Below are 86,315 nucleotides of genomic sequence, written 5' to 3' on the forward strand. Positions count from 1 at the left end.
ATCATAAAAACCGGCTCCATCCTTACAGAACCGTAGGCAATATGTGAGCTGGAAACACAAACCGGTACCAGCAAATTACTACATTCTCCTTTTTTAGGAACTATTGATCCGTAAGCTATACTATAAGGTTTAGGAGCATGCACACCTATATCTCCCTCATTCTGTACAAATCCCTTATCGGTTACATATCGTTGAGTATTATGCGAATCTAAAGCGTAAGAGCCCATTCCAATAGGTTGAGGCACTTCTTTCCTTCCTAAAGTTTCGTTTTCTGTAAGTACATGGTCACTGACCATCCTTCTGGCCTCTCTAACATAGATCTGGTGTGGCCAGTTACCATTATCTTTAAATTCATCCTTGGATAAACCCCATGTTTGCAGTCTTTTTTGCAGATCTGCAGGAATACGTGGATCTGTAATCATGAAATACATTAATCCTTTCTGATAATTTTCATGGTTTTTAATGATCTGCTTACGCTTCTCGTAAGATGCTTCCGGATAATCGTAGTTCATTCCAATATAATCGGTGCTGAACGGACCATGATTGTTGGTATCTGTTTTATGATTAGGGATGTCATCAAACTTATCAAACAGTTCTTTCCACCCACTCTGAAATACTCTTGCCAGCAATTCGTAATTTGCAGGGTCATAGTTATCTGGTTTTGGAAATGTAATTCTGTTCTCTGCCTTATTGGTGAGGCACATTCTAAAGCAATACGCTTGCAACTTACTATCGCCCTCGCCCTTTATTCCAGGTTCCTGATCAGATATACCAGCTAGTAGCCCGCTGCTTTTATCACCAGGAACTTTATATGGATCTATATTTGTTTTAAAATGATGGCCATGCTGAAACACTTCTGTTTGCACACCATTCCAGGTTTCTCCGTATACACTGTTTGCTTCGCGGCCTATGCGATAGCTAACTTTTGCAGCAGCCATCAAATCACCCTCATAAGTAGCATCAATAAACATTTTACCACTAAACTGCTTACCACTTAATGTAGTGATGGACGTAATTTTACCATCTTTCATCTCTACGCCACCTTTACGATTCAACCACTCATTGCGGTAAACTTTAATATTGCTTTCTTTAATAAAGTCCTCCATGATTTTTTCGGCAACGTGCGGTTCAAATATCCACATCGTCCGGTCTTTGCCATCTATAGCAGGTGTTCCTTGCCCTTTATTCCCATATTCTTCTTTTTTTTGCCATTTCCAGGCTGTATCTTGCTGATAATGGAGATAAACCCGATGATAAAAATCCCGGGACAAGCCTCCTATCACTTCTTTATTTCCGGTATCTGTAAAACCCAATCCACTGGATGACAATCCTCCGAGATGAACATCGGGGGAAATAACAATAACAGTTTTACCAAGTTTTATCGCAGTTACTGCTGCCGTTACCGCTGCTGAGGTGCCACCATAAATTATAAGATCGGCCTGGTTTGGCTTTACATCTGCTGCCTGCAGGCAAAAAATGGAAAATATTAATATCAGAGAGAAAGCAATTATAGTTTTATACCACATTTTATCATCAATAGGGTTAGACATTTATTTGGTTCGAAAAGCAAAATACATTATTTATTTTAAAACTCTCGGTGTGAGAGTCTTGATAGGGCGTTGCGAGGGCCTTAGTACGGCTATTGCCCCGTCAAGGCCCTGGCAACGCCCCAGCAAAACCGGGTATAGACTTTAACAATCAGAATCTTACACCAAGACTTGCAGAACAGGTGAGCATTCGGGTATCCAGATTATCACCTTGATCTGATACAGCGCGATTAAAAACCGGCAGCAGCGTGTAGCTAAGTCTAAAATCACCATAAAGGTTAATCTTAAATGGTTTGTTATCGCCCACCTTAATACCTGCAAGCAAGCTGTTGTTAAAATGATTTACATATTTTAAAGGCAGCGTTTCATTTCGTCCTCTGCCACCATCACCATCTACCCCATCTTCATATCTTAATTTTGTTTTTGAATTAACAGCAATGCCCGGTGCCATGCCGGCATAGGCCGATAAGAAGAGCCTGTATGCACTTGGTTTAAAATTGTAACTGATCAGGATTGGAAATTCCACATAATCAATATTGAAATTATAGTTATTATAGGCCTGTTGCTCCTGTCCATCGTCGTCAACAATAATTACATAATTGTTCTTTTCCCTGTAAACCATGCCTCTCGAATTAAAGAGCAATTCAGCACCAAGTGTAATTCGTTCTGTTAATCGCCCATCGGCAGTTAATCCAACAAGTGCAGATGCTCGGAAATATCGGTTAAAATAACTGAGATCGGTTCTTTTTGCGTTGGCTGTGGGTGTTACGTTGCGTGTAAAAAGAGAGCCGTTAATGCCTGTTTTAATACCAAACCTTACCTTTTTCTCAAAATCAGGCTGTTCCTGGGCCTGAACATACAGCCCATAGAAGAGCAGTATGAAAAAACATAATTTAGATTTCATAGCGAGTTTTATTTGTGTGTACTCTAATTTATGAAATATAATCCGTTATTTATCGTAACATTTTGAGCGAGAAAGCTTTACTATTCCATCTCCTGAAGTTCTTCCGGACGGATTTTGCGTTCCGGACGATAGCCAATCAAAGCAAGGTTGATTTCGTCCTGTTTGTTGGGATTTATTAAACGCGAACAATATGAATCGCCGTTTTCATAGCAGAAACTAATTACTACACGTTCCTTAGGGTAATCAATCTCTGGCAATGTTCCTAATACCTCATATAGGTTGTTAAGTGCATGGCTAACATCATCCGTTTCAGGTAAAACAAATAAAATCTCATCTCGTTTAGTGTCAAAATAGCTAATTGAGCGCCAGTTGCGGCCAAGATAATGTGCTTTTAGATTTACTAAAAGTTCTGATTTGTAAGGATGGTCCATTTATTACGTTGCTTGCTTCCGCTAATATAGCAGTTTTGGCTTAATAATAGTTGAGGCTGGCATACTTTCTATATACCAGCTTCAATCAGATCCACTACCTTACAAGAAATTGATTTCCGCTTTTTAAGCTGCTAACCGTATCAGCCAGTTTATCAACCTCAGCACAAGTGTTATAGAATGCCAAAGATGGCCGCACTGTTGCTTCCAGTCCAAACCTTCTCAGAATGGGTTGAGCACAATGATGACCAGACCTTACTGCAATACCTTCTTTACTTAATGCCTCGCCAACTTCAGTAGTTGTAAATCCATCTAATACAAATGAAAGCACACTCGTTTTATTAGCTGCCGTTCCAATTAAGCGCAATCCTGGAATTTGTTGTAACTGCTTTGTTGCGTATCCTAACAAAAAATGCTCATAGTTGTAAATGTTATCAATCCCAATCTTTTGAACGTAATCTATTGCTGCGCCTAAACCAACTGCATCGGCAATGTTACCTGTTCCTGCCTCAAAAAGTGAGGGCGCAGGGTTAAACTGAGTATGTTCAAAGGTTACATCTTTAATCATATTGCCGCCACCCTGATAAGGCTGTGAATTATTCAACAATTCCTCCTTACCATATAATACGCCAATACCTGTAGGTCCAAAAATTTTGTGACCAGAAAACACAAACCAATCTGCATTAAGTGATTGAACATCCGTACCAATGTGAGAAACAGACTGTGCACCATCGGCAAGTACTTTTGCTCCCGCAGCATGAGCCATTTCTACAATTGTTTTTGCCGGAGTTACCGTTCCCAATGCGTTAGATACCAAGGTGAAAGAAACCAGTTTTGTTCTTGGATTCAGCAATTTTGCGTATTCATCAAGAATAACTTGACCATCATCATCAACCGGGATCACTCTTAGTTTTAGATTCTTCTTTTTGGCCAATAACTGCCAGGGAACTATATTGGCATGATGTTCCAAATGGCTGATGMTRMKKKMGYMRMMSTMCTGRAGATATTGGGCACCCCAGCTATCTGCGACAAGGTTTATAGCCTCAGTTGTTCCGCGTACAAATACCACTTCATTTGCTGATCTGGCATTGATAAAATGCTGTATCTTTTGTCTTGCTGCTTCATAAGCATCGGTAGAACGGGCGGCTAGTTCGTGGGCAGCACGATGTATATTGGAATTTTCATGTGTATAAAAATAGCTTAACCTTTCTATTACCTGTCGCGGTTTTTGGGTGGTTGCAGCGTTGTCCAGCCAAACCAGGGGCTTTCCGTTTACATACTCTGAAAGGATTGGGAAATCGTTACGAACAATGTTTACGTTAAATGCAGGGTAAGATTGGCCGGTTATTTCCCGGTAGTCTCCTTTGGTAAGTTTTTCTGCAGAAGAGAAGTAATATGAATGTTCTCCTAAAACTGCTGAAGGTGTAAATGGCAATTGAGAAGAAGGACTGTAAACATTAACTGCAGCCAGCGCCTTGCTCAGTTCTTTCTCAAAGGGTCTATCGTTTTCAAACGGCAGGGCATTCGCTGATTTAACACCTGGCGAAATCCCCCCGCTTCCATGTGTGGAGGCAGGCACATGGCCAAGCCCCAGGTTGTTAGCATCCGACAGGCTTGTTTGTGGATCCAGCAGGTTGACAGAATTCCCCTGATTAATTGCCGAAGGTGAAGATTGGGGTTTATCCAATGCCCCAGGGGCCGAGAAAAAAAATTCATTTGCCAGTTTCTCTAAGAGATGTACATCTGGCAGTCCATTCGGACCCTTAATTGTGCCACTCATAACCTAGTATTTATATTCATGATATTTATTAATTTCCACATCGTCGAGTACAGCAATGGCATCATCAACCAAAACTGCCAGAGAGCAATAAAGAGATACCAGATAAGAAGCAATTGCTTTTTCATTGATGCCCATAAAGCGCACTGATAAACCAGGAGATTGCTCACCGGGAAGATCTGGCTGATATAAACCAACTACACCCTGACGGCTCTCTCCCGTTCTGATGAGCAATATTTTACTTTTGTTATTTTCGATAGGGACTTTGTCGGAAGGGATTAAAGGAATTCCTCTCCAGGTGATGAACTGAGAACCGAACAAAGATACCGTTGGTGGTGGTACGCCTCTGCGTGTGCACTCTCTGCCAAAGGCAGCAACGGCTAATGGATGAAGGAGGAAGAATCCGGGCTCTTTCCATACTTTAGTGATCAACTCATCCAGATCATCTGGTGTTGGTGCACCTGAACGTGTAGAAATACGCTGAGAAGGTACAATGCTGTGCAACAAACCGTATTCTTTATTATTGATCAGTTCGCTTTCCTGACGCTCTTTAATTGCTTCAATAGTAAGGCGCAATTGCTCACTGATCTGGTTGTAAGGTTTGCTATACAAATCGGAAACCCTGGTATGTACATCAAGCACGGTATTTACTGCGCTAAGCAGATACTCACGTGGCTGTGCTACATAATCAACAAATGTGTTTGGCAATACACGTTCGTCTCTGTTAGAGCAATCAACATCCACTGATTCTCCTTCTTTTACTTTGTTTACTCTGTAAATCCCTGACTCTACGGGCGTCCAGCTTAAGAGATGAGGCAACCATCTTGGGGTAATAAATGATGCCTGCGGTACGGTACGAGTTGCAATAGCCAGCGGTCTTGCGGCAACATCACCTAATGCGGTTTGTGTTGGATTTAATTTTTCTGCCATGATTTGTTTAATTAATTATGTATGAATAGATCTATTACTTTAAATTAATCTTGAAGCCACTTTATCCCAATTCACTATATTCCAAAAACTGGCAATGTAATCGGGCCGTTTATTTTGGTATTTCAGATAGTACGCATGCTCCCAAACATCCAGCGCCAAGAGTGGAGTTCCTTTAATTTCAGCATTGTCAAATAAGGGATTGTCCTGATTTGCAGTTGAAGTAATTTTTAAGGTTCCTTTATCATTTACCAACCAGGCCCAGCCAGAACCAAAACGGGTGGCTGCAGCCTGAGAAAATTGTTCTTTAAATTTATCTGTTGACCCAAAGGCTGAGTCAATGGCTTCTTTGATTTTTCCTTGCGGGCCCGTGGAAACGCCGGGTTTTAAGGATTCAAAAAAGAAGTTATGATTCCAGGCGCCGCCACCGTTATTGCGGGCTTTTGCAGATAGCTTTGATGCATTATCAAAGAAATCTTTAACGGAGCCGAATGTTATTTTTTCGGCGACTATAGCATCATTTACATTTTTGATATACGCTGTATGATGCCTGGTATAATGGATCTCTGTAGTGAGTGCATCTATATAAGGTTCAAATGCATTATATGGATAACCTAATGGTACCTGAGAAAATTTTAAAGGAGCTTGTGATGCTAAAGCACCTGTTACATTAAGAATTAAGGGAGTGCCAATAGCTATCCCGATAGATGCTTTAAGGGAGTTTTGAATAAAATTTCTGCGACTATTTGTTTTCATAACCAATTGTTTTTTCTAAATATATAATTTATATATTAATTCTACAGAACTAGTAGATTATTTAACAAAATAGTTATACCTTTAGCCCAAATCATACACAATTTCTAATCGAAATTTGTTAGCTCGTCTGAGTTTTGTTTAAAATTTAAAGCCAGGTCGGATGACCTGGCTTTTTAAATTATAGTTGGTTTAAGTGTTTTTTTATTTTATAAGGATCACATCGTCGAAGTAAAAACTTTCATCTTGTTTTTCAGGGCCTTCTATCCAGAAACCTAATTGCTTCATGGGGCCTTTTTTCCAAAGCTCAAGTGTTGTCATCGGGATTTTGAAGTAAGTCCATACATTAGCAGGCACTATTATTGGAACGCTTCTATCTGAATTTCCATAACCCCCTGCCCTTGCATCGCCTGTTACATAAAGCGTATAATCGGCCGAAGCTCCCTTAACCCAGAACGACAAGTAATTATACTCTGGCATATTGGCTACACCATTCCAGTTTGCAAAACCATCAGCACTCCAGTTTCCTTTGTTATATCCTGCTTTAAAGGATTTGGTTCCACTTTTGGCAAAATCAGTGGATATTGAAGCCGGACCCCATGATCCGTTTTCGAAACCATTACCATAATCGTCTGTAAAGATCTTATAGGCTTTATCCAGATTCACAAATACCTGATTTGTGGTAATTGGCCCGGTAGAGTTGGTAAGTATTAGTTTTGCACTGTTTACCGTAGTTGCAGGCATTTTAATTACCAGTTCTTTTTTGGATTGAGATACGATACTGGCCTCAGCTTCTGCGCCATCCAGACTTATACTGGTTACATCCTCCAGGTTGTTTCCAACCAGGGTAATTTCTGTGCCTTCAATAAAGTTATAGTTAGAAGCTGAATTTACCAAAGGCAAAGCAACAACATTAAATGGCACTTTTAACTGAACTCCAAGTCTGTTCGTTAGGATGATGTTTTGGGCACCACCATTTGCAGTATCGGGAACTCTAAATATCAATGCATTATCTGTATTTAGTGTCGGGTTAAATGAAGCGGGTACATTCCCTTTTTCAAAAACAATACTGGTCATATCGCCCAGGCCACTTCCGGTTAAAGTGAGTACGGTGTTTCCGCTTGCCCTTTCCGGATCAAGCTTATTGGCCACCGGACTATTGGACGCTTTACTGTTCGACTGCTCTTCTTTTGTACAGCCTGCTATGGTTAATGTTCCTGCCATACATGCCAGCAGGAATATCTTTAGATTTTTAATAGTTTTCATATCTATTTATAATAAGCTACTGCAGGTTCAAGCAGTAAAGGATTAATAACTGTTTCTGGTTGTGGTACCGGAAGGTACAATTGCTTTGCTGAAGTAAGCGTAGCTTTAAAGCTGGTTAACTGGCCGTTACCACCTAATGTACCACGCTCCTGCGCGGCTATCATCTGCTGTGCCTTAGCAAATCCTTGTCTTTGGATGTCAAACCAGTAGTCGCCTTCAAACGCGAACTCCACTTTGCGCTCGTGTAAGATATCATCAAGCGTAATGTTGGTTAAACTTACCAGACCAGCACGGTTATGGACTTCGTTAAAGGCACTCAAAGCGGTAGCATCACTGGTAGATCCCCCTCCGGCCATTACTGCCTCTGCATAAATCAGCAATACATCAGCATAGCGAAGAATATAGGTAGAAATGCTGTTGTGGCTATCAGAAGTTACCATTTCCGAGCTTCTGTTTGGTCCTACAACATATTTCTGAATATTGGAACGCGTGCCTGTTTGAATTTTAAAATCGCTCGTTATCCCGGTAGTATCATAAGTAAATCCGTTAGGGAAATTGTCATTGATCCAATCTGCTTTATGAAAGCCCTGCTGCATTACCGACCATCCTTTTCTACKGTCGCCGGTGGCATAACCTGTTGAAGCATTTAGCATATCGAATGAAGGAACCACTGCCGAATAACCATTTCCTCCTGTTGGTTTTGGTTTTAACAATGGTTGAGGCCCTACATAAAGCATGTACCTGTTTCCCCCATTCCAGCCCATAGCTGCTAACCATCTTAATGAGAACAACATTTCCTTATTGTTTTTGTTGGCGATGTCTGACGAGGTAAACATGCCCTGAAAATCAGGATTCAGGCCTATTCTTTTGGTTGACGTTGCATAGTCCATAACCTCTTTGGCTTTTAACCTGGCGTTTTCATAGTCTTTTAGGTAAAGGTAGATCTTGGCCATCATTCCTTTAGCTGAATATTTATTAACCCGACCATCCTGAGGTGCTATTTCGGGTAGGTTTTCTTCAGCAAACTTAAGGTCCTCAAGTGCAAATTTTAATACATCTTTTTGCAGGTATCTTGGTGTTGCAGGTGCCCCGGCTTTGGTTAGATCTACCGGGTTTTCTACTATGGGTGCATCGCCGAAAGCGCGGCCGATATAGAAGTACGCAAACCCACGGATAAACTTGGCTTCAGCTATACCTACGTCCAGATAGGAAGGATCGGCCACCTGAGTTTTTTTATTCATGAAAGTATGAATCAATACAGAAGCCTGTCCAGCTGCTTTGTAGCAAGATTTCCAGGTGTCCATTACTAAACCATCTGTACTTTGGATATTAAAATTATAAAATGAGTTATATTGTGCGTTGCCCTGCACGCCGGTTACGGTACCCCCAAGGACATCACCTACAGATATAAAGGCTTTGTCAGACCAGTCGTTCCATACAGAATTGTACAAAAGTCCTGTGGCACCATTTACTTCGGCTGCTGTGGTATAATAACTTTCAGTGGTTGGCCCCGTTTCTGAGGGGTTATCTAGGAAACTCTTTTTACAGGAAACTCCAATTAAAGCTACTGCAAAAAATATGATGATGAGATTTGTTTTCATTACTTTAATTTTTAGAGGTTAGAATTCAATATTGGTGCCCAGGGTGAATGTTCTTGGAACCGGATAATGACCATTGTCGATATTCATGAACCTGATGTTGTTATTAAGCGCTCCCAGTTCCGGGTCGTAACCCGAATAATTGGTAAATGTGTACAGGTTTTGCACAGAAACATAGAACTTGGCATTGCTCACTTTTATTTTGCTTATTAAAGATTTTGGCAGGTTATAGCCCAACGCTACGTTCTGTATCCTTAGGTAAGATCCATCCTCAATATATCGATCAGAAATTCTATTGTTATTGTTGTGCCATTGATTATATCTTGGCAAATCTCCATTAGGATTGTTTGCAGAGTATCTGTTCAATACAGTAGTAAGCTGATTGTTGTAAGGAGAGCTCAATGCTTCGGTTTGGCGGCGACTATAGTTAAAAATATCACCTCCCTGACTACCATAAATGAATATCGAAAGGTCAATTCCTTTATAGCTAAAGGTATTTGTAAAGCCGTAGGTGAAGTCTGGATTAGGATCACCGATAACGGTAACATCCTTGTCATCAACTACCTTATCGCCGTTTAGATCTTTAAACCTTACATCGCCCAGCCATAAGCTACCTGGAGCAACTGAGAGTCCGTAATCTATCCCATTATTTAGTTCTGCCTGCGATCTGAATAATCCATCGGTAACATAGCCATAGAATGCACCAAGCGGGCGGCCCTGTTGAGATAAGGTAACCAAAGATTTGGTACCATATTCATCAAAAGTACCAGGCAAAGTTGCATTAGGCTCGTTCATCCTGTTGAGGATATTTTTATACCTACTGAATATGATATTGGTTTTCCATGTGAAGTTGTTATTTTGAATGTTATAAGAAGTTAGTCCGATATCAAAACCAGTATTGGTCATGCGACCATCGTTTGTTGTTGGCGTTTTGATGTCGTTCCATGCCGTTCCTAAACCAGAATAAGCACCAAGCTGGGTGGCTAGTAACATATCTGAGGTTACTTTTTTATAGGCATCAAAGCTGAATTCTAATCTTTTATTCCAGGTGGTAAGGTCTAAACCTGCATTGTAGGTATTGGTAGACTGCCAGGTAATTAACAGGTTATCTACGTTATCAGGCAATCCGCCCGGACCAAATGGTGCAATGGGAAACAGTCTGATATTTGCAGAGTATAGGTTGCCTGAGCCGGCATCCTGCCCTCCAACCTCTCCATATCCAAATCTTAGTTTCAGATAATTAACATATTTGTTGTCTTTTAAAAAAGATTCATTGCTTGCTGTCCACGATGCCGAAACTGCCGGGAATGTACCCCATTTGTGGCCTGGTCCAAAGTTAGATGATCCGTCTCTTCTTATTGTTCCGCTGATGGCGTACCTGTTGTCATAATTATAGTTTAAACGTGCAAAAACAGACTCCATGCTCCAGGTTGCAGCCCCCGCTCCTATGCCTTGCGTATCGCCTGCATCACCGGCATTTAAATTTGGAATATTAAGAACCAGGTTATCTCTGTTGGCATTGATAAAATCGTATTTGGATCTTTGTGCCTCGTGACCTAATGTAGCAGCGATGTTATGCTTACCAAAGGTTTTGTTATAATTAGCATAGTTTTTCATTGCCCAGTAAAGACTGTTGTTCCTTTGCTCTCTAAGTCTGGCAGGAGAAAGGATGACAGCTTTGGTTTCGGCATTTTGTACATATGGCTGAAACGCCTTATCGCTACTCAGATTAAAATCAAAGTTACCCTCTGATCTGATGGTAAGACCATCTATAATGTTCAGGTCTGCATATACTGTTCCGAAAGCTTTTGAAGATTGATTGCTTACATCTCGCAACATTGCTAACGCAACCGGATTGTTTGGGTTTCCAAAGGTACTTCCACCTATAACGTTGGTAGAGATATAATTGCCAAAAACATCTTTAACAGGAGTTACTGGACTATTATAAAGCACGGTACTGGTAACGGCATCGAAACCATCTGAAAGGCCAATCTGCTGATTGGTTCTGGACAGGTTTGCAGTAATACCAGTTTTTAACCATTTAGTAGCCTGATGGTCTATATTAGCTCTTAGCGTTATTCTTTTAAACCCTGTTTTGATTAGTGTTCCTTCCTGATTAAGATAGCCACCAGAGAAATAAAACTGTGTTTTTTCTGTTCCTCCTGAAAAACCAAGTTGATGGCTTTGAGTAAATCCTCTTCGGTAGATCTCATCCTGCCAGTCGGTACCCACACCTAATAAGGATGGGTTTTTAAATTCCGCTATACTATCCATTCCACTTCCCGGAACTCCTCTTACTTCTAAAACCAGCGAGTTCATGTATTCTGCATTTTGGCGCAGATTCATAACAGAAAGCTTTTTAGGGACTTCTGAAATACCAACATAGGAGTCGTAAGTGATTTTACCCTGGTTGGCCCGGCCTCTTTTAGTATTGATGAGTACTACTCCATTGGCGCCTCTGGCACCATAAATGGCCTGTGCTGATGCATCTTTCAGGATATCGATGGTTTCAATATCGGCAGAGTTTAAGGTTGCCAGCACACTTTGCCCGGTTTGCCCGGAACCGCCCCCTAAAAAGTTCTGTTCAAGAGAACTGCTTTTTGAGTTCATAGGAACTCCATCTATTACATATAAAGGTTCGTTATTTTCGCCTGTTGAGGTAAGTCCTCTGATTCTTACGGAAACACCTCCACCAGGCTGACCACCATTGTTATTTATGGTAACACCTGCTACCTTACCCTGTAAGGCCTGGTCTACGCCTGCAACTGGTAAATTTTTAATGTCCTTTTGGGAAACAGAAGAAATTGCTGAGGTTACTTCTGATTTACGCAATGTACCGTAGCCGATAACTACTACGTCTGATAAGGTTGAAGTAGAGGATTCAAGGTTAGCGTTAATTACTGAGCCTGAACCTACGGTAACTTCTTTTGTGGTCATACCTACATAGGAAAATACAAGTACATTTGCATTTGAGGTGACCATGATGGAATACTTACCCTCGTTATTGGTTAAAGCTGTGGTTTTGGTTCCCTTTACCACTATAGATGCGCCAGGTAAAGTTGTTCCGCTTTCATCGGCAACAACCCCCTTAACTATTCTATTTGCAGTACTTTGGGAGTAACCGGATTTGGTGATTCCGGTAAGTGTAAAGATCATGAACAGGATAAAAATCCATTCATTACAACTTGTTCTTGTCGTTTTCATGTTTGGTCGTCATATTTGGTTTAGTTAAGATTCCCAGGGGATGGGTTTCTATTTGTTAAAACTAGATACAACTGAATCCTGTATTGCTAAAAAAGGGGTACGCAAATGTTAACCTTTAACAAAAAAGGCTACAAAGCAGTAATATCCTTGTTTTCGGCATATTTAGAAGGGAGTACATCAAATTCTTCTTTGAAAGATTTGACAAAGTTCTTGGTCGTTTTAAAACCTACCTTATAACAGATCTGCGAAACGGTTAATTTCCCCTGCTCCAGCAACTGCGCTGCCCGCTTCAAACGATAAGACTTGATAAACTCCAGCGGGGTTTTCCCAGTAAGGGCTACAATTCTTTTGTATAAGGTTACACGGCTTACCAGCATCAGGCTGCTAAGCATATCAACAGAGAAATTACTATTGCCTATATTCTTTTCTATTTCCTTAAGAATCTGCTGCAGGAACTGTTCATCAGGACTTTCCATTTCTATGGTTGCCGGTTGCACTTCTACTTGCTTCTGGTAAAGCTTCCTGAACGACTCCTGCTGAATCAGTATGTTACGGATTTTGGAGTTCAGGATTTCAAAACTAAACGGTTTGGTCATGTAATCATTGGCTCCGGTTTCCAAACCTGTTAGCTCCTGCTCTTCGCCAGTTAAAGCGGTTAACAGCACAACTGGTATCTGGGTTGTTCTGGAATCGCCTTTGATCTTTTTGCAAAGTTCAATACCATTCATTTCGGGCATGGAAATATCGCTGACAATAATATTTGGATGGTAGAATAATGCCTTTTGCCAGCCATCTTTTCCATTCCCTGCTTCTATTACGTTAAAGTCTTCCTTTAAATTATCTTTAAGGTAAAACCGCAGGTCAGCATCATCTTCAACAAGTAATACCGTTGCTTTTTTAGAAGAGATCATAACGTTTGCATGCTGATTATTTAATGTGTCCTCCTCAGCAATCAGATTATCTACGAAGATATCTGTCGGATTACTTTGACTTCTAAGTTCTTCGAAAGGTAGTAAAATGGTAAAGCAGCTGCCAATGTTTTCATCGCTCTCTAAAAAGATCTCGCCACTGTGAAGTTTTACAAACTCTTTGGTTATTGCCAAGCCTATTCCGCTACCCTGATTAATGATAGACTCTGGAATATCATTCTGAAAAAAGCTTTCAAATATCTTCTCCTGTTTCTCTTTTGGTATGCCTATTCCGGTATCACGAACTTTAATCTCAACCATGTACTGATCAATCATAATACAGTCTACAGACACATTTACCTTTCCATTATCCAACGTAAATTTAAAGCTGTTTGAAAGCAGGTTGAAGAGAATCCGCTCTATTTTATCATGGTCAAAATTTACATCAAGCTTCTCGTAAGTAGCATTAAAGGTTAGTTGGATGTTTTTCTGTTCAGCCAGGTCTTTAAAAGAATAAGTAATGTCTCTGATGAAAGAAATGATGTCGCCAGGTCTTTTTTGAAGTTTGATTTCTTTAAGCTCCATCTTTCTGAAATCGAGTAGCTGGTTTACCAGATTGAGCAGACGCTTTGCATTTTTCTGTATCAGGGAGACCTGCTCTTTAATGAGATTATCCGATGATCCTTTCAGAATTTTATCTATTGGCGCCAGAATCAAAGATAATGGCGTTCTAAATTCATGACTTACATTGGTTAGGAATTTGATTTTCATAGCGTCCAAATCTCTGTACCTCATTGCTTCTAAACGTTCATTATCAAGCAAGCGCTGTGATTCTACTTTCTCCTGTTCAATTAGTCTTTGAACTTTTTGTTTTTCCTGCTCTGCGGCAAATTGTTGTTTTAATTGCTGGATACCACGGTATCTGAAATAGTACAATGCACCCCCTATAGCCAGAAAATAAAGGACGTAAGCCAATGTAGAGGTATACCATGGGTTCAATATTCTGATCTTTAAGGTTACCGGTTTAGCATCAGAAATGTTTTCGGTGCTTGATGCCCGTACCTTAAACACATAATCTCCCGGATCAAGGTTTGTATATGTAGCCTTGCGTAAAGTATTATCTGCTGAGATCCATGTTTTATCGAATCCCTCCAGCATATATTGGTGCTTCACTTTGTGAGGGCCAATGTAATTTAATGATGCAAACTCTATGGTAAATACATTCTGATCGTGGTTTAAAGTAAGCTCTTTAGTATCAAATATTGCTTTTTCAAGTATTACCCGGCCATCAATTGCAGTGTTTGCCGTTACACTTTTATTGAACAGCTGAAAATCGGTTAGAAATAGTTTAAAGGTTTGATTATGAGATTTAATTAAAGAAGGCTGAAAAATATTGATACCATCAGGACCTCCAAATGCCAGTTCTCCGGTTTTTAGTTTTACTGAAGCTATTCGGTTAAATTCTTTACCCTGGAGGCCATCGTTCTCATCAAAGTTCTTGAAAATGAGGTTAAGTTTATTGCTATAAGTAACCGATATCTTTGATAATCCATTTGATGTGCTTACCCAGAAATCGCCTTGATTATCTTCCTGAATGTCCATGATGTTGTTATCAGGCAACCCATTTTCGATGGTGTAATTGTAAAAGGTTTTGGATTTGGGATTATAAATACTCAAGCCATCTCTTGTCCCTATCCAGAGGTAGCCCTTGCTGTCTTCAATAAAGCTGTTAATGTTGTCGTTGATGAGGCTGTTGTCGTTTTTGGGATCGTTTACTATCTTGATAAACTTTGTGCCTCCTTTCGGCAATACATTCATTCCATAGGATGTACCGGCCCAAATATTTTGATGCGAATCTTCCAATACCTTAAATACGTAATCGGAACTAATGAGACTCAAGTTCTGTGTATATCTTTTAAATTTCTTAGTGGTTCTGTTGAAGAGGTTTATTCCACCTCCCATAGTGCTTATCCAAAACCGATTTGATGAATCTTCCAGAAAATCAGAAACCTTATTATCGCTTAAACTTTCGGGATCTGACGCGTTGTACTTGTAATGGGTAAAATTGCCATTTTCCAGGTAATCGAAACCTCCGGTGTAGGTTCCAATCCATAATTTTTCAAAACGATCTATATAAATGGCTACAATGGCATCGTGAGAGAGGCTATTGTTGTTTGAAGGATCGTGCCTATAGGAAATGAATTTATGTGTACTCCTGTTATAATAAACCAAACCTTTGCCATTGGTACCAATCCAGATATTACCCAGCTTATCTTCGGCCATCCTGTTAATATCACTATGTATTAAACTATTGGGATCAGAAGAGTGCTTAATGAGGTTAAACTTAATGATATTGGGGTGGTAAAAATTGATTCCTTTTCTGAAAGTACCTATCCAAACCATACCCAGGTTATCATAATAGATACTGGAAATGCTGTTCTGGCTTAAACTTTTGCTGTCATTTTCGTTATTGAGGATATACCTGATACTGAAGTTTTTCTTATCAATAAGGTTAATGCCTCCATGATCAGTACCAATCCATATGTTGTCGCTATTGTCCTGAATAATACCCGTAACAATGTCAGAGTTCAGTTTAAGTACCGGTGAGTTTTTACTGATTTTATTCAGAACATTTTTTACGGGATCAAAGTAGTAAATACCTGTAGAGGTAGATATATCGTAGATCCATATCAATCCTTGCTTATCTATAAAGATCTTGTAAGTATCGCTTTCTTTGTTTGAGAACTTGCTCGACAGGTCTATTCTTTGCACAACAATATCAGTGTTCTTTTTTAGCATCTCAAGTTTTCCGTCGGAATGAATAAGCCATGCATTTCCGATTTTATCCTCTGCAATATCAATGATTGGGCTTGCCGAAAGACTGCTCTCTCTTCTGATTTTATGTGTTATATAGTTAGTTTTTTTTGTTACCGGATCGTATTTATATAATCCGGATGCAGGAGAAATAAACCAGAACGCCCCTGAACTACCCTTTTTTAGCGCTCTGATGGTGGTTCCAGGAACTCCGTATTTTGAAAGTTCTGGTTGTATATTGTGATCAAACAATTCGGTTACAGGATCATAAACATCCATTCCTGCTCTTGTTTCTATCCATAACTTATGATCGGGGCCTTGGGTTATAGAACGAACATCGCTATCGCTTATGGTAGATTTGTTTTTTATCCTGTGCCGGTATACTTTAAAGCTATATCCATCAAACCGGGCAAGGCCAGCAAGTGTTCCCAGCCAGATAAATCCTTTATTGTCCTTATAAAAGCAATTTACATCGTTATGCGGTAAACCATTATTAATATCCAGATGAGAAAACTGATACGGGTTATACTGTGCAGAGGAGTGTATGCTGGTAAACAGCAGGCTTACCCCTACCAAAAGCAGTATTTTCAATTTGTGTCCCATTCGTTCTATTCGGCCGCTATCGCTATTTTAAAGCTGATTGTCAATATACAAATACTTATTTATAAATGTCTTTAAGGTCCTTTTCAAAAAGGGTATAGGGATCATCATAGAATTTCTGAAAATCAGGGATGTTTGGATGACCAGGATAAGGCGCATAAAAATGAGTAGCGCTTTTGGTATCGTTACGCCATACCAAAACATAGCTCATCCTTATTTTATTACTTTTCATTACTTTAAGCAAAACATCGTTCCACCAGTTTGGATTAGTAAGCGATTCCAATCCGGTTTCGGTAAAGGCTGCAAGCTTACCGTTCTTTTGGGCGTATGCCGAAACGATTCGGAGTTTCTTTATGGCAGCATCCAGATTGTATTTACCATCGCGCCCCATATCACCATAATTATCCATTCCAAGCATATCTACCCATTCGTTGCCAGGGAAACGCTCCAAATATTGCTGTTCAGAATTGAATAGGTTATCAGGAGAAAATGCATAAATAAAGTTGTGTACTCCTGCGGTATCGCGTAAATAAGAAACTGTAAATTTCCATAGAGATTTAAATTCATCAACTGTACAATGTGATTTACCCCACCAGAACCAGTCGCCATCGAACTCATGATAAGGCCTGAAAATTACAGGGATAGAATTGCCATCCGGAGTTTTAAGGCTTTTTGCCCAATCGGCAACATTATTGAGAATTTTGAGGTACTTATCATGCGCTTTGCCCCCGGGAATAATATACCCAACAGCTGGTAAAGAAACCGAGTCTTTCCAGTAAAAGTCCCCTTCTGAAACAGGATTAGAGAAATGCCATGCTACGGTGGTCACTCCACCTCTATTATAAGTATCTATAACGTTCTTTCTTAAATGCTCTTTTGTTTTTTCAATCTGAGCTTGCGATTGGCCTGATAATCCAGACAGATCGATTCCAATAATGGCAGGATGAGATCCAACAACTGAATTAACATCCGAACGGTCAGCATCGCCAGACCAGCCATGGCCGTATTCAGTAGCATGCTGATGCCCGAATAAAGTATGCTTTTCAGATAATTTGTATAGGTTATTGAATAGGGCTTTGGTTTCTTTTGTTGCCAAAGGATCAATTAGGTTACGTTGCTGGGCTGTTGCCAGGTTTACAAGCAACATCGGGAGGATGATTAAAAAGTACTTCAGGTTCATAAAATTGTAATTTACTGATTTTTTAGGGAAGGCATCTCGTCTAATGTGATCACGTAGCTGCTGGCAAACATTTGTTTCCAAAGATCCAGGGAATTGTGTGCACCAGATCTTACGAAGTCTCCATACCAGGGCATAAACCACGACCATGCAGCTGCGTCTTTGGTTAGATTATCTACATCGGGCATAGACCCGCATTCACTTATGGTGATCATTTTTTTATTGCCATAAAGGTTGGTTAATGCATTAAACTCTGTTGTTTGCGCGGTATGATCTCCTTGTTTGTAAATGTCTCTTCCAACAATATCTACGTAGTCATCACCTGGATACCAGGCATCATCATTAGGTTCTCTGGTCCAAACCCATATTAAATTGTTTAATTTATGGTAATTTACCATACGATCGTACATCAACTGGTAAAGCTTTTTGCATGGGGCAGCTCCTTTTGCGCCCCACCAAAACCAGGTTCCCGCGGCCTCATGTAGTGGCCGCCATATAACGGGTACATTGTCTTTTTGCAGTTCATTCAACAAGTTTGCGACATAATCTATGTCCTTTAGCATCGCTTTATATTCTGCCGATTCTGTGTCATTTATCTTTGAAACATCAAAGGTTGTTTTGTTCGAATAGAATTCTTCTGTTGCTCTCGATGGATCTCGCCAATGCCATACCATTACCGGGATGCCATTTCTGAGCCAATAAGCCCTGGCATCTTTGATCGGCGTTTTATCGTCGTACCAGCTGTAACCACGATTACAATGCATAAAATCAAGTCCAATAATGGCCGGTTCTTTTCCTGTATTTGCTTTAAGCCAGTTAGTTTCATCAAAGCTATTGAGTGTCATTACTCCCGAAAGGATTTTCTTTCCATAGTTATCACGAAGAAATTGGTATAGTTTGCTGGCTTCTGGACTAGGATTAGGTGTTACCAGATTAGAGTTGATATTAAACCGATCTAAAGTTCCCGGCGGCTGTGATTTTTCTTCAACACTTCCGGCCTTTTTACAGGCGAATATTAAAAAGCAAAAAATGCAAGTGCTAAATGCCTTTTGCAGCACATTCAAATTCATGTTTACATTGGTTAGTTTACTATGAATTCGTAAAAGTATCGTACTGAATATTCCTTAATGCTAAAAAATGGGGTTCCAAATGTTAAACCTCGGAATAAAGAATGTCAGTTTTAAGAGAAAGCTCCTGCATTTGAGCAGGTTTATGTTTCCATCTTCTGTGGCTCCAAAGCCAATAAGCAGGCTCATTTTTAATAATATCTTCAAGAAACTGAGTGTGCAATCTGGTTATTTCAAATTCTTCGGTATCTGTTGGATTTAAACAGAGTGGAACACAATCAACCTCATAATACCCTCGTTTTAACACCTTAACTTTTAAATAAAAAATAGGTCGGTTTGTTTTTTTTGCAATTTTCTCTATTCCCAGTTGGATGTATGCCGGTTGGTTTAAGAATGTTCTGCAATAATGCAATTCACTTATTGACGGTGATTGATCATTACCAAAACTAAAAATACTTGGTGTATTTTTGCTTGCTTGAATAGCCCTTAAGGTTTGCCGCATTGGAATGAGTTTGTTCCCAAACCTGCAGCGGATTTCGCGAAACCATTTATCAAATATGAAATTATTTAAGGGTTTATAAATTGGATAGTGATCGGCTGAAAAGTTTAGTCCTATCCCTAAAGTTCCCCATTCCCAATTACCGTAATGTGCTGAGCAAACAAGTACGCTTTCTCCTTTATTTAGATATTCAATTACCAGCGCTTTGTTTTTAAATACAAATCGTTTTTTTATTTGCGCTTTGGAGATGTTAATCATCTTAATCACTTCAAAGATCAGGCTTGCCAGATATCTGTAGTACTTCTTTTCTATTACGACAATTTCTTTCAGTTCTTTTTCGGGAAAGGCATTAAACAGGTTTTCTCTTACTACCTGCCTGCGATAGCCAAAAACATAATAGAGCAAGAAGTAAGCTGCGTCTGCCCAAATGTATAGAAACGATAATGGCAGCAGGGATAATACAGCTAAAAAAAACGTCCCTAAATGAGAAAGGCTCTTTTTAAACATACTACAACGATTTTCTACAAAATTAAAAGCTTAGCCAAAAGGTTTTGCCATAAAAATGTTAGATTACTATTTTTTTAAAGACATTATTACTGATGCAATCCACCATTTTTGAATAAGTCGTAAGCAGTCTGGTAATTTGCTATAGCCTGATCTATTACGGTTTTAGACAACTTATCAGGGACTTGCTCATTAGTTGATTTACGATACAAAAAGGTTTCTGTAACCTTCTGTGGTCCCAGTATCACCAAACTATCGTTCTTTAAATAAGCAAGTTTTTGATACGTACCTAAAACTGCACGGGGCTGATAGGTAGGATTCAAAACATTCTGACCATATAGGTTGCTTTCATAATCCCATCCTAAAAGGCTGAACAATGTTGGATAAAGATCAATTTGTGAACAAAGCTTATCTATTACCATTTTGCCCTTTACAGGTAAATTTAAAACGATGCAGGGTATATGGTATTTGTCGATATCAATTTCATTCTTTCCGGCGCTGGCAGCACAGTGGTCGGCCACTATAATTACAATTGTATTTTTATACCATGCTTTCTTTTCAATCTTTTTAAGGAATGCTGAAATGGCATAATCTGTATAGCGAACGGCACCTTCCCTATTGCCTTGTTTCCTATCTATTTTCCCAGCAGGAAAAGTAAAAGGCCGATGATTTGAGGTTGTCATTACAAAGCTGTAAAATGGTTTTCCTGCTTTATCATCTGCATCTGATCCTCTTATCACTGCATCAAAAAGATCTCCGTCCGAAACTCCCCAGGCATTTTCAAAATGAACCTGATCATCCTGAATGATCGTTCTTTTTGTTAGGTAATTATCTCCTATTTTAATGTTTCTTCCCCTGTCTGTAATATTAAAGCCATTGCGACCAAAATATTCGTTCATATTGTCGAAATAGCCATCTCCACCATAATAAAATGTTCTGGTATAGCCCTCTTTTTCAAAGATATGACCCACAGTTGTCAGGTTTTCATTTCCTTGCCTTCTTACAATGCTGCTACCGGGGGTTGGGGGTATGGATAAGGTTAAGGCTTCCATTCCCCTTACTGTACGGGTGCCTGTTGCATACATATTTGTAAACATCAGATTCTTATCCGCAAGGGAATCAAGTACTGGTGTTATTTGCTGTGTATTACCAAAATGAGCAAGAAAACTGGCACTTAGACTTTCAACAGTAATCATGATTACGTTGGGTTTATAAAGCTGACCGCCATTTTGGATATTCCTTTTAATTGAATTCCCATTATTTACAAAAGTAGTCTGCTTGTCCTGTAGGTCATTTCTCATTAGAGCAAACGCCTTATTTATAGGAAGTAAGGTATAGAAATGATTAAAGTTTAACTCGTTGTTTTTAAACGCGGCAAAAATAGAATATATACCTGCCTTTGATAATTCGTTTTCGTAACGGTTGGTACTTGATTCGGAAAAAGAGTTAGTCAGAAAAAATGTGTATAATGAAGTTATAACAAGCAGGATTCCCGTTATAACTGCTCTGCCCTTAAATGTGATCGTAGATTGAAAAACATTTATAAAGATCCTTCTCTTTACAAAAAGCCACATTACCAACAATACCATTACCAATACGCCCCCAATTAAAAGTGGCAGCGGATAAGATTCATTTATGTTATTAATAACTTCGTAAGTATAAATAAGGTAATCAACAGCAATGAAGTTAAACCTGCTTTCAAACTCCTGCCAGAATGTAAGTTCAGCAAAGAATGAAAAGAAAGAAATAAGAAGGATTATAAAAAGAGCTACATAGGTAATGATCTTATTCACAATCGAGTCAGACCATCTATCTGGAAGTACAAGCAAATATAAGCTGTATAAAGTGGTTAAAAACAGACCAACTCCAACGTCATAAACAAAACCGAGCAGGTAAATTCTTAATACACCTAAGAATGAAAAGTCCGTTTTGCCAATCGAATCAATAAACAAAACAGTACGAATTAAGAAGGATATAAAAACAAAAATCGCTAAAAAAGAAAATAAGACGCTATATCTGCCCTTAAAGAGTTTACTAATCATATAAAATTTTATATAAAAAGCAAAGGTAGACGGGAATTCTGTTTGAATTCTGAACTTAACGTGTATACGGCAGCTCGCCTCTTTCTGTCATCATCACCATAACACTTTCTATGCTATAGTTCAATTTATGAAAAATAAGGTTTTCTCCCCGTTCTTCGTGGGTAAGAAAACTGATAAGGTCTTGGAACCTGACAACTCCAATGTGTTTTTTATTATAAAAAACAGGCATTGTATATAGCTCCTCTTTAAGCATGATATCTATTACCTCAACCACCAATTGCTCAGAATGCAGTACGACATCTCTATCCAACCCCCATTCTGAGGAAAATACTTCTTTACTCTGAATAATAACCCCCATTACTTTGACAAATTTGATAAGGATATCAAATTATTTCGCAAAATTAGCACTACCAACAAGAAATAAGAGCCAAAACAAGGTTTAAAAACACCTAATCAGGACATTTTTTATGACGCTAAGAAAAAAACAAGCAATAATTAATGAGATAGCTCCCCATATTTATTCATTTTAAGATGAAAGAAGTAATTTATCGTTTCGGAGTGGAGACAGATTGGGTTGAAGAATTGGCTGCTAGTCTTGAAGGATTTATAGACGGTAATTTTATCATTGTTGCTGATGATATATTAAAGGGCACTTATTATACACTTCAAATAAGTGAAAACATTACGGTTATGCTGGTAGATGTGATTTATCATCAGGATGTGCTATATAAAGTGCGGAATATTAAAAATGATTTTGCAGGAATATATTTCAATCTTACTGAAGGAGATTTGGTTCACGTTATGAACGATATCTCGCGCTCAGTGGGAAGATGGAATTATAATTTGGCAATTACAGATAGTCAGCTTGATATAGATTTTGTGATAAAGTCGGGAAGTAAATCGTACGGCATTTCCCTTTTCTTAAAGAAGCATATTCTAAGAGAATACCTATCCAAAACAGGTATCCTTGATGAGGTACTGAACAGGGTTTTTGATGAGAGGCAAAATACCCTTCTGCATTATGCGCATATGAGTAGTAACAGTTGGCATATCATCAATGAGTTTAGGAAAAGTGCACCAGGAAGCATATCTTTCAACCTCCTATTGAGTGGTCTGGCTTACAACTTGATGGCAGATTGCCTGGATAATATCATGAAAAGAGAAATTACGATTAGCAAAGTTCTTCGTACAGATCTTGCAATGATACTGAATTCACAAACAAATCTAATTAAAAAACAGGAGGGTATTTTCCCCGGAATAACTTCTTTAGCTGCCGAAGCAAATATGTCAGCAACAAAGTACAAGAAGCTTTATAAAAAAATTACCGGCCAAACCCCTAATGCCTTCTTCTTAAACAACAAGTTAGAACTTGCAAGAGATTTATTGGGATCTGGGCATTATACCATTAGAGAATTGGCCGAAAAATTGAATTTCACAAGCACCTCTCATTTATCAGAGCAATTTAAAAGTTACTTTGGGATGTCGCCTAAAGAATATGCAGCTTCATTGTAATGGCAACGAAAGACCAAATATCAGTCCCTCGCGATATAGCTCAAGGCTGTTCCTATTTTATGGATGTGATGCCCGGATTAATGGCTCTCGTTGTTGATTTTAGTTTGCAAAGAAGTGTTGAACTAAACAAGGTGGTTAATGCGGAAGACTTTTACATTGCCTATTATGATTTAAGCGATGAAATTGATATTCAAAAAATTAATGATACAAAAATGGGTTATCATTCGAAATTAGGAATGGTTGTGGTAGATGCCACACTAAAAAGCAGCTACACTCCTTCCCTTAAAATGTATTCTTTCTGGCTGCTCATTGCAAAGCCATTGCTACAAAAGTATCTTTTAGGCCCCACAGATAATCCTAAAATGGGGCACAACGATACAATTGTTTTTTCAAGTCATATGGACAGTCGTACCCGTCTGTGTATTCTTAAACTAAGAACCCGCAACTATAATGATCCATCATTTGAACTCTCTCTGCGTGGAACCTCCTTGCAGGTTTTTGCATATCTGGTAGAACGCATAAACGAAAGCGGCCCGGTACTAGGAAAACTTTCTGAATTAGATACCGCTCAGATCATCAGCACTCAGGCCTATCTGATGGAGCAACTTTTAGGAGCATTTCCAGGAATAGATTTTTTGTCAACCAAGGCCGGCATGTCCATTTCTAAATATAAAAAGCTGTTTAAGAGGATATTTAAAGAAAGCCCAAACAGTTTTTTTATTCGCGAAAAATTAAACCTTGCACAAGAGCTCTTGAAAAGCGGAAATTTTAATGCTATAAATGAAGTAGGTAAGGAACTTGGGTACGTAAAGCCGGGATACTTTGCCGCGATCTACAAAAATCAATTTGGACAATTACCTGGAGAAGTTTTCATAAAAACAGGGCATAAACCCAAAAATCGGCTAACTTTGCCTCATGACAGCAGAAGAATTTGAGGCGGCATTTCACGGAATAGAATTACCATCAGAAATAGAATTGGGACCAGGAGCAGTGATTAAAGATGTATCACTATTCTTACAGAAAGAATTAACTATCCTCAAAACCAGCAATCACCCAAGAGTACAGGAACCAGTTGTTTATAGATTGAATCAGGTTCTTGAAATCATTAAGGCAAAAGCGTTATAGCAAAAGACCGCATATATTCTTATGTTTGATTCAAAAGAGATCCAAATGAATATAGAAATACATCAAACAGGAGAAATAAGAATAGCAGAAGTTATTTCTGATAAAGTCCTGATTAAAAATCCGGAAGAAGGATTACAATTACTCGCAGATTTATACTACCAGGATGTTGATAGAATTATCCTTCAGGAACAAAACATATGTACTGAGTTCTTTGACCTGAAAACAGGTATTGCAGGAGAAATTCTTCAAAAATTTTCGAATTACAGGGTACGCCTGGCTATTGTTGGCGATTTCAGTAAATACCAAAGTAAAAGTATGAAAGACTTTATTTATGAAAGCAACAAAGGCAAACAAGTTAATTTTGTAGACAGCTCGGAAGACGCAATTGCAAAACTAAATCAATAAAAATGTACAGATTACTAATATTTAGTAATCTGTGCCACAATAACCTCAGGATCTATTTTAATAAAATGCCCCTGCCCCTCTTTTACTACAATTTTTAATTTCCCGCTAAGTTTCTTGTAATGTTGTTCTATCACCTTAGTATGCTCCTTAAACCAAGGATCCTGGCTTCCAGAAACAATTAGCAAGGGCACCCCCTCTTTTGCAATCGGACTAAGTCCGTCGAACAGATTCTTTTTGGTCATCAAACTGCGCATTACTGGATTCACAGCATAAATAGCAGAAACTTTTCCCGGATTTTCCATTGCCCATGCAAAACATTCTCCTGCATTAGCCCCTGATCCTTCTAATATTGGTTTCTTAGAGAATCCATGATCAGTTAACATTTTATAAACTCCATCCCACTGTTCCATTACTGCACCCGATTGTGCGGTAAGTGGGGTAATAACAATATGGTATCCTTGAGCCAGCAAAGCCTGATCTACCAGGGCATTCCTGTCCATCCGATCACTTCTAAAAACCCAGGGTTTGCCTGTGGCGGGCTTATTAGGTGCTATAATAACCATTGAAGATACACCATAACGACTCTTTCCTTTAACTTCATACTGCTCATAATAAGGGGTATAACCGGGACCTCTGGCAGTCATCCATGTATTTTCTTCTTTTAAATACAAGTAGCTATTTTCAGAATTATAGTAATATGATCTGATAAAGCCATCATCTATAAAATCCGGCAATGGCAATGCTTGAACAACATTTTTAACAACCCAATCTACAATAGGACTAGGATCGCGCAGACTGTGTGGATGATGGGCTGTACCCTCTTTAACCAGAATAGTCATTCTCCCACCCATTTGTAAATAAATATTTTCAATAGACAGTGTATTTTTTTCATACAAAAAATCTTCTGACCCGCAGATACTTAATAAAGGAACATCATGTCGGGCAAGCTCTGCTATTTTTGCCAGGCTTTCTGGCATGATTGCAGCGTTGTCTCCATAAATACACGATACCTGATCAGGGTGATTTACAGACCAGGCGTAGGCATTGATAGCTCCTCTACTCATTCCACCAAAGGCCGGTTTTTTTGAAAATCCATGTTCCTTGGTTAAAAAGGCATACCAGGCATCCCACTGTCTTCCAGCATCGCAGTTAATGTATCCTATAAAAAAACCCTTTTTTAACAGCTCAATTTCCGACTGCGGTTCATGATCCCAATAGAATCCTCTCCATGACCATGGATTTCCTGCGGCTTCAGTTTTTGGTACAATAACTAAACAGCGTACCTTACCTTTTACCTCAACATTAATCCCGAATCCTTCACTTTCAACAGCCTTAAATGGCGTTATTTCCAAGCTCAGCGTATCCATTAGAAAATCATAGCGGTCAAATCCCCTCCATATAGTTTTATCGCCTGAAAAGCCGGTTGTGGTCAACTGAGCGTGAGCTATATTAAAAATTGATGTGCAGATAAGTAGTACAGTAATAAGTACAGTAATTTTTCGCATCCGTGGTTTAATTTGGTTATGGTTTTGTAAGCAAAAAAACTAAATCTGGTTAATATTTACTTAATAAACCATTAATCAGAAAAATCTTTATCAATTTATGTGGAGCTAAAATTTAGCATATATTTGAAAGCACCCATTATTATATGAAGAAATTTATAGAAATTCTATGTTTAATAGTCTCTTTTGCCACATATGGTTGTTCAAGTACTACCGTAGAACAAGATAACGCCAAAACATTATATCGCGCTATAAGTAAAAATGATACTGCAACTTTTAAAATAAACATAACAGACAGGGAGTTCTTCGGACAGCTTGAGATAAATTACCATGGCCTCTATAAAGATTCCGGTGATGTAACCGGAATTGTAAAAGGAGACGAACTAAAGGGAACTTATCGCTTTCAGCATTATGGAGTTGAGACATGGCACAAAACTCCAATAGCTTTATTAAAAAAGAATGGAAAGCTTATTATGGGCGAGGGTTCAATGGAAATTTATATGAACATACGTTACTTCAAAAAAAACGTTCCAATCAATTATAAAGAACCTAAATTTGTGTTTAAAAAGATGCCGTAAACAATTAGCCGTGAATAGCTTCTTTGTTGCCAAAACTTTGGATAAGCTCACCTTCAAATTCAAGCCATTCTTTCCATCTTTTATCTACATCAATATCAATGGTGTATTTGCGGGCAAAGTTTAGAAAAGTAGTGTAATGGCCAGCTTCCGAAACCATCAGATCATAATAAAATTTTGCAAGCTCCTGATCTTTGATGTTTTGCGACAGTACACGGAAGCGCTCGCAGCTTCTGGCTTCAATCATTGCGGCAAATAAAAGACGGTCGATAAAAGCCGAGTTTCTGCTGCCATCTCTACGACTGAATTTAACCAATTGACCAACATAGTCGTCTTTACGTTCACGCCCAAGTGTATAACCACGTTTCTCAATTATGTCAACTACCATTTTAAAATGCTGCATTTCTTCAATAGCGATGGCTGTTAACTCCTGCACCAAATCCATATGTTCTGAATTATTGGCGATCAGGGTAATGGCATTCGTTGCTGCTTTTTGCTCACACCAGGCGTGGTCAGTTAAAATCTCTTCTAAATTTGATTCAGCAATGTTCGCCCAACGCGGGTCCGTCAATAATTTTAATCCAAGCATCGTAATAAATATCTTCTTTACGCCAAAATTAGTAAGATTTGCTTACTCTTCTGTACGCTTTTCCAGATCTTTTATACTAACCGTAATCATTTTACCTATTGGTTTACTGTTCAGGTAAGTTAAAACCCTTAAATGATCTGCTCCTTTAGGTATTGTAAGTGTATCTGCATACTTTGGAGAAAAGCTATCCGGATAAGTATTATCAAAGGTGTAATAGATGTCTAATTTCTTTATCTCGGTAGCCAATGCAATGCGCAGCTTTTTATTAACCGAGTCTTTTAAAGGTTTAATTGTGGCATCATATACACTTCTTGCATAATTTATATTAGCTACATCGTACCTTTCAAGATTGTGCTCCATTCGGGAAATAAAGCTATCCCATCCCTTGTTTTCTTTTTGCGACCAAAATACTTCGGCCAAGGCAAAAGCACGGGGCCAGGTCATGTATTCTACATGACGGTAATTCGGAACAGATTCTGTCCACAAATTGCCCTGACCTCCCAATATCAGTGAAGGATCAGGTATTTCAGCTGGAATGGGTTCAAAATTATAACAACTGGACAAGGTAAGCATAGAATAAGTCGGGGGCTCAACAGCTGGGTCGCCCTGATAAAGATCGAGGTAACAATTGTCGGCAGGCGTCATTATCACATGGTGATTCATTTTTGCAGCTTCGATGCCTCCTTTCATTCCTCTCCAGCTCATTACCGTAGCTTCGGGTGCCAATCCACCTTCCAGGATCTCGTCCCATCCCATCATTTTTTTCTTTTTAGACTTAACAATGGTTTCCATACGCTTGATGAAATAACTTTGCAGTTCTTCTGGAGTTTTCAGGTTTTCATCCTTCATTCTTTTCTGGCATTTTTTGCAGTCTTTCCAAAATCCCTTAAAACACTCATCACCACCAATATGGATATACTGACCAGGGAAAAGCGCTGCCACCTCTCCCAATACTTTTTCCATAAACACAAAACTTTCTTCGTTACCCGGACATAATGCATTGTCATCAACACCGTAAAAGGTATTGCCCACATTTACTTTAAAAGGTCCGCCTGTACAGGACAAGTTTGGATAAGCAGCAAGTGCAGCTAGACTGTGTCCGGGAACATCTATTTCCGGCAGGATAGTTACAAATCGCTGCTGAGCATATTTAACAATTTCCTTAACATCTTCCTGAGTATAATACCCTCCATAATCTGCAACCTCATTTTGTCCTTGTGGATCACGCTTCCACCACAAGCCCATTCTTGGTGCACGCCAGGCCCCTACTTCAGTAAGTTTGGGTAAGCTTTTAATTTCAATCCTCCATCCCTGATCATCAGTTAAATGCCAATGGAATACATTCATTTTGTATTTAGCAAGCTGGTTGATGTATTTTTTCACCACTTCTTTTGGGAAGTAGTGCCTGCTTACATCAAGCATTAAACCCCTCCACCCAAATCTTGGATAGTCTGTTATTTTAACACAGGGTATAGACCATGCTTTATTTTTAATAATCTCTGCACTTTCTATTTCTTTTGGCAACAGTTGCATTAAAGTTTGCATGCCATAAAAAAGACCTGCAGGCTTGTTTGCCTGAACCGTAATTTTTGTCGGCTTCACGTCTAAAGCATACCCTTCATCGCCTATCTGCTTATTGTAAGTTTTGTTGATAACCAACTGAATAGTTGAAACCCCACGCGTTGCATGGCCTAATGTAAAGCCCGTCGGTGCTTTGATCATAGCAGCAAACAATTCTGCTATTTCTTTATTAGCAGGAGCTGCAATCAGTTTAGTAGCTTTGCTTATTTTGAAGTTACCTGGAAGCCTTTGAAGCTTTACTGGTTGTGGAATTAGGGCTGGAGCGGTTTCTACAGCGAATACATTTATGGAGAATAGCATGTAAAGCGTAAATATTGCTATTCTGAAGTATCTGAAATTCATATTTAATCGATTAGTTAATTCTTTTTCCCTCTATCTTTTGGCCGGCCTGATAAAGGAAAAGGCTGCTGACTTTTCCCTCCTTATCTTTAACAAACTCTACTTTTGCTGAAACCACTTTTAAGAAGAACATATTCTCTGATTCTGCAAAAATCTCATTTTTACTTTGACCTGTAGCTTGGCCGAATAATCTCCCACCTTCCTGTGTAATAGCAATAGAAAAATTGGGTGCCAATTGATATTGGCCTACATATGTTAGTAATGTTGCCTCGGGTACTTTGATTTCTATAGAAGGCTTACTTTGAACACCAGCAATTTTATCTGGAATTGGTTTGCCAATGGTAATTGCAGCGATCTTATTTGCAACAGCATCCGGAGATTTAGCTGTAGAATTAGAAAGGACAACTACTAAAACCTTTTCTGTTGGCAGATAAGTGGCGTAAGATAAAAAACCATTTATACCGCCCCCATGCGAAATAGTTTTACTTCCCTGAAGCGAATCTAAGGCTAAGCCATACCCATACTTCAATTTCTCTCCATTGGCTAATCTATATGGAGTCAATGCCTTGTCAAGACTTTCCTTTTTTATTATTTTGTAGGAAAAAAGCATCTGGTTCCATTTGTACAAATCTTCAACCGTCGACATTAGTGATCCTGCTGCATAAGGGAGCTTCATACTGAGCAAAGCGGCATTGCCTAGTCCGTTTTCTATAGGATCGTACCCTGCAGCCCTATTCTTAATTATTCGTTCATTATCTCCATAATAGGAGCTGTTCATACCTGCAGGCTTAAAGATCTTATCTTCTATATATTTTCCATATGGTATTCCAGTAACCTTTTCTATAATGTACCCTAAAATGAAATATCCCGAGTTGTTATATTTATACTTAGTTCCAGGTGCAAAATCAACTGGTTGAGCCTTAATAATGTTGATAAGCTCAATTGGTGTCATATCATTACGCATCATCTTTCCAAAATCTGACATGCCTGTGTAGCTTTTTATGCCAGAAGTATGTGTAAGAAGGTGCTCAATGGTAATTTTCGTTCCGGTATTAGGATAGTCAGCAATATACTTGGTTATGTCGTCTTGTAGCCCCAGCTTACCCTGCTCCAGAAGCTGTAGTATCGCTACAGCTGTAAATTGCTTTGTAACAGAACCAATTTTGAAAACCATATCAGTTGTCATTGGAACATCCAGCTCTAGATTAGCCATTCCAAATGCCTTTTTATATATAGTTTTTCCATCTTTTGCTACCAAAGCAGCCGCTCCCGTTTCTCCCGGTTTAAATTGAGCCGCCAGCAACTCATCATATTTTGTCGCAAAGTTCCTGTCAGCTTGTGCACAGGTAATTTGAGTTGAAAGAAGAAGTAAAATAATTAGGTAGTAGCTCCTTTGCATAATTTTGTTTATTTAACTAAGTTTCTAAATAAAAAAAAGTGTTAGGCAAGACTCCATACTTTATAAGGTTAAACAACTAAGATAAATATTTACATTAGTAAACAACAGAATAAACATTGGTATATAGGTAACTTTTACAAGTTTCAACTGTTATTTATTTGATGGAGGAACTTAAATACAAGTATACCAGAAAACAAGAACTGGTTCACGGACTGATACATGGTATAGGAGTTGTATTTGGTGTTAGTGGTCTTCCGGTATTAGTGGGAATCTCAACGGCTCATGACAACGTCCCTGCAATTGTTGGTGCCGGCATATATGGCTTTTGTTTTATGCTGTTGTTTACTTGTTCAATGGTATACCACCTGGCGCTGGAGCCTGCAGTAAAAAGACTATTCGAAATCTTTGATCACATTAGTATTTATTTCCTAATTGCAGGAACTTACACTCCGTTCCTACTGATCTACATGAATAACCGTTTCGGAATTACCCTCCTTTCCGTACTATGGGGACTGACGCTTCTAGGTGTATTTTTTAAAATATGGTTCACAGGCAAGTTTAATATAGTGTCAACAATTATCTACCTGCTTATGGGCTGGATGATGGTAGTTGGAGGCAATAGATTCTTTTCAGTACTTCCGGAATCTGTGATCATTATGTTATTTATCGGCGCGGCATTGTATTCAGCCGGAACTATAGTATATATTTTTGGAAAACGATCCTATACACATTCCTTATGGCACGGTATGGTACTGGCTGCAGCAATTTGCCACTATGTAGCCGTTCTGCTTTCTATGTAGAGAAAAAATAGTAAAAAATAATTACCAGATTTGGGTGATATTTATATCCAAACAAGCACATACTATTAAAACATAGTTGCAATGGTTACAAAACTCAATAAAGATAAAGTAAGCGCCGATAATGAAGCTTTGCTGATGTCGCTGTACCAGGATACTTTTCCTCTTGTAGCAAGCCACGTGAGTAGAATGGGCGGATCATTTGATGAGGCCAAAGATATTTTTCAGGATGCACTGATCATTTATTATGAAAAAGTAAAGCATACCGGAATAGTGCTTAAGTACAGTGAAAAAGCATATCTTTTTGGCATTACCAAATACCTTTGGAATAAACGCTACAAAGAAACCAGCAAGCAGCTGCCCCTTGATCAATTAAATATTGAACTAGATGAAGAAGCAGCCCAGGCTGATTCCGTCTATGAGGAGATATCTTCTTCAAGATTACTTCATTTGATGCAAACGGCGGGTCAGAAATGCATGCAGCTCCTAAGCGCTTTTTATTATGAAAAGCTGAATATGGAAACATTGGCAGAGCGGTTTGGGTTTTCAAGCGCCCGATCAGCAACTGTTCAGAAATTTAAATGCCTGGAAAAAATAAAAGAAACTGTAAAAGAAAAATCACTGGAATATGAAGACATCATGGAATGAGCTACGTTTGATAGAGGATTTTCTTTTATCTGATACAGATACAGAAGATATACTCCTGTTTGAAGCCAATCTTTTGTTACAGCCAAATTTAAAGGAAAGTGTTTTTTGGCAGCAAAAAACATATAATCTGGTTCATAAATACGGAAGACTACAGCTAAGAAATGAAATAGAACAGGTACATGAAAAGCTGTTTACTGCTCCAGAGCATCGTTCTTTCAGGCAAAAGATCATGCAGCTTTTCGGCAAATAACCTCACGACTTAATAAACAATTACACCCCTCCAAACCAGAGGCTATGGCAATCTATGCCTAAAATTTAAATAACAACAGACATGAAAAACAATGAATTTCGCAATTACGCAATAAAACACCACCGGATCAACAGTTTATATTTAGATCGTCACATGTCCCGAACATCAGTTAACGTCGGCCCCTTTGCCATGACCCCTTACATCATCGAAGAACGGCAATTAAACGTAGCGCAGATGGATGTTTTTTCACGTTTGATGATGGACAGGATTATTTTTATTGGTGAACCTATTGATGACCGAAATGCCAATGTAATACAGGCACAATTGCTTTTTTTGCAATCTGCCGATGCGGACAAAGACATCCAGCTATATGTTAATTCTCCTGGTGGGTCAGTCTACGCCGGACTTGGCATTTATGATACCATGCAATATATAAGGCCTGATGTTGCTACAATCTGTACAGGAATTGCACTCTCTATGGCTTCTGTGCTGCTTTGTGCTGGTGCACCCGGGAAACGCTCTGCCCTGAAACATTCAAGGGTAATGATCCATCAGGCCTCGGGAGGAACGCAAGGAACGGCCGCAGATATGGACATCAGCATCAGAGAAGTACTTAAGATTCAAAACGAACTTTACCAGATCATTGCTGAACGTAGTGGTCAGAGTTATGATAAAATAAATGAAGTTGCTGCGCGTGATTATTGGATGACGGCTACAGAGGCCAAAGAATTTGGCATGATTGACGAAATATTGGGGTAAATCTATATGGTTTCATCAGCAATAACTTCAAGTGAGGCAAGGATAAACTATATTTGCATTGCCTAACCAAGAAACATGAACATTGAGCAACTTCAAAAACAGATTGATTTCATTCACGAAATCGATAAGGTAAAATATATACAGCGTAAAACAGCCTTTTCAATAGCAATCGTACGGAAAATGATGCGGAACATTGCTGGCACCTCGCTTTAATGGCTGTAGTCTTGTCTCGACACAGCAACCAAAAAATCGATCTCTTAAAGGTCATAAAGATGCTATTGATCCATGATTTGGTAGAAATTGATGCCGGAGACATATTTTTGTATGATACCTCTGTAAGTCACACAAATACCGAAGCTGAATTATCGGCAGCCAAGCGGATATTTGGCTTGCTGCCGTCTGAACAAGCTGATGAACTCATCTTAATTTGGAAGGAATTTGAAACAGGTGAAACCGCGGAATCTGAATTCGCCCGTGCAATGGATCGATTCGAGCCATTGCTCCAAAACAAATCAAACAACGGGGGCACCTGGAAAGAATTTAATATACCCTACGAGAAGGTCATAGAAAAGAAGAGCATCATTAATGAAGGATCACAAGTATTGTGGAATTACGCTAAAAATCTGATTGATAATAGCGTAGAAGAGGGAATTTTACAAAAAGGGCATGACACAATTTGAAAAACTTGCTGCTAAGCCTGTTTCATTACTACTCCTTATTCATCCTAACAATACGCGGATAAAATTTACCTTGAATATCAACCAAATCGTGCTGTGCAGTTATAACGGCTTCAATATCCTTATAAGCTAAAGGGTTCTCTTCAACCGTCCCCCCAATTAAGGTAACATCCGCATTAGAAAGCAGCTTTTTCATGGCTGACACGGTCATACTATCCTTAGCCTTTTGCCTACTCATAGCACGGCCTGCACCATGCGATGCAGAGTATAATGCATCGTTGCTTCCTTTGCCTGACACCAGGTAAGCTGGTGTTGTCATACTGCCGGGAATGATACCCAGTTCACCTTTATGCGCTGGTGTAGCGCCCTTACGGTGTACGATCACTTCTTTACCATTAATCAATTTATCTTTCCAGGCAAAATTGTGATGGTTCTCCACTACGTAGAGCGTCTTTAACCCTAATACTTTTAACAAGTTTTGGTGGATACGTTCATGACAAGCTTTAGCATAATCACCAGCCAGTGTCATAGTAAGCCAGTATTCCTGGCCTGCTTCGCTATTAATATCCAGCCAGGCCAGTTGTTGTGCATACCTTGGCAGCTTACAGCTATCCATAGCTCGTTTTGTATAGTGCTTAGCTATGGCCGCACCTAAACCACGGCTTCCGGAATGTGTTAATAAAGCCATATACTTTTTGGCTGGTAATCCTAAGGTATTACCAGCCAACAACTCGATTTCGCCAAACTCCACAAAGTGGTTACCGTTACCCGATGTACCTAATTGCCTTACTGCTTTACCACGTAATGGTTTCAAAAAAGGTATTTCATTGAACACCTGGCTATCTAAAACCTCGTGTTCCTGCCTAATATCCAAGCCACCTTCCATCCCAAAATGGGTATGATTTTTTAAGGCCTGTTTGATTTGGTATTCAAACCTTTTTATAAAACCATCACTTTCGTCAATGATAGAAAGCGCCATTCGGCAACCAATATCCATGCCCACGGCATATGGGATCACTGCATTATCTGTGGCCAATACAGCGCCAATAGGTAAGCCAAACCCCATGTGCGCATCAGGCATTAATGCCCCCTGTACACTCACTGGCAACAGCCTGGCAAGCTCCATTTGCTTTTTGGCTGAGTGCTCAATACCCTTACTGCCATATGTTTTACAGAATACTGGTTCGTCACGTAATTCATAAGTTTTAAACGATGGCACTTCAACTTTGCCAATCACCTTCTCAGCTATTTTACTTGTCAGTTCATTATCCAAAAATGCTTCTGGATCGCTCTTAATCTTCACCAACAAATCAAGCAATTCCTGCTTACTGTGGTGTTTGAAATTTTTTGAGGCTATGCCAATAACAAGGCTTCGCAGCTGATCGTTATGATACCCTATTTTACTTAAATCTTTTGCTCTTAAATTGCCCATGTGGGTTATGTTTCTAATTCCAGGTAAGCTTCTTTTGGGCTGTACCTGGATATGTTTTTAATTTTGTTAATGTATTTATCGCGCTCGTAAAACCAGCCGCCCCAGTGGTACCCTCTACCTCGCGTTAGCAAGTTGATGCGTGGTTCCAGATTATGATTATCAATATGGTTATTTATAAATGATAGCTCCCTTTCAATATCTACATCCATCAACTTTACATGCGTAACCATGTGCGGTGTAACTTTTAACCTATATCGCCAAGGTTCGGTAAATACGTATTTTACGTCTGTGCACCTGGCTTTAACATCAAAGGTTTCAACGCAGGTAAAGCAAGCCTTTTCGTCGTCGGTTAAATTCACGTTGTTAGCATGCCAGCTATAAGTGGAAAACTCACGCAATAGTTGTTGTTTCACTTCGTACTCATAGCGCTTTATACGTCGCCTCTTCCGTTTAAACGATTTATCGTAATGGTATTCAACCGTGTTTATCTTCGCAAGCAGTGTTTCGTAAAACGCTATCCTTGGACTATGTTTTAAATCTTCTTGAAGTACAAAAAAACGTTTCCAGCCACGTTGATAAGGATGTTCTAATGATACCAGTGGCAAAAGCCTCTTTTGTTGCCAAAGTTCTGCACGCAGTTGATCAAGCTTGATCAACTGCTTATCACGATCTGTTTTAACAAGCCGTTTTTTCTGACGTACCGATTTAATGCGGCACGACCATTCATGTGTGTGCATCACACTTTCATTTTAATTTTTCTTGAATTGATTTCTGATCTCAGTTCATCCTTATCTAAGGATATACCCTTTTAAAAGTGCTCAGAAAAATCCTATAAAATTTAGGCAGACAAAACAATGCAGAAGTTACTCATGCAACCGCTTAATTATTTATTAAAACAGGGGTTTGACTGCCTAATTAGGCAATGAGCGAAGGGGTCGATATGTAGATATGCTCTGTCATGATTCCTTGATATTTAAAGGTTAACAAATCAGGAATTAGATGCAAAGATAGATTTTTTTTTAATCCATGCAGAATAAAAAAATGGATCAAGCGGAATTCTTGGGGGGGAAGAAATTTTAAGCATAGATTTTAGAAAGTCTGAACAGAAAGAATTTGACATCTCTTACCCCTCTGGAAGTTGCCCTGAAAGCTTTGACCTTTGCATTGAATGATTCAGCAGAGGCGTTCGTTGATCTATTAGTAAAGAAATTCAGAATAGATAAATAATGAGCCTGTATGGATCTGGATACTGTTCTGAATGCTTCAATTGCGGAATCTTCCACATCATTATACCATAATGCCAGTCTTTTAAATGCCTGCTCCTTGCTTTTACATACCTTAAATATTTCGCCTAATCTGAGAGATAATTTATAAGCCTTTTTTAATTCTGGATATCGCTCAAAGAGTAGTTCCGCCCGATTTTTTTGAACCTGCGTCCACTTGCTATGGTGCTTGAATAGCAAATACCTGCTTCTGGCCAACAATTGCTTTAGCGTATCTCCATTGGAAAGCACCTCCCCACGGAAGATGGTTTTATCTCTCTTTGCTTGTTTAATCGCTTCATTTTCTGCATCCAAAGCTTCCCAGCGATATTTGATCCTGCATTCCTGTACAGCATCATAAGCAAGCTTTTGAACATGGAAACGGTCGATAACCCTGTGCGCATTGGTAAAACATCTCCTAATCGCTAACTGCATGTTTGCAGCCATATCCATGGTGACTTCCTGTACTCGTTTGCGAAGCCTTTCGGGTATTTTCTTCAGTACGGCGATAATATCCTCGGCTACTGTACCTTTGATCATTGCCACAATAGCGCCTTTACGACCTTTTGCAGTCTTATTGGTGATGATGGTATACAATTCTCCATTGGATAAAGCAGTCTCGTCGATACTCAAATATGGACTGATATTATTTGTAAACAACATCCACTGGTCTGCATGATCTTTTTGCTCCCAACTATTGTAATCACTGATATGCTCTTTGTATTGTTCCTGTAGTTGTTTGCCCTCTACCTGAAAGTAATGACCTAAATGGTAACAGCTGATTGGATGATTATCCAAATATTCCTTTTAAAAAAAGACCGAATTCCGTCGTCATTCGTGCCCCTTTTCTTACTAAATCCCAATCCCTGCTGATGATCTCTCCGGTCTTCTTAACTGTCCAACGACGCCGTTTAATGCATAAAGCGACTTTTTGACCGCGGATCGGAAAATCCTGGATACTCACCTCTGGAAAGAATCCTTTGGACTCAAGGTCTTTGTTTGAATAGCCATCAGGGGCTATATTTTTCTCTTCAAGGTAGATATTCAACATCTTACCTTCTTTTTCTACTTGTGTTAATTCAAAATAATCCAGAATACCTTCTGGTAATAATAAACTGATAAGGGTTTCTGCAGCTGCGCTCAAAATGAAAATTGTCGTTTGATTTACAATGGCAAAAGAAAGAAATTATTTTCTTCCCCCCAAGAATTCCGCTTGATCCCAATTTTCATTTTGAGCGCAGCTGCAGAAACCCTTATCAGTTTATTATTACCAGAAGGCATTCTGGATTATTTTGAACTAACACAAAGTAGAAAAAGAAGGTAAGATGTTGAATATCTACCTTGAAGAGAAAAATATAGCCCCTGATGGCTATACAAACAAAGACCTTGAGTCCAAAGTATTCTTTCCAGAGGTGAGTATCCAGGATTTTCCGATCCGCGGTCAAAAAGTCGCTTTATGCATTAAACGGCGTCGTTGGACAGTTAAGACGACCCGAGAGATCATCGAAACTAAGGGTCAACCTGCCCAAAGTCTTTACAGGTATAAATTCTATACCTGTGGATCAGTATAGTGATCTGTAATTTTGTTGGGTGAGGTTGAACAATTAAAAAACGAGATGATGACAACAAAAACAGAGGGGACTCTTATCTATGACGCTTTGTTAAGTGTTCCGTGGATGAACGAGCATGTGAAGGTGGATCTAAAGATCAGCAGGAAGCAGATCTTGTTATTAAGCCAGGTAATTTTAGAGGGGATACAAGCTACGGACGGGATGTTGTCAGAGCTACTTGCTATACTTCCAAAAGAAAGCAGCAGTGAGCTAAAGCAGCAAGTGGTGGAATTTTTACAGAAGGCCGGCTTATCGGAGTTGGAGGGAAAGCTAAAAACTTTAGAAGCAGGTAAGTAACCGATCGATGCCACCATGAGTGATGTTGTAAAAAAGCACCATAATATCAATAAATAACCCGCTGCCGCTTTGGCCTTCGCTACAAAAAATAAGCGATGGAAGGCCAAATCGGCAGCACCATTTCCGGCTCGCCNAAAAAAAATGCCTGTAATGCTATTTATGGTTAGCATTACAGGTATTTCAATAGTTGGAGTGTAAAGTTAGACGTTCTCTAAAGTCGCAATGTCGAATTTGTTCATTTTCAAAAATGCTTGCATTACCTTCTCCGCTTTAGCCGGATCGCTCAATAATTCCGCTAAGTTCGAAGGAACTATCTGCCAGGAAACACCAAATTTGTCTTTTAGCCAACCACATCTTCCCTCGCTGCCACCGTCGGCGATCAATGAGTTCCAGTAATGATCGATCTCCTGCTGATTGTCACAATCTACGGTAAACGAAATCGCTTCATTGAACCGAAATTCAGGTCCGCCATTTAAACCTGTGAACCGCTGACCGTTCAGTTCAAAATTTACTACCATAGGGTTAGCAGACGTGATCTTTGAATTTTTAAATATACCACAGTAAAATGTTGCTGCTGCCTCGGCTTGACCATCAAACCATAAGCATGGATAAATTTGTTTTGTCATATTCGTTATTCATTTTTTTATATAACAAAACTAGGATCGTCTGCAAAAGCAAAATAGAACAGTTCCGACAAAATCACATTTTGTGCGGTTTTAGCCATTTCGTTATATATTCTTTGGGCGTAAGGTTTGTAAATTCCTTAAATGATCTTATGAAATGGCTTTGATCTGAATAACCAAGGTCAAATGATACTTCGGTAAGCAAATCTCGTGGTAGCATAGATCAATTGGGTTTGCACTTTTGATTCAACGATTAAGCTGTAAATATAGTGGTCCAACAGCTCGATCATGTCGTTTACAGATACTGAATTTAGCAGTCTCTCCTGAAGTTCCCTTCCATATCTGCTGTTTACAAGTAGCAGATCTGTTGGGTTATCTGTTAACTCTTTTGCAGAAGTCCTAAATAAAGTGAGTAATGCAAAAGGTTTGAAGTAATAAACAATGATTATAAAATCATCCTCAATGGTCAGATATGTGGGAGTGATCGTTTGTCCGAAAAGCGTTAGGTAACCCGTGTTTTTTGTGCCGAGTATCCCTTTTTTCGTTTTAAAAATAAGGTACGGTACACCGTAAGCAAATATCGGCATAGAGGAAATTTTAACGCCAGGGTCGTTCTGCATTACCATTATCTCGGTAACATATTCACAAACAGTCTCGTTGGGAGATAAAATTTTTGCCTTCATAGGATTGATCCAACTTTAATTAGAGCTGAAATAGCTGGTCAGCCGCTAGATAAATGTAAAGAAACGCTCATAAAAGCTACTGAAAAAAAGCGACATCTTAGGTTAAATGATGCTCTATACCATAAATATGTTTAAAAAACTTCTAATAACATAACCTTCCTAAATTCTAACAAAAACTTTAAACATTAAAATGTTATTAGCAATTTGCAATTAATGAAAGGAGAAGACCTGATATAATAGCCACATTCAGAATAAGATATAAACATGAACACCACCATGAATATATGTTTTTAACAAACTGCAATTTGTCATTCGCAAACCATAAAAGACCTCACCATGAAAAACCTAGAAACATTTAATTTATCGGTTCCTCCGTCAGTGTTGGATGATCTGAAAGATCGTTTAAAAAATACCCGTTGGGCGGGTGAAGCAGAAGGCTCGGGCTGGAACTTTGGCACAAGTGAAACTTATCTTAAAGAATTAGTAGATTATTGGATCAATAAGTACGATTGGCGCAAACAAGAAGCGGAGCTTAATAGATACCCGCAATATACTGCAGATGTAAATGGCGTACAAATTCATTTTCAATACATCAAGAGCAAAGGCAAAGATTCCAGGCCCCTTCTGTTGACCCACGGATGGCCGGATAGTTATTATCGTTTTCACAAAATCATCCCACTACTAACCGAAGGCGATCAAAGTTTTGATCTGATCATCCCATCCATTCCAGGCTTCGGATTCTCTGAAAAAATTGCAGTCGCCAATGAAGCAGTAGCCGATTTATGGAAAGTATTGATGACCGAAAATCTTGGTTATCATAAATTTTATGCAGCCGGAGGCGATGTAGGTATGAGCGTTACTAAGGCCTTGGCATCTAAATATCCAGAAGTAGTTGCTGGGGTACATTTTACAGATGTTGGTTATCCTATGGGACAGGAGGATCCCAATACCATGACGGAAGCCGAAAAGCAATTTGCGCAATTTGTGCAACAGTGGTGGTACACCGAAGGTGCATATGCTATGGTACAATCTACCAAACCACAATCGCTAGCCTACGGTTTAAACGATTCACCTGTTGCACTAGCCGCCTGGATACTCAGTTTCGGCAATGCTGGAGCTTCTCCTGAGATTTTAGAAAAGGCGTTTGGTGGAAGGGATGAACTGCTCACTAACATTATGATCTATTGGGTAACGCAAACCATAGCTACTTCTGTTAGGATGTACAAAATGGATGCCATAGCTCAATGGAGCGGCGCAGAACCATTGCGGAAAAGTAATGTGCCCGCGGGTGTGGCCCTATTCCCAAGAGAAGCGCAATTCCCCAAAGAATGGGCAGAACGTTTTGTGCATGTGGTTAGCTTTAGGAAAATGAAGGAAGGAGGGCATTTTGCAGCTCTGGAGGTGCCAGATGTTTTTGCGGAAGAATTAAGAGATTTCTTTTACAGTATTGCTTAGTAGGTGCCAATGAAAGAGATAACATTTTAGGAAAAGTATTGTATGATATAATTAAAATCCCTAATATTGCATTCCCAAAACGAATAGGTTATGCGTCCTTAACGACGGACAAGAAGCGTTTTTGGAAGGCCAGACTCCTTCTTAGCTCAGCTGGTTAGAGCATCTGACTGTTAATCAGAGGGTCGCTGGTTCGAGCCCAGCAGAGGGAGCAGAATTAAAAAGCCCATTTCTTAATTGAAATGGGCTTTTTTGTGGAATATATCTATGGAGCTATCAGTGGTGCTGGGCAATCTTGACATTTTTTAACGATGATCTGTTTTCTCCTAACGCCCAGGTGTCCTTGTAGATCGGCTCCTTCAATTAGCACAGTGTAAGTTCCAGGGTTATCTGCTGCATAGAAGCCAATTGTTGCTTTCCCGTCCTTATCCGTGATAATATTTGGTGCCCAATATATTGTTGAGCGTATATCAGACATATCAGTAATGCTGCCTGCAGCATACTTAGGACTATAGAACTCCTTTGGGGTAATAAAAGGCATGGGTTTGTACAAATAAGTACCAGTACTCTTTTTCATAAATGGCCCTTTTCCGCCGCGGGTAGTTACTTCAATAAAGGCATGATCCCATGGTATATCCATGGGTTTGAGATAGGCACTAGTATACCTCATTTGATACCTACCACTTACCATTACCTCGATTCCTTTAATTTCTTCAGCATCGTAGTAATCAAAGATGTCCTTTAGGTACTGATATATTGGTGTTTCCGGCAAAATAAAAAATTCTGTATTTACACCGTCGATAACCAGATGGACAAACATACTGTGTACTCTATAATGGAGTTGGCCCGTTTTGTCGGGTCTTACCCCGAATCCCTTAACATTCTTACTCAGCAGATCCCCGAGGGTGGTTCTGCCTGCTTTTTTCAATTGTTCTTCGTCAATAATGACATCTGCGCCACCGGGACCATTTAAGTTTTTGGAATCTTTGATGACCTTTTTTGCATTAATAACTACCTCCTTAAGCAAATTACCTCCGGTTACCCGTAATTGTTCTTTTTTTAGTGCCACCCGATTATTAACAGTTAAATAGGTGCTGGTGTCAATATTTACAAACCATGGGACGATCGAATTGGTAACAGGAAGGAAAACAGGGGCTTTAAATTCATCCATTTCAATGCCCACATTAAAGCTTTTTCCCCTCTTGCTTTTAGCGCTTATAAAGTAAGCAGGGGTATCAATTGGAGCAATTCCCTTAAAAGTAAAATTTCCATTATCATCAGTAATACTCTCTAGCACAAGTAGCGGTTTTTTTGAGAATAATGTAATTGGAGATTTAGCGACTGGTTTATTGAAGGCATTGGTTACTTTGCCTTTTATTAAAAACTCTTCTTCACTAGGATAGACGAATGGTTTAGCTGGCTTAAAGACCGCGCCCCAATCGTAACCTGGCCAACCTTGTGCCATTAGCAAATGATTAAGATGCTGCCATTTTTCGAGATGAGTTGCAGCATCGTCGTAATACCCGGGATCTTCTACATTGCCTTTTAAGTCAGAAGTTAATAACATGTAGCTTACTATTGAATGCTCTGCAATACTGTCTTTTTTTACCTGTCCGTTATCTGTTACTGCAAGGGAAAAACTGCCTTGTATGGGCTTCCCGTTATTGTCAGTTACTTTAACATTTAAAGAAATGCTGTCTCTTTGCTGATAATCGCTTTTATCTGATTCCAATTGGATATTCAGCTGATCATCGTGATCGTTGTAAAACATGCGCTCATTCAGGCCGATTTTGTTCTCATTCACTAAAATGAGGCGAACTATACCACTTGGAAAGACCTGTTTATTTATAGTGAATTTAAGCTGGCCTTTACTGAATTTAACAAATGCACCCCAGCAAACTACATTTCTGGCCATGCCAATTAGGTAATACGTCTGATCGGCAGCAATGAGGTCTGATGTAGGTGTAAGCGCTATATCACAAGAATCACTTTTAAATCGATTGTTTACATTTAAGGTTATGCCGCTACTTTCAACAGATGGAAGCTGATAGGTCTGGTATTTCCCATCGGGCAATTGTATTCTGGCTGTATAGGTTTCAGTATTTTCAGGTAAGAGATTAAAAATACCTATTCCTGCATGTGTAGTTGTAAAAGATGTAATTTCCTGCTGTTTGTTGTTGTAAATTTTGCCTGATACAGCTGCTCCGTATCCATCTTCGTTTAAGGCCTTAAACGCAATATTAGTTTGCTGGCCTGCAACCAGCTTTCCGCCCTCGGGCATAAACTGGAGGTCTACTTTTTCTGGCCGGTTTAGTATAACAGGGATCGAAATCTTGCGACTACCCTGACTTTTGCGTAAATCCTGCACATCCAATGAGATATTTTTTGTCGATGTCTTTTCGGGCAAATCGAAACCTAACGTTAAAGCGCCGTCTAAACTGGTTTCAACTTTGTCTTTAAACCATGTTCTTCTTCCATCCGTAACACTCAGTTGCATTTCTCTTAATCCTACAGGAGCTTTGTCAAACTGAGTGATCTTCAACCCCATCTCAATTTTGTCCTTGTTGCTGTCCTTTATTAAATGTGCATTATAATTGATCAGCCATTCTGATCCGGCATCAGTGCTAACATAAAAATGTTTCTTAAAAAGGTAACGCTCTCCAAAGTTTCTCATCCAATTGGTGTATCCTGTTAACCTATATCCTCCTTGCATTAGATCTTGACCTAATCCTATATAACCATATGCCATTCCATGGTTTACAGGTACCATAATTCGCTGAATAAGTCGGTTGCTGTCATTTGAAAGTTCCAGATAAAGTACTCCGCTTTTATTAGAGTAGGTTAGAAAGGAGGCATTCAGTAAATAGGCTTTGAACCACAAGGTATCTCCGGCAAGATAAGATGGTTTGTCAGTTTGCAAGTAAAGTTTTTCTATAGAAAGACTGTCGTTTTGTGTATTAAGCTTAGCAATGATCTGACTTAGATTTTGTTTGGGAAGTACCTGAGAGTAGCTTGGTGAAATGTTGAAAAGATTAAGCAGGACACAAATAAAAATACTTGTTATAACATGAACAGCCTTAGTTTTCATAGTTCCAGTATCTGGTTAAGATGAGTTAATCTCTTATAAAGATACTGATACACAATCTTTTTTAAAAGAGACGATTGCGATCCGGATTAAAACAAAGAAGGTATCCAAAAAGACGTGCACTATTTAATACACGTCTTTTTGGATACCTTCTTTTAATAACTTACCAGCTGGTTTAAAGTTTAACCGTTGCTGGTAAGTATTTGGCGATCAGATCTTCATAATAAGGTTTAAGTTCTGATACAACGGGAGGCTTAGGACTTTTCGAATATAAATCGTAAGGGTTAAACTTGTCAACCCATTTAAACATTTCCTGATCGTGAGCGCTTAACAGGTGATCGTAAGCGTGTTCACGGTGCTGTGAGTAAAACGAGTGGTAGCGAATCATGTACAAAGCGGGTTCCGGCAGGTAATCTTTAGTAATGTGGTACAGATACTCATCGTGTCCCCATGACATATGGATATTATCAAGTCCGCATTGGTGCGTATATACACCATATTTAGTGTTATACCGTTCATCTGTGTTATCAGGATTTGCTGAGAAGAAATCGGGATACACAATTTTATCTGAGAACTTACAGCCTACAGGAAAGGAATCGCCAACAACGTTCCACTGAGGTTCTCCAAAAAGGCATAACACTTTACCAAGATCATGTATAAAACCAGTTAAAACAAACCAATCCGGATGGCCGTCGGCACGAATCGCTTCGGCAGTTTGCAATAGATGTTGTAACTGATCAAGTGATGTGTCAGGATCTGAATCATCAATTAATGTATTCAGGTATTCCATTGCGGCCCACCATGGCATCTCTTTTTTATCAAACTGTAAAAAGTTAGCTTTTTTTGCAAGTACATTGCCATAGGTTTGGTACTTGTGATTCAAGCGATAGAATTCGCGTACTGAATCATTTTCCGGACTATCGTAATTTCTAAATTCTTCTTTCTTTTTTTCAGGTACACCGGGCTCCGGGTATCTTTTTAATACATCGTCCTCCCACACATCGAGGCTAGACAACGGAGATAGGTCCTCTTTTCTTGACTCTTTCATAATGCTTAATTTTTTATAGTTAATTATTTATTCTATTTGTTTTTACCAAAACACTGTATATAAAGCAGTAAGTATGCCCATAATAAGAATAGAGCCTATGGCAAAACTAGTGCTGATCTTAAACATGGAGGTGTCTACTTCAATTGCATTTTCGCTGGCAATTTTTTGAGGCTTACTCAAACTGATCATAATCATCAGGATCACAATGACTACAAAGTCAATAGCCATTCTGTCAAGGAAAGGATAATCCGGGAAAGCACCATTTGTCCAAACAGGAAGAAACTTTAACACAGTTGAAAGTGGAATTGTAATCAATGCTCCCGTCATAGCTGCCGCAGTTGTTGTGCGTTTCCAATAAAAGCCCAGCAAGAATATGGCCAGTACTCCTGGTGAAATAAAGCCCACATATTCCTGGATAAACTGGTAAGCCTGATCAAGTGATTTTAAGGATGGTGTTACAATCGCTGCAACCAGCATTGAAATCACAACCGCCCATCGGCCAACATTAACCATCTTTTTGTCAGAAGCTGTTTTGTTGAAGTATTTTTTATAAATGTCAAGCGAAAAAATTGTGGATATACTGTTTGCTTTACCAGCCAATGAAGCAACAATGGCCGCTGTAAGGGCAGCAAATGCCACACCTTTTAAACCTGCCGGTAATAAATTCATCAAGGTTGGATAAGCATGATCAGGTTTCAATACACCCGCATCCGACATCTCCGTAACAAATAAGCCTTTATTATGAAGCACATACATCACAATTCCTGGAAGGACGGCAATTACCGGTACTAGTAATTTTAAAAACGCTGCGAATAAAATACCCTTACGTGCCGTATTTAAATCGGCACCTAATGCACGCTGTACGATGTACTGATTACAGCCCCAGTAAGCCAGATTGTTGATCAGCATGCCACCAATTAGTACAGATAACCCCGGCAGTTCCTTATAGTATTTATCAGATGAATCAAATATCATGTGAAAATGATCTGGAGCCTCCTTTCTTAAGATAGACAAGCCCTTAAAAATATCCTCGCCAAATCCATATTCCCTGGAAAGTAAAGAAAGGGCAAGATAAGTCGTAATCAAACCCCCAAAGATCAGGACCAAAACCTGGATCACGTCGGTATAGCCAATAACTTTCATTCCCCCTAGAGTGACTACCATGGAAAAGATGCTTAACCCCACGATACTCCACTCAAAGCTGATGGGTGATATAGAGGAGATGGCTAATGCCCCCAGGTAAATGATAGACGTAAGATTCACAAAAACATACACCAACAACCAGAATACAGCCATAATGGTACTTACCTGATCATTATACCGCTTTGATAAGAACTGCGGCATGGTAAAGATCTTGTTCTTCAAGTATACCGGGATGATAAAAATAGCCACAATGATCAGTGTTGCGGCTGCCATCCACTCATAAGAAGCAATCGCAAGACCCAGTGCAAAGCCGGAGCCGGACATCCCAATGAAATGCTCAGCAGAAATATTTGAAGCAATCAGTGATGCCCCGATAGCCCACCAGGTAAGTGAACCCTCTGCCAGGAAAAAATCCTTCGCACTACTGGATGTAGTTTTTTTCTTATGATAAATGTAATAGCCATAGGCGGCTATCGCAATAAAATAAATAAAGAAAACTACATAATCGGCGATGTCAAGATGATTCATATTTGGTTTGCGCTAAATCAGTTTCCCTCATATAAATGAGTTAAATTAATTATATTACATTTGGTTAAAAGCAAAACCTTAGGGTGGTCTTACTTATCAAAGCTGTATATAAAAATATTAAATCTGAGATTAAGCGGGCATTTTATTTACGAATACGTTTAAGTAAAAACATCACCATTATTGGCAAAAACTTTCAAATTCAAATGTAAATGAAGGGAACTGTAACTGTAAAAACGCTAGCTAAAGAATTAAATATATCTATTGCCACTGTTTCAAAAGCATTAAATGACAGTTATGAAATTAGTTTAGAAACCAAGCAAAAGGTTTGGGACCTGGCTAAGAAATTAAAATATGAACGTAACCCATCTGCAAGTAACCTCCGCAGTCATAAAACAAAAACTATAGCAGTTATTATTCCTGAGATTGCCAATAATTTCTTCTCACTGGCCATAAACGGGATTGAAGAGATAGCCAGAAAACGTGACTATCATGTATTGATTTATCAAACCCACGAAAACAGTGAAACAGAAATTGCTTTTACTGATAGCCTTTTAAGCGGCAGGGTCGACGGGATATTGATCTCTGTTTCGAGTAACACAAACAACAATGAGCATTTTAAAGAACTGGTTAAGAAGATACCTGTTGTTTTCTTTGATCGGGTTTTTGAAGATATAGATGCTGTGAAAATAACCACAGATGATTATGAAAGTGCTTACAATGCGACATGTCATTTAATAGAATGTGGTTGTAAAAAGATTGCTTATCTGTTTGCGCTTAATAATCTGGTAACTGGCAAAAATAGGTTTGCCGGATACCAGAAAGCATTAGAAAGGTATAATATGATTTATACCGATGAGATGATCGTTCACTATGATAAAAACACCAGTAAGAATTATGAAAATATAAAAGCCATGGTGTCTGATCAGAAGCCTGATGCTATTATCTCTTCTATTGAGGATCTTGCTTTGCCTTGTTACTATGTTGCCCGCGAGTTAAATCTAAATATTCCGAAGGATCTAAAAATTATAAGTTTTTCCAACCTTAACACTGCGCCACTTTTAAATCCATCCCTTACTACAATTGAACAGCCTGCTTTTGAAATTGGAAAAGAAGCAGCTAGTATTTTATTCAAAATATTAGATAAAAAGTATTTTGAACCAAATGAAAATCACATCCTAAAATCCAGCTTGATTAAGCGCGAATCAACATCTTGCGGCTAATTTGTCCCTTTCTATTTATTGTATTGACTAACAAGAATAAATAAGATCTGATCATGTAAATATTCCTTAGATTTTCTTAACATTGTGTTAATCTAAATTAACCAAATGGAGAATAAGCTCTTGCATCATTTATTATGGGAACGTATCAGGGGAGGTGATAACGGTGCATTTTTTGATCTTTATAAAGCGCTTTATTATGATCTGGTTAATTTTGGTATCCGTGTATGCGGTGATGCAGAAACAGCGGGAGAAGCAACCGACCAGGTATTTATTACCATATGGGAAAAACATGAACAATTAAACAGAGTTGATAATGTGCCCGCTTACCTGCGTACATTTTTAAAACGTAAGATTTTACGGCTGCTGGAGCGTAAACGTAAAATTAATGATGCCTTGCAAAATGCAGGTGCAGAGGGTGAGTGGATGGAAATGTCGTACGAAGAGTTTATAGTAAAAGTTCAGACCGATGAACTGGTGCGATATAAACTGAAAAATGCCTTGGAGAAATTAACCTTCAGGCAAAAGCAATTAATTCATTTAAAATTCTTTGACGGATTGAGCTATGAACAAATAGCTGATCAAACCCAACAAACTATTAAAACTGCTTACAATACGATTTATGATGCGCTTAAGATCTTGCGCAAAGAGTTGAAAGATTAGTAACGACTAATGACGGGGGGCAATCGCTGATTGGATCATAAAGATCGCGCAATTAACGCGTAAAATCATGTCATTAAGCAATCTTATTCGTGTAAATTAAAAAAAAGTAAAATTTTCTTAGGAAAAACATAACATTTTAGGCACTGGTATTATAAAAGCCAAATGTTATGATAGATCGTAGTCTTTTCAATGTTGAAGACTTTTTAGTAGATAATACCTTCCAGCTATATTGCGCCGGAACAGATAAACTTTGTATTACCTACTGGGAAAATTATATTAAAGCACATCCTGAGCAAGAGAAAGTTATTGCCGAAGCAAAACGCTTGTATGTGATATTAAGTGGGAACAAGAAACCACTGAATAAACAGGTAAATCTCTTGAAAAATAATATTAAACCTCAAAATGAGGCTGGTATTATCCCTATCCATAAAAATTATATGTGGCTGAAAATTGCAGCGGCAGTTCTGCTAATGGTAGGTGTTGCGGTTATCTTTAAAAATAACCCTAAAGAAAATATCCCAAAGGCTAGTTTGGTTACCCATTTTAGTACAAAAGGTGGCGAAAAGAAAAAAATTACTCTGTCGGATGGTTCTGTGGTTTTGCTTAATGCCAAAAGTGTATTAACACTGGATAAGAATTTTAATCAGAAAAACCGGGAGGTTAATTTAGTTGGAGAGGCTTTTTTTGATGTTACCCACAATAAGAATAAGCCCTTTAAGGTACATACCGAGGATTTTGACATCAATGTTCTTGGTACCTCTTTTAATGTTAAAATATACCCGGGCGAAGCAACATCTGAAACAGTGCTGATTAAAGGCTTAATTGTGATGGAGGGAAAAGGAACCAAGGGGAGTTCTATAACTTTAAGGCCAAGTCAGAAAGTTACTTTTTATAAAAAAGCTGAAGAACTTCCTAGTAACATCAAACCACAAAAACCTTCAGTTGTACATCCGCAAATAGCTATTAATCAATATACCAAAGTTAACGACAGCACAATTGTAGAAATGGCCTGGACGCAAAACAGGCTGGAGATTTTAGATCAAACTTTTGCTGAAGTTAAAGGGGATTTGGAAAGATGGTACAATGTGGAGATTGTATTTGAAGATCATGAAGTAGAGAAATACCGTTTTACAGCAACATTTAAACATGAAAATATTGATCAGGCATTAAAAGCATTTCAAGATGCAGAGCATTTTAAATATAAAATAAAGGGAAATCAAATTATCATATCTAAATAAATTAGAAAGGGACGGTGTTGACGCACCGCCCCAATAATTTTTTTGATATAAGCACTGGCAGTTTTATGCGCAAACAGATTGCTGCCAAATACTAAAGCAACCAAAAAAACAAAAATATGATTAATTATTACTTACTGCAAGTACGTCCTGATGTAAGGATGTTCTTAAAATTCATTATTTTAATGAAACTAATCTGTATTATAATTTTTATTACATGTCTCAATGTTTCGGCATCTGTCTTTTCTCAGCAAAAGATATCACTAGATGTTACGAAAACAAAACTGGGCAAGGTTTTGAAGATTATTGAAGAACAAAGTGATTATCATTTTGTGTACAGTTCGTCAAATGTTCCTATAAATAAGGACATTACATTGTCGGTAAAAAATACTTTAGTTACAGATGTTTTAGCCGTAATATTTAACAACACCAACTTAAATTATTCTGTTTCCGGTGCGGGGCTAATTGTAATTAGCCGGAAAAAAGACATTAAAGTCAACGGTACAGTTAAAGATTCTAATGGTGGTCCTTTACCGGGCGCTACGGTTCGAATCAAAGGAAGCGGCGCAGGAACATCAACCGATATAAATGGTAAATTCTCAATATCTGCCCTCCCAAATGCAATTCTAGTAGTTTCATATGCTGGTTTCCAAACAAGAGAAATGGCCGTTGATGGTAAAACAGAGCTACAGGTTGTATTAACAGAAGATACCAAATTGTTAAATGAGGTTGTGGTAACAGCTTTGGGTATTAAAAAGGAACGCAGGGCACTGGGGTATTCTGTTTCTCAGCTTCAGGGCGAATCTTTAACACAAGCCAGAGAAAACAATGTGGCCAATGCCCTGGTAGGTAAAGTTGCAGGTCTGGACATCAGCTCAACTTCAGGTGGTGCGGGTTCTGCAACAAGTGTAACCATTCGTGGTGTTTCCAGCCTTAGTCAAAACAATCAGCCATTATATGTTATTAATGGTGTGCCAATGGAAAATAAGCCAACAGGTTTAAATAATTTAAATCCAAACGGAAACTCAGGTAGTCAGTGGGATAACGCACCGGATCTGGGAGATGCGGTGGGTAATTTAAATCCTGATGATATCGAAAGTATCTCAGTGTTAAAAGGTGCTGCGGCATCGGCACTTTATGGTTCAAGAGCTAAAGCAGGAGTTATCCTAATCACCACCAAAAGTGGAAAAGGGAATAGTATTGATTTCAACAGCAATTATGTAGTAGAGCAAATCATGGACAGAACAGATTGGCAGTATGTTTACGGACAGGGTGCTAGTGGAATTAAACCGAAAGATGCTCTTACAGCTGGTCAGGCAGGAGGTTCAAGCTGGGGCGCCAAATTAGACGGTAGCAATGTCCCTCAGTTTGATGGCGTTTTAAGGCCTTATTCAGCTCAGAAAAACAACATTGAAGATTTTTATCGTAATGGTGGTACTTGGTCTAATACACTTGCTTTAAATAAAACATTTGACGGTGGGGCAATTCGCTTTTCAGCAAATGATGTACATAACAATTCTGTGGTTCCAAACTCGGGCTTAAATAGACAATCATTTAATCTTGTAGGTACTTTCGAACCCGTAAAGCGTTTAACTATAGATGCCCGTGCAAATTACATTTTAGAGCAAGCAAAGAACAGGCCTATGCTGTCGGATGGAGCAGGTAATGCAAACTATAATGTCGCATTTTTGCCGACATCAGTTAGTGTAAATAGTCTTAAAGCAGGTAAGGATGCTGATGGGAATGAAATTCAATACAACACAGGAAACCCTTTTGCTACTAATCCATGGTTTGCGGCAAATGAGTTTATAAATAATACTAAAAGAGATAGGTTGATCAGCTCTTTCAATGCCCGTTATACTTTTGATAATGGTTTGTTTTTGCAAGGACGTGTTGGAAGGGATTCTTATAATGATACTTATAAAAACGTAGTGCCCTCAGGAACGGCCTATTATCAGCCGGGAAAAATTGCCGAACAGAAAACAAAATTTGCTGATGTAAATGCGGATGTCTTGGTAGGAAAGTCATTCACTGTCCAAGATGATTTCACTTTAACTCCAAATGTTGGGGTCAGCTTTAGAAATACTCGAGTTAGTCAGACAACAAATAATGGAACTGATTTCGCAGTTTTTGGCGTTTACAATATACTTAATGCAAAAAATAAATCAGTTGGATCCGTTGAGTCTGAATCTGAAACCCATTCATTGTATGGTACTTTGGAACTCGCTTATCGTGATATACTTTACTTAACCGGTAGTGGCAGATCTGACTGGTTTTCTACACTTGCAACTCCAGGAAGGGACAATAAGCTAAGCGTTTTTTATCCATCAATAAGTGGTTCATTTGTGTTCTCAGAATTGCTTAAATCTGAAACATTATCATTCGGTAAATTAAGAGCAGGTTATGCTATTGTTGGGCAGGCTACAGATCCTTATCAAACTTTATTAACTTATGGTTTTAGAAGTGAAAGTTTAAATGGAAACCCTCTTGCAATTATTAATAACATCAATATCCCTAATTCGAAACTAAAGGCTTCAAAGGCTTCAGAACTTGAAATAGGAACTGAATTAAGGTTTTTTAACGATCGTTTAAATCTTGATGCAACCTGGTATAAAAAACGCTCTAAAGACGAGATCAGTTTTGTTACAACATCGAGTACAACCGGTTATGCAGGTGCAGTGCTTAATTCTGGCGAAATTGAAAATAAAGGGGTGGAAATGTTAATTACAGGAGTAGCAGTCAAAAATGAGAAATTTAGCTGGACTTCATCCCTAAACGGGACATATAATGACAATACGGTACTTTCTCTTGCAGAAGGTGTGACCTTCCAATCACTAGCTACTTCACGTACAGGCGTAGGGTTTTTACAAAACATACCAGGTAAAGCTGCCGCTCAGGTCACAGCTTATGATTATAAATATGATGCAAATGGACAAATTGTAACAGGTGCTTTGGGAGCGCCTGATAAAGGTGAGTTAAAAAGCTATGGTTCTGCTTATAATAAATGGTTTGCGGGTTGGAATAATGAATTTACCTACAATGGCGTAACCCTATCTTTCCTGATTGATGGTAAATGGGGGGGTAAACTTTTCTCTGCAACTGATTACTATGGCTATCTTTTTGGTTTGCATAAAGCTACACTTGAGAACAGGGAGAAGCTGGGTGCCACGGCTTCAGACTTTTACAAAGCAACAGCCGAGAACGTGTCACATAAATTTGTTCAGGATGCTAGCTTTATCAAATTCAGACAATTAACGTTGGGTTATAATTTTCCCGCAAAAATGTTCAATGATAAAATTAAGAGCTTAAATGTAAGTTTGGTTGGAAGAAATCTATTTATTCTGATGAAGAAAACAGATAACATCGATCCTGAATCAAGCTACAATGCTACCTTTCCAGGATTGGAATTGGGGGGTGTACCACCAGTAAGAACCTTTGGCGTAAACCTAAGTGTTAAGTTTTAATTATTAAAAATCCAGAACAATGAAAACGAATATATCATATAAATATAGCCTGATGTTACTTGTTGGTATTCTAGTAGGAACCAGCTGTACAAAAGATTTTAAAGAAATTAATACCAATCCAATAGCCTACGGGCCTACGAACTTTGATCCGAATTATACTTTAACTACGGCTCAGCTTACTTATACCGGAAGTATCGATTTTGCTTACGATACCTGGAGGGGAAACCTAATTTATTCTGCAACTATGATGCAGGGGCTTTCGAGTGTTGTTAGTTATTGGGCAGGAGACAAATATCTACTTAACCCCGGTTATACCTCAGCTTATTGGGGTAATAGTGCTGTTGGGGCATATATAGAGCAGGTGAGGCCTATTGTTGATGTAGTACAATTCACGAAAGACAAACCAAAATTTGGAAATGTTCATCAGGTAGCCCGTTTGTGGAAAGCACTTATCTTTGAACGCATTACGGATCTTTATGGAGATGCGCCTTACTCGGAAGCCGGGATGGGATTTTATAGTGGAATCCTTACCCCAAAATACGATAAACAACAGGCAATTTATATGGACTTGTTGAAGGAAGTAGAGGAGGCGACTAACGGGCTAAAAGTGGATGGAGACAAAGTTACAGGTGATGTTATCTATCAGGGTAATATAGAAAAATGGAAACGTTTTGGTAATTCCCTTTTATTGCGTATTGCGATGAGGCTAACAAAAGTTGACGAAAATACGGCAAAAGCATATGCCCAAAAGGTGGTGGGAAAGACCATGATCAATAACGATGATAACGCTTTCGTCAGACATGATGTTTCAGGCGCCAGAGTTACTCAAAACAGAAATAGCCAGGTTTTAAATGGTGATGGGGGGCAAGAACATTATTATGTTAAATGGTCTAAAACATTTATTGATGCTTTAAAAAGTAATAATGATCCTCGTTTGGGTAAGGTTGCAGTAATAAAGTTATATACTGATGAGGCGAGCAAAGTGCAGAACGGAGAATTTAGTGCCAATCCAGCGGGTCAGAAAGGGATGCCAAATGGTAAAGACTTAAGCGGAATTGCCGATCGGGACATTAGACAAGATGCTTCTTTTACTTCATTTCCTGAATATTCTTCGCCACATCCGGCTATGATAAAAAAGAATGGTTTAACCTTTATATTGACTTATTCAGAGAGCGAGTTACTATTGGCTGAAGCATCACAAAGATGGGGGATTGCTGGTTCTGCTTCCGATCATTATGCAGAAGGTGTTAAAAAGGCAATCACTTTTCTTAGTCAATATGATACTGAAATAGCGATTACAGATGGTGTTGCTGCAAATTTTGTTACAGCTAATCCTTATAATCCTGCAAATGGATTACAACAAATTAATACTCAGTATTGGTTGCATACCATCACAATGCTTGATTTTTATGAAACCTGGTCTAACTGGCGTAGAAGCGGATTTCCAGCATTAACACCAGTTGTATATCCTGGTAATGTAACTGGAGGGACTATCCCACGTCGTTTCCCATATCCTGTAGAGGAAGATGTGAGTAATGGAGTTAATTATAAAGAAGCATCTGCTGCAGTGCCGGGTGGCGATAAATTATCCGGTAGAGTATGGTGGGATAAACAATAACCCCTTAAAAACTATTTATTAACAATCATAAGGCCCTTCAATTTTACTGTTGGGCCTTATGATTTTATCTAAAAATCTTGTAATAGTAAGCTAATTCATGTAAATTCACAGTGCATTACGTCAAATCTATCTGTTTAATCTGAACAGTTAAAATCATTTAAATAGTATGTCAAATATTAACTTGATTATCGAAGAAAGACCAAGTAACATTGGCAATTTTATGGTTGGCAGATTATTGCCCTTTCGTGAAAAAAGAATGGTTGGCCCATTTGCTTTTGTAGATCACATGGGACCTACATGTTTAAGCGATCACGAGAATTTAGATGTTCCACCACATCCACATATTGGTCTTTCTACCTTAACGTATCTTTTTGAAGGTGCCATAATGCATAAAGATGGTTTGGGGAACGAAACTGAAATTCAACCTGGGCAGGTAAACTGGATGACTGCAGGAAGTGGAATTGTCCATTCAGAACGGACTCCGGCCTATTTAAGAACCTCTGATAAAATGCTCCATGGGCTTCAGATATGGGTTGCTTTACCAAAAGCCCTTGAAGAGATGGAACCGGAGTTTTTCCATTTTAATGAAGATGAAATTCCACGCTGGACAGAAAATGGGATTGATTTTAAACTTATTGCTGGTGATGTATTTGGACACTTCTCGCCAGTACCGGTATATAGTCCGCTTTATTTCCTGGAATTGAGAACTACTAAAAGTCAGACCGTTAAGATAGGTAAAGATTTATTTGGCGAAAGTGCCCTATATATTCTTGAGGGTGGGATTGAAAGCGAAGGAAATACATTTGAGCCTAAACAACTCCTGGTGGCTAAAGACAGTAAATTGTGTGAATTTGTTATGCTTGAAAACTCAATTATATACATATTTGGTGGAGAACCTTTTTCTGAGGAACGGTTTATTTACTGGAATTTTGTAGCTTCTACCCGAGAAAGAATTGAAGAAGCAAAGGCAAAATGGCTTTCACAATCTTTTGTCCCGGTACCGGGCGAAACTGATTTTGTTCCCCTGCCGGAACAAAGTAGAAATATTAAAAACTAAATATATCAAATGAAGATTTTAGCGTTCGCAGGAAGTAGTAGTCGCCAATCAATTAATCGGCAATTGGTTATCCACACCATTTCTTTTTTTAAAGATCATGATGTTACACTGTTAGATTTAAATGATTTCGAAATGCCATTATTCTCTGTAGATAGAGAGGCCAATGACGGGTATCCGGAAAAGGCTTATAAGCTAATAGACCATATATCAGAGACCGATCTTATTATTCTCTCGCTGGCGGAACACAATGGAAGCTACAGCGCTGCCTTTAAGAATGTGATGGATTGGTGTTCCCGTACCAACAGTAAGTTTTTCCAGAACAAGCCAATGTTGTTAATGAGTGCCTCGCCTGGTGGATTTGGAGGTGGTAATGTCATGAATGCAGCGATAATCAGACTGCCAAAGTTAGGGGCGGAGGTATTGACAACCTTTTCGCTTCCTTCCTTTCATCAAAACTTTGACCAGGAAACAGGCATCTCAAATTCTGAACTTCTTGAAACACATCTTTCTAAAATCAGTGAGGTAAAAGCTAGAATGTCTCTTTAATTAGAGCATTTATTTCTTTGATTACCCTTGGGTCAATAATTATTTTAGCATGAGTGGTATCATCATACCTCGAAGCATTTATTGTTGGGTACTGTTCTAGAAATGTTTCAATAAAACCTGCAGGGGATATATAGTCGTTAACTTCATAGATGAGCAGGTGTTTTACCTCATCAGAAAAAGTGTACATATCATTTAATAAAAAGCGACTGGTGCTCATTTGGTAAAGCTCTTCGAATTCACTAAAAAAACGTTGTTGTACATTTTCAGGGATGCTTACAGCCGTCATGGACGATTTGAAATTCTCTGTTAGATTAACCAGCGGTGCAATGCTGATCAGGAGTTTGGGGAATTGCAATGTTTCTTGTAGGACCAACGTATTGGCCATACCACCAAGTGAATGACCGATCATTACATCGGGAGCCCCATAGTTTTTTTGGAATTCTTTGATGGCCTCTGCAAAAAGGATCAGGTTGCTCAGTTCACCTTCAGAGCTCCCATTTCCCGGTGCATCGAAGGCCCATATCTCAATATCTTTATTAAGCAATAAAACATCTATCAATTCGCTAAAATCGATGGCCTTAGAACCCCATCCGTGTGTAAGCAAAACCTTAATGGAACCGTTACCCCATCTAAAACAATTAAAGTTCAAATCAGACTTGCTAAAATACTGGTCATACACTTTTAAGGTGGAGGTTTTAGCAGCATTTAAAAGATCTTGCTGATGTAAACGGCTTGGCATTTTTGGGGAGTAACAAATAAATTTCCAGAGCGTTGCCTGTAAAAGCTCAGGGTCGTGGCTTTGAACTTTTATATCTTCGATTATTTGTTTTAGGTTTTTCACTTTATAATTCCCGCTGCATTACCCTTGCCGTTTGTGTACTGCCATCGTGGCTCCATCCTGGAGGGTAAAAGATGTACTTTAATTTATCTTTAAATGTAGGTGCTTTTTTAACATCGGCATAAAGCGCAATAAATTCATGGAAAATTATATTTACAGGGCCAGAGTATTCTGGCTGCTTTGTTAATCCATACTTTATTTCTTCCTCTGGTACTTCTGCCTGGAATGTCCCGAATATGCGATCCCATAGGATTAATACCATACCCATATTCTTGTCAAGGTAGCGTACATTACTTGCATGATGAACACGATGATGTGAAGGTGTAACAAAAAAGTATTCAATTATTGGATGTAATTTCCCCACGTATTGAGTATGTACTATATTGCCATAGATTTGAGTAACCAGATAGGCAAAAAGAATATCAAAAGCATTAAATCCCATTAATGCCAGAGGAAGATAGAAGAAAACTCTGTATAAGGGCTCAAATACCGTAGACCTGAAACCTGTGGTAAGATTGAAATGTTCAGATGAGTGATGCGTAACGTGCATGGCCCAAAAGAGCCGAACATAATGGCCGGTGTAATGTAAAAACCAGTATAAAAAGTCTTGAGCAAGAATTAGTACGATCCAATAAATCACCACGTTTGAAATTTGGAACAAACGATAATGAAGATAGAAGTATTGAAGTAACATAAAAGTTCCTGCCTTTGTAAGGATATTGACTACAAAGGCGCTGGCCATCAGATAAACATTAGCAAGTGTGTCACGTCTCTGATAATGTTTTTTATCATGGACGTAACTAAAGTACATTTCAAACAAGGTAAGTAATATAACGAAACCAAATAGTGTTCCAACCGTTATACTTTTATCCAAATCTGTCATCTTGAGGGCTTTCTATAAATTTACGGAATTAATAATGCTTAAAATTCAATACTATAAGCATAAACACCGTTTAAGCAGTAATGATTTAAACAAATCAAAATTCCTTATTTTTATAGAAATAGCTGTCCTTAGAGTGTCATAATCAATACTTTTACTCTAAAAGACTGAGTTTTATTACCTTCCGGTCAGGTCAATGGAGAATCTATCAAATAAAGTAGCTTCTTCATCAGTACTTAAACTTGGAACGGTATAATATTCACCTTGGATAGTGAAACTAAAAGGTGTTTTTTCGATCGATACTTTTAAAAAGCCATGCCTGTTGTCGCAATAGCTATCAAGCTGAACCTTACTAAATAAATCACTTTTAGCGCAGTAATTGCCGTCGTAAGGATCTGCAAGTTGGTGTAATTCGTCAAAACCACCGGCTCCTGCAACAATAAATGGGAGTGTTTTTCCATCTTCATATTGCTTACTAAAGCGTTGGTAATTATGTACGTGTCCGCTAAAAATAATGTCTGGTTTTACACCAGCATCTTTAAAAGCAGTTTCCAGAAACTCTATCATTGATTTGCTCGATCCATGATTTGTATCTGCAGAATAAGGAGCATGGTGCATGCAAACAATTATGGCCTTATCAGAACGGAGAGTGGCGGCATTTTGTAACTCTTTAACAAACCAGTTTTTTTGTTCCTTAGTAATGTGGCCATATTTAGGGACATTTGTATGAAGGCCAATTATTGTGGCTAGAGGCGATTCCATTGTCCAGAATACATGAGGCTGAACCTGACTTTTTCTATTGCTGTCGGTACCAAAATAAATTGTTTTAGGGCAAGTATTGCAAAAAGCAGCGTAAAATGCTTCAAGACTTTCGTAATGTAAATCGCAGTCTGGATTTATATCTGTGTCATGATTGCCGGCAATGGCATAAATAGGACCCGGGTAGGTTTCGAATGGTTTTAAAAACTGCTCATCATACTGCTCTGCTTCGCCATAGTGATATACAATATCTCCAAGGTGGTATAAGAATGCTGGTCTGTCGTGTTCATTTGTTGCGCATAAGTATTGCTCAGCCATCTTCCCTGCTACTTGTTTCTGAGCATCGGCAGATTTCAATCCGCCAGTATCACCAACCATATGAAAAACCATTTTTCCAGGTGCTGTTTCATTTAAGCGGTTTCCAAGATTTAATCGGTAKSGGNAANKASCGGTTGGTTCAGGCAAAGGTTGAAATTTATCAAGGTCATCTACCTGATCTGTTTTAAAAACAGCATTGTACAGAATCTTTGTGCTGATCATAATCTTAACGTTTGGTGATTACCATAAAATTAGGACGCTAATATTAAGTCAGCATTAAAAATTGATTATTATCAAAAATGGTAATGTAGCCTTATCAGGAACAATTGTGATAAAACTATTGTTAAGGGTTTTGGTTATGTTAACATAATGATAATTGCATATTAAAATGCAGTTAATTTATATTTGCGCAGTGACAACACCTCTATACGTACTTTACGAATTACTGATCAGACTCACAGCGTTAGATCCAATGATCGGCGAATTTTACGCTCATAAATACACAGATTCCGGTGCAATTATCAGAACAAATAACGGGTCATTGAATGTTCCTCAACATTTACTTGAAAAACAATTTTCAAATCCCTCTCAGATAACCGATGCAGATTTAAAGCAATTGGTAAATGAATTTAAGTGGAGTACCTGATTTTGAAGTATAAGGAGAGAGTTGTGTTGGGATAAAGTAACTAAGATATTATGGATTATATAGAAGTTAGGTAGTAATCTTTTGTTAAATTTGGTTTAACACTTATTTCTTATTCATAAATTCTTAGATAAATGAAAATTAAAAAATCTTTCAGTATCCCTTTTGCGGCCTGCTCTTTACTGCTGATGGCATCCTGCAACAATTCGGAACCAAAGCAAGAACTGCATTCAGGTCTTATCCTTAAAAATATGGATACTACCGTGGCACCGGGGAATAATTTTACGGCCTATGTGAACGGCACCTGGATGAAAAAGACAAAGATCCCTTCGGATAAGGCCTCATATGGTGTTGGGGCTATGGTGAACGATAAAGCGCAGGAAGATGTTAAAGCGATAATAGAGAATGCTGCAAAGGGAAATCCTGCAGAGGGTTCTGATGAACAGAAAATTGGCGATTTTTATGAATCTTATATGAACACGAAGGTTCGTGATTCTATTGGCCTGTCGCCTTTAAATGCCGAATTCAAAAAAATAGATGCTATCGCTTCAGGAAAAGATTTGGCCTCTTATTTTGCCTATGCTAATAAGATAGGCTATATGGTTCCTTTCAATTTAAGTGTTGCTGAAGATCTGAAAGATCCCAGAAAGTATATGCTTTATACCTGGCAAGGGGGTTTGGGTTTACCAGATCGTGAGTATTATTCGTTAAAGGATGCAAAATCTGCAGATATCCGCGCTAAATACGTGGCCCATATTGAAAAGATGTTAACTCTTGCCGGAATTCCTGATGCAAAAACTAAATCTGCTCAGATAATGGGGCTCGAAACACTGATCGCCTCAAAGCAAATGAAGAAGGAAGAAACTAGAAATATGGCTGGCCTTTATAACAGTTTTCCAATTAAAAATCTGAGCACTTTAACTCCTGATTTTGATTGGAACACATTGCTAACAGAGGCAGGAGTTAAGAATCATGACACCTTAATTATTAGCCAGGTAGCATATACTAAAGATTTAAATGCCATTTTGAAGAATACGCCGCTCGATACCTGGAAAAATTATCTGAAATGGAGTGCTGTCACAAGCTCTGCAACTTCTTTGAACACAGCGCTTGATCAGGAGAATTTCAATTTCTATGCTAAAACTTTATATGGTGTTAAGGAACAGAAGCCTCAATGGCGCAGAGCTGTTGATGTAGTTAACGGGAACTTGGGCGAGGTAGTTGGTAAACTATATGTGGAGAAACATTTCCCGCCTGCAGCAAAGGAACGCATGCTTAAACTGGTTGGYAATCTATTKAAAGCATACGAGACGAGTATTAAAGAGCTTGATTGGATGGGTGCAGAAACTAAAAAACAAGCACTGGAAAAAATAAATAAATTCACTCCAAAAATTGGATATCCTGATAAATGGAGAGATTATGGCAAACTTAGAATCGCGAAGAACGATTTGTTCGGTAATGAAAAACGATCTACAGAGTTCGAGTACAATCGCACTTTTAATAAGCTAGGTAAACCTGTTGATCGTACAGAATGGGGGATGACGCCGCAAACCGTTAATGCATATTATAATCCTAGTATGAATGAGATTGTTTTTCCTGCTGCAATCCTTCAGCCGCCATTTTTTGATATGACTGCAGATGACGCCGTAAATTATGGAGGCATTGGTGCGGTAATTGGCCATGAAATAGGCCATGGTTTCGACGATCAGGGAAGTACATTTGATGGCACAGGTGCAATGCGTAACTGGTGGACAGCTAAGGATCAAAGTGAGTTTAAAAAGAGAACAAGTGCTCTAAAAGCACAGTACACTGGGTTTAAAGTTTTTCCTGATCTGAATGTAAATGGAGATTTTACACTTGGTGAAAATATCGGAGACCTCGGAGGATTGAGTATTGCGCTGAAAGCCTATAATACAAGCTTAAATGGTAAACCAGGGCCGGTTATGGATGGATTTACCGGTGAGCAAAGGGTATTCCTTGGGTGGGCTCAGGTATGGTTAAATAAATCTACAGACGAGGCTTTAAGGAATCAAGTCGGCACAGATCCTCATTCCCCTGCTAAGTTTAGGGTTAATGGTGTAGTTAGGAACATACCGGAGTTTTATACTGCATTTAATGTAAAACCAACGGATTCTTTATACTTGGCACCAGAGAAAAGAGTTAAAATCTGGTAAAGGATGTAGCAAAGAGTCAGCATAGAAGAAAAGCTCGTATCATTAATCATGATACGAGCTTTTCAATTTAATTGAGATTGCAGTTAATATTAGATTGATAAAGTTCTTTAACTACTGATATAGCTTTCTAGCTGAGATATGGTTTGTTTTTGGTCTGCAATGATGAATTTAACCACATCACCTATTGAAACCATTCCAAGTAATTGATTGTCCTGCATTACCGGTAAATGCCTGATATGTTTGTCCGTCATGATTTGCATGCACAGGTCTATGCTGTCCGTTGGCACAATAGTGATTGGATTGGCTGTCATTACCTCTTTTATCGGAGTGCCGGCCGACGATTTCCCATACAATATGATCTTCCGTGCATAATCTCTTTCTGTAAATATACCCTGTAGCTTATGATCTTCAAGAATAAGCAGTGCACTTACATTCTTTTCCATCATCAATTGAAGCGCCTCTAAAACAGATGAGTTTTCTGTAACTGAGAAAATTTGTACAGGTTTAGTATTAAGTATTTGTTGTACTGTTTTCATAAGCGATTAAGAATTAGCTATTTAAATTTAACTAAAAAAAATTAAATCACCATTATCTTGTACAAAAAAATATTATTTCATCAGAGGCAATATTTCCTCTACATATTTCCTGTCATTTGCCAATCTGGGAACCTTATGTTGTCCTCCAAGTTTGCCTTTCGATTTTAGCCAATTATAAAAAGTATTATTAGGAGCATTGTGTACTTTAGGGCGGCGTAATGCCATATCTTTAAATCTCTTGGCATCATAATCAGAATTCACTTCTCTTAAAGTCTGGTCCAGCACATCTACAAAAAGTTCAAAATCGTTTGGTTGATGATCAAATTCAATGATCCATTCATGACCTCCAACTTCTTCGCCTTTGAAGTAAATAGGACAAGCGGTATAATCTTTAAAAACTGCGCCTGTTGCATCGCAGGCTTTACAAATCGCTTGTTCAGCATTGTCTATAATAACCTCTTCTCCAAAAGCATTTATGAAGTGTTTTGTCCTACCCGTTATTTTTATTCGGTATGGAGATAAACTAGTGAATTGAACAGTATCTCCAATCATGTACCGCCAAAGGCCTCCATTTGTAGAAATAATAATGGCGTAGTTTTTATTTAGTTCTACCTGTTCAAGAGTTAAGGTATCGGGGTTATCTTCCTCAATTTTTTCAAACGGCAAAAATTCGTAGTAAATGCCGTAATCAAGCATCAGTAAAAGTTCATCAGAATCTACTTCATCCTGAATGCCAAAAAAACCTTCAGAAGCATTATAGGTTTCCAGGTAATACATGTGATTACAAGGAATCAGTTCTTTAAACTGTTCTCTGTAAGGCTTAAAATTTACTGCTCCGTGAATATAAAGCTCAAGATTTGGCCATACCTCTAGCAAATTGGCTTTGCCGGTAATTTCGAGTACCTTTTTAGCCAATACTATTGTCCATGTGGGCACTCCTGCAATATTGGTCACATTCTCTTTGATGGTGGCCTCTGCCATTTTTTCCATCTTCTCCTCATAGTTTTCCATCAATGCAATGGAGATATTTGGCGTACGGTAATATTCTGCCCACATTGGCAGATTTTTAATCAGCACTGCCGAAAGGTCCCCGTAAAAAGAATCTTCATTGAGCTGGTTGATTTGATGGCTGCCACCAAGAACCAGTCCTTTTCCGGTAAAAATCTCGTTGTCAGGTCTGTTGTTACAGAAAATAGATAGCATGTCCTTCCCGCCTTTAAAATGACATTCCTGTAAAGATTCTTCAGATACGGGAATAAACTTACTCCTGTCACTTGTTGTTCCGGATGATTTGGCAAACCATTTAATTTCAGACGGCCAGAGAATGTTTTGTTCTCCTTTTAGCATCCTTTCTATATATGGTTTTAACGTATCATAATTCTGTAAGGGAACACGTTCTTTAAATTGCTTAGGGGTCTCAATAGTACGGTAATCATATTTTTCTCCCCATTCAGTATCCTCAGCACTGGAAATTAGTTTTTGAAACCATTCTTCCTGTACGTCATGTGGGTACTTCATAAAAAGCTCAATCTGGTGAACGCGCTTTTTCATATACCAGGTAAAAATTGAATTTACAATTGCCATGCTTTTTTTTAAGTAGTGAATTATAAGTTTTTACTTCGTAATACGAAATTAGAGCCTAAGTAAACCCGTCTTACCATTTCATTGGCAGCGAGTACTTCTGGAGTGCCTGATTCAAGGATTTTGCCCTCAAATAGTAAATAAGCTCTGTCTGTGATCGATAAAGTTTCTTGTACGTTGTGGTCGGTAATCAGAATACCTATGTTTTTTTGTTTTAGTTTAGCTACGATGGTCTGAATTTCTTCAACAGCAATAGGGTCTACTCCTGCAAAGGGCTCGTCCAATAAAATGAAATTTGGACTAGCTGCAAGAGCCCTGGCAATTTCTGTTCTTCTGCGTTCTCCTCCTGAAAGCAGGTCGCCACGGTTCTTACGTACCTTGTGCAAGCTAAATTCGGTAATCAGTTCTTCCAGTTGCTCATGGCGTTCTTCTTTGCCCATTTTAGTCATTTCTAAAATGGCCATGATATTATCTTCCACCGAAAGTTTTCTGAAAACTGAAGCTTCCTGAGCTAAGTATCCAATACCTTTTTGTGCTCTTCGGTACATTGGGTCAGTAGTGATGTCCTCTTCATCTAAATATATTGTACCCTCATTTGGTTTAATCAGCCCTACAATCATGTAAAAAGAAGTGGTTTTTCCAGCTCCATTTGGGCCTAGTAAACCAACAATTTCACCCTGACTAACACTAAATGAAACGTCATTAACAACAGTACGTTGCTTATATTTTTTTATCAGATTTTCAGCTCTTAATATCATCTAATTATATTAGTTATCAATTTCTATCGCTTTAATGTTTAGTTGCAAGCGCCGTTGATCTTTCCATATATTTTCTTCCACTGTATAACAAACAGAGAAGGGTTGGTTTGGTTGCAAAAGCGATTCATACTCTGCTAATCCAAATCCAATGCTTTCAAAAATAGTGGAATTTTGTTGTTTTAAATTTAATTTTAAATGTTTTATACCTACAACGTAAGGTTTTCCCGTAATATATACATTATGTGAAACAAAAACCGGTGCTGTATTGAGCGGGCCAAATGGGGCCATTTGCGCTACAATACGTTGAAATTTACCATCTATTTGCTGAAATTGAATTTCTGCATCAATATTTATTTCGGGGCTTAATAAATCATCGGTAATAGTTGAAGCAACGATATTTTCAAAACGATCGGAAAATAATTGAACGTTTTCTGGTTTTATAGTTAGCCCGGCAGCAAATTTATGGCCGCCAAACTGGACCAAAAGGTCCTGGCAACCTAGCAATGCTTCGTATAGATCAAATCCTGCAACGGATCTGGCTGAACCAGTAAGTAATCCATTTGAGGCTGTAAGTACTACCGTTGGCCGGTAGTATTTTTCGATCAATCTGGATGCAACAATACCAATTACACCCTTATTCCAGCTTTCATGATACACTACCGTTGTTTTTTTATTAACGAGGATGTCACATTCTTCAATCAAAGCAAGTGCTTCTGCCGTGATGTTCTGATCGGATGTTTTGCGGTCTGTATTTTGTAAATTGATAAATAAACTCTGTTCCTCAGCCAGAGCGCTTTCTGTACAAAGTAGCATTTTAACAGCTTCCGATGCGTGGTCCATTCTTCCTGCCGCATTTATACGGGGGGCTAGTGTAAACACTACGTCTGTAAGTGTATAATCCTTGCTCTTCCCCGAAATTTCCATTAAGGCCTTTAACCCAATACAAGGCTTAGCATTTAACTTAATTAAACCATGATATGCAAGGATTCTGTTTTCATCAATTACAGGAACAATATCTGCCGCAATACTTACCATTACTAAGTCAATGTACTGCTCATATTTTTCTGCTGGTAACTGATGCGTGTAGCAATACGCCTGGGCAAGTTTAAAACCAATACCGCAACCTGCAAGCTCTTTAAAAGGGTACGCGCAATCGTTACGTTTTGGGTCAAGTATTGCGATTGCTGCTGGAAGTTCATCTCCAGGTAAATGGTGGTCGCAAATAATGAAATCTATATTTAAGCCATTAGCGTAAGCAATTTTGTCATTAGATTTTATTCCGCAATCAAGAGCAATGATTAAAGTAAAGCCATTTTTTGCAGCATAGTCAATTCCAGCTGTTGAAATGCCATAGCCTTCTTTATGTCTATCGGGGATATAATATTCAATGTCTGATGTAAATTGACTAAAGAAACTGAATGCAAGCGCAACTGATGTTGTGCCATCAACATCATAGTCTCCATATATTAATATTTTTTCTCTTCTGGCGAGGGCTACATCAATTCGTGCGATGGCTTTATCCATATCCTTCATCAAAAAAGGATCATGTAAATGGGACATCTGTGGCCTAAAATAATCACGTGCAATATCAAAGGAAGAAATGCCCCTTTGAACTAATATTTGTGCTAAGCTATTGTCTATGTTTAATTGTTGTGCAAGCAAATCTGTTGTTCCTGTATTGCCCTTTACGGCCTGCACCCATCTTTTTTTCATCTAATATCTGTCTTCTTTTTCTCTGCGAAGCTTGCATAAACTTCTGTTTATTTTATTGCCAGCGTGTTAACTTCATGGAGGTTCCCTATCTTTGCAATGATATTGTTGTAAATATATCATTTAATTTTCTTACTAATAACTACGCCATTGCAAGTTTTCACTTTATACGAAGGATCTTATTCTGTAGACGCTACTAAAAAATTTATACCTTTTAATGCCGAAAAAGATAATCCTAAAGATCGCCCCGCCTCTCTTTTTATTCATGTACAGCCATTTTTAGTTAAGCTGAAAAATAGTCTTGTTTTGTTCGATACAGGCTTAGGATATAGTGATGAGGATGGGCAGCTGATTTTGCATAAAAATATCAGGAAGGCTGGTTTTGATCCTGAGGACGTAGATATGGTTTTAATGTCTCACCTGCATTTTGATCACTCAGGAGGTATGGTTCATAACAAGTTAGATGGCACTGTGGAATTAAGCTTTCCGCATGCAACCTATGTTATTCAACATGGAGAGTGGGAGAACGCCTTTATAAATACTTCTTCATCCTATAAAACTGAAATATTTGAATTTTTACAACGTAATGCGCAGCTGAAATTTGTTGAAAATTCTGGTAAGCTAACAGATGAGATTAATTATGAACTAACAGGAGCGCACTGCCCATTTCATCAGGTATTCTTATTGGACGATGGCGTAGATAAAGTATTTTTTGGTGGTGATGTATTGCCGGAACCAGAAGAGCTTTTAAGGAAGTTTATTGCCAAGTATGATTTTGATGGTCGGAAAGCAATGGAACTTAGAGAAGAGTTTGGTAAAAAAGCAGCAGAAGAAAATTGGAACTGTCTTTTTTATCATGCAAAAAGTAAAGCTACCGGCTATATTACCTATACCGATGGACAGTTTAAAATAAGCTAAGGAGTAACTACTTGTAAAAGCTCCTTGAGTCTTTCAATAGTTAATGGTTTAGAAATAAATCCATCAACGGCTTTGAATCCTTTAGCTTTCTCGATGTCATACTCATAAACAGATGAAGAAAGCATATACAAGAAAACCTTTTGGCGCTGGATATTAAGTTTTTCATAGACTTCCAGAAATTCCCAGCCATTAAGAACAGGCATATTGATATCTACCAGAATAATGTGTGGAAAAATTTCTACATTATTAGCGATGCTGGATAAATAATCTACAGCTAATTGGCCATTACTCTTCGAAATCATATCTACCTCATAGCCTGTTTTCTCTATCACTTTTTTTATGATAAATATATTGATGTCATCATCATCAATAACAAGCATATTGATTCTAAAGTTTGCCATAAATTTCGTAGAGAGCGGAAAATGTTAAGTCCAAAATTAAAACATATTTGAATGTTTTAACATGCATATAAATAAAGCAAAAAAAAAGCCATTAAATGAATAATGGCCTTTTTAATCCGTATTTTTTTATTTTTTAGCTACAAGCTTGATAGCCAGCTCAAAATCATCATAGATCATTTTATCGCCAACATCAGGGAACATTCCTTTTGATCTAAATTTAATACCAAATTTAGTTCTGTCGACAGTAACTTTTTCAGCGGTGGCAGTTACAGATCCGTCAGCGTTCCAGGCAATAGTCGCAGGGAAAGTGATAGAATTTGTGATCCCTTTAATGGTAAGATTTCCTGTTACATTTGCAGTGTTTGCTCCTGTATTTGCAATCTTTTTAATTACAAAAGAAGAGGTTGCAAATTTATCAACCCCAAAAAAGTCATCGGCCTTTAAATGGCCTTCTAACTTCTCACTTTTGTCGGCATCTTTAATCGTTGCCATATTTATAGTGAAATTGCCACCTGCCAGTTTTTTATCATTGAAAATTAAACTTCCTGACTGAAGATCGATAGTTCCATTGTGGCTGCCTGTAAGTTTTTTGCCAACCCATGTTAATGATGATTTCTCAACGTCCACCTTATAGGTAGTTGCCTTAAACACAGGAGCAATAAATGCCGAAGAGACAAATACTATTAGAAGTAATGCCAGTGAAGTGATTTTTAATTTCATTGTATTCTTATTTAATTTTTTAATACTAAGGTCTGTTTTAGCCTTTTGATACATTTTATAAGACAAATGTATCAAAAGGTTTAACCGCCTAAATTGACCTATGGTAAGTTTTTAAGCTAGATCTTCTGCGTAGCTTTCAATTGGCGGACAAGCACAAACCAATGATCTGTCGCCAAATGAATCATTTACTCTTCCAACCGATGGCCAGAATTTGTAAGCGGCTACATAAGGTAGCGGGAAGGCTGCGGTTTGTCTGCTATAGCCATGATTCCACTCATTGCCGGTTACTACAGCTGCAGTATGCGGAGCATTTTTTAGTGGGTTATCAGTTTTATCAAGCTCGCCAGTTTCAACGGCAGTTATTTCATTTCTGATGGCAATTAAAGCATCACAGAAACGATCTAACTCATGTTTAGGCTCGCTTTCTGTTGGTTCAACCATTAAAGTTCCCGCTACCGGGAAAGATACAGTAGGAGCATGAAATCCATAATCCATCAAACGTTTTGCAATGTCAACAACCTCAATACCGAAGTTTTTGAATCCACGGCAATCTAAGATCATTTCGTGTGCACAACGGCCATTAGCACCTGAGTAAAGTACAGGGTAATGTTGTTCTAAACGGGCCTTCATGTAATTGGCATTCAGTATTGCATATTTTGTAGCGTTGGTTAATCCTTCGCCACCCATCATTGCTATATAAGCATGAGATATGATCAAAATTGAAGCAGAACCCCATGGTGCCGAAGAAACTGCATGAATAGATTTATCATTGTTGATGTCTACCACAGCATGTCCTGGTAAATAAGGAACAAGATGTTTTGCAACACCAATCGGACCCATACCAGGGCCACCACCACCGTGAGGAATACAGAATGTTTTATGCAAGTTAAGGTGACAAACATCGGCACCAATATTTGCAGGGCTGGTTAAACCGACCTGAGCATTCATGTTGGCTCCATCCATGTAAACCTGACCACCATTTTCGTGGATGATGTTACAAATATCTACTATGCTTTCTTCAAATACACCGTGTGTAGAAGGATAGGTTACCATCAAACAAGAAAGATTGGCTGCGTGTTCAATGGCTTTAGCCTTTAAATCCTCCACATCAATATTTCCGTTTTCTAATGATTTTACAACCACAATCTTCATTCCGGCCATTGCCGCAGAAGCCGGATTGGTTCCATGAGCAGATGAAGGAATTAAAGCGATATTACGATGAGCATCGCCACGGTCCTGATGATAAGCTCTGATTACCATCAAACCTGCATACTCACCTTGCGCACCAGCGTTTGGCTGTAAACTCATAGCTGCAAAACCGGTAATTTCACTTAACCATCTGTCTAGCTCATTAAATACTGTATAGTATCCAGCTACCTGATCAGCAGGAGCAAAAGGATGTACTTTACCAAATTCAGGCCATGTAACCGGAATCATTTCAGTTGTTGCATTTAGCTTCATTGTACATGAACCCAAAGCAATCATAGAATGACAAAGAGAAAGATCTTTAGTTTCTAATGATTTTATATAACGCAACATTTCGTGCTCAGAATGATGCGCATTAAATACCGGATGGGTTAAATATGCAGATGTACGTTGTAAATTTGAAGGAATTACGGTTTCAACATTTTCATCAGCCAGTTCAACAGCGTCAGCAGCAATTGCTTTTACTTTTGAGAATATTTTTGTTAATAGCTTTATATCTTCAACTGAGGTAGTTTCATCAAGAGCGATGGTAACTACACTGCCTTTATAGTTAAGGTTGATCTCATTGTCGATGCATTCTCTGTGGATAGAATCAATCAAATCGCCAAGGTCCAACTGAATGGTGTCGAAATAAGCTTTATTTAACTGCTTGTAGCCTATTTTTTCCAGTGATTTAGCTAATGTAATTGCCAAGCCATGTGTACGCTCTGCGATAAGCTTTAATCCTTTAGGGCCATGATAAACAGCGTAAAAACCAGCCATAATAGCCAATAGCGCCTGTGCAGTACAAATGTTGGAAGTTGCTTTATCTCTGCGGATATGCTGCTCTCTTGTTTGCAAAGCCATGCGTAAGGCATAGTTGTTATTACTATCGATGGTTACACCAATAATACGTCCGGGAATGGACCGTTTATATTCATCTTTAGTTGCAAAGAACGCTGCATGCGGTCCACCAAATCCCATTGGTACACCAAAACGTTGCGTTGTTCCGACTACAACGTCAGCTCCCCACTCTCCCGGAGGAGTTAATAAGGTTAAGCTAAGTAGGTCGGCAACAACTGTAACTTTAACATTCTTTTCGTGTGCTTTTTGAGCAAAACCAGTATAATCAAATACTTCACCGTTTCCGGCAGGATATTGAATAATTGCTCCAAAGAATTCTTCATTTAGCTCAAATAACTCATGAGCACCAATTACCAATTCAATTCCAAAAGGATTTGCACGGGTTTTTAAAATGTCGATTGTCTGAGGGAATAACAATTCAGAAACAAAGAATTTAGTTGCCTGTTGATTTTTGCGCAGGCTATATTGCATAAACATGGCCTCAGCAGCAGCAGTACCTTCGTCAAGAAGTGATGCGTTTGCTATTTCCATACCGGTAAGGTCGATAACCATCGTCTGGAAATTCAACAAAGCCTGTAAACGACCTTGTGCAATTTCAGCCTGGTAAGGAGTGTATTGAGTATACCATCCCGGATTTTCCATTACGTTACGTAAAATTACTCCAGGAGTTAAAGTATCATAATATCCCTGACCGATATATGATTTGAAAACTTTGTTTAAAGAAGCAGTTTGTCTTAAGCTGCTCAGGTAATCTGTTTCAGATTTTGCTTTTGGCAAATTTAACGGTTGTTTCAATCTGATCTTTTGGGGAACAGTTTGTTCTATTAATTCGTCAACAGAACCAACGCCAAGCGTGGTTAGCATTGCGTTTGTGTCATCTGTATTAGGCGCAATGTGGCGGTCTTTAAAGTCTTCTTGGTAATGAATGTTTAAGCTCATGTATTCTTTGAATAAAAAGTTGCGCAAAGGTAATAAAAAAATAGCCTTTTAACCACCAACTAATATCCAGCCCACTTCTTTCTTAAGCTTCAACTTATAAGTTTTGGTAATGAAGTTGCTGCCAACGTTTTTATCTTTAAAGAATATCGAGAAATCAGTCATTTCTTTTTTGAGTGAAACGGTAACACGCGCTATTTTTGAGTCGCCTTTTATAAGCGTAATTGGTTTCTCGTCATCAAGCACATAATTAACGGCCCTTACGGTAGCATTATGTGTGTCGTGCTTAATAATGTAAGGTTTTGATTTATCTGTTAGTGTAATTAAATAGAAGTATACACTGTCTTTAGATAAGAACTTCTTTTTTTGATTCTGAAGTTCAATTTCAACAAGTCCTTTTTCCTCCAGAGCCTTATACTTTTGTAACTCCAGTTGATCGTTTTTACTTCTGAACTTAATTTCTCCAATATTTATTTTAGTGCTCTCGTACTCAGGATTCGCTTTCAGATGTGCTGATATTACATCCTCGGCTGTGCCCTCGTCTAAATTACCACCACTTTTACATGATGATATAAAGAAAATCAATGTTGCTGCTATAGTTAATAATGTAGCGTTTTTCATAGTGTGAGCATTTTCAGATTAATGTTTCAATTGCTTAAGATATAATTGAATGGTGTTTTCTAAACCTAAATAGAGGGCATCACTAATTAATGCATGGCCAATACTAACCTCTAATAAACCCGGAATGCTTTCAGCAAAATATTTTAGGTTGTGTAAATCTAAATCGTGTCCCGCATTAATACCCAGGCCTATCTCATTGGCTTTATGTGCAGCTGCGATGTATGGTAAAATGGCTTTCTCTCTGTTGTCGTAATAATTGTGGGCATAAGCCTCAGTGTAGAGTTCAATTCTGTCGGTTCCACTTTCCGCGGCTGCCTCCACCATCTCCACTACTGGATCTACAAAGATGGAAACACGGATTCCGGCAGATTTAAATAGATAAACCATTTCTTTCAGGTAGTCTTTATGTTTAATGGTATCCCATCCATGGTTGGAAGTAATTTGACCTTCGGCATCAGGAACAAGGGTTACCTGGGCCGGTTTATTTGCTAAAACCAGATCAACGAACTTTTGCTCTCTGCAATTACCCTCTATATTAAATTCTGTGGCTATTGTTGCTTTCAAATCAAAAACATCCTGATATCTGATGTGCCTTTCATCAGGTCTTGGGTGTACTGTTATCCCTTCCGAACCAAAGCGTTCACAATCCAATGCTACTTTAACCAGGTCCGGGTTGTTTCCCCCACGACTATTACGGAGGGTTGCTATTTTATTGATGTTTACTGAAAGTTTTGTCATAAATTGAATGATGTAAGCCCAAAATGTAAAGTGCTGGTAAAGGTAAAAAATTTCTGTATTTTGGTGTCAGTTATAATAATCCGAATTATGTCTCTAAAGCTATTGTTTTCGTTAGCCTTTTTATTGAGTATCCAGCATATAGTTTATGCACAGAAAGATACCGTTGCATTTAAAGGATACCCTGTAATTGCACATACCGACACACTCTTTCACATCAAAAATAAGCTTGGTTCATTGTCTGCACCAGAAAGGGCACAAAGAACTTCTTCTAAAGTGGTGGCCCTATCTGAGGACCTTCTTTTTGTGCCCGATTCTTTAATGACAATTGATGATTCTACTCTTGTAGGCATTGTTTATAAAGGTGATATTTTATTGAGCTTATCAAAGGCCGATGCAGATTCCGTAAATATGGATAAAGAGGTTATGGCCAAAGCTTATCAGGAAATTATTATAAATAATATCAATAGTTACAGAAAAGAAACCAACGTATCAGAACTTTTAAAGCGTGCGGGGTTAGGGTTGCTGATCATTATCGTATTGGGCGTATGTATTTTTTTTCTCAACAAATACTCAAATAAATTTAATAGTTGGTTGAGTTTCAAATTGCATGAAAGAATTGGACATCTTAAGATTAAGGACTACGAGCTGATCGACAGAAGAAGGGAACTGATATTAATCAGCAAATTCCTGAACCTAATTAAAATCTTTGTAATCCTTTTGCTGATCTATCTTACACTGCCAGTTATTTTTAGGTTATTTCCATGGACAAAGCCCTGGAGCGACAGCTTGATTGGTTTTGTGTTAAATCCATTGAAAAATATATTTGGTGCATTAATTGTTTTCGTGCCAAAGCTGATTACTATTGCAGTAATTATTGCGGTGTTCCATTATGTGAAAAAGGCAATAAAGTTTCTAGCTTACGAGGTTGAGACTGAAAGGTTAAAGGTTAGTGGTTTTTATCCTGACTGGGCAAAACCTACATTTAATATTGTTAAGATCTTATTGAACGCCTTTATGATAGTGATGATATGGCCTTATATTCCGGGGTCGGATCTGGCCATATTTAAAGGAGTGTCGGTGTTTTTGGGGATTCTTATTTCCTTTGGATCATCCTCGGCCATTAGCAATGGCGTGGCGGGTATGGTGATTACTTACATGCGGCCTTTCAGAATAGGCGATGTTGTTAAAATTGGAGATACTACCGGAGCTGTTTTAGAGAAATCATTATTGGTTACCCGTGTCAAAACAATCAAAAACGAAATCATTACAATACCCAACAGTGCCATCTTAAATGGAAATACTGTGAATTATACCAGTATGTCTGTTAATGAAGGATTGATTATCCATAGCACACTTACTTTGGGTTACGATATTCCATGGACAAAAATTCATGAACTGTTGATTAACGCTGCGCTTGCAACAGAAGGTGTAATTAAAGAAAGAACTCCTTTTGTATTGCAAACAAGTCTTGATGATTGGTATGTATCTTATCAGCTAAATGCCTACATCAGTAATCCTGGTATAATGGCTATTATCTACTCAGAGATGCATAAAAATATTCATGAAACGTTTGATAAGGCAGGAGTGGAGATTATGTCGCCTCACTACCAGGCAATAAGGGATGGAAATGCCAGTACTGTTCAGACTAAAATCTAAATGAAATAAGTGTGAAGAGGATTTTGTACCTTTTAATGGTCTTAGCTATCCCTTGTTCGGCTCAGGTTAGCATTGAAGGGTATAATAAGTATTTTGCAATTACTAAGTACAACAATAATGAGTTACTGATACTTCGGAAATTCAAAACCTCAGGAACTGCTTCTTATTTAGCGGTTAATCCTACTGAACTAAGTACATCAATAATTCCGGCTGCCACAGTTACAGTGAAAGAAATGGGACTAGAGGAAGCACTTACTTATTTTGGAAATACACCCTATGCTAAGACAGTTTCATCGGCAAGGCAGTTGTCTAGTAGCTTGCAGGATGCAGGAATTATACATGGTTTCCAAAAGGAAAAAGGAATAACTTTAACAATTGATTTGTGCCCCTCACATAAAGCGCTCGATAGAATTATCTTTACTTCACTCATTTCAGAATTTCAGAAAACGGAGAAGCCTGTTCCAATTGCAATATCAATTACCGGCCGATGGATGCTTACGCATTCCAACGATTTGAATTGGCTTAAAGAGCTTGAAAAATCAAACGATATAAAGGTTACGTGGATAAACCATTCTTACAATCATCATGTAAGTTCTAAAGCTCCTCTTAAAACTAATTTTTTACTGGAGCCAGGTACAGATTTGAATTTTGAAATATTGGGCACCGAATTGGCCATGTTACAACACGGAATGATACCCTCTGTTTTCTTCCGTTTTCCAGGGCTTGTGTCAGATACAGAAGTGGTAAAACGTGTGCTTTCTTATGGGGTTATTCCTGTTGGGAGTGATGCATGGCTTGCAAAAGGTCAGCCTGCCAACTCAGGGAGTATAGTTTTAATTCATGGAAATGGAAATGAACCATTGGGGGTTCAGGATTTTATTAAACTCCTTAAGAATAAGCAAAAAGACATTCAAGGTAAACAGTGGATGATGTACGATTTGAGAGAAAGTGTTGAAGATGAGTTTCAACAGAAATAACGGATATGCCTGATAATAAAAAGAGGGAAATTACATTGTAATTTCCCTCTTTTTATATATATCGATTGATTAGTATCTGTAAGTATCTGGTTTAAATGGACCTTCAACCGGAACACCAATGTATTCTGCCTGATGTGCATCTAAAACATCAAGTTCAACGCCGATTTTAGCCAAGTGTAAACGAGCTACTTTTTCGTCCAAATGCTTAGGCAAGACATAAACTTTGTTCTCATACTGATCTGTATTGATCCATAACTCTAATTGAGCCAAAGTTTGGTTAGTGAATGAATTAGACATTACAAAACTTGGGTGACCAGTTGCACAGCCTAAGTTTACCAAACGACCTTCGGCCAATAGGATAATGTCTTTTCCATCAATAGTATATTTATCAACCTGAGGTTTGATCTCTACTTTAGTAGCGCCATAGTTTTTGTTTAACCAGGCAACATCAATTTCGTTATCAAAGTGACCTATGTTACAAACGATCGCTTTATCTTTCATGCTTTTGAAATGTTCAGCACGAACGATATCGCAGTTACCAGTTGTAGTTACAATAATATCAGCTTCTTTAACTGCGGTAGCAAATTTCTTAACCTCATAACCTTCCATTGCTGCTTGCAAAGCACAGATCGGGTCAATTTCAGAAACAATTACACGTACACCTTGTGAGCTTAAAGATTCAGCAGAACCTTTGCCCACATCGCCGTAACCTGCAACAACAGCTACTTTACCAGCCATCATGATATCAGTAGCACGACGGATAGCATCTACTAATGATTCACGACAACCGTATTTGTTGTCAAATTTAGATTTGGTAACTGAATCGTTTACGTTGATTGCAGGTAAATGCAATGTGCCGTTTTTCATACGCTCGTATAAGCGGTGAACACCGGTAGTAGTTTCTTCAGATAAACCTTTGATATTAGCGATAAGCTCAGGGAATTTATCGAAAACCATATTAGTTAAGTCGCCACCATCGTCTAAGATCATGTTTAATGGCTGACGCTCAGGACCGAAATGTAAAGTTTGTTCGATGCACCAGTCAAAGCTAGCTTCATCTAAACCTTTCCAGGCATATACCTGAATGCCTGCAGCAGCAATAGCAGCAGCAGCATGATCCTGAGTTGAAAATATATTACAAGATGACCAGGTAACTTCAGCACCTAATGCAACTAGTGTTTCAATTAAAACTGCAGTTTGGATGGTCATGTGAAGGCAGCCTGCAATGCGTGCGCCTTTTAATGGTTGAGAAGGACCAAATTCTTCGCGTAATGACATTAAACCAGGCATTTCTGCTTCTGCTAGCTCAATCTCTTTGCGGCCCCATTCTGCCAGTGAAATGTCCTTAACTTTGTAAGGAACGTAAGTTGTCTCTACTGATGACATATGTTTATTTATTAAGTTTCTAATATACAGCCTGCAAATTTACGACTATTTATGTTTATTTATTGCAACAAAAAATGAATGGATTCGATTCAAATCGTTATGTCCTCGTTGCTATCTTTTTTGGTGTTGGATAAACCGGCTTTAAAACGCTAATTGTTCGGTAAAAGTGCCTTTTTTCCTAGGCAGTGATGAAGCATCATCGAACAACCCCCCGAACAAGCAGTGTACTATCGCAGAGTAAGGGGTGTTTTGTCTTGATGTTAATTGTTGTTAAAAATTGGGGGTTGAGCGTTACATAAAATCATTTGTCTACTGAAAATTAATATATTTAAGGAACCAAATGACGCCTTTATGTTAAAATTCGCTCTCAGCAGTTTAATAATCTGCATTTTCTCCTATGGCCATGCTATGGCTCAAGATAGCAAGATTGATAGTACAGGAATGATCACGCTCAGGATTGACCCCAACAGCGCACGCGGCGCGGCTGTATCTCAGTTCTTCGATGAAGTTATCTTCACCCCATTAGAAACCACCAAGGAAAGTCTGTTTGGTTCTATAAATTCACTAAAAATAGCCGACGACAATTATGTTATTTACGATTGGGAAACCAAAGCAGTATTGATTTTTACTAAAGCGGGAAAATATGTTGCGAAGATCAATGCCAATAAAATAGAGAAAGATCCTAAAGTTAAAGATCAGAGTTTCTATGGCTTTAATATTAAAAAGGAAGATGGTCAATCGCTGATTGAGATTTCGTCAGGTAAACAAATTTACTATTTTGATTTAACTGCCAAGCTGGTAAAAAAAGTACCTATTGTTAAGGATAAACAGAAAGACTATACCAATTATAAGAAATTTAGTGATGGTACGGTTATAGACCAGGCTTTTCTGGAAGAAAGTGGTAAAGATAGCATCTACTATAACGTAAGCATTTTGAAGGATGGTAAGAGGGTAGAAAGTTATTTCCCTTACCGAACGGCTGATCACAAGGGCGATGAGCGCTGGCATGGTGGCCGTGTATATGATTATGGTAATCCGGATGGATATCTTTTTATTAAGAACTTCTATTATAACATTTACAAATTAACGGCTAAAAAGCTTTCTTTGGCTTATAGGATATTGTTTCCGGCCTCAAACTCTCTTCCTATGGATTATGATACCAACCCAATCTATAAAGGGAAGGGTTATGATTATTATGAGAAAAACAGGGATGTTTTTTATGATTTGGCTAACAGTTACCTGCATTTTAATAACCTGTATTTCCAGGTTAGGAACTGGAATTGGAGCCGGGATGAGAAAAAAGCTTTTATCTATAACTTAAAAACAACTGAGTTGACATCTATTGCAGATATAGAGCCTGATTCTACCTCTCAGTTTTTGCCGATTACGGACTTGGCATCTCAATATGATTTTACAAACAAAGGCTTTCACATCGTTACTCCTGAATGTTTTTACACCAGCTATTCTTCCCTAACGCTCTTTACCGCTAAAGAACAGAATGAGGATAAAAACAGGAAGTATAATGCTGCTTTAACCGAGTACTTTAAAACACAAAACAAGAAAAGTAACCCGATAATTATCCAGCTTAAACCAAAAAAAATCTAACGCTCCATGTTCAAATTAAGTACCATAACGCTGGCATTTCTGCTCAGTATTGCCTGCTTTACGCTTAATGCACAGCAAGCTACTTCTGTAAACCCAGGAACTGCAAAGGGTATTGTGAGAGATACGGCACAGAACTATGTGCTAAAATCTGCTACCGTATCTATCTATAAATCGGCCGATAGCACCTTGTTAAGCTACCAGGTCACTAATAATTATGGGGAATTTAGCTTTAAAAATCTGCCCGTAAATGTTCTTCTAAGGCTGGATATTAACAGTGTGGGTTATTATACTTCCAGAAAGACATTTACGATACCTGCGGGTAAAAATACCATCGACCTCCAGACCATTGTTGCCAACCGAAGGGACATCACGCTTGACGATGTAGTGATCACTGTGCCCCCGATTAGTATGAATGGTGATACGTTAGAGTTTAATGCTGCGGCTTTTAAATTAGATAGTAATGCTGTGGTTGAGGATTTGCTTAGGCAGATACCCAACATCACCTTGTGGGGAGACGGACAGATTACTGTAAATGGTAAGGAGGTTAAAAGCTTATTGGTAAATGGGAAGTCCTTTTTTGGTGGTGATATGAAGCAGGCTACACAAAATCTGGCTAAAAACGCGGTCCAGAAAATACAGGTGTACAACAAATCGAGGAGTCAGCAAAGTACCAATCCTGCAGATTCTACTCTGGAGATGAATATTAAACTAAAAAAAGGTAAGGATGTTGGCTTTTTTGGTAAGATTGGCGCAGGTTATGGAACAGATAAGCGTTTTGAAACGGATGCCAGTATCAATATGTTTACGCCCAAGATGCAACTTGCCGTTGTTGGTGCCATAAACAATATTAACAAGATTGCTGATAATACGCGCGACCTCCAATCTAACAGTACGTTTAAGGGGGTTGGCACCAATGTAGAATATCAGCCTGATTTTAGGGCTGAAGGGATAACACGACCCAGTGCACTCGGGGCAAATTTTACCTACAATTTTATAGAAAAGCCCACTTGGGAGTTAAAAAATACCCTAAAATCCAATTACTTTTTACAAGACAAGAACACCAATTACCTAGCTGATGCTAAGACAACTACCTCTGTTAACAGTACGGATAAGGTGATTGAGAGCAGCATTACCAACAATCAATCTTCTAATACGACGCAGCGGTTTGATTCGAATTACGAGTATACTAAAAAGGGGCATAATTTGAATTTCTCCCAGGAAGTAAACTTTAATCAGGGTGATAATGTAAATCAGACATTTCGTACGGCTACTAATTTGCAGGATGTGCTAACCAGTACAAATAATTCAATGAATACCGGAAATTACAACAATAAGAGTTTTAGGTTTGGTGGTCAGTACAGGTATTCTCCATATATCATTACACAAACAATGCGGTTTAGGGGTTTCGATGCCAACTATAATTTGAATACCTACAACAATGAAAGTGAACGCCTGAACCTAACTGAGTTTAAATCATTTACTGGTACTGCAGCTAATCAGAAATTTAACAGAAAGTACAACACTCTTGCGGAAGGGTTTAGGCAGGAACTGAATTTAACTATACAGGATGTAAAAGGGCTGATTTTTGGAAACAAAAAATATTCACGTATGAGCTTTGATTTAACGAACAGGTTACTGCTTAACTCTGATAAAAATGATAACAGGGTGCAGGATTTGGATACCATAAATAACGTATACCGGCCTAACGCCTATTTAAATAATAAGGTAACTACGAATGTTATTGAGGAAGCGCCTGGATTGAGAATAAGGAGATCTTTCTCGAAAAGCATGTCTAACCGTTATTACAAGTCCTTGTCGCTCACGTTTCATCCTAAAGAGCTATTAATTAGTCAGGATAATAAATCTGATAGGTCTTTCCAAAACTTAAAACGCAACTACAGCCAGTTTGCCCCTGACGCAGAGATTAGTTTTTACAATAATCAATATGGGGAAACCTCGAGGAACTACTCTCTTGAGTACAGAACAACTATGAAGATACCTAATATCGATCAGCTTGCTCCGCTAACTGACAGTACCGACGTATACAATCTTAGAAGAGGTAATATTAACCTGAAAGAATCGGTACAGCGTGAATTGTCATTCAGTTTTTACAGCGATGATCAACATAGCAAAAATACGCTTAATTACAACTTCACACTAAGGGCGGGGTTGATTGCTAACAATATTGTAGACAGTCTTTTGATTGACGAGCAGAACAGGCGTACGGTGTATTTGGTCAATGCGGATGGGAATAAATATTTAAATGGCGAAGCGGGCATCAGGAAGGCTTTAAAACTTAAAACATCGGAATTTCAGTTTAATTTATATGGAAACTTCAATACAGGGAGAAACCCTGGGTATACCAATAGTGTTTTTACTTATTCGAGTAATTTAAATACGTATTATAGCGGTAGTGTCAATTATACGTATAAAAGTTATTTGGCGGTGGCGCTTAGCCAAGCGTGGACTACCTACAAATCCAAACAAGAGGCCTTTAACACCCAATATAGCGGAAAGAACGTTGGTACCACGTTGACGGCTAGCTTCAACATCACCAAGAAGTTGACGTTGAATAGTAATATCAGTAACAACAACAGTTCTTCATCGAATTCTAAAGACATTGTTTATACCATCTGGAATGCGAACATGGTTTGTCGCTTCCTTAAGGGCAATAATGCTGAGATCAAATTCGCGGCCCTCGATTTGTTAAGGCAGAACACCAGCGTGATTAACTATGGTGATGCAAATAGCTTTACTATAGGTACGCAAAATGTGTTGAAACAATATTTTATGACCACAATTTCCTATTATCCAAGACAGTTTGGAAAGAAGGCCAAGGTTAAGAAATGATGATCTAAGGGAATAGAATGCTTGTTTTTTGAGTTATACAAAGTAATTTAAAGGTCAAAACTATATTGGTCTTATCACCAATGCTTTGATGCTAGTTGCAGGTACAGTACCTTTGTATACTCAAAAAGAAAATTTATAAAAATATTAAGCATATGTATCCAGAATATTTAGTTGAACCAATGCGTGCTGAACTTACAACCGTAGGTTTTGAAGAATTAAAAACTGCTGAAGCAGTCGATAGCGCCATTACAAGCGAAGGAACTGTGTTTGTAGTAGTGAACTCGGTATGTGGTTGTGCAGCTGCAAACGCGCGCCCGGCAGCAAAATTAGCTGCAGCAAATGACAAACACCCTACAAAATTGGTAACTGTTTTTGCTGGTATGGAAAAAGAAGCGGTTGACAGAGCTAGAGGTTATATGTTGCCTTTCCCTCCATCATCACCTTCAATGGCTTTATTTAAAGATGGTAAGTTAGTTCATATGATTGAGCGTCATCAAATAGAAGGCCGTCCGGCGCAAATGATTGCTGACAGCCTTATTGGTGCTTTTGAGCAGTACTGCTAGAAATAAAAAATATAAAAGAGGGAGCCTGCTAAATTACACTGCCCCCAAAAAGTTAGACACTATTTGGGGGCATTTTTATGATTAAATACAAAAAACACAGACCCGATTTTAAACTGAGGCTTGTTAAAGAGCATCAACGCGGGGCATCGATACATGGGTTATCGGATCAATGGAAGATATCATCGTCTCAAATCAGAAAATGGATTGACCAATATAATTCATTAGGTTCACAAGGGTTGTTGCGAAAGCCCAATCAAAGATACACCAAGGACTATAAGTTAAGGGTCGTTCAGGCCTATCTTAAAAAAGAATTATCTTTGAGGGACTGTTGTTTACATTTCTGCATCCCCTCCATTGGCATAGTTAGTTCTTGGGTAAGAATATATGAGCGTTTGGGTGAGAATGGCTTAAATGCTCAACAGAGAGGCCGAAAAACGATGAAAAAAAACAAGCCCCCAAAAACTCCCCCAAAACCGTTAACCARKMTWSMAGAGCTTGAAAAGGAGAACTTATATCTCAGAGCGGAGAATGAGTTGCTAAAAAAGCTCGATGCCTTAGCTCAAAAGAAAAAGCGTTAGCCATAGAGGAGTTAAGGCATAAATATCCATTAGGACTATTATTGGATATATTAAAAATGGCCAGAAGCAGTTATTATTATCACTTAAAAACAAAATCAGTACTGAGAAAACATGATGCTTCCCAAGATCAAATAAAGAAGATTTATCATCGTCACCAAGGGAGGTATGGCTATAGAAGGATTACCATGGAGATGAAGAATGGGGGTTGTATTATCAATCATAAAACAGTTTTGAAACTGATGAGTACATTAGGACTGAAATCATTGATTAGAAGAAAGAAATACAGATCCTATAAAGGCGAGATAGGTAAAATTGCACCAAATCTATTAAAACAGGACTTTACTTCAACACAGCCTTGCCAGAAGTGGGCAACCGACATAACAGAATTCAAAGTGGGCGATAAAAAACTTTATCTATCTCCAATCATAGAATTATTTAATGGGGAAATCATCAGCTATAACTTGTCTGAATCCCCAAATTTTGAGCAGGTATCCCAGATGATGAAAGATGCCTTCAAAAAGATCAGTAGCAATACAAACCTAATCTTACACTCTGATCAGGGATGGCAATACCAGATGAAGCAATATCAGCGATTACTGAAAAACAAAGGTATTAGGCAGAGCATGTCTAGAAAGGGAAATTGCCTGGATAATGCCATTATTGAGAATTTCTTTGGCATCATAAAATCTGAATTATTCTATCTTAAGAAGTACTACCAGATTGAGGAACTTAAAAAGGATATAAAGAACTACATCGAATATTATAACAACGATCGAATCAAACTCAATCTAAAAGGAATGAGCCCGATTAAATATCGAGCTCATCACATTAATAATTAATTTTTAATTTTGTCCAACTTTTGGGGTGCACTTCAAAATTACCCATCCTCTCTTACTCAAAAGTCACAAATACAGAATTATTTTCTCCAAAACGCATTCTCAACATCAATATCCTCTGAGTAAACAACAACATTATTGATTAAGCCGTTTTCTACTGTATAAACATCAATATTGTCTATATCCAAAACCTGGCCATTCGGATGTTTGGCCTTCCAATGAACAAGACAAGCAATACTGTCCCCGTTTTCAGCAAGCACTTTTATTTCTGTTAAAGCCAATGTGTTAGCGGATAGCTCAAACATTTGACCAACCATTTGAAATACTTCACCGGCACTGCTTTTAAATCCTGAAACCACATTATCTCCTGGTTGCGACCATTTTACTTCTGGATGCAATAACGTCGCTAATTTGTCTGTATTTCCTTTTTGTACCGCAGTTAAAAATTCCGTAACTACATTCATCGCTTGATTTTCCATGTTCTTTGATTTTAATTGTCAATTATTTTCTACTACAAAGAAAGTGCTCATACAGAGGTTTGTCCTTACCAATAAATGACAAGGAGTTGTCTTTTCACGACAAACATATTTAATGAATAACTAAATCTATAACTTTACTAAATGGAAAACCATCAGCACCGTTTTATATTGAGCCTACTTGCTTATTATGCACAAAGAGATCTCGATGTGAAAAAATTATGCAGCTTGTCAGGCATCGATTTTAAAGCTGTAAAGGAAAACAAGATGGTAAACTTTAGTCCAAAACAATGGAATGACATTTGGACTAATGCTCTTCAGAATAGCAAAGACTCATTATTTGGCCTTCATTTTGGAGAATCAATGCAATTAGCTGCACTTGGTGCAGTTGGTGAAATCATTAAAACAAGTACTACTATTGGGACTGCTTTAATCCAGGCATCAGCGTTAACACATTTAATAACTGATCTGTTCAGTATGAAAGTGAATGTGAAGTCTGACGTATTCGACATCATTTTCTATCCGGGTAAAAAGGTAGACCAAACAAATCTGGCTTACAAACAAATGGCAGATTTTTTCATTGCATTTACTATTCATGAATTGGATGGGTTGCTCTTAGAAAAAATAAAACCTCGAAAAGTAACATTCCCAGACGAAATTACACACCATCAGGAATACGGGCGTGTTTTACGATGCACGCCTCATCGAGGCGACAGCTATGGTATTCAATTCGACACAAAATTCTGGGATGATATAATTATTACTGGAAATTACAGCATACAAAAAACGCTATTACAACACATCAGTCAACTACCCCATACACAAGCGGATAAATTTGAAATGATGGTTTACAATTATCTTTTAACAAAATCTTATCTGGGTATTTCATCAATAAAAGATGTGGCAGCAAACTTTAATATGAGCGTGCGCACCTTACAGCGAAAATTGGAAGAAGAAGGTACAAGTTTTCAGTATATAGCGGATCAGGCAAGGAAACAACTCGCATTGAAATATCTTAAATCAGGGGAGCATCAGATAAAAGAAATCTCATACATGCTAGGTTATAATGAATTAAGTGCCTTTACAAGAGCCTTTAAACGATGGACGGGGACCCCTCCAACCTCCTATTAAATAACACTTTTAAAATATAGGGCACGGTTAAAGGCCAAATCTTACCCTGAGTTTTTCTTCTTCAAGATCAATCAGCCCCTGCAATTTCCTAATCACATCTTCATCGGTATCCTGTTCTTTATTTAGCGCTGTCAGAAATAGCCGTTGCTTAATTAGTAACTGAAGGTAAACATCTTGGTAATCTTTCTGTTGATGATCATATTCCGGATGTTCGAAGGCCAAATCATTCTCTAATCTAGCTCTGATTTGTTGTAATCCCGGGCTGACTTTAACCCTTTCAAAATGATTAGCATCCAGATATTGCATACTATGATCGGCAAGCATTTTTCTTATTCTTGATTCCTCTTCCGATTCAGGAAGGTGGTTATCAGGATCTGACATATTAACCCATTTAATCACATAAGGCAGGCTTATCCCCTGTACAACAAGCGTTAAAAGAATCACCGTAAACGTGATGAATAAAATAAGATTTCGTTGAGGAAATGGGACTCCGTCGCCTATAAATGCCGGTATTGATAATGCAGCAGCCAAGGAAACCACG

At 38.4% G+C, this 86,315-nt stretch carries 72 protein-coding genes, 1 tRNA gene and 4 pseudogenes (1 of these 77 only partly in view); 33 read left to right on the forward strand and 44 right to left on the reverse strand.

Annotated features, from left to right (window positions below):
• The 15 genes and pseudogenes from N824_RS16540 to N824_RS16610 form a co-directional block, all read right to left on the reverse strand.
• Window positions 1-1,550 (reverse strand): annotated as a pseudogene (locus N824_RS16540) (FAD-dependent oxidoreductase); it reaches 136 nt to the left of the window's first position.
• A gap of 148 nt (window positions 1,551-1,698) precedes the next feature.
• Complete coding sequence (locus N824_RS16545) at window positions 1,699-2,451, reverse strand: porin family protein (protein WP_048906266.1); 753 nt, start codon at window positions 2,449-2,451, stop codon at window positions 1,699-1,701.
• A gap of 80 nt (window positions 2,452-2,531) precedes the next feature.
• The gene (locus tag N824_RS16550; RefSeq protein WP_048906267.1) at window positions 2,532-2,882 is read right to left on the reverse strand and encodes a hypothetical protein; all 351 of its coding nucleotides are present in this window, start codon (window positions 2,880-2,882) and stop codon (window positions 2,532-2,534) included.
• Between the two features lie 94 nt (window positions 2,883-2,976).
• Window positions 2,977-4,659: pseudogene (locus N824_RS16555) on the reverse strand (family 2A encapsulin nanocompartment cargo protein cysteine desulfurase).
• 3 nt (window positions 4,660-4,662) lie between these two features.
• The gene (locus N824_RS16560) at window positions 4,663-5,586 is read right to left on the reverse strand and encodes a family 2A encapsulin nanocompartment shell protein (RefSeq protein WP_048906269.1); all 924 of its coding nucleotides are present in this window, start codon (window positions 5,584-5,586) and stop codon (window positions 4,663-4,665) included.
• A 39-nt stretch (window positions 5,587-5,625) separates the two neighbouring features.
• Window positions 5,626-6,339, reverse strand: a complete 714-nt coding sequence (locus tag N824_RS16565; protein ID WP_048906270.1) for a superoxide dismutase — start codon at window positions 6,337-6,339, stop codon at window positions 5,626-5,628.
• Between the two features lie 201 nt (window positions 6,340-6,540).
• Window positions 6,541-7,602: an IPT/TIG domain-containing protein gene (locus N824_RS16570; protein ID WP_048906271.1), complete on the reverse strand. Its 1,062-nt coding sequence runs from the start codon at window positions 7,600-7,602 to the stop codon at window positions 6,541-6,543.
• Window positions 7,603-7,604: 2 nt separating this feature from the next.
• Window positions 7,605-9,203 carry a RagB/SusD family nutrient uptake outer membrane protein gene (locus N824_RS16575; RefSeq protein ID WP_048906272.1) on the reverse strand — a complete coding sequence of 533 codons (1,599 nt, stop codon included), beginning with the start codon at window positions 9,201-9,203 and terminating at the stop codon, window positions 7,605-7,607.
• 18 nt (window positions 9,204-9,221) lie between these two features.
• Complete coding sequence (locus tag N824_RS16580) at window positions 9,222-12,404, reverse strand: TonB-dependent receptor (protein ID WP_235207156.1); 3,183 nt, start codon at window positions 12,402-12,404, stop codon at window positions 9,222-9,224.
• Window positions 12,405-12,532: 128 nt separating this feature from the next.
• Window positions 12,533-16,729, reverse strand: coding sequence for a hybrid sensor histidine kinase/response regulator transcription factor (locus tag N824_RS16585; RefSeq protein WP_048906273.1), 4,197 nt, complete (start codon window positions 16,727-16,729; stop codon window positions 12,533-12,535).
• 55 nt (window positions 16,730-16,784) lie between these two features.
• Window positions 16,785-17,906, reverse strand: a complete 1,122-nt coding sequence (locus N824_RS16590) for a glycoside hydrolase family 26 protein (protein WP_048906274.1) — start codon at window positions 17,904-17,906, stop codon at window positions 16,785-16,787.
• A gap of 11 nt (window positions 17,907-17,917) precedes the next feature.
• Window positions 17,918-18,973 carry a glycosyl hydrolase gene (locus N824_RS16595; RefSeq protein ID WP_048906275.1) on the reverse strand — a complete coding sequence of 352 codons (1,056 nt, stop codon included), beginning with the start codon at window positions 18,971-18,973 and terminating at the stop codon, window positions 17,918-17,920.
• Between the two features lie 82 nt (window positions 18,974-19,055).
• Window positions 19,056-19,976, reverse strand: a complete 921-nt coding sequence (locus tag N824_RS16600; RefSeq protein ID WP_048906276.1) for a lysophospholipid acyltransferase family protein — start codon at window positions 19,974-19,976, stop codon at window positions 19,056-19,058.
• An 86-nt stretch (window positions 19,977-20,062) separates the two neighbouring features.
• Window positions 20,063-22,015 (reverse strand): LTA synthase family protein, encoded by a 1,953-nt coding sequence (locus N824_RS16605; protein WP_048906277.1) that lies wholly within the window; start codon window positions 22,013-22,015, stop codon window positions 20,063-20,065.
• A 55-nt stretch (window positions 22,016-22,070) separates the two neighbouring features.
• Window positions 22,071-22,373 carry a hypothetical protein gene (locus tag N824_RS16610; RefSeq protein WP_048906278.1) on the reverse strand — a complete coding sequence of 101 codons (303 nt, stop codon included), beginning with the start codon at window positions 22,371-22,373 and terminating at the stop codon, window positions 22,071-22,073.
• A 173-nt stretch (window positions 22,374-22,546) separates the two neighbouring features.
• Between N824_RS16610 and N824_RS16615 the strand changes: the two genes are divergently transcribed.
• Genes N824_RS16615 through N824_RS16630 form a run of 4 tightly spaced genes read left to right on the forward strand, consistent with a single transcriptional unit; the run spans window position 22,547 to window position 25,057 of the window.
• A complete protein-coding gene (locus tag N824_RS16615) occupies window positions 22,547-23,527 on the forward strand; it encodes an AraC family transcriptional regulator (RefSeq protein WP_048906279.1) in 981 nt (326 codons plus the stop codon).
• On the forward strand, window positions 23,527-24,462 hold the full coding sequence (locus tag N824_RS16620) for a helix-turn-helix transcriptional regulator (RefSeq protein WP_048906280.1): 936 nt from the start codon (window positions 23,527-23,529) through the stop codon (window positions 24,460-24,462). The genes N824_RS16615 and N824_RS16620 overlap by 1 nt, the downstream gene beginning before the upstream one ends.
• Window positions 24,443-24,652, forward strand: coding sequence for a hypothetical protein (locus tag N824_RS16625; protein WP_048906281.1), 210 nt, complete (start codon window positions 24,443-24,445; stop codon window positions 24,650-24,652). Before N824_RS16620 ends, N824_RS16625 begins: the two co-directional genes overlap by 20 nt.
• A 45-nt stretch (window positions 24,653-24,697) precedes the next feature.
• Window positions 24,698-25,057: a DUF4180 domain-containing protein gene (locus N824_RS16630; protein WP_048906360.1), complete on the forward strand. Its 360-nt coding sequence runs from the start codon at window positions 24,698-24,700 to the stop codon at window positions 25,055-25,057.
• Between the two features lie 14 nt (window positions 25,058-25,071).
• Here N824_RS16630 and N824_RS16635 read toward each other — a convergent pair whose 3' ends face one another.
• On the reverse strand, window positions 25,072-26,562 hold the full coding sequence (locus N824_RS16635) for an alpha/beta hydrolase (protein WP_048906282.1): 1,491 nt from the start codon (window positions 26,560-26,562) through the stop codon (window positions 25,072-25,074).
• Between the two features lie 143 nt (window positions 26,563-26,705).
• Between N824_RS16635 and N824_RS16640 the strand changes: the two genes are divergently transcribed.
• Window positions 26,706-27,137, forward strand: a complete 432-nt coding sequence (locus N824_RS16640) for a hypothetical protein (RefSeq protein ID WP_048906283.1) — start codon at window positions 26,706-26,708, stop codon at window positions 27,135-27,137.
• Between the two features lie 4 nt (window positions 27,138-27,141).
• Here the strand turns inward: N824_RS16640 and N824_RS16645 are convergent, their stop codons facing one another.
• Genes N824_RS16645 through N824_RS16655 form a run of 3 tightly spaced genes read right to left on the reverse strand, consistent with a single transcriptional unit; the run spans window position 27,142 to window position 31,042 of the window.
• Window positions 27,142-27,723 (reverse strand): tRNA-(ms[2]io[6]A)-hydroxylase, encoded by a 582-nt coding sequence (locus tag N824_RS16645; protein WP_048906284.1) that lies wholly within the window; start codon window positions 27,721-27,723, stop codon window positions 27,142-27,144.
• A gap of 42 nt (window positions 27,724-27,765) precedes the next feature.
• Window positions 27,766-29,646 carry a beta-N-acetylhexosaminidase gene (locus N824_RS16650; RefSeq protein ID WP_235207158.1) on the reverse strand — a complete coding sequence of 627 codons (1,881 nt, stop codon included), beginning with the start codon at window positions 29,644-29,646 and terminating at the stop codon, window positions 27,766-27,768.
• A 10-nt stretch (window positions 29,647-29,656) separates the two neighbouring features.
• Window positions 29,657-31,042, reverse strand: coding sequence for a serine hydrolase (locus N824_RS16655; RefSeq protein WP_052334170.1), 1,386 nt, complete (start codon window positions 31,040-31,042; stop codon window positions 29,657-29,659).
• Window positions 31,043-31,203: 161 nt separating this feature from the next.
• Here N824_RS16655 and N824_RS16660 point away from each other — a divergent pair, with 161 nt between their 5' ends.
• The 6 genes from N824_RS16660 to N824_RS16680 all read left to right on the forward strand — a co-directional run bounded on the left by N824_RS16660 (window position 31,204) and on the right by N824_RS16680 (window position 34,176).
• Window positions 31,204-31,842, forward strand: a complete 639-nt coding sequence (locus tag N824_RS16660) for a hemolysin III family protein (protein ID WP_048906286.1) — start codon at window positions 31,204-31,206, stop codon at window positions 31,840-31,842.
• 81 nt (window positions 31,843-31,923) lie between these two features.
• Window positions 31,924-32,487 (forward strand): RNA polymerase sigma factor, encoded by a 564-nt coding sequence (locus tag N824_RS16665; RefSeq protein WP_048906287.1) that lies wholly within the window; start codon window positions 31,924-31,926, stop codon window positions 32,485-32,487.
• The gene (locus N824_RS16670) at window positions 32,468-32,737 is read left to right on the forward strand and encodes a hypothetical protein (RefSeq protein ID WP_048906288.1); all 270 of its coding nucleotides are present in this window, start codon (window positions 32,468-32,470) and stop codon (window positions 32,735-32,737) included. The genes N824_RS16665 and N824_RS16670 overlap by 20 nt, the downstream gene beginning before the upstream one ends.
• An 81-nt stretch (window positions 32,738-32,818) precedes the next feature.
• On the forward strand, window positions 32,819-33,496 hold the full coding sequence (locus N824_RS16675) for an ATP-dependent Clp protease proteolytic subunit (protein WP_048906289.1): 678 nt from the start codon (window positions 32,819-32,821) through the stop codon (window positions 33,494-33,496).
• 75 nt (window positions 33,497-33,571) lie between these two features.
• Entirely contained in the window at window positions 33,572-33,709 is a 138-nt protein-coding gene (locus tag N824_RS34375) for a hypothetical protein (RefSeq protein ID WP_235207159.1), read from the forward strand.
• A complete protein-coding gene (locus N824_RS16680; protein WP_235207160.1) occupies window positions 33,709-34,176 on the forward strand; it encodes an HD domain-containing protein in 468 nt (155 codons plus the stop codon). Before N824_RS34375 ends, N824_RS16680 begins: the two co-directional genes overlap by 1 nt.
• Before the next feature lie 28 nt (window positions 34,177-34,204).
• Here N824_RS16680 and N824_RS16685 read toward each other — a convergent pair whose 3' ends face one another.
• The 4 genes from N824_RS16685 to N824_RS16700 form a co-directional block, all read right to left on the reverse strand.
• A complete protein-coding gene (locus tag N824_RS16685; protein ID WP_048906290.1) occupies window positions 34,205-35,605 on the reverse strand; it encodes an RtcB family protein in 1,401 nt (466 codons plus the stop codon).
• A 5-nt stretch (window positions 35,606-35,610) separates the two neighbouring features.
• Complete coding sequence (locus tag N824_RS16690; RefSeq protein WP_161662330.1) at window positions 35,611-36,345, reverse strand: hypothetical protein; 735 nt, start codon at window positions 36,343-36,345, stop codon at window positions 35,611-35,613.
• Window positions 36,346-36,681: 336 nt separating this feature from the next.
• Window positions 36,682-37,665 (reverse strand): transposase, encoded by a 984-nt coding sequence (locus N824_RS16695; protein ID WP_048906292.1) that lies wholly within the window; start codon window positions 37,663-37,665, stop codon window positions 36,682-36,684.
• Entirely contained in the window at window positions 37,658-38,011 is a 354-nt protein-coding gene (locus tag N824_RS16700; protein ID WP_084498366.1) for a transposase, read from the reverse strand. The genes N824_RS16695 and N824_RS16700 overlap by 8 nt, the downstream gene beginning before the upstream one ends.
• A 181-nt stretch (window positions 38,012-38,192) precedes the next feature.
• Between N824_RS16700 and N824_RS16705 the strand changes: the two genes are divergently transcribed.
• Both N824_RS16705 and N824_RS16710 read left to right on the forward strand, forming a co-directional pair.
• Window positions 38,193-38,438 (forward strand): hypothetical protein, encoded by a 246-nt coding sequence (locus N824_RS16705; RefSeq protein ID WP_052334172.1) that lies wholly within the window; start codon window positions 38,193-38,195, stop codon window positions 38,436-38,438.
• A 45-nt stretch (window positions 38,439-38,483) separates the two neighbouring features.
• Window positions 38,484-38,774, forward strand: coding sequence for a hypothetical protein (locus N824_RS16710; RefSeq protein WP_048906293.1), 291 nt, complete (start codon window positions 38,484-38,486; stop codon window positions 38,772-38,774).
• A gap of 200 nt (window positions 38,775-38,974) precedes the next feature.
• On the opposite strand, the gene N824_RS16715 is transcribed toward N824_RS16710, so the two are convergent.
• The 3 genes from N824_RS16715 to N824_RS16720 all read right to left on the reverse strand — a co-directional run bounded on the left by N824_RS16715 (window position 38,975) and on the right by N824_RS16720 (window position 40,080).
• A complete protein-coding gene (locus tag N824_RS16715; RefSeq protein WP_048906294.1) occupies window positions 38,975-39,400 on the reverse strand; it encodes a VOC family protein in 426 nt (141 codons plus the stop codon).
• Window positions 39,401-39,473: 73 nt separating this feature from the next.
• A complete protein-coding gene (locus tag N824_RS38500; RefSeq protein WP_084498367.1) occupies window positions 39,474-39,617 on the reverse strand; it encodes a helix-turn-helix domain-containing protein in 144 nt (47 codons plus the stop codon).
• Window positions 39,580-40,080, reverse strand: coding sequence for a DUF6597 domain-containing transcriptional factor (locus tag N824_RS16720; RefSeq protein ID WP_048906295.1), 501 nt, complete (start codon window positions 40,078-40,080; stop codon window positions 39,580-39,582). The genes N824_RS38500 and N824_RS16720 overlap by 38 nt, the downstream gene beginning before the upstream one ends.
• A 336-nt stretch (window positions 40,081-40,416) precedes the next feature.
• On the opposite strand from N824_RS16720, the gene N824_RS16725 reads away from it, so the two are divergent.
• Window positions 40,417-41,535, forward strand: a complete 1,119-nt coding sequence (locus tag N824_RS16725; RefSeq protein ID WP_048906296.1) for an epoxide hydrolase family protein — start codon at window positions 40,417-40,419, stop codon at window positions 41,533-41,535.
• A gap of 135 nt (window positions 41,536-41,670) precedes the next feature.
• Window positions 41,671-41,744 (forward strand) — tRNA-Asn (locus N824_RS16730).
• A gap of 53 nt (window positions 41,745-41,797) precedes the next feature.
• Here the strand turns inward: N824_RS16730 and N824_RS16735 are convergent.
• The 3 genes from N824_RS16735 to N824_RS16745 form a co-directional block, all read right to left on the reverse strand.
• Window positions 41,798-44,620, reverse strand: coding sequence for a carboxypeptidase regulatory-like domain-containing protein (locus N824_RS16735; protein ID WP_048906297.1), 2,823 nt, complete (start codon window positions 44,618-44,620; stop codon window positions 41,798-41,800).
• Between the two features lie 172 nt (window positions 44,621-44,792).
• A complete protein-coding gene (locus N824_RS16740) occupies window positions 44,793-45,665 on the reverse strand; it encodes an inositol oxygenase family protein (RefSeq protein ID WP_048906298.1) in 873 nt (290 codons plus the stop codon).
• A gap of 42 nt (window positions 45,666-45,707) precedes the next feature.
• On the reverse strand, window positions 45,708-47,336 hold the full coding sequence (locus N824_RS16745) for a sodium/sugar symporter (protein ID WP_048906299.1): 1,629 nt from the start codon (window positions 47,334-47,336) through the stop codon (window positions 45,708-45,710).
• A 209-nt stretch (window positions 47,337-47,545) separates the two neighbouring features.
• On the opposite strand from N824_RS16745, the gene N824_RS16750 reads away from it, so the two are divergent.
• The 7 genes from N824_RS16750 (at window position 47,546) to N824_RS16780 (ending at window position 57,136) form a co-directional block, all read left to right on the forward strand.
• Window positions 47,546-48,556 (forward strand): LacI family DNA-binding transcriptional regulator, encoded by a 1,011-nt coding sequence (locus tag N824_RS16750; RefSeq protein WP_048906300.1) that lies wholly within the window; start codon window positions 47,546-47,548, stop codon window positions 48,554-48,556.
• Window positions 48,557-48,661: 105 nt separating this feature from the next.
• Window positions 48,662-49,216 (forward strand): RNA polymerase sigma factor, encoded by a 555-nt coding sequence (locus N824_RS16755; RefSeq protein WP_048906301.1) that lies wholly within the window; start codon window positions 48,662-48,664, stop codon window positions 49,214-49,216.
• A gap of 167 nt (window positions 49,217-49,383) precedes the next feature.
• Complete coding sequence (locus N824_RS16760) at window positions 49,384-50,454, forward strand: FecR family protein (RefSeq protein WP_048906302.1); 1,071 nt, start codon at window positions 49,384-49,386, stop codon at window positions 50,452-50,454.
• Window positions 50,455-50,570: 116 nt separating this feature from the next.
• Window positions 50,571-53,915 (forward strand): SusC/RagA family TonB-linked outer membrane protein, encoded by a 3,345-nt coding sequence (locus tag N824_RS16765; protein WP_235207165.1) that lies wholly within the window; start codon window positions 50,571-50,573, stop codon window positions 53,913-53,915.
• Between the two features lie 19 nt (window positions 53,916-53,934).
• Complete coding sequence (locus tag N824_RS16770; RefSeq protein ID WP_048906303.1) at window positions 53,935-55,533, forward strand: SusD/RagB family nutrient-binding outer membrane lipoprotein; 1,599 nt, start codon at window positions 53,935-53,937, stop codon at window positions 55,531-55,533.
• Window positions 55,534-55,699: 166 nt separating this feature from the next.
• Window positions 55,700-56,590, forward strand: a complete 891-nt coding sequence (locus tag N824_RS16775; protein WP_048906304.1) for a pirin family protein — start codon at window positions 55,700-55,702, stop codon at window positions 56,588-56,590.
• Window positions 56,591-56,599: 9 nt separating this feature from the next.
• Window positions 56,600-57,136 (forward strand): NADPH-dependent FMN reductase, encoded by a 537-nt coding sequence (locus N824_RS16780; RefSeq protein ID WP_048906305.1) that lies wholly within the window; start codon window positions 56,600-56,602, stop codon window positions 57,134-57,136.
• On the opposite strand, the gene N824_RS16785 is transcribed toward N824_RS16780, so the two are convergent.
• The 3 genes and pseudogenes from N824_RS16785 to N824_RS16795 all read right to left on the reverse strand — a co-directional run bounded on the left by N824_RS16785 (window position 57,120) and on the right by N824_RS16795 (window position 60,153).
• Complete coding sequence (locus N824_RS16785; protein ID WP_048906306.1) at window positions 57,120-57,977, reverse strand: alpha/beta fold hydrolase; 858 nt, start codon at window positions 57,975-57,977, stop codon at window positions 57,120-57,122. The genes N824_RS16780 and N824_RS16785 overlap by 17 nt on opposite strands.
• Before the next feature lies 1 nt (window position 57,978).
• Window positions 57,979-58,857, reverse strand: coding sequence for a sterol desaturase family protein (locus N824_RS16790; protein WP_048906307.1), 879 nt, complete (start codon window positions 58,855-58,857; stop codon window positions 57,979-57,981).
• Between the two features lie 174 nt (window positions 58,858-59,031).
• Window positions 59,032-60,153 (reverse strand): annotated as a pseudogene (locus N824_RS16795) (metallophosphoesterase).
• Between the two features lie 190 nt (window positions 60,154-60,343).
• Between N824_RS16795 and N824_RS30320 the strand changes: the two are divergent.
• Together N824_RS30320 and N824_RS16800 are read left to right on the forward strand one after the other, a co-directional pair.
• Complete coding sequence (locus tag N824_RS30320) at window positions 60,344-60,577, forward strand: hypothetical protein (protein ID WP_152542340.1); 234 nt, start codon at window positions 60,344-60,346, stop codon at window positions 60,575-60,577.
• Window positions 60,578-60,708: 131 nt separating this feature from the next.
• Window positions 60,709-62,748 (forward strand): M13 family metallopeptidase, encoded by a 2,040-nt coding sequence (locus N824_RS16800; RefSeq protein ID WP_052334174.1) that lies wholly within the window; start codon window positions 60,709-60,711, stop codon window positions 62,746-62,748.
• Between the two features lie 107 nt (window positions 62,749-62,855).
• Here N824_RS16800 and N824_RS16805 read toward each other — a convergent pair whose 3' ends face one another.
• From N824_RS16805 to recJ, 4 genes are all read right to left on the reverse strand, one after another.
• Window positions 62,856-63,284: a CBS domain-containing protein gene (locus N824_RS16805; protein ID WP_048906309.1), complete on the reverse strand. Its 429-nt coding sequence runs from the start codon at window positions 63,282-63,284 to the stop codon at window positions 62,856-62,858.
• 72 nt (window positions 63,285-63,356) lie between these two features.
• On the reverse strand, window positions 63,357-64,868 hold the full coding sequence (locus tag N824_RS16810) for a GH3 auxin-responsive promoter family protein (protein WP_048906310.1): 1,512 nt from the start codon (window positions 64,866-64,868) through the stop codon (window positions 63,357-63,359).
• Window positions 64,869-64,888: 20 nt separating this feature from the next.
• Window positions 64,889-65,623 carry an LPS export ABC transporter ATP-binding protein gene (lptB, locus tag N824_RS16815; protein ID WP_048906311.1) on the reverse strand — a complete coding sequence of 245 codons (735 nt, stop codon included), beginning with the start codon at window positions 65,621-65,623 and terminating at the stop codon, window positions 64,889-64,891.
• Between the two features lie 9 nt (window positions 65,624-65,632).
• Entirely contained in the window at window positions 65,633-67,336 is a 1,704-nt protein-coding gene (recJ, locus tag N824_RS16820) for a single-stranded-DNA-specific exonuclease RecJ (RefSeq protein WP_048906312.1), read from the reverse strand.
• A 147-nt stretch (window positions 67,337-67,483) separates the two neighbouring features.
• On the opposite strand from recJ, the gene N824_RS16825 reads away from it, so the two are divergent.
• Window positions 67,484-68,251, forward strand: coding sequence for an MBL fold metallo-hydrolase (locus N824_RS16825; RefSeq protein WP_048906313.1), 768 nt, complete (start codon window positions 67,484-67,486; stop codon window positions 68,249-68,251).
• Here N824_RS16825 and N824_RS16830 read toward each other — a convergent pair.
• The 5 genes from N824_RS16830 to N824_RS16850 all read right to left on the reverse strand — a co-directional run bounded on the left by N824_RS16830 (window position 68,248) and on the right by N824_RS16850 (window position 73,716).
• Window positions 68,248-68,652, reverse strand: coding sequence for a response regulator (locus tag N824_RS16830; protein WP_048906314.1), 405 nt, complete (start codon window positions 68,650-68,652; stop codon window positions 68,248-68,250). The two genes, N824_RS16825 and N824_RS16830, sit on opposite strands and share 4 nt — an antisense overlap.
• Before the next feature lie 126 nt (window positions 68,653-68,778).
• A complete protein-coding gene (locus tag N824_RS16835) occupies window positions 68,779-69,372 on the reverse strand; it encodes a YceI family protein (RefSeq protein WP_048906365.1) in 594 nt (197 codons plus the stop codon).
• Window positions 69,373-69,483: 111 nt separating this feature from the next.
• Window positions 69,484-72,360 (reverse strand): aminomethyl-transferring glycine dehydrogenase, encoded by a 2,877-nt coding sequence (gene gcvP / locus N824_RS16840; RefSeq protein WP_048906315.1) that lies wholly within the window; start codon window positions 72,358-72,360, stop codon window positions 69,484-69,486.
• 48 nt (window positions 72,361-72,408) lie between these two features.
• A complete protein-coding gene (locus tag N824_RS16845; protein WP_048906316.1) occupies window positions 72,409-72,978 on the reverse strand; it encodes a hypothetical protein in 570 nt (189 codons plus the stop codon).
• 18 nt (window positions 72,979-72,996) lie between these two features.
• The gene (locus N824_RS16850; protein WP_048906317.1) at window positions 72,997-73,716 is read right to left on the reverse strand and encodes a pyridoxine 5'-phosphate synthase; all 720 of its coding nucleotides are present in this window, start codon (window positions 73,714-73,716) and stop codon (window positions 72,997-72,999) included.
• An 87-nt stretch (window positions 73,717-73,803) separates the two neighbouring features.
• Between N824_RS16850 and N824_RS16855 the strand changes: the two genes are divergently transcribed.
• Entirely contained in the window at window positions 73,804-75,372 is a 1,569-nt protein-coding gene (locus N824_RS16855; protein ID WP_048906318.1) for a mechanosensitive ion channel family protein, read from the forward strand.
• Window positions 75,373-75,383: 11 nt separating this feature from the next.
• On the forward strand, window positions 75,384-76,349 hold the full coding sequence (locus tag N824_RS16860; protein WP_152542342.1) for a polysaccharide deacetylase: 966 nt from the start codon (window positions 75,384-75,386) through the stop codon (window positions 76,347-76,349).
• A 69-nt stretch (window positions 76,350-76,418) separates the two neighbouring features.
• On the opposite strand, the gene ahcY is transcribed toward N824_RS16860, so the two are convergent.
• Entirely contained in the window at window positions 76,419-77,735 is a 1,317-nt protein-coding gene (gene ahcY, locus N824_RS16865; RefSeq protein ID WP_048906320.1) for an adenosylhomocysteinase, read from the reverse strand.
• A gap of 351 nt (window positions 77,736-78,086) precedes the next feature.
• Here ahcY and N824_RS16870 point away from each other — a divergent pair, with 351 nt between their 5' ends.
• The 5 genes from N824_RS16870 (at window position 78,087) to N824_RS16890 (ending at window position 84,170) form a co-directional block, all read left to right on the forward strand.
• Window positions 78,087-79,340 carry a 6-bladed beta-propeller gene (locus N824_RS16870; protein ID WP_084498368.1) on the forward strand — a complete coding sequence of 418 codons (1,254 nt, stop codon included), beginning with the start codon at window positions 78,087-78,089 and terminating at the stop codon, window positions 79,338-79,340.
• A gap of 6 nt (window positions 79,341-79,346) precedes the next feature.
• Window positions 79,347-82,190 (forward strand): TonB-dependent receptor, encoded by a 2,844-nt coding sequence (locus N824_RS16875; protein WP_048906322.1) that lies wholly within the window; start codon window positions 79,347-79,349, stop codon window positions 82,188-82,190.
• Between the two features lie 152 nt (window positions 82,191-82,342).
• The gene (locus N824_RS16880; RefSeq protein WP_048906323.1) at window positions 82,343-82,753 is read left to right on the forward strand and encodes a BrxA/BrxB family bacilliredoxin; all 411 of its coding nucleotides are present in this window, start codon (window positions 82,343-82,345) and stop codon (window positions 82,751-82,753) included.
• 77 nt (window positions 82,754-82,830) lie between these two features.
• The gene (locus tag N824_RS16885; protein ID WP_048906324.1) at window positions 82,831-83,331 is read left to right on the forward strand and encodes a helix-turn-helix domain-containing protein; all 501 of its coding nucleotides are present in this window, start codon (window positions 82,831-82,833) and stop codon (window positions 83,329-83,331) included.
• 2 nt (window positions 83,332-83,333) lie between these two features.
• Entirely contained in the window at window positions 83,334-84,170 is an 837-nt protein-coding gene (locus N824_RS16890; protein ID WP_152542344.1) for an IS3 family transposase, read from the forward strand.
• Window positions 84,171-84,247: 77 nt separating this feature from the next.
• On the opposite strand, the gene N824_RS16895 is transcribed toward N824_RS16890, so the two are convergent.
• Complete coding sequence (locus N824_RS16895; protein ID WP_048906325.1) at window positions 84,248-84,646, reverse strand: nuclear transport factor 2 family protein; 399 nt, start codon at window positions 84,644-84,646, stop codon at window positions 84,248-84,250.
• A gap of 141 nt (window positions 84,647-84,787) precedes the next feature.
• Here N824_RS16895 and N824_RS16900 point away from each other — a divergent pair, with 141 nt between their 5' ends.
• Window positions 84,788-85,774, forward strand: a complete 987-nt coding sequence (locus tag N824_RS16900; RefSeq protein ID WP_048906326.1) for an AraC family transcriptional regulator — start codon at window positions 84,788-84,790, stop codon at window positions 85,772-85,774.
• Window positions 85,775-85,801: 27 nt separating this feature from the next.
• On the opposite strand, the pseudogene N824_RS34380 reads toward N824_RS16900, so the two are convergent.
• Window positions 85,802-86,315: pseudogene (locus N824_RS34380) on the reverse strand (Na+/H+ antiporter); the annotation flags it as partial.

The sequence above is a fragment of the Pedobacter sp. V48 genome, from assembly GCF_000523515.1.
Lineage (GTDB): Bacteria > Bacteroidota > Bacteroidia > Sphingobacteriales > Sphingobacteriaceae > Pedobacter.

Bases quoted from the DNA above. Each gene is read 5' to 3' on its own strand.
- N824_RS16570 (WP_048906271.1), bottom strand. From the start codon at position 7,602: ATGAAAACTATTAAAAATCTAAAGATATTCCTGCTGGCATGTATGGCA.
- N824_RS16545 (WP_048906266.1), bottom strand. From the start codon at position 2,451: ATGAAATCTAAATTATGTTTTTTCATACTGCTCTTCTATGGGCTGTAT.
- N824_RS16755 (WP_048906301.1), top strand. From the start codon at position 48,662: ATGGAGAATAAGCTCTTGCATCATTTATTATGGGAACGTATCAGGGGA.
- N824_RS16590 (WP_048906274.1), bottom strand. From the start codon at position 17,906: ATGAACCTGAAGTACTTTTTAATCATCCTCCCGATGTTGCTTGTAAAC.
- N824_RS16660 (WP_048906286.1), top strand. From the start codon at position 31,204: ATGGAGGAACTTAAATACAAGTATACCAGAAAACAAGAACTGGTTCAC.
- recJ (WP_048906312.1), bottom strand. From the start codon at position 67,336: ATGAAAAAAAGATGGGTGCAGGCCGTAAAGGGCAATACAGGAACAACA.
- N824_RS16560 (WP_048906269.1), bottom strand. From the start codon at position 5,586: ATGGCAGAAAAATTAAATCCAACACAAACCGCATTAGGTGATGTTGCC.
- N824_RS16640 (WP_048906283.1), top strand. From the start codon at position 26,706: ATGAAGAAATTTATAGAAATTCTATGTTTAATAGTCTCTTTTGCCACA.
- N824_RS16810 (WP_048906310.1), bottom strand. From the start codon at position 64,868: ATGGCAATTGTAAATTCAATTTTTACCTGGTATATGAAAAAGCGCGTT.
- N824_RS16710 (WP_048906293.1), top strand. From the start codon at position 38,484: ATGATGACAACAAAAACAGAGGGGACTCTTATCTATGACGCTTTGTTA.
- N824_RS16655 (WP_052334170.1), bottom strand. From the start codon at position 31,042: ATGCAAAGGAGCTACTACCTAATTATTTTACTTCTTCTTTCAACTCAA.
- N824_RS16585 (WP_048906273.1), bottom strand. From the start codon at position 16,729: ATGGGACACAAATTGAAAATACTGCTTTTGGTAGGGGTAAGCCTGCTG.
- N824_RS16630 (WP_048906360.1), top strand. From the start codon at position 24,698: ATGAATATAGAAATACATCAAACAGGAGAAATAAGAATAGCAGAAGTT.
- N824_RS16580 (WP_235207156.1), bottom strand. From the start codon at position 12,404: ATGAAAACGACAAGAACAAGTTGTAATGAATGGATTTTTATCCTGTTC.
- N824_RS16770 (WP_048906303.1), top strand. From the start codon at position 53,935: ATGAAAACGAATATATCATATAAATATAGCCTGATGTTACTTGTTGGT.
- lptB (WP_048906311.1), bottom strand. From the start codon at position 65,623: ATGATATTAAGAGCTGAAAATCTGATAAAAAAATATAAGCAACGTACT.
- N824_RS16600 (WP_048906276.1), bottom strand. From the start codon at position 19,976: ATGTTTAAAAAGAGCCTTTCTCATTTAGGGACGTTTTTTTTAGCTGTA.
- N824_RS16880 (WP_048906323.1), top strand. From the start codon at position 82,343: ATGTATCCAGAATATTTAGTTGAACCAATGCGTGCTGAACTTACAACC.
- N824_RS16765 (WP_235207165.1), top strand. From the start codon at position 50,571: ATGATTAATTATTACTTACTGCAAGTACGTCCTGATGTAAGGATGTTC.
- N824_RS16670 (WP_048906288.1), top strand. From the start codon at position 32,468: ATGAAGACATCATGGAATGAGCTACGTTTGATAGAGGATTTTCTTTTA.
- N824_RS16715 (WP_048906294.1), bottom strand. From the start codon at position 39,400: ATGACAAAACAAATTTATCCATGCTTATGGTTTGATGGTCAAGCCGAG.
- N824_RS34375 (WP_235207159.1), top strand. From the start codon at position 33,572: ATGAACATTGAGCAACTTCAAAAACAGATTGATTTCATTCACGAAATC.
- N824_RS16725 (WP_048906296.1), top strand. From the start codon at position 40,417: ATGAAAAACCTAGAAACATTTAATTTATCGGTTCCTCCGTCAGTGTTG.
- N824_RS16740 (WP_048906298.1), bottom strand. From the start codon at position 45,665: ATGAAAGAGTCAAGAAAAGAGGACCTATCTCCGTTGTCTAGCCTCGAT.
- N824_RS16625 (WP_048906281.1), top strand. From the start codon at position 24,443: ATGACAGCAGAAGAATTTGAGGCGGCATTTCACGGAATAGAATTACCA.
- N824_RS16870 (WP_084498368.1), top strand. From the start codon at position 78,087: ATGTTAAAATTCGCTCTCAGCAGTTTAATAATCTGCATTTTCTCCTAT.
- N824_RS16875 (WP_048906322.1), top strand. From the start codon at position 79,347: ATGTTCAAATTAAGTACCATAACGCTGGCATTTCTGCTCAGTATTGCC.
- N824_RS16605 (WP_048906277.1), bottom strand. From the start codon at position 22,015: ATGATTAGTAAACTCTTTAAGGGCAGATATAGCGTCTTATTTTCTTTT.
- N824_RS16635 (WP_048906282.1), bottom strand. From the start codon at position 26,562: ATGCGAAAAATTACTGTACTTATTACTGTACTACTTATCTGCACATCA.
- N824_RS16565 (WP_048906270.1), bottom strand. From the start codon at position 6,339: ATGAAAACAAATAGTCGCAGAAATTTTATTCAAAACTCCCTTAAAGCA.
- N824_RS16680 (WP_235207160.1), top strand. From the start codon at position 33,709: ATGGCTGTAGTCTTGTCTCGACACAGCAACCAAAAAATCGATCTCTTA.
- N824_RS16675 (WP_048906289.1), top strand. From the start codon at position 32,819: ATGAAAAACAATGAATTTCGCAATTACGCAATAAAACACCACCGGATC.
- N824_RS16645 (WP_048906284.1), bottom strand. From the start codon at position 27,723: ATGCTTGGATTAAAATTATTGACGGACCCGCGTTGGGCGAACATTGCT.
- N824_RS16595 (WP_048906275.1), bottom strand. From the start codon at position 18,973: ATGAATTTGAATGTGCTGCAAAAGGCATTTAGCACTTGCATTTTTTGC.
- N824_RS16705 (WP_052334172.1), top strand. From the start codon at position 38,193: ATGTTGAATATCTACCTTGAAGAGAAAAATATAGCCCCTGATGGCTAT.
- N824_RS16685 (WP_048906290.1), bottom strand. From the start codon at position 35,605: ATGGGCAATTTAAGAGCAAAAGATTTAAGTAAAATAGGGTATCATAAC.
- N824_RS16775 (WP_048906304.1), top strand. From the start codon at position 55,700: ATGTCAAATATTAACTTGATTATCGAAGAAAGACCAAGTAACATTGGC.
- N824_RS16835 (WP_048906365.1), bottom strand. From the start codon at position 69,372: ATGAAATTAAAAATCACTTCACTGGCATTACTTCTAATAGTATTTGTC.
- N824_RS16720 (WP_048906295.1), bottom strand. From the start codon at position 40,080: ATGAAGGCAAAAATTTTATCTCCCAACGAGACTGTTTGTGAATATGTT.
- N824_RS16805 (WP_048906309.1), bottom strand. From the start codon at position 63,284: ATGAAAACAGTACAACAAATACTTAATACTAAACCTGTACAAATTTTC.
- ahcY (WP_048906320.1), bottom strand. From the start codon at position 77,735: ATGTCATCAGTAGAGACAACTTACGTTCCTTACAAAGTTAAGGACATT.
- N824_RS16615 (WP_048906279.1), top strand. From the start codon at position 22,547: ATGAAAGAAGTAATTTATCGTTTCGGAGTGGAGACAGATTGGGTTGAA.
- N824_RS16845 (WP_048906316.1), bottom strand. From the start codon at position 72,978: ATGAAAAACGCTACATTATTAACTATAGCAGCAACATTGATTTTCTTT.
- N824_RS16665 (WP_048906287.1), top strand. From the start codon at position 31,924: ATGGTTACAAAACTCAATAAAGATAAAGTAAGCGCCGATAATGAAGCT.
- N824_RS16610 (WP_048906278.1), bottom strand. From the start codon at position 22,373: ATGGGGGTTATTATTCAGAGTAAAGAAGTATTTTCCTCAGAATGGGGG.
- N824_RS16855 (WP_048906318.1), top strand. From the start codon at position 73,804: ATGTCTCTAAAGCTATTGTTTTCGTTAGCCTTTTTATTGAGTATCCAG.
- gcvP (WP_048906315.1), bottom strand. From the start codon at position 72,360: ATGAGCTTAAACATTCATTACCAAGAAGACTTTAAAGACCGCCACATT.
- N824_RS16830 (WP_048906314.1), bottom strand. From the start codon at position 68,652: ATGGCAAACTTTAGAATCAATATGCTTGTTATTGATGATGATGACATC.
- N824_RS16650 (WP_235207158.1), bottom strand. From the start codon at position 29,646: ATGAATTTCAGATACTTCAGAATAGCAATATTTACGCTTTACATGCTA.
- N824_RS38500 (WP_084498367.1), bottom strand. From the start codon at position 39,617: ATGCTACCACGAGATTTGCTTACCGAAGTATCATTTGACCTTGGTTAT.
- N824_RS16760 (WP_048906302.1), top strand. From the start codon at position 49,384: ATGATAGATCGTAGTCTTTTCAATGTTGAAGACTTTTTAGTAGATAAT.
- N824_RS16550 (WP_048906267.1), bottom strand. From the start codon at position 2,882: ATGGACCATCCTTACAAATCAGAACTTTTAGTAAATCTAAAAGCACAT.
- N824_RS16900 (WP_048906326.1), top strand. From the start codon at position 84,788: ATGGAAAACCATCAGCACCGTTTTATATTGAGCCTACTTGCTTATTAT.
- N824_RS16735 (WP_048906297.1), bottom strand. From the start codon at position 44,620: ATGAAAACTAAGGCTGTTCATGTTATAACAAGTATTTTTATTTGTGTC.
- N824_RS16745 (WP_048906299.1), bottom strand. From the start codon at position 47,336: ATGAATCATCTTGACATCGCCGATTATGTAGTTTTCTTTATTTATTTT.
- N824_RS16620 (WP_048906280.1), top strand. From the start codon at position 23,527: ATGGCAACGAAAGACCAAATATCAGTCCCTCGCGATATAGCTCAAGGC.
- N824_RS16780 (WP_048906305.1), top strand. From the start codon at position 56,600: ATGAAGATTTTAGCGTTCGCAGGAAGTAGTAGTCGCCAATCAATTAAT.
- N824_RS16895 (WP_048906325.1), bottom strand. From the start codon at position 84,646: ATGGAAAATCAAGCGATGAATGTAGTTACGGAATTTTTAACTGCGGTA.
- N824_RS16750 (WP_048906300.1), top strand. From the start codon at position 47,546: ATGAAGGGAACTGTAACTGTAAAAACGCTAGCTAAAGAATTAAATATA.
- N824_RS16790 (WP_048906307.1), bottom strand. From the start codon at position 58,857: ATGACAGATTTGGATAAAAGTATAACGGTTGGAACACTATTTGGTTTC.
- N824_RS16850 (WP_048906317.1), bottom strand. From the start codon at position 73,716: ATGACAAAACTTTCAGTAAACATCAATAAAATAGCAACCCTCCGTAAT.